Origin of the sequence: Enterococcus sp. AZ095a, from assembly GCF_050546735.1 — a bacterium.
In the GTDB taxonomy this organism is placed as follows: Bacteria; Bacillota; Bacilli; order Lactobacillales; family Enterococcaceae; genus Enterococcus_D; species Enterococcus_D entomosocium.
This window is the reverse complement of the sequence record NZ_CP172953.1, coordinates 685,001-800,343: the sequence shown is the minus strand read 5'-3', so window position 1 is coordinate 800,343 and position 115,343 is coordinate 685,001. Positions and strand designations below refer to the sequence as shown.

The window sequence follows — 115,343 nt, the reverse complement described above, 5'->3', positions numbered from 1 at the left end:
GCGATCTTCTGATTCTGCAGTCAGACCTGTGACTTTATCAACCGTTTTTTGGTCCGCATTGTATTTGTCAATTTCTGGACTTAACACTTCATCAAACATCGTATCATCATCTTGGGCTTGCCATTCGCCATAGGTCTTGTTGCCAGTTGCTTCGTTCGTGGTGACCGTTCGAGTGAACGTAACCGTGTCTACTTTGTCTGGGGCGGCTTCTTTGCCGTCTTCATATACAAAATGGATCATTCGTTTGACTTCTTTGGTTTCTGTTGACTCGGTCATATTTGGTGAGTAAGTAACAGTCACTTCACGATCCTTGTCTTCTGCTGTCAAACCTGTGACTTCCTCGATGCTTGTTTTGTCTGCGTGATAGTTCTTGATCTCAGGACTCTTCACTTCGTCAAATTTCGTGTCATCATCTTTCGCTTGCCATTCGCCAAAAGTTTTGTCACCTGTTGCTTCATTTATTGTGACAGTTCGTGTAAAAGTAACAGTGTCCGTTTTGTCTGGCGCGGCTTCTTTGCCATCTCCATACACATAATGGATCGTTTGGTTGACTTCTTTGGTCTCCGTAGATTCGGTCATGTTTGGCGAATAAGTGACAGTCACTTCGCGATCTTCTGATTCTGCAGTCAACTCAGTGACTTTATCAACCATTTTTTGGTCTGCATTGTACTTGTCTATTTCTGGACTTAACACTTCATCAAACATCGTGTCATCATCTTGGGCTTGCCATTCGCCATAGGTATTTTTCCCTGTTGCTTCATTCGTTGTCACTGTGCGTGTAAAGGTGACCGTGTCGACACTGTCTGGCGCGGCTTCTTTACCATCTTCATACACATAATGGATCATTCGCTTGACTTCTTTGGTCTCCGTAGATTCGACTATCTTTGGCGAGTACATGACAAATTCTTCAATATCTTCTGAATCGGCCTTTACATCGATAACTTCATCGATAAACTCCCTGTCTGTATAGTAGTTGACTATCTCTGGACTTTTGACTAAATCAAATATCGTATCATCATCTCTTGCTTGCCATTCACCAAAGGTTTCTTCGCCAGTGGCTAGATTCGTCCTTACTTCTCGAGTAAATTCAACTGTGTCTACTTTATCTGGAGCAGCTTCTGTACCGTCTTCATGCAAATAGTGAATGACTCGTGCGACAATTTTTCTTTCCTCATTACTTTCTATTTTAGGACTATAGATATACGTGACCGTTTGCGGAACATTGCTAAAGACAATTTGTTCCTCTCCTTGAACTTCCTTCAATGTATAGTTAGGAATATCCTCAGGAACAACTTCAATTGAATCGCCAATATTTCCACCAGTCAATACATTAGGTGGCAATAATTCATTACCCTCTTCATCTAGGTAATTGACTGTGACTGGTGCTCCTTCAATAAACCGAGGCTGCCATACATAGGTGTCAGCCATCGTCGCGCCATCATAGGTCAACACTAGTTCCTCTGATTTTAATATATGTTCACCGTATGGCGCATCTATGGTGCCAGCCCCTACATTTTGCCAATAGCCGGTATAGTAACTGGAATGAAAACCATACATTCCACTAGGGTCAACTAAGTTCACTGGATAGGGATTGCTTGACCAATTGTTCCACCCAACAAAGCTGAATTTTGGTCCTAATGTTAATTCTCTTAGATAGCGTACATTTGCTAAAAACTGGTTCATCCCAGCACCTAAAGAATTTATAACACCGGTGCTATCAAAATTCGATAAATCTAATGTAGATCCGCTATAGCCATAAAACATACAATTCATCGTGGTGGCTTGACTCGTATCAAGATAAGTCAGCCCAACAATCTCATTCAATTGAGAGGGTACAGTGCCATAGTGGGAGTAGCTCTCGAACAAACCTGCCACATCGGCTGGCAGAATGACGGGCGCAGTGAGAATAACTTTTTTTATGACCATATTTTTAAGTTCTTCCGTTAAAGGAATCACTTGGTCCACCGCCGTTGTCAATGTACCTGCTCCTACAGTCAAAACCCCTTCAATATCTAATGTGGCTGGAGCGGTTCCCCAGTTACCTGACCAAAGGATATTTTCTGCTTCCGCTACTTTTGTTTTCGACTCCTCATCAGATGTTGTACTGCTCTCAGCGGCTTCTGGCTCACTGGAGGATTCTGTCATTTGCTCTGTGGATGGTTCCACTTGATCTTCACTTGCTTGTGATGACTCCGATGCCCCTTGTTCCCCTGTACTTTCTACTACTTGTGTTTCTGAATCGACGGTTTCTTCACCTGTAGCTTGTTCGACTATTCCTTCTTGTTGTTCAGATATGAATTCATTTGTACTACGTGTTACTTCTTCTGTCGTTGAAGTGCTGATCGTTTCAGCTGCTGCCGGAACACTGATAATTGCTTGCGTGATCAATGGGCTGCCTAATATAAAAACAGAAGAACTAATCAGAATACGTGATAAAAGTTCTTTCTTCGCTGGTTTTTTCATTGCTTTTCCCTCTTTCAAATTAAGTAAATAAGATCAGCTACACTCTCTCCAATTAAAAAAAGCTGCCCATTGACAACTACTTCTTACATCTATGTAATACGTTCGCTGACTCATTCCTTATGACTGCATTATTGCATGGTTTTCAGGGACGAACACGACAATAATTGTCATGAATATGACAAAATAAGTCCTATTTTATAAAACGAAAATAAAGAATATGAATGATTGTGTCTCTGAAAGTGTGAACAAATTAAAGAAATATAGTTTAACTTACTTCCTAGAACTGGTTCACACTATGTTTACAAAGCGTTCGGAGTCCTCGTAAAAAACTTTGGGTGTAACCGATCAATCCAATTAACTCGAAGGAAATAATAGCTATATAGAGATACAAAAAAAGAGACTGGATATTCAGCCCCTTTTGTTTATCATTCTTATTCATAGAAACAGCCAAGACGCTCTTGATCTTCTCCCTTTATCCTACGGCTAACAAGCAAAAACATCGAAGCCCATTTTTGATTTCTACGAACTTACTTTCCCTGATCTTCCTTAAAAGCAATAGCATCGATTTGAAAAAGAATGCCTACCTCTCCAGAATTAGCGAAAGCTGTCTGAATTGATTTTCTAACCGGAAATTTCCCATGGAAGGTTTCTTTTAAGAGCTTCTCCATCACTGGAATATCAAACACATCTTTAAAAAGTACATCCATTTGAACCACATTTGCAAATGTCAAATCGACTAATTTCAAACGTTCTTCTAAATGATTCAATGCCCCTACAATCTGTTGCTCTATTGGCTGCCCGATGTTCCCCACGCAATAGCCCACGAAAACAAAATTTCCCGCTTCAATCACACCTGAAAGTGCCCAGTCCTCATTGATATCGTATCGCTTCATTCGTTTTGTTTCCCCTTTCTATTTATTTTCATAATAAAAACCATGTCTGTTAATTGACTTGGTCATATTATTGCTTTTTTTGTCTTTGAGCGTCAATCCGTACATTCCAACTGATAAATTCCTACTCCACCGAAAAATGCAAGGAATGAGGGGTTGGGGCGATCAATGTCAGCCCGCACCTTTCTTTAAAGTAAGTCTTGCTGTCTTCTTTTGCCACTTGCAAGATTTCCGCTTCAGTAAAAGGCACAACACTGTCACTGCCTCGAAGCTCACTACACTCTAAAATAATCAAAATTTCTGCTTCAAGGGTATTGATTTTCGCAAGCTGTTCGAAAAAATTTTTTTGATTGATTTCTTGAATCGCCATGCGAATTTCTAAACAGTTTCTATGGATTTTTTCTTTGATTTTTCCATACTCATCTTTACTGAAAAGCCGTTCAGATTCCTCAATATAAAAGTTCAAATATTCTTGCAATGTGTGGATTTTAAATGGTTCCTCCATCTCCAGCACCTCCTGTATTTTAATGGTTGATTCTTATGTAAAATGATTTATTCCAGTTTTGTATGTCTGTATTATCACACGGTTTTTAGCTGGAAACGCGTCAATATGTGACTGATTAAATACAAAATACGTCCTGTTATATAAATACTGATTCTAGTTAGTACAGTTCATTTACATAATCACCTTTATCTCCGAACATACTTCGCAAGCTATAGAAGGTGTGACACTGTTGTTCAGCAAATTTCTATCCTCTGGCTATAAAGAAAAACAGGCAGTCCTCTCAGATTTGAGAATACTGCCTGTTTGCTGAATCTTGGGTAAATCAATCATTTTCATTGTATTTTTTATTGGAGGTATTCTGAAATGTTTCCACCGCTTCAATTAGTTCCAGCCACCGGTCACCGGTTGGAAAGCTATTCCACTTAAAAAATTGGACGTTTGGATTTTGGTCCAAAAAGGCTTGCCGATCAACTGGATAATCGGTCACCACAAAATCTGGTTTTTCTGAAACGAAAGCGAGGGTATAGCCAAACCAGCGTTTCAATCGTTCTTTTTGTCTGATTTCTTGAATTTTTCCAAATTTTGATTCATGAAAGATGCGGACTGTCGTTCGATCGATTTTTGCTACAATTGAAAGAAGCATGCTGTATTGAAAAAGCAGTCGATTATTGGAAGCATACATGGTAGTAAAAATTGGGGATTGTTGGGCTAACGCTTGGTACATCTCCTGCACGAGTGGAAAAATTTTGGGAAAGACTCTGCGATAATCTTTATCCGTTGTCGTTTTTCCAAAAGCATCAATTTTATTTTTCGACGCAAAGAGGAGTGACACAGAATGAATGTTCAAGGCATTAACGAAAAGATACTCGATCTCCCCTTCAGGGACGAGAAAGATCTTCTGAGCAGTTTTTGCAAACAGTCTTGCTGTTGCAATTGATCCTTCCGAGAAGTGATCAACAACTCTTAGTTGGCTAGGAATCTCTTCAGGCAAATACGTCGTCATCACAGAAAACATATAATATAAGAAGAGAAACTCTGTTTCTGGAACGTCACTTAGAATCAAGTTAGCGTTTAGCAATGGTTTTATGAGCTCTTCTTTGAATTGCTCGTAGGAAATCGTGTGATGGACCATTTTCTTCATCTCTTGAGGAATCTCTTTTACCGGAAAACCTCTTTTAAAACGATAAAGACTTAGTGCAAGCAGTTGGATAAATTTTTCCTGATCGATACCGCGATAAAAACTAGGATAACTTGTCAACTTCTCCTTCAATGCACGAACACTTTGCTTCGACAATCCAATATAACGCACATTCGTCGCATCATAGATCTGCCAATACATGATATGGAAAAAATGACGAATTCGGTATTCTTCCGCTACAAATAACGGTTTCTTTTTTAAATTCAATTTGATTTGATAATTCTCAAGAATCGTTTCTACTTCCTTGAGCTTTCTTTGAACCGTGCGATTACTGACATAATGTTGTTGGGCGGTTTCTTCCAAAGACACGTATTTATCACTAAAGAGTCTGTCTAAAATTTGAAAGGGCATACTTTCTGCTAACATAACCGAATAGAATTTTGACAACAAAAAATTAGGCGCAAAATCAAGGGCTAGCTCCCTTCCTTCTCGCATGTCGATTTCAAAAAAAGGGTATGATTTTTGTAAGTCTCTTGCACGCTCAAAAACTAAAACGATTCTTCTTTTTGATAAATGCACATGATCCGCAAGGTCACTCAATAGTTCACGATCAATGGCATGTTCAAAAAAATACGCAAATAGCTCATAGACATCTTGATCCAATTTAGTTAAAAGAAATTTATACATAGTAATACCTCTTAACTTTAGTTTTACAGTAATTATACTCTTTTAAACGTGCATTTTCATTTCCTAGGTGTTGATTCATTCGTTTCTCTCAATGAAACATTCTTGCTAAATAATTCTGTTATTCGAGATTGTCTTGGAACGTTAGTCTGATAAAGAATCAGAGTCTCAAATGATCAGAAATTCTTTGAGCTACTGGGAATAGTCAGATAAAATCCATTCAAAGATTAAGGAGACGAGGAAACCGTCCAATCCATCCTACAAAAAAGGAGTGGATCGCCCCACTCCATAAAAGGTTAACTTTTTAAACCAATCGTCCATTCTGGACATATTTTACTCTTTATAGAGAAGCTTTAATTCTCAGTTTTTCTTTTTCTTCGCCAAATTGCTAAGAAAGAAAATAGAACAATGATCGTTCCCAAAAAGCCCATGATTCGTTGACCTGTTAGTTGCTCTCCTGTGGCAGGTAATTTACTTTTCCCGTTGGTTTGTGTGTTCATTTGATTGTCTTTGTTTCCTGATTTATCCTCTTTTTCTTCTTCAGGGGTTTTGTTTTCTGATTCAGGCGTATCTGCTCCTGAATCATCCTCTGGTTTATTCTCTTTTTCAGCACCGTACACATAGATGACTTCTTGTGCGGTAGTACTGAACATCCCTTTGGCATTGCTTGGTATTTGAGAAACCGTCCAGCCTGAAAGTTCTTTGGCTTCACTCTCATACGGCAAACCTACTTTGCCGTTCAGAATCGTTGGTTCGGCTAACTGATTGCCTTCTGTATCTTCGTATCTTACCGTCACGGGTGCGGCATCACTACGTTCGTACACATAGACCACTTCTTGCGCGGTGTCACTGAAGATGCCTTTGGCATTCGCTGGCGTTTGAGTCACCGTCCAGCCTGAAAGTTCTTTGGCTTCACTCTCATACGGCAAACCTACTTTGCCGTTCAGAATCGTTGGTTCGGCTAACTGATTGCCTTCTGTATCTTCGTATTTTACCGTCACTGGTGCAGCATCACTACGTTCATACACATAGACCACTTCTTGCGCGGTGTCGCCGAAGATGCCTTTGGCATTGTCGGGTGTTTGGGCTACATACCAACCAGAAATAGATTCTGACTTGCTCTCATACGGCAAACCTACTTTGCCGTTCAGAATCGTTGGTTCGGCTAACTGATTGCCTTCTGTATCTTCGTATCTTACTGTCACGGGTGCGGCATCACTGCGTTTGTATACATAAACGACTTCTTGCGAGGTATCACTGAAAGTACCTGTTTTATCCCCTTGGATTTCTTTCAATGTATAGCCAGCAATCGGCTCTTCTTGTGTCGTATACGGTTCACCAACAACCCCTGATAAAGTGACGTCTGGTAACAATGTCTTTTTATTTTCATCAACATACTTGACGGTCACATCTTCTGCAGTATTCACATACTTCACTGGTATTTGATAATTCACTAAATATTGAATGGTACCTGTACTAGCAGCTCTCTCGGTGGATAAACGATTAGGAACAAGAGAAGTGATTGATAAATAATCAACATTGGCGGGAATATGTTTAAATTGAATCCCTTCTTCAGTAAGTTCAAACCCATCATTTTCATATAAGGGAAAGATATAGCCATTTTTATCTATCCCCCGAATCGAATAAGAATACTTTTTGTTGGACAAAGAAGAGAGCAACGCATTTCCTTGGGTATCAACCATCATACGGTCTTTATAAAGAACATCAGATTGGCCGTCTTTTACTAACATTGGCTCTAATAGTATTTTCTCCTGAATCATAATAGATAGTTGGGAATTTTGATGGTGTTCTGCAGATAGCTCTAACTTAGAAAAATCCGTCATGCTACTTGCATAGACCGTCAGATAATCTGTAACCCATCCACTAAGATATTGACCAACCCCAATTAATTCTTGGGCTGTCAAATAGGCATCATAATTTCCTATGTGGATATTTGAAAAAGATCCTTTTGGAAAAATTTGTGCTAGTACATTAGGACGGGTAAACAATGTTGCATTGTCCGCCATAGTGATTTTGGGAACATTCGCAGCAATAATAGACGTCGTATATAACGCTTGTAAGTTGCTAGCGTATTCTAAGCCAGTAAAATCGACTACTGTGTCTTTGACTAAAGAAGAAAAATCTAGCTGTTTTAGATTCGCCATATCTTCTTGAGTGATTGTATTAACTGTTTTGTTTAGCCCTTTCGCTACCTCATTTTGCAAATTCTTATCCGGCATCCAAGCGTCCAATGAAACGCTGCGATCAGAGAATGCCTCTTTCATTTCTGCTGACGATTCGGTTGCCAAGCTAGCTGTGTCTTCACTTGAATCAGGTAGTTTTTTTTCTGTCCTTTCCATCGAGCCATTTTTCTCATCATCATTAAACACTTCTTGCGATTCTGAGTTACTTGTGGTGTCCCCGTTGAATTCTTCTTCTATACGAGAAGAAGCGACTGTTTCAGTAGTCTCCTCCACTTTTTCTAATGTTCCTAGTGTCGTTATTTCCTTGTTTGATGGAATGATTTCCTGTTCCTCAGCCATAACTTGTGCCAAAGGTGCCAACACAGGCTGACTTAACAAGATCGCCAATGACAAATAGCCCCAAAATTTCCTTTTCATAACATTCTCCTTTTATATTCGTTTAAATACGATACGCTTTCCTATCTTTCACCTATCTACAAACTTCTCCTTCTGATGATGGTGATGACTTGTTAATTACAACTTTTAGACACAGGATGCTCCTGTTCATTTTGATAGTATTACATGGTTCATCATTCTGAACACGTCAACATTTGTATCAGAAATGACCAAACTTGTCAGGTTTCAACGAACAGGTTATTCAAGCAATCAGATCGTTCACTTAACCTGCTTCTTCATGCTCCAAGCTTGGACTCGGTCAGCGTTCCAATCACTGATTTAAATTGTTATTTTTACACACATAAAAAGAGACACATAACATGCATCTCTTTAGCGCCCCATTGTAAGTTCAGTCTATTATTGGTTTTTTACTAGTTATCCCGATACTCGATCGTCAATCCTTTTAAAAAGTTGCGGGCATATTTGTCTAAGCATGGCTTGTAATTGCGATGGCCTTCTTTACGTAAAATGGCGCCCAGTTCACCTTTTGAAACATTAACTCCCGCTTGCTCGAAAATGTTCAGCATTTCATCCGTTGTTAGGGAAAGGGCGATTTTTATTTTCTTCAGCATCAAATTATTCACATTGCCATTGTTCAACTCTAAGACAGGTTCTGCAGCATCTGACTTTGTTCCTCGTTGCGAGCGAATCAAACCATTTAAGAAACGCTCAAAGGCTTCATTGGTACACTCAATCTCGTAGGTCTCAGGGTCTTTTTTCTTCAATAATTGTCTTACTTCTTCTTTCGTGAAAGAAGCGCCGCCAAGTTCAAAAATTTTCACCATGTCGGTATCCTTGATATCCAAAGCATAGCGTAAACGCGTCAAGCGATCATTGTGATTCATTCTATACACCATCCATTTCTTAGGTTGATTATAACAAATAAACCTAGACGAGTAATCCCGTTTTCGCTTTTTTACTCTAAGAACCCATTGTTTTCGTTCAAATGTATATCGCTTCTCTCATTCTACTTCCTCCGCTATACTTGATTTAGGGAGTAAATTTATTCTAACAAAACAATAAACAAAAAAAAGCATCTATTACGATGATGTTTTGGATTGCTTTATTGTTTTTATTTTGTATACAAAAAGGAGAGGAAAGAAATGAAGAAGTATGGGAAATTTTTGGTAATGATTGGGGTATCGACGGTGATTATGTTTTGTATGATGTATTTCAATGTCTACGCCCTCGATCATATCTTTTTCAGCCAAACCCGCCTATTTATGGCACTAATGATGGGCGCGATGATGGCGATCATCATGTTGTTATTTATGTGGAAGATGTATGACAACAAGAAAATGAATATCGGCATTCTAGTTGTCAGTGTTGTACTCTTTTTTGGTTCACTGTTTATGGTCAGAAGCCAAACTGCCGTGGGAGATACAGCCTGGATGAAAGCCATGATTCCCCATCATTCGATTGCGATTTTAACCAGTAAAAATGCCGATTTGTCTGATCCAAGAGTAAAAGAACTTGCAGAAAAAATCATTGACGCACAGGAAAAAGAAATCAAAGAAATGAAAGAATTGATCGAAGAGTTGGAAAACAAATAGCCAGTTTGTGTGCTCACTCAAAGTACCAGCAGATCAACTTTATCGCACGGATGCGAAGCCCTTCAAGCAATGGCTGAAGGGCTTCTTTTTTTATCGTCAGTTGCTTTCTTTCTACTGAAAAACCCTGACCGTTATTGCATCCGTTCTTGTTTGACTTTCTTATCCACAACATGACGCTTGGCAAGCTCTTGGCGAATAGCCGCTAAATCAATCCCCATTTCTGCCATTAAAACCAATGTATGATACGCCAAATCAGCAATCTCATAAACGGTTTCTTGGCGGTCTTCCTTCATCGCCCCAATCACGACCTCGGTTGCTTCCTCGCCGATTTTTTTTAAGATTTTCTCACTGCCTTTTTCAAACAAGTAGCTGGTATAGCTGCCTTCTTGCGGCGTATCTTTACGACCTTTTATCAGCTCATACAACGCATCGATGGTCGGAGAGGATTCTGTACCATAAAGCACCTCTGTAAAGCAGCTTTCTGTGCCTGTATGGCAAGCAGGTCCGTCTTTTTTTACTTTGGCGACTAAGGCATCTTGATCGCAATCTGCGGTCAATGATACTAAATGCTGGTAATTGCCGCTAGTTTCTCCTTTGCGCCACAATTCTTGGCGACTGCGGGAATAAAAGGTCATCAATCGATCTTTCAAGGTCAAGGTCAAACTTTCTTGGTTCATATAAGCCAAGGTCAAAACTTCATTCGTTTCCACATCCTGCACGATCACTGGAACCAATCCTTGTTCATCAAATCGTACTTGCACCATGTTATCCACTCCTTCTATTGCCTATCAAAACGCCAACGCTATACGATTCGAACGGGAATATCGACGGCCTGTAATTGTTTTTTCAGCTCCGGGATTTTTACCTCGCCATAGTGAAAAATCGAAGCTGCCAGCCCTGCTTCAATATTTGGCAATTGAAACAGCTCGATAAAATCGGCACTTTTGCCAGCACCACCCGATGCGACGATCGGTAATTTGGTGATTTCGCTGACAGCTTTCAGCAAGTCGAGATCAAACCCCTGCTTCACGCCATCGGTATCCATGCTGTTGATGACTAGTTCACCAGCTCCTAACTGCTCAGCTTGGCGAATCCACGCCAATGCTTCTAAGCCTGTATCTTCCCGGCCGCCTTTGGCAAACACATGCCAGTTCTCACCGACTCGGCGAATATCAACGGATAAAACAACGCACTGGCTGCCATAGCGTTTCGCACCTTCTGCAATCAACTCTGGTCTGCGAAGCGCCCCCGAATTGACGCTGACTTTGTCGGCGCCACAGTTTAAGACTCGTTCAAAATCTGCTACTTGATTGATGCCACCGCCCACCGTCAAAGGAATAAACACTTCTGACGCCACGCGCTGCAAAATGTCCGTGAATAAGCCGCGTTCTTCTGCAGAAGCAGTAATATCATAAAAAACCAGCTCATCGGCGCCTTGTTCATTGTAAAAGCGCGCCAAAGTCACTGGATCATTGACATCTTTTAAGCCAGCAAAATTGACCCCTTTCACGACTCGCCCATCTCGCACATCAAGGCAAGGAATGATTCGTTTGGCGATCATGCTTCTGCCTCCCCTGCTGCTAAGACATCCGCTAATTGGAGACTGCCGTTATATAAGGATTTTCCGACGATCACGCCAGAGATGCCCAACTGTTTTAATCCTTTGATATCTGCCAATGAAGCCACGCCGCCAGAAGCCACGATGTCGCAATCCAATTGATTGAGTTTTTCGTATAAGGGCAGATTGATGCCTTCTCCTGTACCGTCACGCGAGATTTCGGTAAAGATGATCGTTTGCGCTCCCCATTCCACCAATTGTTGGCAAAAAGTAAACGCGTCTGTTGCCGTTTTCTCGAGCCAGCCTTCCACGGCCACTTTTTCTTCCTTGGCATCGACCCCAATGGCGATCTTATTGCCGTATTTCTTGAGCATCGCTTTTGTGAATGCTGGGTCTTTCTGGGCAATCGTGCCGAGGATCACCCGATGAACGCCTGCTGCCAAACAATGCTGGATCGTTTCTTCCTCACGAATCCCGCCGCCAACTTCGACAAACAGATTGGTTTGCTGAACGATTTTTTTTGCGACATCAAAGTAATGGAGTTCGCCAGCTTTGGCACCATCTAAGTCGACGAGGTGCAGATAGTTGGCACCTTCTTCTTCAAATGAACGAGCAAATGCCACTGGATCATCCCCAAACACTTCTTTTTGCTCATAGTCTCCTTGGTACAAACGGACCACTTTTTGATCTAACAGATCAATTGCTGGAAAAATTTTCATAGCGGCACCTCCGTAAATGCTTTTAAAATCTTCAACCCGACAGCCCCACTTTTTTCTGGGTGGAACTGAGTGCCGAAGACATTGTCTTTTTGCACGATACCGGGAATTGCTAGACCATAGTCACTGTCTGCTATGACATACTCTTGGCAATCAGTAGCAAAATAACTGTGGACATAGTAGACAAAGTCTTGTTCCCCTAGCCCGCTGACTAGAGGACTTTCCTTTCTGACAGTCAGCCGATTCCAACCAATCTGCGGCACTTTCAGATTTAGTTTTGCTTCTTCAAAGGCGCTTTGCATGGAAACGATCCGTCCTGGAATCAAACCGAGCCCCACATGTGTGCCAAACTCCTCGCTGCTGTCGAACAACAGCTGCATCCCTAAACAAATGCCTAAAAAGGGTTTGCCAGCTGCTGCCAATTCTTGGATCGGTTCGATCAACGACAACTCTGCCAACTTTTGGCGGGCATCGCCAAAAGCGCCTACGCCGGGTAAAAGAATGCGGTCGGCAGCTTTTAATTCTGCTAGTGAACGCGTGATTTGGCAGTCAACACCCAAATAATCCAGCGAACGAGACAAGCTGAACAAATTGCCGACCCCATAGTCGATGATTGCTAACATAATACGCCCCTTTCCTTATCTCATCCATCTGTGTGGAAGATACGTAATCATTTTTCCCTCATGTATCACTGGATCGTCCCTTTGGTTGAAGGGATCTCATCTGGGGCTGCTTGATTGATCGCTACTGCTTCACCTAAGGCACGCCCAAAGCCTTTAAAACAAGCTTCCACAATGTGGTGGCTGTTTTTCCCAGCGATTTGATGGAGATGGATCGTAGCACCTAATTCACGGGCAAAAGCAATGAAAAATTCTTCAACCAATTCCGTATCAAACTGCTGCCCGATTTTTTCGCTCGGTATCGCCAACTCTACGACTGCCATGCCACGACCGCTGATATCGATCGCTGTCATGACTAAGGCTTCGTCCATCGGCAGCAGCATACTGCCATAGCGTTTGATGCCTCGTCGCTCCCCAAGACTTTCTGAAAACGCTCGGCCAATGGCGATGGCAACGTCTTCTGTTGTGTGATGGGCATCTACTTCTGTATCGCCATCACAGACCAACGTCAAATCAAAGCGACCGTGGCGGACAAATAATTCCAGCATGTGGTCTAAAAACCCCACACCAGTCTTGATTGATTGCTGACCAGTACCATCGATCGTCAACTGCAGGTGGATCTTGGTTTCCGTCGTATTGCGGGTAACTTCTGCTTTTCTCATTCCTTCACCTCTTCTATGATCGTTGTTAACACCGTCATCAATCGTTCCATCTGGGCCCTCGTTCCTACCGTGATTCGCAAATACTCTTTGATGCGGGGCTGATTAAACCAGCGGACGAAGATTTTCTGCTCTTTCAGTGCCTGATACAACTCTTCCCCAGCAATCGCAGGGTGCCTCGCAAACAAAAAATTTCCTTGGCTGTCGGTCTGCTCAAAGCCGAGTTTCGCTAGGGCTTGCTTGCTCCACTCACGCACGTGGATCGTTGCTTGGATCTTCTCATCGACATACGCTTGTTCTTGCAAAACGGCTGCACCTGCGGCTTGGGTCAAACTATTGACATTGTAAGGATTCAAGCTAAATTTCAACCGATTCAAGTCTTGGATCAGTCCTTCATTGGCAACCGCAAAACCTAGGCGTGCCCCTGCCAGCTGCCGAGATTTCGAAAACGTCCCCACAACCAAGAGATTTGGGTATTGATCGATCAAAGAAACCATTGAAGTGCCGCCAAAATCGATATAGGCCTCGTCGACAATCACTAAGCGATCGGGATGCCGTTTTAGAAAGGCACAAATTTCGCTTTGTTCTTGATAAACCCCAGTCGGCGCATTGGGATTGGCAAAAATGACGGTCCCTTTGAGCGAATCGTAGTCCGTTAACGTAATCGAGAAATCTTCTTGCAGCGGAACAACGGTGGCAGCGACTTGGTACAAGGCACTATACACTTGATAAAACCCATAGGTCACATCGGGAAAGGCGATGCCGTTTTCCGTGAAGCCTTGAAAGAGATAGGACAAGACTTCGTCACTGCCATTACCGAGAAACAGCTGGGCTGGTGTAACGTCAAGATAAGCAGCCAGAGGGTTTGTCACTACTTCAGCAGCAATATCCGAGTAACGATTCAGCTTTTGGGCGGCATCAGCAACCGCTGCTTGAACACTTGGCGCTGGCGGATAAGGACTTTCATTGGTGTTCAGTTTAATAACGACTTGCTCATCTACTTGTTCCCCCGGTGTATAAGGAGTCAGCTTGTGATACTTTTGATGTAAAAAGGTCATTTTTCTCCCTCTCTTCGTACATTGATCGAACGGGCATGGCCGATCAAGTCTTCGGTTTCCGCGAACAACGCTACAGCTGGACCAGCTGCTTTCATGGCTGCCTCTGGGTAATACAAATAACTGCTTTTCTTAATAAAATCGTCCACTGATAACGGCGAATAGAAACGAGCCGTCCCTTCTGTCGGTAGGGTATGGTTTGGTCCAGCAAAATAATCTCCCAGTACTTCCGGTGTATGGTGACCTAAAAAGACGCTACCCGCATTTTCTACTTGTCCCAATAATGCAAAAGGATCAGCCACCGCTAATTCAAGGTGTTCTGGAGCAATTTGATTGGCAATGGTAAGTGCTTCGGTCAAATCTTTGACCAGAATCAGCTTTCCGCTAGATTCAAGCGCCGCAGCAGCAATGTCTTTGCGGGGCAGTTGCTTCAGCTGCAACTCAAGCTCGGCTTGTACTTCTTCAATCAAAGCTGCTTCTGTTGTGACTAAGATAGCTTGCGCTAAGGGATCATGCTCGGCTTGTGCCAAAAGATCCGCCGACAGCCAGCGAGGATTTGCGCTGGCATCAGCGAGGATCAGCACATCGCTGGGCCCTGCGATCATATCGATATCAACTTCGCCGTACACCATTTTTTTCGCTGTGGCGACATAAATATTTCCCGGTCCGACGATTTTGTCGACTTTGGGAATTGTTTCTGTTCCATAAGCCAATGCCGCTACGCCATGGGCCCCACCGACTTTGTAGATTTCATCCACTCCGGCAACGGAAGCTGCCGCTAAAATAGCAGCCGGAACTTTTCCCTGACTGTCCGTCGGTGTGATCATAACGATTTTTTTGACCCCGGCGATTTTTGCCGGCAGGACATCCATCAAAACCGTACTTGGATAAGCTGCTGTGCCGCCAGGAACATAGACCCCGACTTTTGCTAATGGTAAGACCCGCTGTCCCATCACAACGCCATTTTCCTTCGTTAAGACAAAGCCTTGCTGGACTTGTTTTTGATGAAATGCCAAAATGTTTTCTTTCGCCTGTTCCATCACATTAAGCAGCTCGGGTGAGACGGCATGGACAGCCGCGTCTATCTCCCCTGGACTGACGGTTAAGGAAGACAAGGTCACTTGATCGATTTCCTCAATTAATTGAAACAACGCCTGATCTCCTTGCTGCTGAACACGGGCAATGATTTGGGCGACAATGGTTGAAACATCTTTCGTTTCCGACTGTTTCCTTGCCACAATCGTTTCGATCGTATTTTTTTGGGTCGAAAAAATTCTCATAATTGCTCCCTCACCTTCTCAATCACTGTTTGAATGCGTTCTTGCTTGAAACGCCACGTGGCGTGGTTGATCACTAAGCGCGCTGAAGACGGCGCGATGTCTTGGATCACTTCTAAATCATTTTCTTTTAGTGTCGTCCCCGTTTCGACGATGTCAACGATCACATCGGAGAGACCTAATAAAGGGGCCAATTCAATCGATCCATGCAGTTGGATCAATTCCACTGAGCGACCTAAACCTTGATAAAACTGGCGGGTGATCTGCGGATATTTTGTAGAGACCCGCAGCGGTCGGGAGAAATCTTCCTCGAAATCCTTACGCGCCGCTACGGCCAAACGGCAGACCCCCATATGCAAATCAAGAAATTCGATGACTTCCGCCTTGCTTTCCATTAAAATATCTTTGCCTACGACACCGATATCCGCCACTCCGTGCTCCACATAGATTGCTACATCGCTAGGCTTGACTAAGAAAAAGCGCAGCTTGTTTTCTTCATCACAAAAAATTAGTTGGCGATTGTCTTTGAAGACGCCTTGCGCAGCGACTCCGGCTTTCGTGAACAAATCATATACGGCATCCCCCATGCGGCCTTTTGGCAGCGCAATGTTCAAATAGGCTGAACTTTCGTTGTCAGTCGGCAACTTTTGCCCCACATGATTGAGCTTCATGCCAAATCCGATCGCTCCTTGCGCTTTGCCTTGCCGACTCATCAAGCGATCATAACGGCCGCCATATAAAATTGTCTCTCTTGCTTCTTCGATAAATCCTTGAAACAGCAAACCACTGTAATAATCGGCATCATTTAAAATCGAAAAATCTAACCTTATTCGAATGGAGGATGACAGTTGTTCTTTTTGCAATGCTTGATACAGTTGGTTCAGTTCTGCTAAACCAGCTTGAGCTTGGGGATATTCTGCCAGCAGTTCTTTGGCTTTTTGATACTTGGTTTCAAAATCACCTGACAAACGTACCAGTTTCGCTAATTTTTCAGCTTCTGTTGCTGACAAGCCAGCTTTTTCAGTCAGTGCATCCATGCCATGAGAACTCTTGTCCCGCAGGCAGTGCAATACCTTTTGTCGATCCGCTTCGGGGAAGCGTTGGCAGATGCCATCCAAAATCCCCATATGGGACAGATCCAAGGTCCCTTTTCCCACCTGAGCCAAACTTTCCCACGCCAGTTTTACAACCTCCAGTTGATCTTCCCACGTGATTTGGTCAATGAGCTCCAAACCGATTTGATCGATTTTTTGGTATTCCCCAGCTTGACGATCCTGTCGATAGACATCTTCCACATAATACACTCTACGCGCCTCTCCAGACGGTGTATTTTTGGCAATCGACAAGGTAACATCGGGTTTTAGAGCCATCGTCCTGCCATCCGTGCCTGTAAACGTGATGATGGAAGAACCACGCAAAAACTGATCATTTTGCTGATAGTTGCGATACTCTTCAAAGTTGTTCGAGTGATAAGGTGAAAAATGATGCTGCGTATACAATTTTCTTAATTTCAGTTCGACTTGTTCGGCTGGTTTCAATACATTCCATAACTCTTCCACACTTATCACTCCTATTTCATGCCACTGATCCGGCTTTCTCACTGTTAAAGGCTCGCTTTATCATCGATTCACCATCAGTTTTTCTAATAATACTAATGGTTTTGCCATAAATAAGCAATGGTATTTTTCGAAATATTCTGGATTTTTTCGATACAATTCATTGGTAGAGACAAAGAAAGGGCATCAAATAAAAAAGCCCTGCTGAAAATTCAGGACAGGGCTTTCACTTGAAGGTATAGTTGATGTCCGCGTTAAGAAGCTTGAAAAAGAAATGATTGGGAACCCATTATTGAACTGAAAATAAATAATCGCTGCTATTTACTTTTTGCTGTATCGTCTGAGCAAATGGTTCATGATCAGCTGTGTTTGTGACAATGATGGGGATCGTTAGATCATAGCCTGCTGCACTGATTTCTTTTTCGTCAAAAGAAATCAGTTTTTCTCCAGCTTTAACGTATTGATTTTCAGCTACATAAAGAGTAAATCCTTTTCCATCTAAATGAACCGTGTCGATCCCGATGTGAATCAAAAGTTCGACCCCATTTTCACCTCTTAAGCCAATCGCATGCTTGGTGGGTGTAGTCATAATCACATAACCATCAAAAGGAGCGACTATGGTCTCATCAGAAGGAATGATCGCCACTCCGTCCCCCATCATTTTTTCCGAAAACATCGGGTCCTTGACTGTCTCAAGGGAAACAACGCTTCCCGATATTGGACTGCTGACTTTCAAAGCATCTTCGGCTTTACTCATTTGACTTACTTGAACTCTTTTTCGTTCTAAGAGAATCGTTGTAGTAAAAGAAACGCATACTGCTAGAAGAATGACGACAATTGCAAACCAAAAATTGCTATTGAATCCAGAACCATCTGTCGGGATAAAAGTCGGGATCGCAACCAGACCTGGTGAAACAACTGCATATTGTTTTAGTTGAACAAATCCTGCCATGATCCCACCTACTGCACCACCTAGAATCGCTCCTATAAAAGCACTTCGATAGTTGATCAAGATGCCAAAAATAGCCGGCTCGGTGATCCCCATCACACCAGTCAGTCCTGAAGAAAGAGCCAATGCTCGTTTTTCAGTATTTTTTTCTGTATAAGAAATAGCTAAGGCTGATGCACCCACGGCAACGTTAGCTGCTAGCATAGCCGGCATAACAAATGAATCATAGCCGTAGTCCCCTAACATAGCAAAGACCAAGGGGAACAACGCTTGATTGGTGCCGGTCATGACCAATAGCGGAGTCATTGCTCCTAAGACACCAACTGAAAACCAACCGAGTTTGTCGTATAAAAAGCTCAACCCACTAGCAATGTATCCGCCCACTGCATTTCCAATTGGCCCTAATACAATTAATGTGACAGGCACTGTAATTAAAATAACTAATAATGGCTTGACGAAATACTTGATCGATTGCGGAATACACTTATCCCCGATTCGATCCATTACCGCCATAAACAAAACACCAAATATTACGGGAATAGTCGTTGTATTATAGCTCATCGTTGGGATAACGATTCCTAAGAAATTCAATCCTTCCACGCCATTGATCAATGAGTGGACGAGGATCGCACCTAGGAACATACCCATCAAACCATTGATACCAAGTTTTCTAGCAGCACTATACCCAATATAAATCGGCAGAAAATAAAAACCCGCATCGTTGATGGCATTTAAAATCGTGTAGGTCCCGCTGTCAGCTGCAAGTCCGAAAAAGGTCACACCAATATTCAATACCGCCGATACCAGCCCAGCAGCTACCAATACGGGCAGAACCGGAACGAAGGTTCCACTGATAAAATCGACAATCAGTAAGCCGTAGTCTTTGAGGGTGCGCTTCGTTTTTCGTTCCTCCTTCGCCTGACCATTCATTTGATTTCGCTCTTCTGTAAAAATTGCATACACTTTTGGCACATCCGGACCGATGATCAGTTGAACTTCATGTCCTCTTCTCACTGTGCCCAAAATGAGTTTGTTTTCTTTTAATTGCTTGTCATCAAAAGCGGTCGGATCACTTAGCTGTAGACGAAGCCTAGTAGCACAGTGATTGACTGTTTGAACATTTTCGATTCCTCCGATATTTTTTATAATATACGCAACCAGTTCATGATAGTTTGACATAGTGATTCATCCTCACTTTATTTTATAAACCGCTTTCATTAAAGTAGTTTTTGGAGCGATAGAAGCTCTTTCTTCTATCGCTCATTTCTCATCCTTTTGGACGTGCTAACGTTTGACCATTTGATTGGATCACTTCTTTATACCAATAGTAAGAATCTTTCGGGATTCTACGTAAATCCAGTAAGTCTTCATCAGTTGTATTGATATAGACAAGTCCATATCGCTTCGCCATCCCATTGCCTGTACTCAAAAGATCAGTAAAGGACCATGGATTATAACCAAAGACTTTTGCGCCATCTTCAATCGCCAATCCGACTTGATAAATCTGATCATTTAAAAAATCGATTCGTTCTTGATCATGTACTTGTCCATCCTCACCCAGCGTCTCATGCGCCCCGTAGCCATTCTCAGTAATCACCATTGGTAAATGATAGTGGTCTTCCATATAGCGTAACAAGTAACGCATAGCAACTGGATCGATCTCCCAATCCCAATCGGTTGTCTCGACAAAAGGATTGACCGTTTGCGCAAAAATCCCTGGATAATTTGGGTAAACAAATTCCCCTTTTTTCCCCGATTTGTTCAACCCAATTTCTTGATGATCGGATGCCACTGGTGACTCCTTCGCTACGTTGCTACGGTAACAGTTGATGCCGAAAAAGTCGATTTTTGCTTGTGCAACCAATTCCATATCCCCAGGGCGAATATCGGGATCAATATTATTTTCTTTCCAATAACGTTTAATAAAACCATTGTATTCACGATTTGCATTAAAATCATTCCAGATTTTTTCCGTCAGTTCTTCTGCATTCATCGCTGCAATCTGATCTGCTGGTTTTGCTGACTCAGGATAAAACGGAACCATCCCAGGAACCGGGCCGATCTTGCCGTCTTCAACCAATTCATGACACGCAATCACCGCTTTTGCATGACATAGGTTCATAATATGATTGACTTTCCACTTATCTTCAAACCAAGTCTCTGGGTATTTGCATACTCCTAACCAGTCTCCATAGACAATTTGCATGTTTTGCTCATTAATTGCCAGCCAGTATTTCACACGATCGCCGAATGACTCAAAACAGGTTCTAACATATTGGTCAAATGCATCAATGATGCCTCGGTCGTACCAACCATTAAATTCTTCGTCAACCCAGACTGGCATATCGTAGTGATACAAAGTGACGATTGGAGTAATGCCATGTTCAACTAATTCATCAATCAGCTGATTGTAAAAGTCAATGCCTAATTGATTGGGCACCCCTGAATTATCAGGATAGATCCTAGGCCAAGCAATCGAAAAGCGATATGAAGTAAAGCCCGCATCAGCCATTAATTGGACATCTTCTTTGTATTTATGGTAATGATCAGCGGCAATCGAATTATCTGTATAGGGCTTTTTCTTTTTGCTGTTTAAGTCGATGATCGCAGTTGAACGCCCATCTTCTGCTACAGCCCCTTCAACTTGCCACGCCGCACTTGAAGCGCCCCATAAAAAATCCTTTGGAAATAGTGGTTTATCTTTATAATGCATGCCCATTGCCTTCTCTCTTAAATTTAAGTAAATAACCATTGAATAGTAGATCAAGTACGAAATCAATGCCATACGTATAGTAAAGCAGCTCAGTGATTTCTTTCTCATGTGTTTGTGAACTTAAATGATACAATTTATCAAAATAGCGGTTATAGATCGGGTTTCTATTATTTGTAAACAAAATCGTTGGTGCCTTGACCTCTTTTAGTATTTCAAGCATAGAAGAGACGAAGAGACCCGATAGCGAAAAAACAATGATCAAGGGATCTTGGCAATGTTCCAAGGCTAATGTCAGATCGCTCTTTGATGTTAATAAAGTAATTCTTTTACCAAAGATATCCATTCGCTGCTGGAAAGTTTTTACACTACCAGTAATATTGCTTGAACACAAAATCATAACTTCCCGGCTATCATTGATTAATCGGACAAGACGATCGACTTCTTGTGTATTAAACCGCAGACTTAATTCTTCCATTAGCGAAGTAATATTGGCTTGAAGCTTAGGCAAAAAATCAGAGTAGCCGTAAAACTTTAGAAATTCATTGATTCCATCATCAAAAGTTTCCGCGTTTTTTTTCATATCTAAAAAGTTCTCGTAGCCCAATTGTTTCGCAAATCGTCGAATGGAGGCCCGTGATACATGCTGCTCTTCTGCAATCTGATAAATGTTCCAGCGAGTCACGCTTTTGAAGTTCTCTAAGAAAAATTTAGCAAGTTCAAATTCAACCGTCCCTACTTCATTTTCGTTCACAATATGATTTAACTTATAAATGAAATTCAATCGATTATTATCCATTTTTTTAATCTCCCTTGGCCAATTTTGATTGTATCTAAATTATAACGTATCCGCTTCCAAAGTTGGGGTGCATGTCTTGTCCCCAGTTAAATCTTATCTAGAAATAAAAAAAGAGGCCCAGAATTCGGCTTCTGTCCCCTTTTACCTATTGTATGTTGTATAGTCACTGATAGTACTTCTTTCTAATCAGAGTCTTCTTCACAAGAATGAAGCAAAAAACTACTCTGTCGATCACTTTACAGGTCTTCTGAACTTTGTTGCTATGAAACCTGACTAGCATAAAAAAGCATGTGCTAATCATGTTTTTTAGTAGCTACACGAGGCCGTGCTTTTGGAGCGCTTGCGCAATCCCGCCGTCTTCTGGTCGAGCCGTCACCTCGTCAGCTACTGCCAATAGCTGTTCACAGGCATTGCCCATTGCAATTCCCGTCGCAACAGCTTCAAACATTTCGACATCATTATGGCCGTCACCAAACGCCAAGGTATCTTTGTTATCGATCCCTAGATGGTTCAAGAGAAAATCGATGGCTGTTTTCTTGTGGATATTCTTGATGCCGATCTCGCCGCTATCTTTGCCAAAAACAGGTACCGTACTTCGAATCATTTGGAATTGTTCGTGGTATTGGTCATGGACCTGTTCATAAGGAATGGAATGATTGATGAAGGAAACTTTGTTCACGTCATCGTAATCGATTTTCGCTTCGTCCTCAATCAGTAAATCAAGGAACCACTGAATAGTTTGAACGCGTTGTTTTCCTGCTTCACTTTCAACAGACTCACCTGCTAAGACGATCTCCAGCAAACGATTTCTTAGATTGGTACTTGCAAATAAACCTTGGTTCGATTCCAAGTAATACTCGATTTGGTTTTCTTTTAAGAAATCAATCAATCTTAATAAAGCTTCTTTTTCAAAAACTTTGTGCAAAATCACCTCATTATGCACCTCACAATAACCGCCGCCGGCACCAATCATCCCACTTAGGGGCAGTGCCAACACGTCTTCTGTAATTTCGGCCTTTGAACGACCGGTACATAAGAAAAATTCATGGCCTTTCTTATGTGCCGCTGTGATCGCTTGGCGTGCACTTTCTGGTACATTTCCAGCATCATCACATAATGTTCCATCTACATCTAAAAAGACAATTTTTTTCGTCAAATCATTCCCTCTTTTCTCACTCAATCAATAAAGCGCTCACATGAACGTACTTGCCGAACACAAGGTGTCAAGATCAGCTCCTTAGAATTAGTATAACAAATCACAAGGAAAGTGCGCTAGACTATTTTACTAGATCATAAGATGGGATTCTGTTATTGTGATCCCTCTTTCTATTCCTCTACTCCCGTGTTCATCGCGTTATTGCTCCATGTGTTCTTTCTTGAGATGGTTGAATTATCCTAAAATATGCTTACTCCTCACTTAAATAAATTAAACTCCATTTTGGTACTTGATTGTTTTTTTGACCTGTAAGCTCGCGATAATAAGATTTTTTATCATTTTTGATCATACAAATAATTTCATGCTCATCCATACAAAACTCTTTGCATAGGTTTGTTCTACTATTTTCAAAAAGTTCCAGTAAAATTTGAATCTGCGCATCTATTGCTAGAAGTGCTTTGAGCTGATCAAATAAATTTTTTGATCGATCATAATAAATGTACTCAAATTCATTGCAGAGTTCTTGATAAAAATGAAAAATTTTGGGGAAATCTGTCATTACACCTAAACTTAGCAACACTTCTTTTGAATAACACAAATAGTCTTTCGGTTCCTTGATATTTTCTGATATCATATCCTTACTCCTTTACATCTATTTTTTTTTGGTGAAAGTAGCGCTATCCCTTCTGCTCGCTTTGATTTTCTTCCGATAGGTTTTTTAATTGAAGCTTAGCTGTCCAAAAACCACTAAAAATGATTGGGTCTTTAGCTCTTACCAATGCAGACACATTAAGAAAATCAGTTACGCCTATTATAGTTTCCCTTTCAGATTCTCTTATAATTACTTTTTATTAAATAAAAGAAATAAGAGTGAAAAAGAGGCGGCCCCGTTCCCTTCTGCTAAAAAGTAGTGCCCGAATGCAACTAGATCGTCTCTAATGACAAGAAAATGACTATAATATCCACAAAAATCAACAGATAGCTAAAATTGTTGCTTCATGTAAATAGACACCCCATATCCATACCAACAAAAAAAACCAATAATCGAATCTATCGATCATTGGTCGAAACCTCAAATATACTGCTGGAAGAAGACGTTCAGTCCATTCTATTTTTCACGCTACAGATCAAAAATAGAAATGATTTTTAAACTGTATCAGTAAAAATAGATCAAGCATAGATATAATCTAAAATATCCTGCGGCGCTTCTGCCAAAGCATCTGGTTTTTCAGCGGAAAGTTTTTTCGCATCGTGGCTGCCCCAGGTAACAGCGATGGTTTTGACACCGGCTGCTTTGCCCATCTGGATATCAAAAATAGCATCTCCTACCATGATCGTCCTTGACGGATCAAACTGATACTGAGTTACTACTTTATTGATTCCTTCTGGATGAGGCTTGTAGTGGGACACCGCATCTGAGCCGATGATTTCTTCAAAGAACGCCACCAGGTTCTGAGCAGCCAAATTTCGTTTGACGACCGCTGTCTTCTTACTTGAAACCACGAAACAAGGAACCTTTCGTTTCATTAAGATTTCTAGGACATGGGGAATTTCAGGAAATACGTTCAAGGTACTTTCCTCGTATGTTTGATAATAGGTACGAAAAACCCGAATCAGTTCCGTTGCTGTTTCTTGATCCAATGGCTGTTCTGACATTTTAAAAAACGATTCTTCGATCGGTATCCCCATGTAATGTTCAATGACTACCTCACTCGGTACTTTGAGTCCCATCTCTGTAAAAGCTGCTTTTGTCGCCTTGATGCTGCATTCTCTCGAATCTAATAGGGTTCCGTCTAAATCAAATATCACACACTCAATCTTCTTCACGACATTTCCTCCTCTGAAAGATACTACAGCACGTTTCTCCAAAGTGCTTTTTAAATCCTGTAGTATTCCTTTTCATTACTGATTATCTCTATTTTAACACTAAAAAAAAGCATTATCATAATTTTCGATACCATCATTTATTTAATACTAATATTTTTATATAAAAAACGACTCAATTTGAAAACAGAGTCGTTTCTACCTGAAAAGCAGTCGAAGCTACAAAGAGGTCTATTCGTGAGAAATAAGGCTTCGATGCTCTTTTGATCACACAATTTTCTTTTTATTGTAAGATATAGCCTTTGCCCCAAGCGGTACGAACCCGTTTTTCAGTGTAGTCGTATTCATCTAATTTTTCATTGATTCGTTTCGCTAATATTGACAACTGAGATTTTCTCGAGTTTGTTCCACCATTTCCCCAAATTTTCCAACACAGGTCTTCTCGGTTAATAAATTGCTCTTCTCCTAAATTGTTAAAAAAGATCTGTTCTTGCAGACTAAGAAATTTAGGAAAGGATTCTTTCGTGACGGATGCTTTTTCTAACTTACGACTAATTGGTGGTAGTGCAGCCAAAAATTCTCTCAGCTCGACAAAAGAGCGATTCAGGTACGTGGCATTTTCAGCTTTTTCCATCCTACCTTCTTGTTCAATATTCCCTGGCAAGATACGGACGATTCGTTTTTGATAATAAGGAGCCAACGCCTGATTGATCAATAAAAATTCTGGATCTGCAATCGTTTCACTGACAAATAAGCAGTCAAATAATTTGGCGCTTTCTATCAACCATTCCGCCTCTTCTGTATTTTTCCCTACGAACACTTCATGACTCAAAATCTGTAACTCCCGCTGCAAATCAATCTCATATGATATATTTTTCGTCAGTATAATAATTCTCATGACACATCCTGCTTTCTTTCCCTTTTATTCAGAAATCATCTACTGAATCCTTTCCGACTCATTTCTGAATGCTTTATGTTGACATTATTACTTATTTTTATCAGTTTGAGGTGTCATTTTTTGTTCATAAATGATAGTCTACTGTCATGTTTTGTTGGAAGGAGCACCATTCGTTTCATGATTCGTTTTCTCGAGAGCTAATAAAAAAGCAACCTGTTGGTCAGGTTGCCTTATTAGTCATTTTGATTTTCTTTTTGCTGCTCCCACTTCAAATCTAACAGCTCCAGCATTTCATGGTAGGCGGTTTCTATGCGCTGTCGTTTTTCTTCAGGAACACGTTTGGCGTATTGTCCATCCGGTAGATAATCTTCGGCCAAGTAAACTTGAAAATCAAAGGCCTGTAAGACGCCGTATTCTGGATCATAATAGGTACGATCAGGGATCGGCTCTTTGGAGACCCAAGTTGGATGTAAGGCAATCTTACTTAAATAGGTCCGAGCTCCCTGTTTGGTGATCTCAACTTCTGGAATGACGCCGCGTTCGGTCCAATAGTTGTTATTGACGGTTTCATAACGTTGATTCGACAATAAGTTCCCCATTGAATAAATGATAAATTTCTTTTCACCGTCCTTTTCGATGATTTCGGTTGGTTCTGCTACATGCGGATGGCCGCCGAAGATAATATCAGCACCAAAATTGATCATCTTCCGATAAACTGTTTGTTGTTCTTCCGTTGGTTCTAAAGAATACTCGACACCAGACTGAGGCATCACGATGGTGATATCCGCCAAGGTTTCCGCTTCTTTGATCTCTGCTTCCACTTTATCGAGGGACAAGTCTTTCAAAAAGGTGTCATACTCTGCTTGAGTTAAGCTTTCTTCAAGTCCATTGAAGCCATAGGCATAGGCCAAGAGAGCAACTTTGATCCCGTTGACTTCTTTGACCAAAATTCCACTATTGTCGACCGTGACACCAATCGTTGCCAACCCTTGATCGTGAAAAGCAGCCGCCGTTGTTTTGACTCCTTCGATTCCCGTATCTAAGATATGATTATGAGCAAGATCGATCACATCAAAGCCCGCATCTTTGATGCTGGCAACGGCATCGATAGGCGCGTTGAATAAGGGAAAACCGCCAAGCGGTTTATTAGGATTGATGGTTCCTTCAAAATCACCCAGAGCAAGATCCGCCGATGCAATTAACGGTTTGACTTGCTCAAAATCATTGTCAAAATCATAACGCTTTCCATCGTAAGCGCTTAAATAAACAGGTGTATGATAAAGCATATCGCCACTAGCTGTCACTGTGATGGTTTTTACTTTTGGCTTTGTTTCGGTAGAACTACTTGATTCTTGCATTGGCTTTGTCGATTCTGCTGTAAGACGCTGTTCGGGGATGCTTGTCGCTTGAATCACTAGATAAATCACTCCGAATGTGATTGCCAATAATGCTACACTTAACCCAGCAATGATCCGCTGCCTTTTCTGATGTTCCTGTCTTCGTTGCTGTCTCATGAACCCACCCTTTCAATGTCCTTTTTCCCAAATTTTTATTCTATTACAATCGAAAGAGAGTGCTTCTATTCCCTTTCGCACAACATTCACTAAATAATATCTTTTTATTAAATAATTATACTATACTTTTTAGCCCCTTAATAGGTCATTTCATAAAGCATAAAAAACAGCCCGATCGTGATCGAACTGTTTCTCCACTTCTATGGTAGCTGATTTCCGAATGAATCTTTCTTGTAGAACTGGACTAACCTCAAACGGCATAAATTAGTATCATTAGATAATCCTTCGGCTGTTAACAGTTCTGGATGACATCCCTCGCTTTCGGATGAACAGCAGCAAACGATGAAAGCAAATTACTCCCCTTCGCACGCTTCTCTCAATAAAGACCAAAGAGTATATGCTTTATTCTATAATACTTACAGTTTTTTCGAAAAAATTTATACAACAGCAGTACGTAAAATCTCTGCAAACCAGTGATAAACTGTTTCCGGACATTCATGTTTTTCTAATTCTCGAAAAAAGTCTTTGGATTCAATAAGGGTAATAAACTGAGTCATCGCATTTAGATGCTGCTTGCTGTCTAACGCAGAAAGAGTAAAGATGTACTTTACAGGAATCGTTCCTAAGACATATACTTCAGATTCTAACGTTGTCAATCCCATGCCAAGTTTTTTTGCACCTGCTTCAGGAACCGTATGCGGTAAGGCAACTTGATCGACTATCACCATATAAGCACCTTCTGATCTGGTTTGTTGAATGATCGAATCGATGTAATTTCTAGTGATGATCTTTCTTTCAATCAATGGATTGGCTGCGAGATAAAAGGCCTCTTCCCACGTTCTGGCTTTTTTGTTTAATTGTATCAATTCTGGACGCATCATATCCAACAGCATTGCAGGTTCTTTTGTCTTTTTTTCTTTTTGAGACATGATAGATGCCGTTGGCGAGCAGGTCTCTTGTACAAATTTCTCTAAATGATGCCGCAGAGCTGACTCGCTGGTAACCGTTGAATATTGTTGAATAACTTGCATCAAGCCGTCGATCGTAACAGTATTGGGCTTTATACTTGTACTGGTTTCGAATTTGACATCTAAAAACAACTGGGTTCGTTCCTCGTAAGACATGATCGGGTTTACTACAAAAATCGGTTTTTTTAACGGATAAAGTTGAAAGTTGGGTTTTGTCGTAAAAATGATATCGTAAGACTGATCAAATGAATGCAGTTCGCTTGTTTCAATCGGTCCCAATAAGATAAAAGAGGGAAAGATTTCCTTTAATTCATTGTAAATGATTGCTGAGCTTCCAATACCATTTGGGCAAACAACGACCCCCACTTTTTGTTGCACCATATATTCTTCAGAATTCCTGATCAAAAGCGCAAAGTGCATTGTTAAAAAGGCTACTTCTTCATCTGGAAGCTTTGAATCAAAGCTATCACTGATTGGTCTCAAGGTTTCTTTTACGATCTGATAAAGGTCATTATATTTTTCAAAAATTTTCTCCTGCATAGGATTGATGATCGGTAATCGAAACAGCATTCGGAAATAGGTCGGTCGAAAATGACTATATAATTGCTTGATGACAGAGTGTTTATCCTTGAAACGAATACCTGAAAGCAATTCAAATCGCTCGACGATTCTTTCTACCAAGTCAATGATGACCAAATTTCCTTGAAGCCATTCCTTTTCATTCCCTAATGCCATTCCCAGGACCCACCCACAGAGATAGTTCTTTTCTATACTATTCATCACCCCTGCGTTTTCTAAAATTTCTTCAGCAAAGCGGTACTCCTTCATTTTTACTAACTCATGATCATTAGAAAAGGGCTTTAGATCAAATTCATTCAAGCCCATTCTTGGGTATAAAAAAATAAGGATATAGTTCAATTCAATCAACCTATTTTCAACTAACTCTATCGCATGTTTTTCTAAAAGAAGAGAAAGATAGGTGTCCTGCTCATCCGCCAATTGTATTCGTTCGTTATGAATAAAGTAACGGTAAATAAAATCATCATCCTTGCTAGTCACATCTTCCAAAATCATTCGAAATAAAGCGTAACGAATCATCAGTTCATCACCTGCTAAGTGATACCCCTCTTTTCTTGAATAACTGATTGAAATATCGTACCCATGTAATTCCGCTTGTAATTTGCGCAGATCACTCATAAAGGTTGTTTTGCCGATTTTTAACGCATCTAAAAAATGGTTGACCGACAGATAGTCTTTCTCGTAGTAAAAGAGCGTCAAAAAGATATATTTTCCTCGTTCTTTTGAACTCATCTCATAATACTTAAACATACGCTCACGTAAAAATGACTCCAACAAATATTCCTTGCTTTTTTCAGGCAGTCGAATCACACTTTCCTTATTCACGCTAAGTGGTAGTTTTTGGGCAGATAGAAACTGGTTGATTTTATCAATGGTATACTCTATTTGAGTGCGGTTCATAGAATAATTCCGCTGAAGATAATCGTAACTGATGGTCGGTTTTTCAATCAGAGCCATCATCATCTTTCTCGTCCTATAGTCAATTTTTACCATCAATGTTCCCCCATTTCTGCAGCCTACTGTTCTACTTTCAATGTAAATCCTTCCGCTTGTACATATTTTTGAAGCACTTGATCTACCTGCTGCTTTTCTTCTTTGGTAAGATCTAGAACAGGCAGTTTCGGTAACCCAACATCCTGTCCGATTGCCCGCAAACAGTATTTCAGCCCAGACGGAATCGTTGAGCATTTGCAGGCTTCTCTAAAATCATCAATACTTGCTTGTTCTTGCCGCGCTTGTTCTATGTTTCCAGCTACAAATTGTTCATAGATCGACACATCTGTTTTCGTCACAACATTTGCGGTTGAAGCCACAGAGCCATCTGCTCCTAACTGTAATGCTTCTAAAATCTTAGAGTCGCTTCCCATCAGCAAAGAGAAATCCTCTCGATGATTTAATTCAAGATAGCCCTTGAAGTTTTCTAGATCACCGCTTGAATCTTTTATCCCAATGATCGAATCAATTTTGAGTAATTCCGAGAAAACATGACGATTGATGAAATTTCTAGTATTTGGCGGAATATTGTACAAAATGATTGGTAGTGTCGTTTGCTCAGCAATCATTCGGTAGTGATGGATCAACTCCTCATCGGTATATTTCAAAAGATACGGCGTAATGATGGACGCAGCATCAACGCCGATTTTTGCAAACTCATTTACTAACTCAATCACTTTATTCGTTGCGATATCTCCGGCACCTGCAAATACTGGTACTCTGCCCGATACTTCATCGACAACGATTTTTGCAAACTGGATTTTCTCTTCTTTGCTTAAGGTATGAAATTCGCCATTGGTTCCTAAAATAAACAACCCGTGGACACCACCAGCAATCAAATGCCTTACAAGCTTTCTGGTGCCCTCTTCATTGATGCCGTTCTCATTTAATGGTGTGACCATTGCTGGTATAATTCCTCTGATTTTCATTGCGTAAGCTCCTTTTTTGTCGTTGCTCCTAAGCTTCCCCCTGGATGCCATTTAAGGTAATCTTCTAAATTGATTTTTTTTGCTTCTTGCAGCAACACCGACAGAACCTGCAGCTGGATCATTTGGGCGATCACAGAGGAACGTGGCGGTTTATTCAATGAGTCCCCTTCTTGGGAAACATAAGAAGACAATGTGACTTCAGCACAGGAAGCTAGGGAAGAATCTTCATTTCCTGTTACCGCTAAAATTACAGCGCCATTGGCTTTTAAGGCAGCAAGTGCATATTCTAATTCTTTGGTGTTCCCACTATTACTTATCGCAATCACTACATCGCCAGCCACGACTTGTCCTGCCGATCCGTGCACAGTTTCAGTTGTGTCTAAAAAATAGGTTGGCGTGCCGACAGATGAGAAAAGTGAAGCTGCATAGCCTGCTACATAGGAACATTTTCCCACGCCTGTTACATGAACACGCTTATGATTTTTTTCTGCATGGAGAATAAGTTCTTTGGCCTTCACCATCTGTTGATAGACTTCTTCTTCTTCAAGCCGATAAAATTGAGCATCGCTTTGGGCTTTTAAATTCGTACTATATTCAAACAAAACGTTTTTTTCATTCAATACAGATTTTCCTTCCTTATAGCAAGGAGAAATTGTATCCACCTTTCTCCTTGCTAATCATACTGTTTAACTAAATAGTTTTAAGATTTTATCTAGTAAAATTCCGATAATATTGTAGTCGATTTGAGGAAATCCAGCGTCTGTGATGCCTAATTCAGAAAAAGCTGGGAAAAGCACCAAAGGCAATGCAGTCAGCAAAATACCGCCTAAGAAGGATGCGATGATCGCCCCTTTCAACCCGCCTCTTATTGAACCAAAGACACCCATTGTTCCACCCGAGAAAAAAGCAATCCCAGCTGCTGGCAAAAGTACAACGGGAGAACCCATAGCAGCCATGGCAAACGTCGCTGTTAAGCCACCTATAAACGAGGTAATAAAACCGACAGGAACCATGGTTGGCGCATATTGGAAAAACACAGGAACATCTACTGCCGGCATTGATCCCGGGATATATTTTTCAGAGATCGCCACGAAGGCAGCCGTTAATTCAGCAATAAATTGACGCACACCATAAATCAGTACAGACATACCCGCCGCAAATTGCAACCCTTGAATCAACGGATACAAGAACCATAAGTCGTTGCCAGCCATTTCTTGAACGACATCCATATGACCACTTAAAACTGCTGCGATCGTTGCAATGTAGAAAAGAATAATCATGAAAAATGCAACAGAGAAGACAAAATCTCGGAATACGGAGAAGAAATCAGGAAGCTCGCGATTGGCTGCTTTCTCTTTCTTTGCTTGCCAATTTTTCCCGCCAATGACACTGCCGATGACACCTGAGAACCAGTAAAAAATTAAGTTAAAGTGACCTAGTGCAACCCCTGCATTACCTGTCAGCTCATCTGTATATTTCTGAGCCAATTTGGGCAACCCTGCTCCTGCAAAACCTAGTACCAAAGAACCAAAGATAACTGTTACCCAAGTGGGCATACCATTCGAAATAAAAATCAACCCAATGACAGCAGCAAAGAAAAGATAATGCTGACCGGTTAAAAAAATTGATTTTAAAGGCGTCAATTTCGCAATAACTAATCCGAATATGAACCCTAGCCCCATAATCATTGATATTTCAAAACCATATACATCCATAGCTAACGCTGTAGCAGGCTCTACTGCCAGAACCGTCCCTTGAACACCAAATGCGGTCTGAAACAACGTGGCGAAATTTGCAGCAATCGTTCCTACATGACCACCACCAATATTAAAAATCATAAACCCAATGCCCACTTTGAGGACACCGCTCAGGGTCTCCTTCGCAGGCTTTCTTTGTGCAAGTAACCCGATCAAAGCTAAAATCATTAGCAACACAGCAGTATTTCTGAATTGGTTCATTACTAAAATTGCCATTCAATTTATTCCTCGCTCCATCAATTTATTTTGTTTGCATCGTTTCAAGAAATGTTTCTAGTTTTCCTTGGATCTCTTCTTTACTCATAATATTTTGAATGCCTATGACTTCATAAGGTTTGTTTTGAAAATCAGGTTCCGCTGCGATATCTGCCATACTCATAAAGGCATCACCCGTAAAACCAATGAGAACGTCTAGATTTCCATGAATCGTTTCAATGGGATAGCCGTTTTCTTCAATCACTGATTTTACCTTTATGTGAAGCAGCGTTGAACTCCCCATCCCAGCACGACATGCAACCGCTATCAAAAATTTCTTGCCATTACTCGCCTTAGGTTTTGCATCTGATTGGATCGATGCATCATTTTTCTTTTTTTGAAAGAATCCCATCTTAACTCCTCGTTTCTTCTAATAGTTGTATAAATGCTTCTGGTGTCTCCACATTTGCTAAACGATCAATGATATTGTCCCTTGCTAAAACCTCTGCTAACTCACTCATCAGTTCCAAATGACTGGTCGGGTCTATCGCTGCCAAACAGAAAATGACTTTCACTGGATCATTGGGCGAACCAAATGAGATGGGGGTATTTAAGGTCATCGCACTTAGTCCTAAACGACAAACCCCATCTTCTGATCGGGCATGGGCCAAAGCAAACCCAGGCATAAGCACGATATACGGCCCGGCATCTAAGACGGATTGAATCATCGCTTCGACATACTGTTTTGAAACGCTGCCATTCCTCAATAACGGCTGGGCAGCTTTTTTGATTGCTTCTTGCCAACTGGTACTGTCTTGCTGAAGTAAAATGTTTTCTTTTGTTAATAATGTAGTTTGCAAACGACGATTTCCTTTCTAAAAAAATTTCTTTAGGTTTTAGTAAAAGAATTTCTCGAGATAATTCCTATACACACACTATAATTGAAAAGTTCTGACCTGAATAGACGATTTGCGACCACATATTTGTACACGCTTCCAGATTAAGTGAACTGCTCTTCTCAAAAAGACCAGGAATACTGCCTATTTTTTTTGCTAGCCTCCAGTTTTTCTCGATAACCTTCTTGAGCAGTTCACAAAACTTATTCTATCAAGGAAAAAATGAACCAAAAATGGACAGATCCTTTGCTTGCACCCACAATAAAAAAAAGAAGCTCTTAAATAAACTAAGAACTTCTTAAAGCAAACACTCTATTCATGGCTATAGATCTACCGTTTCAATTGTATTTCTACCCGTAGGTGTTTTCACACGAATTTTTACTTACAACCGCTATTTTCTACTTTGCTTCCTCATGCTTCACGGGACAACTGCTGTGGCAATCAGAACAATGATCCTTTTTCACCATGCGGTACACCACACGACCGCCATAGCCAAAAATCAGTCCGCTTAGAATTACTGTAGCGATCATTTTTCGCCTCCTACGACTTGGATCAAGGGCGCACTCCCTCGGAATGGTTTCTTCACCAGAGCAAATACTAATAGACCAGCAATGACTATTGCCGCAAAAACACCTAGCGTGAGGTGTCCGCCTTCAAAGATGACGTGTCCGAATTGGTAGACCAGAAAACTGGCGCAGTACGCCAAGCCGCATTGATAGCCAATGGCTAACCACGTCCACTTGCTGTCCCCCATTTCACGGTGGATAGCACCGATGGCAGCAAAACAGGGGGCACATAGTAAATTAAAGACGAGGAAAGAGTATGCCGCCACAGCAGTGTAATCGCCGCGCAACACTTGCCAAATCTCCGTCCCACTTTCTGACAACTCACCGGTTTGTCCGTAGAGAATCCCGTATGTGCCGATCACATTTTCTTTGGCCACCAAGCCAGTGATCGTCGCCACGGCGCCTCGCCAAGTTCCCCAGCCTAGGGGAGCGAAGAGGGGCGCCAAAAGTCGACCGAAAAAGGCCAAAATGCTTTGGTCTTCACTGACCCGCTGCAAGGTAAAGCTGTAGCTGGAGGTAAACCAGACAAAGATACAAGCTACAAAAATTATCGTACCGGCTTTTTTTACAAAAGCAACGGCTCGATCACAGGCACTTTTCAAAATCGTTGTGAGCTGCGGCAAGTGATACGCTGGCAGTTCCATAATGAATGGTGCCAGATCACCTGCAAAAAGCGGCGTTTTTTTCAAGACGATCCCTGAAAAAATCACAGCGCCCATGCCGACAAAATAGGCCGATGGTGCGACCCAACTATAATGAGGGAAAAAGGCACCCGAAATCAATGCAATGATCGGCAATTTGGCAGAACAAGGCATAAAGGTCGTGACCATCACCGTCAACCGACGATCCTTTTCGTTTTCAATCGTTCGGCTTGCCATCACCCCCGGCACGCCGCAACCTGTAGCAATCAACATGGGGATAAACGACTTGCCAGATAGACCAAACTTGCGAAACAGTCTGTCCATGACAAATGCCACCCGTGCCATGTATCCACAGTCCTCCAAGATAGCCAAGCAAAAAAACAACACGAAAATCTGCGGCAAAAAGCCTAAAACCGCACCGACCCCAGCCACAATGCCATCCAAAATCAGTTCTTGTAGCCACTGGGCGACCTGCAGCTGTTCTAGCCAATGCGCTGCTGTTTCGGGAATCCAGCTGCCAAATAATACATCATTGACCCAATCAGTGCCGATCGTGCCAATCGTCTGAATCGATAAATAGTAGATTCCCCACATAATGAAGGCAAAAATCGGTAGTGCCAATACGCGATGAGTCAACACGCGGTCGATTTTGTCGCTGAGGGCTAAGTGCTGATCTGTTTCCTTGATGACTGCCAGCGCCAACAATTCTTCAATGAAGCCATAGCGCTCATTAACGAGAATGGCGTCACTGCTGTCTTTAAAGATCATCTCTAAAATCGAAATCGTCTCCTGAAGGACTGCTTGCTGGGAATCAGTCAGTTTACACATTGCTTGAATCGCTTCATCTTTTTCAAAGAGTTTTATGGCAAACCAGCGTTTTTGCTGCTGAGGGATCGTCTCTGGCAAAATCGCCATGATCTCGGTCAAGCCAGCTTCTAAACGATCATCGTAGCGGGGAGGGAACTGTTGTGTGTTGACTGCGTGCTTCGCTGCCTCGATCATTTTGGCTAAACCACGTTGTTTCAAAGCACTGATCCCCACTACAGGAATCCCTAATCCGTAAGCCAATTTTTCGAAGTTGATCTGCAAGCCTTTTTTCTTTAATAGATCGATCATGTTGATGGCTGCCACAGTCGGAACATTCATTTCTAATAATTGCAATGTTAAATACAGATTTCGCTCAAGATTAGTTCCGTCAATAATATTGATCACCGCATCCAGCGATGCTTCCATCAAATAATTGCGGGAAATCAGTTCTTCCGGCGTATAAGGCGACAAGGAATAGATCCCGGGCAGATCTTGGATCAGCACGTGCCGGTCTTTTCGCAGTCGCCCCGCTTTACGTTCTACGGTGACACCCGGCCAATTGCCCACTGTTTGTTTGGCACCAGTCAATTGATTGAAAGTACTTGTTTTCCCGCTATTGGGATTTCCTGCTAATGCAAATTGATAGGTCATCAAGCTTCGACTCCTTTTTCGATAAAAACCAACGCTGCTTCTTGCTTTCTCAAAGACAATTCATAGCCGCGGAGCCGAATCTCCATTGGATCACCCAATGGAGCCAGTTTCACTACTTCCAAATGAACGTTTTTCGTAAGCCCCATATCCATCAAACGACGGCGCAAAGCACCTTTTGCACCAATCTGATTGACCTTCCCGCTTTCACCAACTTGCAGCTGATCCAAAGAGGTAATGACCGTTTGCTGCTGGATTTCTGTGACATCGATTTGTTCCATGACCCGTGCATCTAAAGCAATCCGCGTCCCTTGGTGCAAAATGATGCCGCCTTTGCGATCTTTTTGCACCACAACGATTTCAACCCCCGTGCGAATGCCAAGATCGTTTAAATGAACCGTGATTTCTTTGGTTGTTGCCAACGAGTCGATTTTGTATGTCCCAGAAGCCCAAGTTTGCGCCATTTTCATTGGTTCTTACTCCTTTTGTGAAGTGTTTTTTAATTAACCTACTTTAATTGAGAATGATTATCATTATAATAGAGCCATTTTCATAGGAAGTCAATCTGTTTTCGACTTAACTTTGAATCTTCCTTCACAATAGAGATTTTTTTTACTCATTTTGATTGCATATCCCCTCTAATAATTACGCAAAAACCTTGTAATTCTAAGTATTTTCCGCTTTTTTCATTTGCATAAAAAACACAGAAACACTATAAATTGTGTATGCCGAATTCACAAGCACAAGATATAGTGTTTTTTCGTTGACTTTCTCCGTGACTTATTTATACTAGGTTTATAACTATTACAACTCGGAGGAAACAATTATGAATATCAAACTATTTTCTAAAAACAACTGCATGCAATGTAAAATGGCGAAACGCTTTTTAAGTGAAAATCAGATTGCCTTTGAAGAAATCAATATCGATAATGAGCCTGAAGCATTAGAATTTTTGAAAGAACAAGGATTTCAAAGTGTGCCAGTCATTACCTCTGATGCGCAAACGATCATCGGTTTCCGTCCAGATCAACTACGTCAATTAGCGAGCTAAGATTTTTCTCAATGTGATGCTTTTGAGGGATTTGTCAGTCGTCCAGACCGCAAGTCCTTTTTTATACGAACAAAACAAGAAAAGAGGTTAGCCATTTATGAGCTTGAAAGAAATCAAAGATGTCAGTTATTTCAAATTGAATAATGAGATCAACCGTCCAGTAGATGGTCAAATTCCATTAAATAAAGACAAAGAAGCCCTAGCGGCATTCTTTAAAGAAAACGTTGAACCAAATACCTTAACCTTTGCGACTGCAATGGACAAAATCAATTATTTGATTGAAAATGATTATTTAGAAGAAGAATTTATCAAAAAGTACCGTCCTGCTTTTATTGAGGACTTGTATCAATTCTTAGATGAGCAACACTTTACTTTCAAATCATTTATGGCTGCTTACAAGTTTTATTCACAATATGCATTAAAAACGAATGATGGTACCGCGTATCTTGAGCGTTACGAAGATCGGGTGGCGTTCAACGCCCTTTACTTTGCGGATGGGAATGAAGAGTTAGCCATGAGCTTGGCAGATGAAATGATCTACCAACGTTACCAACCAGCAACCCCTTCTTTCTTGAACGCAGGACGCAAACGTCGCGGTGAATTAGTTTCTTGTTTCTTGATCCAAATCACTGATGACATGAACGCGATCGGTCGTGGGATCAACTCCGCGCTGCAACTTTCACGGATCGGCGGCGGTGTCGGGATCACATTATCAAACTTGCGGGAAGCTGGCGCGCCTATCAAAGGCTACGAAGGTGCAGCAAGTGGTGTGATGCCTGTAATGAAATTGTTTGAAGATAGCTTCAGCTACTCAAACCAATTGGGTCAACGGCAAGGGGCTGGCGTGGTCTACTTGAACGTCTTCCACCCAGACATCATCAGCTTTTTATCAGCGAAAAAAGAAAATGCAGATGAAAAAATCCGTGTCAAAACCTTATCATTAGGTGTGATCGTACCTGACAAATTTTACGAATTGACGCGTAAAAATGAAGAGATGTATCTCTTTAGTCCGTACAGTGTCGAAAAAGAATATGGCGTACCATTTTCTTATGTCGATATCACCAAGGAATACGACAACTTAGTCATGAATCCACGGATTCGCAAGACTAAAATCAGAGCTCGCGATTTAGAAAATGAAATTTCTAAATTGCAACAAGAATCTGGTTATCCTTATATCATTAATATCGATACAGCAAACCGCAGCAACCCGATCGATGGCAAGATCATCATGAGTAATCTTTGTTCCGAGATCCTTCAAGTTCAAGCACCATCTGAGATCAACGGCAAGCAAGAATACGAGGTTTTAGGAACAGATATCAGCTGTAACTTAGGTTCCACCAATATCGTGAACTTGATGGACAGCCCTGACTTTGGGAAATCTGTTCGAGCAATGACTCGTGCCTTGACCTTCGTTACTGATGCGTCTGACATTGACGTGGTACCATCGATCCAAAATGGGAATGCCTTGAACCACACGATCGGGTTAGGCGCAATGGGCTTGCATACCTATTTTGCAAAAAATCAAATGGAATACGGTTCACCAGAATCCCTTGAATTTACTGATCTTTATTTCATGTTGTTGAACTATTGGACATTGGTTGAAAGCAATGCCATCGCCAAAGAAAAAGGCGAAGTTTTCCATAACTTTGAAAAATCAGCTTATGCAGATGGCAGCTACTTCACTGATTATATCCAAGGTGACTACCAACCAAAATCGGAAAAAGTCAAAGCATTGTTTGAAGGCGTCTTTTTACCAACTGGTGAAGATTGGGCAGCCTTGGCACAAACCGTCAAAGAAACCGGCTTGTATCACCAAAACCGCTTAGCCGTTGCACCAAATGGTTCGATCTCTTATATCAATGATACGAGTGCCAGCATCCACCCGATCACTCGGATGATCGAAGAACGCCAAGAAAAGAAAATCGGCAAGATCTATTATCCAGCACCTTACTTGAGCAATGAGACGATCGGCTACTACAAATCAGCCTACGATATGGATATGCGCAAAGTGATCGATGTTTACGCAACTGCTCAAAAACACGTCGATCAAGGGATGAGTATGACCTTGTTTATGCGTTCAGATATTCCAGAAGGTCTTTACGAATGGAAAGAAACGACAAAACAAACCACCCGTGATTTGAACATCTTGCGTCACTATGCTTTCCACAAAGGGATCAAATCGATCTACTATGTACGGACCTTTACAGATGATGCAGAAGAGATCGGCAGCAACCAATGTGAAAGCTGTGTCATCTAATCCAACTTTTGCCTGAAAACGAACCAATAGCCTGCCCCTGCTCTTTCTTGAGAGCGGGTCGGCTGTTGTCTTGATACGATTATTGGAGGAACCGACTATGGGTAAGACTTACTATGAAGCAATCAACTGGAATGAGATCGAAGATATCATCGATAAATCCACTTGGGAAAAATTAACAGAGCAATTCTGGTTAGATACGCGGATCCCTTTATCAAATGACCTTGATGATTGGCGGACGCTATCACCATTAGAAAAAACGACGGTGGGCTACGTCTTTGGCGGCTTGACCTTATTAGATACCGTTCAATCAGAAAGCGGTATGGATCAACTGCGTAAAGATGTCCGCACCCCACATGAAGAAGCGGTCTTGAACAACATCCAATTTATGGAATCTGTCCATGCAAAAAGCTATTCATCGATTTTCAGCACCTTGAATACAAAAGCGGAGATCGCCGATATTTTTGAATGGACCAATACCAATCCTTACTTACAAAAGAAAGCCGAACGAATCAATGAGATTTACAAAAATGGGACACCGCTAGAGAAAAAAATCGCCAGTGTGTTTCTAGAGACCTTCTTATTCTATTCAGGTTTCTATACACCCCTTTACTACTTAGGTAATAACAAACTAGCGAACGTAGCGGAGATCATCAAATTGATCATTCGTGACGAATCCGTTCATGGCACGTATATCGGCTACAAATTCCAATTAGGTTTCAACGAATTACCAGAAGACGAACAGCAAAAGCTGAAAGACTGGATGTACGACTTGTTGTATGAGTTGTATGAAAACGAAGAACGTTATACCGAAGAATTATACGATGAGATTGGCTGGACCGAGGAAGTCAAAACCTTCTTGCGTTACAATGCCAATAAGGCTTTGATGAATCTAGGACAAGACCCGCTTTTCCCAGACACCGCCAACGATGTCAATCCAATCGTCATGAACGGTATTTCAACTGGTACCAGCAATCACGACTTCTTCTCACAAGTTGGGAACGGGTATCTGCTTGGTTCCGTTGAAGCGATGAAAGACGATGACTACTTCATCGGACTTGATTGATTTGCTTACAAATAAACACCTTGTTTCTCGCCAATAGAGGGTGAGAAACAAGGTGTTTTTAGTTAGCCAGCTGGTCTTTGATAAAGGTCAACGTTTCTGTCAAACATTCCTGTGCTTGCGGCAAGCTATAATCAAATTGGTATTCGTGGGTCACTGTTTCCGAATCCCCTTTGTAAAAACGACTTGTCACGGGAATATCAAGAGCTTGCAGCTGGTTGGCAAAGGCAATGCCTTGGTCTTCAAAGGAATAGGCGTTGCCATCAGTGATATACGTTGGTGGAAAATCAGCCGTCAATTTATCCACCAGTGAGATCTCCTGCAGTTGGGGACTATCTTGCCATTCTTTTTTGCCTAATAACGACCAAGCCACCGTTTTAACAAAGAATTTCATAAAACGATCATCCGAAGAAGTTCCAACGATCTGCTTCAAATCAAGGGGGCCGCAATAGGAAATAAACCCTTTCAGGGCCGATGCAGGAATGTCTTGATCAAAGGACATTTCCTTCGCATACGCTGGATTGGTTTGCAGCGCCACATATTGCCCGGCAATTTGGGCACCTGCAGAATCTCCACCGAAGAAGAGTTGATCGAAATCAAGCATGGGGTATGCTTGGGCATCTGCTTTGATCGAGTCTACCGCTTGGGCTAATTGTTTGACCTGTCCCGGATAATGCAAACTTGGCGCCCATTCATAATTAATCGAAATCACAGCGGCTTTGGTTTCATCGACGACATAGGTCGCAAATTCTTTGACGCCTTCTTTGTCTCCCCCGACATAGCCGCCCCCATGGACCCAAAAAATGACTGGAACAGGGCCTTGTGCATCTTTGGGATAATAAAGATCAAAGGTACTGCGTTGATAATCCGATTGATAAGCCAAGTCCTGTTTAACCGTCACATTCGGCAAACTTTTTTGATAAGCCGCCTCATCCTTGATGGTCACTTCTTGGTTAAACAGATGACCGATCAAAAAAGCCCCCGGTCGTGGGGAGAGTTGAAAAGCCAGAAAAACGGCAGCTAAGAGTCCGATCAGGACAATCGCCACCCACATGAAAAAGCGCAGAATTTTTTTCACGCAAAAGCTCCTTCCTTCGTTCTGTTTCAGCTTTTTCATTTAACCATGTTTTTTTAGCAAATTCAATGACAATCGCTAAAGATTAAAAAAGGATGATACCAATAGGCACCATCCTTAAAATAACATCGTTTATAATGGCAACATCATAAACAATCCAGCTGCGATCGCTGCACCGATCATTGGACCGATGATTGGTACTAACGCATAGCCCCAATCGGAAGTCCCTTTGTTTTTGATTGGTAAGATTTGGTGAGCGATCCGTGGTCCTAAGTCCCGTGCCGGGTTGATGGCATAGCCTGTTGGTCCACCAAGAGACAGTCCGATCGCTAAGATCAAGATCCCAACAACGATGGGATTTAATCCATCCGTAAAGGTATTGGCACCAAAAGCCAATAAGCCAAAGACTAAGACAAAGGTACCAATGACTTCAGTGATCGTATTCGATACTAAATTACGAACTGCAGGCCCTGTTGCAAAGGTACCTAAAATCGCGCCTTGGTCTTTTGTTTCATCCCATAATGGCAAGTAGTTGAGCCAAACGAGGATTGCTCCTACGATCGCACCAGCAATCTGCGCCAGCATAAACGGTATAGCCAAACTCCAAGAAAAATTCCCTGTCATCGCCATGCCTAATGTAACGGCTGGATTCAAGTGAGCAGGTCCCATGTACCCTGAAACGTATACGGCTATGGTCACCGCCGTTGCCCAGCCCATCGCGATCACGATCCAGCCAGAGGCTTCTGCTTTACTCTTTTTCAGATTGACAGCCGCACACACGCCATCCCCTAACAAAACCAAAATAGCCGTTCCTAGAAATTCACTAAAGATCTGTGTTGTTTCATTCATCTTTTTTTCCTCCTTTTAAGGCTGTTAAATCTGATTCTGCGATCACTTGGTTCATTTCTGCTACATAGGCTGCTTTTTCTTCTTCGCTCCAGCCAAAGAAGTCGGTCATAGCTGCGACGACACCGGCTTTGACTTCATCTAAGGTATCTCGCATAAATAGGATATGGTTGGTCCGACGCAATAGATAATCGACAGGCGTCAGAACCATTTCTTCATGTAAGGAATAGTTCAAGGCAGTGCTTTCTTTTTCATCTAAGCCCTCAAACTTCGTCTTGTAGTTCAACACTTGGGGAAGATTCGACCCATAAAGATGAGCCAAATACGTCGCAGCTGCTTCATTGAACCCAGCGGTTTGTGCTTGGTCAGCCAGCTTCGCTAATTCTTCCTCTACATTGGCTGCATCAAGCTCACCACCAGAAACTGGGTACGTGGTTGAATCCACCAACTCGAAGGAAGCACCGCTTTCTTGGAGCAATTCATTGATCCGTTTGACTGCTCCTTCCGCCATCAAACGATAGTCGGTGATTTTTCCGCCTGCCAACGTCAATAGTCCGTCTTTTGAGCGTTCCAAACTGCTGCCGCGAGAAACTTGCGATGGATCCACTTTGCTGGCTTCTACTCGTTCTTGCGCTTGTTTTACAGCTTTTTCTACAACTGGTCGCTGCCGCTCATCTGCAAGATATTCTTTGACGCTTTCAACGATCTGCTCAAAGCTTTCATCAGATAATTTGCCTTTACCACCACCATTGTAATCCGAACCACCATTATTCGTAATCAATGGACGTAGACCAGCCCAGCTCGCTTCGATATCATCAAGGGTGATCTGTGCATGTGGAAAGCGTTCATTCACGATGGTCAGTAGATAATCGACATCTTCTTGTGTGACCGTCGGATGGGCAAAATCGCCTGTATAGTCCGTATCGGTTGTGCCAAAATAGGTCTTGTTTTCTCTTGGTACCACGAAAACCATCCGACCATCATTTTTCCCAGTATCAAAATAGGTTGGTTGCGGTACTTTTAGTTTTTCCCGATCGACCACTAAATGGACGCCTTTTGTCGGACGCATTTGTGGTGGCAGCTCATCATTCTTGTCTAATTGACGAACGATATCTGACCAAGGGCCGGTCGTGTTGATCACGACTTTGGCGTGAACCTCAAAGCGCTCGTTTGTCAGTTGATCCTCCACTTCTACCCCATTGATGATGCCTTGCTCATCATGTAAGATGCCGACGACTTTGGCTTTACTGATCATTGCTGCCCCATCGGCTTGTGCTCGTTTAATGTTTTCGATCACCAAGCGGGCATCGTTGTTGCGAAAATCAAGATAGACTCCGCCACCAACTAAGTTTTCCGCCTGCAGCTGTGGTTCGCGTGCTAAGACCTCTTCTTTCGTCAGCAGATAATTTTCGTATTTACTGCCTGTCACATTTGCTAAGCGATCATAAAGATCCATCGCCACTTTGACAGAAAACAAGGAGAAGGTTGCCCCCGGTTCATCGTAAATCGGTAAAAGCATCGGATCTGGTTTCGGGATATGCGGAGCAATTTGTTGGACGATCGCCCGTTCCCGCACGGTGTCAGCGACCACTTCCACGTCAAAGGTTTTCAAATAGCGAATACCGCCATGAACGAGTTTCGTGGACCGCGAAGACGTCCCTTCGGCAAAGTCTTGCATTTCCAAAAGAACCGTCTTCATCCCAGCCGCTGCTGTTTGAACGGCAACCCCTGCGCCGGTAATCCCACCACCAATGATCAACACATCATAGGTGGTCTTTGCCGTTTCTTGAATGGTTTCCTTCCGATCTTTCTGAGAAAAGGTCATGGCTTACTCGCCTTCTTTCTTCGCTTTGAATTTGAAGGTCTGAGTAGCCGCCACCGCTTGTTTCCAACCTTCGTACAAATTGTCTCTTTCTTCTGCTGGCATTTCTGGCGTAAACATTTGCCCTTCTTCTGCCATTGATTTCAATTCATCTAAGTCTTTCCAGAAGCCAACCGCTAGCCCTGCTAAATAGGCTGCACCTAATGCGGTTGTTTCCAGATTCGCTGCTCGTTGTACGTCAATGTCTAAAATGTCCGCTTGGAACTGCATCAATAAATCGTTTTTGGCTGCCCCTCCATCGACTTTCAACAATGGGATATCGATACCGGAATCTTTTTTCATCGTATCGATGACGTCTTTTGATTGGTACGCAACAGCTTGCAGTGTTGCCCGAACAAAATCTTCCTTCGTCGTCCCACGAGTCAAGCCGAAGACTGCTCCTCTTGCATCTGAATCCCAGTAAGGCGCACCTAATCCAGTAAAGGCAGGTACCACATAGACTTCATTATCTCCTTTTGCTTTGGCAGCTAGTTCTTCTGATTGTGGCGAAGTCTCGATCATGCGTAGACCATCCCGCAGCCATTGGATCGCTGATCCAGCAACGAAGATACTTCCTTCTAAGGCATAATAGACTTTGCCGTTGATGCCATACCCGATAGTCGTCAGTAGGTCATTGTCAGACAATTGTGGTTCTTCACCCGTATTCATGACAATAAATGCCCCAGTGCCGTAAGTATTTTTGATCATACCTTTTTCAAAGGCCATTTGTCCAAAGAGGGCGGCTTGTTGGTCTCCAGCCATTCCAGCGATTGGTACTTCACTGCCGTAAAAATGGTAGCTGCGGGTGTGACCATAGACTTCTGAGTTGCTTTTGACTTCTGGTAGCATCGAGCTTGGAATGTTCAAAAGATCCAAAATTTCTTGATCCCACTCTAATTTATGAATGTTGTAAAGCATCGTCCGACTAGCATTGGAGTAGTCGGTGACATGGACTTGTCCATCTGTCAGTTTCCACACAAGCCATGAATCGATCGTTCCGAAGAGTAACTCACCATTATCCGCCTTTTCTTGTGCCCCTTCGATATTGTCTAAAAGCCAACGCACCTTGGTCGCTGAGAAATACGCATCAATGACTAAACCAGTTTTTTCATGGATCATCTCTGTATGGCCATCTGCTTTTAATTGGTCAGCGATCGGTGAAGATTGACGGGATTGCCAAACAATCGCATTCGCGATTGGCTGCCCTGTCGTTTTATCCCAAACCACTGTCGTTTCACGCTGGTTGGTGATCCCGATGCCGGCGATTGCTTCTGGTCGGATACCTGATTCAATAAATGCCCCTGCGATGACTGATTGGACAGAGTTCCAAATTTCGTTGGCGTTGTGTTCTACCCAACCTGATTTTGGAAAGTATTGCGGAAACTCTTTTTGTGAACTGCCGATTTTTTTCCCGTTACGATCAAAAATAATTGCTCTTGAACTAGTGGTTCCTTGGTCGATCGCCATTACATAATTTTTTTCTGCCATTTGATTCGCTCCCTTTGGTTTTATACGCGCTTTTTTGTTAGCGCTTTCTGACTTGCTTTTATTTTAGCTGAACTTTTGCTATATGGTTCGTCAATTTTTTTTCAAATCTCTAAGAAATTGACGAAATCCACTATTTAAAGCGTTCACGGATCATTTTTTTGATTGTCTCACGATCATAAGCAGTCCCTAATTCACTGATTCGATAAGTCGGTGTTTTGGTCTCGATGGCATAATTCGCCAAGATCAAATCATATTCTTGTTCTGGACGATAGCGTTCGACAACTACGCCATTCAAATTTTTGAGATACAGCAGCCACATATAATAGAGAGCTTCTTTAAATAGCTCATCCATTTTCAAGGCGATCCCAACACGAAATTCTCGATTGATTTGATAGTCGATGATCGTGATGACACTCAAGTATTTGACCATCGTCATCATCAGTAGACTATTTTTCTCGGACGGCTTGATATTTAACTCTGTTAAGGCCTTACCTAATAGTTCATGACTGATTTGCTGAATGTTGCGGCTGGATAACTGCGCTTCTAACTGCCAAATATTTTCTCGATCAAAAACCTCCACATCCCCTTTGAAAAAATAGACGCGGCTGTGGATCTGCAGCAGGTGACCATAGCAAGTGGCTTCCATTTCACGAGGAACAAACGATGGGCGGTAAAGATGCAAAATATGTTCCAAAATCAATGTATCCGTCAAGGCAGTTGGCGTAAACCGAGAACGCTGCAGCATATACACCTGCAGATCGTGTTCGGATAACACCGAGAACGACAACAAAAAGACAAAATGCAGCATCGCCTCCTCTTCTCTGACTTCTAATGCGTAATGGCCAAAGCCACGAAATACCAACTCACGTAATTGTTGAAACAAAGGGTCTTTCATGTAAGGTGCCATTTTCTCCCGTAAAACTTGAAAGGATTGAGTAGCAATTTTCAGTCGCGCCTTCATGATCCTCAGCCATAGGGACAAGCGCTGCTGGGCTTCTTTCGTAAAGCGCATGTTCAGGCCGCGAGTGATCAGACCGACATATTTCTCATCGATCGGCAATGGCTGACTGTCAAAAGAATGAACATACCAAAAGAGTTCAAAATAGAAATAACGAATTTGGGTTTCTTCTCCAATCAGCTTTCCTTGCCAGATCTCTAACTCAAATTCTGCTAGCAAACCATTTAGCTCTTTGATTTTGCGAAACAAGGATGACTCGCTGACTGTTAATTTTTGTGCCAGCTGGACAGTTGTCACTTCTTGATGTTGTAAAAGATGCTCGAGAATTTGAAATTTCAAGGCCGAACGATAAAATGCCCATTCAATTTGGTTAAGAGAAAAGGTGGGACTCATTTCAAAAACCAGTGAACCATTTCGGTAATACAATCGACACTGCTCATGATAGTGCGTCAACTCATCTTGCAGCTCATCCACATACTTTTCCAGAGAAGGCTTACTGATGCCAAGATAGAGCGCTAATTCATGTAGCTCCATTTGACCGCCAACTAGTAAAAGTTTTTTGAGCAGCTGCAATTGTTTTGCTTCTTTTTTTTCTAATAACTGATCAAGTCTCATCGGCATCACTTCCCGACCATATGAAGGTTTGATCCAACACATTCGTGAACCGTGGATGGAAGAAAAAGTCTTTTTGGGTCAGCTCCTCCATCGTTGCCTGCTGCTCGATCGCAAACGCTAGTAAATTGATTTTTTCCAAAATATTGGCTTTTGATAAAAGCTGTGCACCAACGATTCGACCGCTGGCTTGTTCGATCATCACTTTTCCATGAACCTGCGTCGAATCAAAAAGGGAAACGGTAGCCGTAAAAGTGTGACAAACGATCGGTGATTCATAGAAAAACTGATCCGACTCGGTCAAGCCGGTACTGGCTAAATACCACTCAAACAATTGTGTACCGACTGTCCGCAATCCACCACGAAACGGGGTCGTTTTGTTTGCTAGATTGCGAGCTGCCGCAATCCCTGAGCGAACAGCATTATTGACTAAGGGCATGTAGACCGTGTCTTTCGTAATAGCATTTGGAATTTGGATCAAGTCGCCGACCGCAAAAATATCCGTGGCAGAAGTTTCCAAGTAGGCATCTGTCCAGATAGTTTGATCACTGTGTAATTCAAAGACCGTAAATGCCTCTGGCAAGCGAGGATGAACGTTAACTGTCGTCAATACCAGATCGCTTTCATAACCTTGATCGGCGGTTTCGATCCGAAAGCCTGTTTCCGTTTTAACGACTGCCAAAGTTGGCTCCGACCAATGCAGCTGCAAGTTGGGGATTTTTTCGATCTCCGTTAAAAAGGGCTGCAAAAAATCGCGATCAAAGTATTTGAATAAAGGATACGACATTGATTCGATCACACTGACTTTTTTGCCGATCATCGTTAAGGTATTCGCCGCTTCCATCCCGGCTTGACCAGCACCGACGATGGTAATCGACTCTGCTTGGGGCAATTGCTGTAAGAAATGCTTCGCTGCTTCATATTCTTTGTAGGTCAGCAGTGCTTCTTCTGGTTGCGGCAAAACAGTGGAATCTTGACTAGAACCTGCTGCCAAGACGAGTCGATCATAACTTAGTTCCCGTTTATCCGTTCGAATCCGATGATTCGAAGGAAAAATCTCCAGAAGCGTTTCTTCTAAGGCAACGTCGATCGTTTCTGCCTCCAGCTGCTCCTTCGTACAAAAGAATGCTTCTTCTAGCGAAGCGATCCTGCCTTCGATCAGCAATAACAAGCCGCTTGGAACAAACCCAAGATGGGCTTTTTTTTCTATCAGTAGAATCTCTGCGTTAGGGTATAATCGGCGTGCTTCACAGGCGCAGCTGACACCACCAAAAGACCCACCTATAATTATAATTTTCATTGGATCACCTCTCTCCCTTAGCTTAAATGAAACGCTCTCATTTGACGAGTAAAAAGCTATCTTCCTTACTATTTTTTTGCACCAGATATTGGAAGATGCTTTCAAACCAAAAAATCAATCTGAATGACCGTACCTTTATGATTGTGCCGTCAGCCACACAGCCCTCACTAAAAAATTCGCTAAAAAAAGAAAAACACAAAAAAAAAACCAGCCAATCGAGGTTTGGTTGCATCATCACTAGGATCATGCAACGTACTTCCTGATTGAGTGGTTTATTTTTGCTATTGTTTTATCTATGTCATTGAGGCTGAGAATCTCGCTTACAAGCACTCCCAATCTTATCTGCTACGACGATCGCTGCTTTGACTTGTTCAACCGTAATTGGAAACGGCATCGAATGAATCGATTCTTCAGGGATACAAGCCTTTTCTGCTACTTCTGTTAATTCCTCGTCACTGATCGTTTCTACCCCTAAGTCTCTCAAGCAAACAGGTAAGCCAATCGATAGCACAAAGTTGATTACTTCAAACAACTCTTTTTGCGGTGCATTTTCTAGAACGAGTTGGCAAATCGTGCTAAAAGCGACTTTTTCACCATGGGTAGCACCATGAGCGTCATGAAGAACCGTCAAGCCATCATGAATGGCGTGAATCGCTGCTAACCCGGCACTTTCAAATCCTAACCCTGAAAGGAGGATATTGGCTTCAATGACATTTTCTAATGCTGGCGAAACCACATTACTCTCACATGCTTGCTTCGCTTTGGCACCATCTTCTAAAATCGTTTCATAGCACAGCTTCGCTAACGCATAAGCGGCTTTGGTTCCTTTCGCTGGTGGACAACCTTCTTGTGCACCACAAGGCAATCCAGCATTGACATTAGAAAAAGAACGTTGCGTAGCTCTTGACTCAAAATAAGTTGATAAGGCATCTCCGATTCCAGAGACCAGAAAACGGGTCGGTGCTTGCGCGATCACGACTGTATCAATCAAAACTACGCTCGGACTTTGGACAAAATACGCGTAGTCATCAAATGCGCCATCTTCTGTATACAAAACCGCCGAATGACTGGTAGGTGCATCGGTTGCAACGATCGTTGGAACGATGATCAAGTCGCGACCCTCCGCCACACATTTTGCTGTATCAATGGCTTTTCCGCCCCCTAAACCAATAATACAGTCACAGGCGTTTGCGGCAGCGATCGCTTTTAGACGAGCCACTTCTCCCCGGGTCGCTTCGCCGTGAAAATCACTTTCGACCAAAACAACTTCATAGGTGTTTGCCGTTTGATCTAATTTTTCTTTGACCCTTGCGACATCTTCTTTACTGGCAATCAATAAGGCACTTTTTCCGAATGTTTTTACAAAATACCCTAGGCGAAGCAATTCATCTTCTCCTTGCACATATTTTGCTGGACTAATAAAAGCTTTTCTCATTACACGACACTCCATTTCGTTTATTTTATTTTTAATGCAGTCAATTGTTCTATGATTTCTTGCTCAGAAGCAGCAACTTGCAACAATGCAGCTGCAGTATAGGCACTTTCAATCAGTGCAGTACCAAATAAGTGAACTGTTTTTTCGGTCAATTCCTCCGCAAGTTCCAAATTCATTTTGGCACTGCCTAAATCATAAAAAGCGAACAGTATCTGGCCTCGGTTCTCTTCAAACGCAGTTACGATCGTTTCCGCGTTTGTCCCGATTCCATTGTCCTCTAAGCCAGCTGCTAAAGTAATGGGAACATCTGGAGCAACCTCTTTGATCAAACGCTGTAAGCCAAAAGCAATTTCATAAACATGAGAGACGAGTACAATGCCGATTTTATTCATCAAAAACACCTGCTTCGATCATTGCGCCAAAAAGAAAGGCACTGGACATTGCGCCGGGATCAATATGTCCTAAAGATCGTTCCCCCAAATAAGAAGCACGACCTTTTTTGGCAACAAGATCCGCTGTTTTTTCGGCAGCTTCTTTCACGACTTCAAAGGACAAGGTTCCTGTTTCCAGAGCTACGGTTGCTGCTTCCCAAGTTTCTACCATCGTTTTATCCTTAGCTTCAGATTGTCCTCGACGTTTGATACCACTAAGTGCTGCTTCAAGAATCGCTTTGGGATTTTCCATCATGGCGCTCGTTTTCGCCATCTCTAAGAAAGCCGTGCCATAGAGGGGTCCGGATGCGCCACCCACTTTACTGATCAGAGTCATCGCTGTCTTTTTAAAAATCTCTGACACCTCCTCTACAGGTTCCTTTTCTAACGTCTCCATGACTGCTGTCATTCCTCGAGCTAGATTACTTCCGTGATCGCCATCACCGATCGCTGTATCTAGTGCATTCAAATAATCTTTTTCTGCTTGAATCGTTTGATGAAAAAGACGAAGTGTTTTTAATGAATTTTCTTTTGTAAACATTCTTTTCCCCCTTTTACCAAGCGGTATGTGCTACCGGCTCTGTTAAATAAGCCACCCATTCCGGTTCCAATTTTAATAGGGTCAATGAGATACCTGCCATATCGATTGCCGTCATAAAATTGCCGACCTTTGAAAACACCACATCGAGCTCACGATCCAAATGTTTCCGTACATCTTGATAGAAAATATATTGCTCCATCAATGGTGTACCGCCCAATCCATTGACCATCACAGCAAATTTCTCCCCATTTTCCCAAGAAAAAGCCTTTTCTAATTTCTCGATCATTTTATGAGCGATCTCATTTGAAGAACACATGGTTTCCCGAGCATAACCAGGCTCACCATGAATCCCCACACCAAACTCGATGTCTGTTTCTGCTAGTGTAAAGCCTGGACTTCCCACCTCTGGTACGGTGGCACCACTCAGTGCGACGCTGATGGTTTTTAATTGACGAACAACTTGGTTCCCAAGTGCCACTAGCTCTTCAATGGAACACCCCTGTTTGGCAGCAGCTCCTAAAATTTTATGAACAAAAACCGTGCCAGCGACCCCACGTTTTCCTTGCGTAAAGGTGCTATCCTCCACAGCGATATCATCATCAACGACCACTGTGCCAACTTCAATACCATCTAGTTCAGCGAGTTCCTTTGCCATCTCAAAGTTCATAATATCGCCAGAATAATTTTTCACGATCAAAACGACACCATTGCCGGTATTCACACTTTTGATTCCTTCGTAAATTTGATCCGGCGTAGGTGAAGTAAACACTTGCCCACAAACAGCTGCTTGTAACATTCCCTCACCGACAAAGCCCGCATGAGCTGGCTCATGACCACTTCCACCACCACTGATTAAAGAAACTTGTTTGGCGAGTTCTTTTTGTTTTACGACAAATGTATTGGGAACTTGTTCAATCGTTGATTCATTTGCTTGAACGATTCCTCGAATCATTTCTGCCAAAACATCTGTCGGTTGATTCATAATTTTTTTCATTGCTTACTTCCTTTCGGCTACGAACAGAACACTATGGAAACCTCAAGCTGTCATCCAAACTATCCACTAGAAGTTTCTCATAGTCCATCTTGATCGTTTGTTATTTTTAATTATTCCTTTTAAAAACAAAAAGCATTCTTGAAAAAATCGATATTACTGTTTTGTAAAAAAAACCGTCTTTCCACTTCACATAGCTTTCCAATTTTTTAATGGAATTCATGCTTTTTTGTTGATCTTCTTATCTATAATCTTACTGTTATCCCGTTGAGTTTACAACGGACAGAAACACTAATGTGTCCGCTTTCAACGCTACCTTTATAGTAGTTCGATACTCAAAAAAAGCGTATAATCGAATTACGATTTAAGTAAAAGGAGCTGGCGTCAATGAATCGTTTTATTCGATCAAAACCACAGATACAGAAACAGATTCTTGCTGGATTTGCCTATACCTATCATGATCGCCTGCGCTGGATTCCCCGCACAGGGATTTTCCTAAAAAGAGAATTGCCAACTAATAAAGTTATTTTATTAAGTGGTGGCGGTAGTGGTCATGAACCTTCCCACATAGGCTATATTGGAAAAAACATGTTGGATGGTGCTATTATGGGATCAATCTTTGAGCCTCCTTCAGCAGAGGAGATTTTTCGTGGTATCAAGGCATCATACAACGGACATGGGACCATCTTGATCATTAAAAACTTTGCTAAAGATGTTCAAAATTTCTTACAGGCGCAAACATGGGCTACCGAAGCTGGGATGAAAGTGGATCATTTGCTTGTTTCCGACGATTGTTCGATTGAAAGTGATACCTTTATCAAACGCCGTAGAGGCGTTGCTGGAACGATTTTTGTCCACAAGCTATTGGGGGCTGCTTCAGAAGAACTACTGTCATTAAAACAATTGAAAGAATTAGGGGAACAGATCGTCCCAAGGATCAAAACACTAGGGGTTGCTTTTGCTCCGCCCTCACCTATCGCACACATTCGTCAGCAATATCACTTAGCTTCGGACGAACTAGCATTTGGCATCGGTATTCATGGAGAGTCTGGTTACCGAACTGAAAAGATCCATTCTTCTGAACGAATCGCTATTGAATTAGTCAACAAACTCAGCAAGCAATTTTCCAAAGCAGAGCTAAAAGACATCGCTCTGCTGGTCAACGGCTTAGGGGCGATCCCTCTTTTGGAACTGGCAATATTTATGAACGATGTCCAACAATTACTAGAAATTGAAGAGATTCGTGCTTCCTTTAAAAAAATGGGCAACTTTTTGACCGCCTATGATACGGATGGTCTCTCGCTTTCCTTTTTTTCCTTGAAAAACAAAAAGTGGCAAGAGTACTTGCATCTTCCGACCGATGCCTTTGGTTGGCATTAAGTCTCGCCTCTTTTGCCTCGATAAAACAAAACAGCTGTCTATTTGCTTAATCAAATAGACAGCTGCTCATATTATTCGCAAATTCTCGTCCACTTGGTTTACAGCCTTCTGACATCCACTTTGTCGTCATCGCCATAAACGCAGTCGCATAAAATTCTTCGATAAACTCACGATTTTCTTTCTTTTTACTGTTGTAGCCCCATTTTATATCCAACATCTTACTGATCAAGCCCTTTAAGTGTTCGACATAATACTCTTGAAAAGAATTTTGACCTTGAAAAGATAACACATTACAATAGAATCGCTTATTTTCTTCAAAGTAAACGAACAAGTCTTGTAATGTCGTCATCCAGTCTTCATAAGCCAAATTATCTGCTATTTTTTCAATGGCTTCTTGCTGAAAAATCCAATCGGTCAAATCATATTTGTCTTGAAAATGATTGTAATACGTTTGACGACGTATATTGGCTGCTAGCATAATCTTTGAAATAGTTACTTTCTCGAAACCAATCTCCACTACTAATTGTTTAAATGCTTTGGAAATTTTTTTCTTTACGATCATTGATTCTGCCATCTAAACACCCTTATCTAGTAAACGAATCTTCCATTTTTCTGATGCTTCCTTAATGGATAGATCTTCGACTCGTTCGGTTAATAAGATGAACCTTCCTGCCTTCGCTATACGAGTATTCTATCTAAGCTATTGTCTGTTTACAATAACAAATAATGAATATTGACAGCCGTTTTTTGCATTTCCTCCCATTGATAAGAAACCAATCGTTATTTGTGCTGATAGAGCTGGTTTCTAGGGTTCTGAAACAATCCGGTCCAACAAACAGTTAAATCATATCTAAAAAATTACTATAAAAGTAACATAACACTTTTTAATCATTCGCCTAATTTTTTTCAGCTTTCACTCATTACTCATTCCGATCAGATCAAACGTTTCCGTTGAAACGATCACTTCAAAGGATTGGCTGCTGGGTCTTGGGAATTTTATCCAGTTTGTCCGTTCTTGAAGATCGTAATACCAGCCATTTGTTGCTGCTTCAAAATCTTGACGACTTAGATATTGTGGCAGCTTTTGCCCATCTAAGGTGACCCAATAAGCACCTTTTTCTTTTGTTATCACCTTCAAGCGATAATACTCGATCGTACTGTCGAAAGTACCTGTTGTTTGAAAGTGGATGGTTTTTCTTTCTCTGCCAGTTGTCTTGATCGTCGTTAGCTTGTAATGCTGCTGTTCAAAATCATTGCTGTGTCCATCATCTTCGTACAAATCGAATCGTTGATTTTCTCCTTCACCTATTAGTAGTTCGATCTGTTTCACCGTATCAGTCGCCCGTTGATGCTCATCAGCACTTGTCACAAAGATACCATCTGCTCTAAGAAACATCGGGATATCTTCTAAGCCGACTGGAATCGTGATCACTTGACCACCCTCATAGCATGTGAATTGCTCGTTTAATTGGAACCATTGACTACCTTTTGGCAAGTAAAGGGTTCGCGTTGTCGCACCTGCTTCCAAAACATTGGCAACTAAAAGCGATGAACCAACCATGAAGGTATGAAAAGGATCTGCATAACAGTTAGGGTCTTCTTGAAATTCGTAGAACAACGGTCTGAGGATTGGATCCCCTGTTCGATGGGCTTGATACATCAATGAATAGAGGTAAGGCAGCATTTGATAGCGCAAGCGAAAGGCTTTCCGAATCAATGGATTCATTTTGTCATACATCCATGGTTGCGTAACTGTATTATCATCATTGGCAGAATTGATACAAAAACGCGGTTGAAAAATACCATTTTGAATCCAGCGCAGTAATAATTCTGCATCTGGTGCACCACCAGCAAAACCACCAATGTCACAGCCAGTATTTGCTACCCCAGACAAACCCATCCCGATGATCGTATCGATATTGTATCGGAGCGTCCGCCAGTCAGTGAGATTGTCTCCCGCCCAAGTTTGCGCATAACGCTGAATCCCGGCATAGCCTGCTCGATTGATGATATACGGTCGCTTATTGGGAAAAACTTCTTTGATCGCTTGTTTTGCCGTATAGGCCATCATGTTGGCTTGGATCGGTTTTAATTCTGCAATTTGACCTCGTTCTGCTCCTTCGCCACAAAGCGCTTGTTTCTCTTCGATCCCATCGTATTCGCAATTATCGTTCCAGACGGTAGTTGTCCCTTTTTCTAAAATCGATGCTTTCAACATTTTTTTCCATGTATTGCGCCCTGATGCTTTTAAGAAATCAACAAAACGACCTTCACCACCCCACCAGCGACCATAGTAATCTTGTTCACCGTCGCAGTCTTTCACAAACACATCATTTGCTTCAAATTCCTCTTTAAAGGGATGCTTTTCTAAAATACCCGGTTTCAAATTCACGATAACATTGATTCCTAGCTGGTTCATTTTGTTAAAAAACGCATTTGGATCAGGAAAACGCGTTTTATTCCAATGAAACACATACCTCAGATTATCTTCTTCACCAGAGGAATAGCCCGAAGCTAGCTTAAAATTATCGATCATCATACCATTGGCACGATGCTTTTCAATCACACCATAGATTTCTTGGTCACAATTTTTGTCAAGTTCTGCATAATACATCGTAGATGCAGTAAAACCTAAGCTGTGTTTAGGCGGCATAGCTTGCTTGCCGGTTAGATCGGTGTAGCGATTGACAACTTCTTTTACTGAAGGACCGTTGATAAAAAAGAGATCAATCTCGTTACCATCTGTTTGATAATAGCTATAGGGGTCCCAATAACCACTGATCTCATTGCCCATATCAAATACAGACTCATAAGAATTGTTATAAAAGAGACCAATCGCTGTTTGGTTGCTTTCACTCAGACGAATATAGAAAGGGATATGCTTGTATAACGGATCACCAAACTCTGGATCGTGACCAATTGCGTCTTTGGCGGACATGCGCATTCGTCTGCCTTTTTTATCATGGTGCCCTGTCTTTTCGCCAAAACCATAAAAATGATCGGTTTTTGGTTCGATTTTATTATAATGGTACGCTCTGCCTAGCTGGTCGATCTCAAAAGCCCGTTCTGGCAAATCAGAGTAAATCAATTCGTCATTCTGGTTGTAGATTCTGAAATGGAAAGGTGCTTTGTGGATGATCACCTTTAACTTTTTGGCAGGAAAAATCAAGGTATCTTCCGTTTCTTCACACGGAACAGTAACCGCTGCGACTCGCTTACGCTCCTCCTTCAATAAGGAGTCCAAGCGATCCTCCCAAGCCGTCATTACTAAGGCATACGATTTTTCGATAAATGTCCGATCAAAAGAGGCGCGAATTCGGACAATATCTTCCGTGAGAAATAGTAGTTGAATCGTTGCTTCTTCGGTATGGATCAAGTAATCATCGGGTCGTTTTTCAAGATAAAGAAATGTTTTCACTCTCATAATAGTCCCCTTTTCCCTGAATCAATGCACAGTCCAAGAGACAGGGATTGAATTTTGAATCATTTATTTCTTTCGTAAAAACCATCGCAGCGATTTCACTCAAGACACGCAAATTGACGATTTGCGGTATCCCTAAAAATTTTCTGAGCTGGACTTTTTTCGTTCTCGTGTAGATCGATGCTTGTTGCTGCTCTTCGATCCAGTGAAAAAATTCATGTCCGAAAACTAGGTTCGCAATTTCTGTGTCAGTGCTCTTGATTGCCCTGTTTTCTAAAAAGGCTGCTACCTGTGTGATTGCTGCCTTATTGATGAATAATTGATTAGGTGGATGAAATTGCCCTAAGACCATTCCACTAGCATTTAAGGGCACTTGATTTCGCAACAATAGCTTGTTTTGTTTGCAGATGGTCACCCTATCAAAGGGGTGACCATACATTTCTAAAAATTCTTTGGCAGCAGTTTTGCCACATTGTCGTGCTTGCACAATCAGCTCCATATGATCTAATCCTTGGTATTTGCAAGCAATGGGATCGGTCATGAATAGATAATTCGCCCAAAATTCGTCATCGTATTGCGTTAGTTCCTGCAATGGTCGTCTTAAAATAGTCATGGGATTCATCATTGATCACCTAATTACGTTTGCTTGATGTTTCCTGCGACCAGTAAAACTTCTGTATCCCATTGTAAATCATCTAGCTCAATGCCCATCAATAACGCTAGCTGCTCAAGCGTTGAAGCTGAGAAGTCCATCACTCGTGAACCAAAACAGACATAAAACTCTGGTCGAACAATGATCTCACTTTGATAAACAGACATTTCTTCCCACAATTTCGCCACTGCCTCTCGGTAAGTGGCAATCGTTGCTTTTGCAGCCAAAGCATTCGCTCGTTGCACTTTGATAAAGCCTTTTTTATCTAAGATGCGAACTTGAGTGGGACCGTTATGTGTCGCTTCACTAAACACGAAGAAGGCATTTGTTTTCGCCAACAAGGTCGTTTGTTGCTCCGTCAAGCGCATGTCTTTGGCAGCCAAAGCCAATGCTTCTTCTTCCGAACATTCTTTTAACAGATCCATGGCTTTGACTTCGGTGGAACCAGTCGCAATCGCGGTCACTTTTGACGTCTGTTGATCGATTTCAATATGAACTTCGATCGTTTCGGCACTTGCCCCACTATCGATCGCCTTATCTAGTGCTTCTTGTTTGATGGCACGAATGTCTTCTGGACTTGGTGATGGGATGATCCGCTCAACGACATCACGCACCATGGCTAAAGCAACACCAATGGAAGAAATCACTTCTGCATTTTCTGGGATATCATATTTCACTTGGTCTTTATTTGAATAATACGTAATCAGGGAGGAGGCACCGCCACCTACCCCTACTAAGGAGATTTGGTCTTTTTCTAGCTTGTATTTATCTACCAGTTCGTTGATGACCGGTGCAATCTTTTGATAAGATTTTTCCATGATTTGGTTCGCGATATCCTCCACTGTCGTCTTGCAATAATCCGCCAACACTTGCATCGCTTTGCGTGCAGAAGGAATGTTTCCATAAGAGAAATGATTCGGTTCTACCAAACCTAAGACATTAGCTGCGCAGGAGTTTGTAATGGTGACAGCTGAACCGTCTTCCATGAGAATTCGGACGTAATCGGCAGGATCACCAGGCTTAGGTGAAAAGAAATCGACCTTTGGCTGATTGATTTTCTCAGTATCGGTGTATACGGCATAATCAAGCCCTGCGATATGTGCAGAACGTGGGCCGACGTCAATGATGCCATTTTTATCCGCGCGAACCATTGAACCACCTGCAACGCCGAGGATTCGTACATCTAATGAACTGATGTACGTAGCATGACCACCCACGATAGAATAATCGATCGTGGGCCGTCCATTTTTGATGACACCGATATTGGTGGTCGTTCCACCAACTTCAAAATAGATGCCATTTGAAGCCCGCAGATACATCAATGAACCCATGACTGAAGCAGCCGGTCCTGACAACATCGTCAATACGGGACGACGCTTCATTTCAGTGATTTCCATCACCCCACCGTCACCACGCATGATCATCAACGGAACAGTTACGCCTGCTTGTCGAACGGCATTTTCGGTTGATGTAGCGGTATTTAGCATTTTCGGTAAAATACTGGCATTGATTACTGCCGTACGGGTTCGCCGCGTTAAGCCATATAGCTTCGTGATATCTGATGCCATCGTAGAAGGAATATTTTTTTGCTTCGCTACATTGGAAACCAGCTCCTCGGGACCGATATCATCTACCCCAAACGCCATGGAAGAAACGATGACCTCCGCTGATTCTTGCTTTAGCGTAGCAATTTTGTCACCGATTTTGTCTTCGGATACTTCTTTTAGTTTCAGAAATTCATTAGCGATCTGAATTTCTTTGCCTTCTCCTAAAACAATATTTTTTATGTTTAATTGTTTCTTCGCCAGAAACCCTTCTAAGCCGCCTTTGGCTATGCCTAAAATCCCTACTTTCGCCACGTCACCTTCAATTAATGCATTAGTCGCCTGCGTGGTACTATGGGCAACAAAAATCACTTCTTCCGGAGCAATATTGTTTTCTTTTAAGCAATTTTGAAAGGTCTGAATAACACCTTTTGCCACTCCTGAAACATCATCGTGGGTTGTTTTGACGGAAGATTTCCCAATAATCTCATGAGTCGCATTATCGATTGCTACCGCTTTTGTATGGGTTCCACCCACGTCAATTCCCATCCGTACTTTTCTTGTCATGTTCTATACCACTCTTTTCTAGCCTTTTGTGCTGATTTTTTACATTAAAGATCCGTACATGAGATAGACAACGATTGCCATGATGACACAGAGGGTCGCTGACGTTGGAATCCCAAGACGCATATAATCTTTGGACTGTACTTTGGCATAATCCAATGCCCAGACTGCTCCTGAAAGGGTAATATCTAGTCCTTGAGGAATGATCGTTGTCACGATAAACAATGGATAGAGAAACTGAATCGGCCAACTTGTTACCGCAGCTACTACATGTAAAAGTGCAAGACCACTTCCCACTAAGTTCATCGGCCCTCTAAAATGCCCTAAGACACCAAAAACGCCAAACACGATCGCCAATCCTAATGTGGTTGCAGGAATCACTGGGCTTAATAATGCGCCTAGATAGGGAGCGACATATGCAGCTGCCGCATTGTAAGTGGCGATTGCTAGCAAAAACGCCATCATCGGTGCAACACTGATCGCCCCATCAGACGCATATTTGGCAATTTTCCGACTTGCTTCCACAAAACCACCTTTTAGATGCCCTGTCGTGATTAATGCAAACAAACTGGATAAAATAAAGGAAAGGATCACGGGTAGATTAAATGCAATCAATAAAATGACAGGCATGGCAACGGAAATCAGTGAAAGGGCAGGAGCACTTTTGGCAGTGGACTGACCTGCATCCCATGAATAGACTTTTCTAGCTTTCCCGATCTTCACATTAACGATCGTCAAGATCACGATCAAAGAAATCGTCGCTGCCACGATCGCAAACGGGAAATAATCATTGTAACTATAATTCGCAAATTCTGGACTCGTCGTTTCGAAAATCGTTTGATACTGTTGGAAATTCACTACATTCAAGAAGGAGGCACTCACTCCCGCTGAACCAATAAAAGCAAAAACGGAAACAAGTGGTGAGATACCTAATGCCAGCATGATTGGTAAAACAACTACCCCGATAGCAATGTATGGTCCGACACCAGTTAACGAAGTGAACAATACCGCTGTAACCAAGCACAGCAAGTTGACAGTCACTCGCGGATGATCGCCCCCTAATTCCACGGTCTTACGAATCAAAGTGGAAGCAATCCCTGTTTCAATCAAAACGGTACCAAAGAATGCCCCGAACAACACATTGACTAAAACATTTCGTCCGTAAGCTTCGGGTCCTGCTTGGAAGACATCCGTCAGAACTTCAACTGCGGTTAATCCCTCCATAGCACTATTGGGCTCAATCATATTTCCGGCAAAACTAATGGCGATCCAAATCGCACTCATTAAGAAAAAGCCAACGGTCATGTTATAGCCCTTGATACAATAAAAAGCCATAAATAAAATCGACAAAATGACCAATCCGCCTAATACCTGTGTAATCATTTCTTTTCCTCCTCGTTTTTACATTTCTTTTTCTTACATCCCTAACAAATCAAAGTTTTCAAAGGAGATCACCGCTTGATAATCTGCTTTTGGATTTGGGTATTTGATAAAGACTTGACCCATGGTTTGACTATAGTACCAGCCTTCCTTCACAGCCTCGAATTGCTTACGATGCTGAAAATGAGGAACAAGCTGATCATCAATCGTTACCCAAAAAGGGGCTTTTTCATGGTTGATGATTTTTAAAAGAATCTTTTCGATCTGTGTTGGATAGTCACCCGTTCGTTTCACTGTCACTTTGACCTGTTCTCCAGGTTCCACATGGATCTCTTCTTTCAAGTAGGCGCCTGTCTTGTAAGCCAATGATTTCCCGTCATCTTCATAATGGGTGAAGTGACAAGCTTGATCTGGTGCCACTAAAATCTCTAGATCAGTGACCGCCTCAGAATGAAGATTTCTCACTTCATTCGCTGCAAAAAGGGTGATCGACCCACCAATCACGAACAACGGGACACTATCGATCGTCACAGGAATGGCTAGTGTTTGGCCCCCTTGGTACTTCTGTCGTGAATAAAAGTCATAATAAACTGCCCCTTCTGGCAAATAGATCTCACGGACTTTTTGGCCTTTTTCAATGACATTCGCTACGAGTAATGATTCTCCGACAACAAAATCAATGCCGTTGTCATAACAGTTCGCATCCTCTTGAAATTTCATAAAAGTCGGTTGAATAATTGGCAAGCCAGTCTCAGCCGCCCGCACCATCAATGAATAATAATAAGGAATCATTTTGTATCGAAATTGGATCGCCTCCGCAATTCGTTGCTTACTTGCAGAAAACATCCAAGGTTCAGTCACCGTATTATCAGTATTGGTTGAATGAATCGAGAAGCGGGGCTGGAAAATTCCATTTTGAACCCAGCGGACAAACAACTCTTCTTCAGGAGCATCCCCATAAAAGCCACCGATATCACAGCCATAATTGGTCACCCCAGAAAGCGCCATTCCTAAAACTGTCGCGATGTTGTATTTTAGCGACTCCCAACTCGTTCGGTTATCCCCAGACCACGATTGGGCAAAACGCTGAATTCCCGCATGGCCTGCCCGACAAACCACAAAAGGTCGGGTGTTCGGGTGCTCTTCTATGATGGCTTCGGTTGTGATTTGGCACATAAGATTTGCCATGATTGGACGCAGCTGACCAATGGTACCGGTTTTCCCATCATAAAAACAACGAGCATCTTGATCGACAATACTTTCATATTCACAATTATCATTCCAAACACTGGTTACACCGTAAGATAAGACATGTTCCTTTAAATACTTTTTCCAAATCCTCCGTGTATGGGGATTGGTAAAATCAGCGAAAACTCCTTTTCCTCCCCACCAAGTACCTAAAGCAATTTTACCTTTGTCCATGCTGTCTTTCACAAAAATTTGTTCTTCTTGAAGCGCCTGAAAGAATGGGTGCGTTAAGAGAATCCCGGGTTTGACATTAGGCGAGGTCGTGACACCCCGTTTCTCCATCTCAGCGAAGAATCCTTTAGGGTCTTTAAATCGTTCCTTGTTCCACGTAAAAAAGTAGCGCTGCCCCTCATGATTGCAATAGCCTGAAGATAACTGGAAGCCATCGATCGGTACCGATTCTTCTTTAGCGGTATCGATGAAATCAATGATCGCTTGATCGCAATCTTTAGCCAGTTCAGAATAATACATGGAAGAACCTAGGTAGCCCAATGCATATTTAGGTAGCATCGCCGACCGTCCAGTCAACGAGGTATAGCGCTGAACCACTTCTTTAATCGTTGGTCCTGCAATAAAAAATAAGTCAATGTCTCCACCGTCTACTCGAAAACGACTGTGCTTCTTCCAATAATTACTATGTGAACGCCCCATATCAAAATCACATTCATACGTGGTGTGATAAAAGTAACCACTGGCAACTTTTGTTCGCTTATTGCTTTTTACATAGAAGGGAATGTGTTTATAAAGAGAATCGGCATTTTTAGGGTCATAGCCCATCGTATCGCGAGGACTCATAACCATAAAAGTATGACTTTTCTCTATGGCACCTGTTTTTTCCCCAAATCCGTAGAAGCAATCTCCCTCTACTATTTCACTGGTGTGGATTTTGCGCTTATTCGCATCTTCCATCAATGCAAGATCGACGATATCTTTGTGCAAAACCAAGTCCTCTTGGTCGTAAATCACCAATTGATAGGGATCCTTGTAGAGAAACACTTTCAATTTCTTGCCGATCAACCCAATCTTGTCTTCCTCTTCAAGGACCTGAAATTCTTGTAAATCGACTCGCTGACGCTCTGCTCCAATCAACTGATCGAAGCGATCTTCCCACCCAGTCAACACTAGACTGTAAGACGCTTCATCAAATTCCTCATCAAAGCTGGCACGAATCCGAATAATTTCGTCAGTCAAGAACATGATCTTCACTAAACAGCCATTTGTTCGAATCAAAAAACAGTGATTTTCTTCTTGACTATCGATGACACTTGTTGCAATCTTCATATATACCTCCTTAAACGATTGTCACAAAAACGGACTTAGAAATCGCTTTCACTTACACTAAAAAAAATAATTGCTTTCTATCTATGAAGAGCAATTTTCTATGACCGTTTGCTTATTGATAATAGTAACTTCTCATATATTAATATACAACGGACAGATTTCGAGAATTGTCCTCCTCACTTCTGCAACCTGAGTCTGATCCTTTGGGTTGCCTTTTCGATAGCGAAGTGATTTATAATACGTTTAGTCTATTCAGCAAAAAGGAGTGTTCAAATGGTTTTCTTCTATCAATTCATGCTGGGCTTGTTTGCCAGCATATTCGTTGCAGCGGCAGCATTCGTCTTTCAGTGGCTGACTATTTCTGGCGCACTGGCTGCGATTCTTTGCGGCACACTGGTTATTGGCTTTGGTCCGTGGTACAGCATCTTTTTGATTGGCTTTTTCTTTGCCAGCTCTGGCATCATTGGTCTTTTAAAGAAAATGCGCCGTCAGCCAGAGTTAGCTGTGCTTGCCAAAGGTGCTCGCCGTGATGCAAAACAAGTCTTTGCAAACATCGCACCAAGCATCTTTGCTCTACTGCTTGCCTTTTGGACGAAAGAACCGCTATTCCTTTGGGGATTTGTGGCGGGAATCGCTAGCTGTACGGCTGACACTTGGGGCTCAGAAATCGGCGTGCTGAGTCCAAGTCCACCGCGTCACTTACTAACGGGAAAAAAATTACCACCGGGACTTTCCGGCGGTGTCAGTTGGTTGGGAACTGCCGCTTCCCTAGCAGGGAGTCTCGCCATCACTGGTTTATTCGCAGCAGCCTTATGGTTGAACGGCAAGCCGTTCTCCCTTGATCTCTGGTTGACTTTGACTGCTTTAGGCTTTTGCGGTAGTCTTTTGGACAGCTTACTGGGCGCAGCGATTCAGGTGCGCTATCAATGCCCTGTCTGTCACCAATACACCGAAAAAAAAGTCCACCACGACGTTGCGACCAAGCAAGTCGGCGGTCTTTCCTTTGTAACGAATGAAGGGGTCAATTTGCTGACTTCAATAGTGATCGTTTTTGTATCAGTCTTGCTAACTGGCTATTTTTTCAAGTAATCAGGCAATCCACTGCGATGACAGTTCCTTCATACAAAAAACCTTCGAGAGCTACACGTTTGTGTTTCTCTTGAAGGTTTTTATTTGTTTAGTGAAAGAATGATACGGGTGCTCACTCCATAAGGAGCCTGCTTAAGATGCAGGCGAATGATTCGTCACTTTGTAATAAGCAAAATCAGCATAGGATTGATGTTGATGTGCATCCACGGCACCAATAAAATTAAACAATCCTGTGAAGCCACCTATTTCTCCAGGCATTCCATTGACTCCTTCATCAGATAAGTAAGCCACTGACAGATCTTGGAGCACAACTTGCCAAGTCTCTTGTTCCTCTAATCGATAGTAGACATTTGCGATCCCGTGGTCGTATCCAATTTTCAGGTGAATATTTCCTTCGGGAACGACGACGCGAGTATTTACATATTCGATCCTTTGTCCTAATTTTGCCTGTAAGAGAGTCAAATAAGGACATCGCTTTTCTTCTGAATAGGTAACATGAGCATATAACCAATTGTTTGAATCATAATAAAGCCCAAGTCCTGCTGTTTGTGAATAATGGTTCGGTTGAAACTCCAACAAGGTCTCCACCTCATAGGTGAAAGAGGTTGCTCGTGTTGCCATGATGGCAGGATTCATCTGTGAAAACAAGGAATTGCCCCCATAGATCCGTAAGTACCCCTGCCGCTTTTGCGTACTGACCCATGACTGATGCTGTTGGCGATACGGTGTCATAAATTCTAACAGATACTGCGCCTCTTGAAATGAATCAAACAAATCAGTGTTTGGTTCATTGTCAATTGGAACACCAGCTAATCCTTTAAAAGTCATTTTTGCCAAATTGCTTCCATCTTCCATTTCCAACCAATTGTCTTCGGTCCAGTGCATCCTTTGAATAGAAGCTTCTCTTCCAAGAGGATTCAACAGCTCCCCCTCTAAGGGTCTTGCCATTAAATGAGCCATGAACCATTCATCAGTATGGGTATGGACGAGCGAACCATGTCCTGCTTTTTGCATCACTGAATGAGGATTGACCATTTCAAAATGCCCGGCATCAGGGTCGCCTAAAGAAAACAGATGCCTTGGAGAAGAAGTAAGGATTGGTTCGCCAGAAGGATGCGCTTCATAAGGACCAAAAATAGTCTCTGCGCGACCGACTTCCACACCATGAGCATAGCCCGTGCCTCCAGATGCCAGCAATAAAAAGTATGCCCCTTCATGCTTGTATATTTGGGGTGCTTCCGCACACCCTCTGGTGGTGAACCCTTGTGTTACGCGATGCCAAGGGGACAGTAATTTACCTGAAGGCAAGTCGATCTCCGCAAGAACAATATGTCCCGGCGCTTGATAGCCTTCTCTTGTTTCCCATTCCAAAATCGTTAAATAATGCCGCCCATCCTCGTCATGAAATAGCGCTGGATCAAAGCCAATTGAGGTAAAATAAATCGGTTCTGACCATGGTCCTCGGATGTCAGTCGCCCAAATGGCATAGGAATCAGCATTAAATTCACGTCCTGCCATGTTGACCATATGTGAATACGCCAGCCAAAATCGTTTTGTTTGTGGATCATAAGATAAATGTGGTGCCCAGATACCAGCTGGTGTATTGGTTCCACGTAAATTCACTTCTTCATTGTTCAAGGCATAACCAACAAGTTGCCAATTCGCAAGATCCTTTGATTCGAAAAGTTGAATCGCAGGTGTCCAATGGAAGGTTGAAGTTGCGATATAATAACGCTCATCCACACAAATGATAGATGGATCAGGCGCCATTCCAGGAATAACTGGATTTTTGATGATTGTCATAAGCTTCCTTCCTATTCTTAACTTTTTATTCGTTTTGCAACCAAACAACAGTTTTTTTATCATCGTTTGCAGGCGAATGCGATAAATTGAAACCGTTTTATTCGATTGCTACATTTATCTTACGAAACTTTTAGGGTAGAATGAATATCAAAAAAAAGCCAATACTTACCATTTTTCATTTTTAAGGAGGTCGTACCGAATGAACCCAACACCTAAATGGCTAGAACAGCTGGTCAAATTACCCGATATCGACATCAATTTAAAAACCTTTGGTGGACACAAGCAACGCGTTTCCGAAGGATGGTGTGCACCGCAAGAGACCCACTTTGCTTTTGAGATCATGATGATCATTGATGGAGAGCAGCACACAATATTTGAAGGCAGGCAGTTTGATTTTGTGGCAAATGATGTGATCCTGATACCGCCTGGTACCGCTCATGAAAATACTTGTCTCGTAGCAGAAGGTTTAGAGTATTTTTGTATGCATTTCGATCTTGATGATCCTGAGATTCAGCAACAGTTGTTGATGTATTGTCCTTTACTACTAAAAAAAACAAATCCCGCTTACCAAGCGATCGTTGAGATCCTTCAGCAATACATTGCGTTTTTGGCAAGCGGATACTTTGGAATGAAAGAAAAAATCGCCATTGAGATCTTACTGTTAGAACTGATGCGTGCCTTACTAGACTATGTCGAAGATGAAAAAAATCAGTTAGCGCATACAGATAACACTTCCCTTGTTTTAGCAAAAGCGATCGCAGAATCGATCCAACAAAATTTTCGTACGTACACACAAAGCCCTACGGAAGAAAACAAAGCCTTGCTTTCCATGAGTTATACGGCCAATTCATTGAACATTAGTAATAGTACGATGCTGACGGTTTTCAAAAAAGTTTATGCTAGTAGTCCAAAACAGTACTTAGATCAATTACGCTTCAACCAAGCAAAATTCTATCTCCATCAACCCAAATTGGCCATCGCCGAAATCGCAGAGATCATTGGCTATCAAAATGCCGCCCACTTTACGAGACAATTCAAAAAATGGGCAAATATATCGCCGAATAAATACCGTAAGCTCCAGTTAGAAGCAGCAAAATAAGTAATCGACAAATAATAATTCGAGAAAAGCGACTGCTACTTCTTCCTCTGAGGATGCGAAAAAAAGCTTTTTTTTCGCATAATAAATGAAAAATGGTAAATTTCCCCTTTTTTTTGATATTTCAAGTCCTGTCAGCATTCTTTATGATTAATACCAAGAAATCGTTTGCAGGAATAAAAATAGTTAGTTGCAAAATAGCAAGATGGGAGATATTCTCAGCACACTTGCTTTGCACTACATTAAGGGGAATATGTATGCTTTCAGAAAATTCAATGTCAATCAAAAGTCGGTTGCCGTTAAAAATCGGAATTTTGAGTCTTTCATTGGTCGTACAAGCTGCTGGTGCAGTAGCAGCAGCCGTACCTTTTATTATGAACGATTTTTCTGACCGAACCACCGCACAAGTCCAATCTATTTTGACACTGCCATCAATGGCAATCTTGATTTTCATTCTGCTAAGTTCATGGTTTATCAAAGCACTTGGCAAAAAGCGAACGGTCTGTTTAGGCTTGATGATCGCTTTAGTCGGTGGTATCTTACCGGCATTTACAATGAACTTTGGCTTGATTTTATTTGCCCGTATTTTGTTTGGCGCAGGTCTGGGGCTCTTTAACTCAATGACCGTCTCCTTGATCGGCGACAACTTTACAGGTGCCGAGCAAAAAAACTTATTAGGTATTCAATCAGCCGTGATGACTTTAGGAAATAGCCTAGCAACGTTTGCTGCGGGCTTACTGTTAACGATCTCGTGGCAAGCTTCATTCTTAGTGTACTTGGTCATCTTACCGATTCTGTTTCTTTTTCTTTTCGGTTATCGTAACGTCAATGAAAATCCAGTTGAAACAACGCAGTCATCAACCATCGATACAAAAAGAAGAAAGCTGCCATTAAGCGTAACTTTAGGTATTTTGACTCTCTTTTTATTCTTCATTAGTTTGATGGTCGTCATTACTTCTTCCGCACTACTGATTCAAGAATTGGCGCTGACGAATCAAGGATTTCTTTCCACCGCACTAGCGATCGCCGGTATTTTTAGCAGCTTGGTCGCATTAGCTTTTGGTCAAATCACCAAATTATTAAAGCGCTTTACACCAGTTGTCGTCATCAGTTTCGCAATGGTTGGTTTTTTCACGATAACTTTAGCACCTACGATGACCGTCTTTTTCATTGGTCTATTAGTGGTTTATCTTGCCAATCTTGTAGTTCCTTATGTATACAGTGTCATTCTTAGCGATGTAGATCCAGAAGCCAATAACTTAGTTGTTTCTTTGGCAATGGTCGCTTGTAATCTTGGTGCTTTTTCCTCCCCCTATGTCATAAACTTTATCAGTCAACTGTTTGGCATGACAACGGCGGTCATGCAAGTCAGAATCGCTGCCGGAATCATGGCAATCATTGCTCTGATTTTTCTATTTCTCGCTTTCAATAAAACAACCACACCTATTAGTAAGGAGGAACTATAAGATGGAACAAAAACTTAGAGGCGTCAACCTAGGCGGTTGGCTTGTATTAGAAAAATGGATGGCACCTAGTCTCTTTCAAGGAACACCTGCCGATGACGAGTATTATTTAGCCTATGATCTACCTGAAGCTGAATACCAAGCACGGCTGTTGATTCATCGTGAAACATTCATCACTGAAGCTGACTTCTTGCGCATTTCAGCAGCTGGCTTCAATACCGTTCGAATACCTGTCCCTTATTTTATTTTTGGTGATCGTACCCCCTTTATTGGCTGTATCGACTATTTGGATAAAGCCTTCGCTTGGGCAAAGGCTTATGACCTAAAAATCTTGATCGATCTGCATACCGCACCCTTCAGCCAAAATGGTTTTGACAATGGTGGTCTCTCGGGTGTGGTCAGATGGGCACAAATGCCCGAAGAAGTGGCGTTCGAATTAACGGTCTTGGAACGTTTGGCGCAAAGATATGCGGATCACGAAGCATTGTGGGGCATTGAAGTATTAAACGAACCGATCACAGATGGTGAAGTGTGGCACAGCATGAATCCCATGGATCGTTTCCCACCTCGTGATCTTGCGTTAGCAAAAGGTAGTGCACCGATCTCTTTAGACTTTTTGAGAACTTTTTATCAAGATGCCTATCGAAGAATGCGTAACTATTTAAGCGATGACAAAGTGATCGTCTTTCATGATGGCTTCCAATTGCATGCTTGGAAAGAGTTTTTCACCCAAAACGATTTTCACAATGTCATGCTAGATACGCACCAATACGTTATGATGGCAGAAATGGCCGGCACAGAGCAATCCTTGGAAGCATACGTGTCTTTCATTGATGGCTTAGCCCAAGAGATCGCCACGGTTGCACAATATGTCGAGGTTTTTGTTGGAGAATGGTCCTTGTTCAACTCCTATGCTGTTGGTACAGATACCAAAGGCGGTATCAATCCCACACAAGAGGGATTCAGTAGCAACCGTAGTTTGACAAAAAGTGAATTAGAAGAAGTTTATCAAACTTTGTGGCGTGCTTCAATCACAGCTTGGAACCAAGGAGCCGGACATATGTACTGGACCTATAAGTTATCCATCGATACGATCAATGAGCCTGCTTGGTATGGCTGGGATTCCTGGGATGCTAGTCGAGCTATGGCAAAAAACTGGATCGATCCACGTTTCTAAAACACAACAAAAAACGAGATTGAAACGAAGCAAACGATACTGTTTGCGTTACGTTTCAATCTCGCTTTTTTGTTGCTTTTAAGCAATATCCACCAAGCGGATCTTCGTGACATTTTTGTAGACAGACAATTCTTCGATCACTTCAGAAAAGCCTAGTCCTCGCGGGAGATCAATCGTATAAATGTTGGTATAAATGCGATAGTCTTCCATGAATTTGACATCAAAATTGACATCTTCGATCACGATATTTTTCTCTTGGAAGTACTCCGTCAAAAACTCTTTGGTCTCGGTACGATGAATGTATTGGATCTCCAATTTCTTTGCTGTTGGTACGCGGACGATCCGCTTAACGATCGTCAATGCAAAGAAGATCCCGATAAAACTGCTTAATGCGATGGTGTAAAAGCCCATCCCGATGGCAATTCCTAAACCGGCGATCGCCCATAAGGAAGCAGCCGTCGTCAACCCCGTCACGGAGCGCTTCGTCACAATGATCGTTCCGGCGCCTAGAAAACCGACCCCGCTGACGACTTGCGCAATCAATCGTGCTTCGTCCGAACGAATCACGCCTGCTAAATCTGGATGATCCAGCGCATCTCGCATGGCACCTGTGGCGATCTCCACTTGGATCAAAGCAATGACACAAGCCCCCATGCAAACCAAGATATGGGTTCTAAGACCAGCTGGTCGGCTTTTGTACTGCCGCTCGTACCCAATCGCGCCACCCATGACCATCGCCAACAGCAACCTCAGTGCTACTTCAGGAATGGATAAATGCATATCAACCATTTGCATCCCTCTTTTCTTCGTATTCTCTCTTTTAACTATAGCATCTCTGATGGAAAAAAGGAAAAAACATCGCTAGAGCGGCCAAATAAAAAAAGCCTCCTCAGAAATAAGCAAGATAGATCCGAACCATCGCTCGCAGCTGCGCTGGCATTACTGCACAAGCGCAGGGGGAAGCTGCAAGGATGGCGCGTTTTCCTTCTGACTTATTTCTGAAAAGGGCTGATTTTGTTTTACAGGTTGCTGGCAGCAGCCTCATCGATGATCACGATCACGTCATCATGCTTTTGTAAAACTGAAGCTGGTAATTCGTTGGTTACGGGTCCTTCGATCATTTTTTGGATCGCATCCGCTTTGACTTCGCCAAATGCCATCAAAATGATCTTTTTGCTTTGCATGATTGAACCGATCCCCATGGAAATTGCCGTCGTTGGGACGTCTTCGACTTTATCAAAGTAGCGTTTGTTGGCATTGATGGTCGATTCAGTCAAATCAACGACTGAGGTCGTACCTTCAAAGGATGCACCAGGTTCGTTGAAGCCGATATGTCCGTTTTGACCAATACCCAAGATTTGGATATCAACTGGGTGATCCGCAATCACGCCATCGTAGCGTTGGCATTCTGCTTCTAAGTCTTCCGCTTTGCCGTTTGGTACGAAGGTTTCTTTGAATGGTTTTTTATTGAATAAATGAGCATTCATGAAGTAGCGATAGCTTTGTTCGTCTTCGCCGCCTAGTCCTACGTATTCATCTAAGTTGACTGAAGTCATTTCTGAAAAATCAACTTCACTGGCAGTCATTTCTGCATAAAGGGTCTCTGGCGTGCTTCCTGTTGCTAAACCTAGCACTTTGGCGCCATTTGCCATACCTTCTTGTATCAATTCAAAAGCTTTCTTTCCGCCTTGAGCAGCATCTTTAACGCGAATAATTTCCATGATCAGCGCTCCGTTTCTATTTGGTATAGTCCAATAATACCACAGGTTGTGTTTGATTACAATAATTAGTCTAGACCAGATGACGATTTTTTCTTTATCACCAATCAAAAAAAGACGAGCTCTGGAATGAGCTCGTCTCTACTCGTATTCTACTTGCTTACCAATTCGTATAAACATCAATACCGCTATGACCGACACCTGTGTCATAGACTTTGTAGGCACCTAAGGATGATTGACCGGTCGAACCTTTCGGTTGATTGTCACTGGCAACAACGATGTACCCATCGGCATCACGGATCGTTCCGTCAGAGGCTACATGGCGTCCAGGGATGTTCAATCCGCCTCCTGGCAAAACTTTTTGTGAGTAGTACGATTCTCTCACACCATTGAAGTAGTTGATCCCATCCACTGGATTCAGGACTCCAGAACCAGCACCAGGAATGCTTGAACGGGTTTGACTCACGTTATCAGTCGCTGTAGATTCACTTTTTTCTGTGCTTTCTTTCGTACTTGTTTCTTTGTTTTCTACTGATTGGCCATCGTTAGAAACCAACAATATTTCGCCATCAAAAATCATATTTGGATTTTCGATCGAATCATTCAAAGCCAAAAGGTCTTCGATCGTTGTTTGATAAGTAGCAGCGATCCCAGATAGGGTGTCTCCTGGTTCGACAACATGGGTTTGTTCTGCTGCTGAAACAACTGTTCCTCCAACGAATAAACCAAATCCTGCAACAACTGTAAATGCAAATTTTTTCAAATGAAAAAACCTCTCTTTTGATTATTTGTCCCGCTATCGGGCACAAGTAAGAGAATAACATTACAATGTTGCAGGAAGGTTTCAGAAATGTTTTTCATTATCACAATTGTTAAACAGAAAATTACAAGCTTTTTGATAATAAACAGTAAACTTACAATATTGTTATCCATTTCGATGAATGATTTCGGCTCCATCATGCTATAGTAAACCCAGTAATTGAAAGGATCGATGCACATGAAAAAACTACTTTTGACGCTTGGCGTTTTGATTTTAGCAGTAGGTGGCTATTTTGGCTACACTTACTATACAACAACTTATCAAGGGATAACGGCCTATGCCATCACGCCCAACAAAGTCCCAGAAAAGACCCAAACGTACAGCGATTCCGGTGAAAAAATCGATGGCTCCTTTACGTATAAGTACACGTTTGAGTTTGTTAAGAAAAACGGCGAGAAAGAACTCATGACCTATGATCTTTCTGGTGAAAATGTGAAGCCATTCGCGCCAAATACCTTAGTCAAAGCAGAGATCAGTAAAACCCGTGTCATCTCGGGTCCCAATGAAGTCCCTCAATCAGAAGTCCCAGCAAAAATACTGTCTGAGCTGGAAACCTTTGACGAATAAGTACTTCTTACAAGAAACTTTCTACTTTTTAAGGTTCATTTTACTTTGACCGGCTATGCTAGCTTTATACCAAAACTATTTTTCTTCCTCTTACCAGTCCTCGCCCGACTGGTATTTTTTATTTTTTCTCAATGATCAGGCAAAATTTACGCGCCTTATAGACAGAACCGCTCTAGCTTCGCAATGTTTTTCTGTTCAAATTTTGATCAACCAGTTATTGACTATCGGAAATAAATAAACCGAGAATTATTAGGATAAAAGCTGAGTTCATCATAAAAAAACCGCTAGATTGTTTATCTCTAGCGGTTTTTTTGCGATTTTAGTATAGTTCCAAGTATTGTTCTCTTTCCCACTCAGAGACTGTTTGGCGGAAGGCTGCCCATTCTAATCGTTTTGCTTCGACAAAGTTGGCATAGATGTGTTTGCCTAAAGCATCGATCATCACTTGATCTTTGCGCAATGCTTTGATGGCATTGTGGATCGTTGATGGCAGATCTTCGATTTGTGCTTCTGCACGTTCTGTTTCGTTCATGATGTAGATGTTGCGGTCGACTGCTGGTGGTGGTGTCAACTCACGTCTAACGCCATCAAGTCCTGCTTGCAGTAAAACAGCCATGGCTAAGTATGGGTTGGCTGATGGGTCAACCGAACGCAATTCCAAACGCGTTGACAAGCCTCTTGATTCTGGTACCCGAATCAATGGTGAACGGTTGCGTCCTGACCATGCCACGTATACAGGCGCTTCGTAACCTGGCACTAAGCGTTTGTAAGAGTTGACGGTTGGGTTGCAGACAGCTGTGTAAGCACGGGCGTGTTCGATCAAACCGCCTAAGAAGTGATACGCTGTTTGGCTTAATTGCATTGGCCCTTCTTCATCAAAGAAGACATTTTCATCGCCTTTGAACAAGGACATGTTGCAGTGCATGCCTGAACCGTTGATGCCGAATAATGGTTTTGGCATAAAGGTCGCATGCAAGCCGTGTTTGCGAGCAATAGTTTTCACGACAAGTTTGAAGGTTTGGATGTTGTCACATGCTTCCACTGCATCCGCATATTTAAAGTCGATCTCGTGTTGCCCTGGTGCCACCTCATGGTGAGACGCTTCAACTTCAAAGCCAAGGCTTTCTAATTCTAATACGATATCGCGACGGCAGTTTTCCCCTAGATCGGTTGGGGCAAAATCGAAGTAGCCACCTTTGTCGTTTAATTCCGTTGTGATTTCGCCTGCTTCATCTAATTTGAATAGGAAAAATTCTGGTTCTGGTCCAAGATTGAAAGAAGTAAAGCCAAGGGATTGCATGTCCGCTAATGCCCGTTTTAAGTTGCCGCGAGGGTCGCCTGCAAATGGGGTGCCATCTGGATTGTAGATATCACAGATCAAACGAGCCACTTTGCCATGTTCACTTTCCCAAGGGAAGATCATCCAGGTCGACAAATCAGGATACAGATACATGTCACTTTCTTCAATACGGACAAATCCTTCAATAGAAGAACCGTCAAACATCATTTTGTTTTCCAGTACTTTATCTAATTGACTTACAGGTACTTCAACGTTCTTGTTTGTTCCTAAAATATCAGTAAACATCAAGCGTAAAAAGCGCACGTTCTCATCCTTTACGATTTGTTTGATGTCTTCGGCAGTTCTTTCAAATTTTGGCATAGTATCCCTTCCTTTTTCCCAATTCTTTTTTTATATCACAGCAATGATCTACAAGTGTTCTACATTCGTGGACCTTTTTGCTGGTATGGCTGTTGTTGATTCAATCCACCTTGAGCCAAGAGTTCATCATAAAAAATTCGACGAACATCTTCATCGGTCAACGGCGGTTTGTTCTTCGCTTCTTTTTCTTTGGCAACTTTCATTTCATAAACTCGTTTGATCCCAGCCATGTTCAGTCCATCGGAAAGATAGTCTTTGATCTCTAGCAAGGTATCAATATCATTCAGCGAATACATGCGTCGATTGCCATCGCTGCGTTCCGGGTGGATCAATTCTTGTTCTTCGTAATAACGAATTTGACGGGCGGTGAGATCGGTCAATTTCATGACTGTTCCGATAGGAAAGACTGACATTGAGCGCCGCAATTCTTTTTCCCGCATAACTTGGCTCCCCTCCGTTTCAATGATGCTGCGTAACTTTATGGAAACTATACCAATTCTTTTTTTACGTGTCAACCCCTCATGTTAGAAAAAGTGACATTAATGCATTTTTTTTTGATTTTTTCATTAGGTCCTTGATTTGATCGTATGTTCAAGCAGTTGTTTTTATGGAAGAAATGGTGCTTTAGCCAAAAATGTTCGGTTTTTGCGTTCAAAGCAAGCCAAACCACTTATACTTCATAATTTTGTCACGACAAAAAAACGGTGCATCGGTTGCACCGTTTCTGCTTATTCCTGTTCTTGCGCCATTCTGCGTAGTGGATAGGTATCCTCAAGCGCAAATCCTTTGATATGATAGGTCTGTGTTGCTTCATCGAAGGCATTGCTCAAAACTAGTGACTCCCGTTTTAAACGATTCAGCGCATTGCCTTCATCGGCTTGCAGAACCAGATGATAAGGCTGCATGATCTGCATCAACTCCATTTTGATCGCCTGAGTCAAGCGTTCTTTGCCTTTGGTACTCTTTGCCGAAATCAAGACGTTGGGAAAGAGCGTTGGGACAAACTGATCGGCGTCGATGCGATCCGCCTTATTATAGACCGTCAACATCGGTAATTGGGTCAAAGAAAGTTCTTCCATTAACTTCAAGACGGTCTCCTCTTGCTGAACCCGTTCTTCGGAACTGGCATCGACGACATGCAGCAAGAAGTCCATGTTTTGACTTTCTTCCAGTGTGGAATGAAACGCATCGATCAATTGGGTCGGCAATTCTTGGATAAAGCCAACCGTATCGGTAATGGTGACTTCAAATCCTTCCGGCATCCGCCAGCGTTTCGTCAACGGATCGAGTGTTGCGAACAGCTGGTCTTGTTCATACGTATCCGCACTGGTCAAAATATTTAAAATAGTTGATTTTCCGGCATTGGTATAACCAATCAAGCCCATTTGAAAGACTTGGCTGTCTTTGCGCTTTTGGCGTGTCCGGTCTCGATGGGCGGCCACTTCCTTCAATTCCCGTTTGATGATGGTGATGCGGTTGCGGATGTGTCGACGATCGGTCTCCAGCTTGGTTTCCCCTGGCCCTCTCGTTCCGATTCCGCCCCCCAGCCGAGACATGTTCTTTCCTTGCCCTATCAAACGTGGAAGCAAATAATCCAGCTGCGCCAATTCTACTTGCAGCTTTCCTTCTTTGGAACGGGCACGCATCGCAAAAATATCGAGGATCAGCTGGACGCGATCAATCACTGGCACTTCTAGCGCATCACCGATCAACTGGCTTTGCCTTGGTGTCAGTTCATGATTGAAGATCACTAGATCTGCTTCATGTGCTTCTGCCAACTGCTGCAATTCCGCAACTTTCCCCTTGCCAATCACGGTTTGTCGATCGACTTGCTGCCGTTTTTGCACCAGTGAAAAAACAACTTCACCATTGGCGGTTTTTGTTAAGCTTTTCAATTCTTTCATTGACGAATCAAAATGAAGATAGTTTTTCTCCGTTTCTACTCCGACAAGAATCACACGTTCTTGGCTCATCTTTTCTCCTCCAACCATTGGTTGATTTCTGTTTCAAGGGTACGTTGTTCTTCAGGTTGTCTCACTAAATCAATCCATCGGGGCTGTGCTCGGTTATTGAACCACGTCAGCTGCCGCTTGGCATAGCGGCGTGAGTTTTGCTTGATTTGCTCAATTGTTTCATCCAATGTGGCCTGCCCGTGAAAATAGGGCAAAAATTCCTTGTAGCCGATCCCTTTGGCGGCTTGCGTTTCTGGATACTGCAAAACAGCTTTTGCTTCTTCGATCAAACCTTGATCCATCATTAAGTCCACTCGCTGATTGATTCGCTGGTATAACAATTCTCGCTCAGTGGTTAAACCGATCATGAAGAAATCGTACAAAACTTGCGGTGTTTCTTTTGGTGCAGCAATACTTTCGCCAGTCATTTCAAAAACCTCCAACGCACGAATCACTTTCCGCTCATTGTTGTAGTGGATCTTCGCTGCTGCCAAGGGATCGACCGCCTGCAGCTTTTGCCATAGAGCTTCTTTGCCGATGGCTGCTGCTTCTTGTTCATAGCGCTGACGAATCGTTGGGTCGCCTTCTTCTGCCCCTAAACGAAAGTCATACAAAAGCGCTTGGATGTATAGCCCTGTCCCCCCCACAACGATCGGCAGCTTTCCTTGCTGCTGGATCGTCTCAATGGCCTCACGCCCCATTTGCTGGAAATCAGCCGCAGAATACGTTTCCGTCATTGCACGAATATCGATCAAATGATGAGGAATCCCTGCCATTTCTTCCTTCGTCACTTTGGCGGTACCGATATCTAATTGTCGATAAATTTGCATGGAATCCCCGCTGATGATCTCCCCATGGTATTTTTGAGCTAATTGGATACTCAAGGCGGTTTTACCGACTGCGGTCGGTCCCACGATCACTAAGACTTTTTTCATCCTTTTGTTTCCTCGCGGACCTGCTGCACAATTGCCCGAGCGTTTTCTGGAAAATCGGTGATGATCCCGGTCAACCCCAAAGCCAAGCAGGTGCGAATCGCCGCTTCTTCATTGACAGTCCACGGACGGATCGCAATCGGAAAATCAGTCAAGACCGTTGCTGTCTCTTGGACCCAGCGATAGGCCGGATGAATTCCTTCGATATACGGTCGGCTGAGCGCCAACGGTGGTTTGTCTTCCCCGCGTCCCATAATAAAATCAAGGATCGCATCCGGTTCGATCGCATGCATCCGATCCAAAGTCTCGATATTAAAGGAACAATACCAATGAGTAAAAGGCCATTCTTGGCTATTCAATAAATCGGATACTTTGGCTTCGATTCCTTCATACTCATAATGATCGGTTTTTAATTCGATCGTCAAAATGCCACGATAATTCTTCGCTGCAAGTAAATCCAACACTTCTTTTAGCGTGGGGACTTTGGCGGCTTGGAATTCCTCAGAAAACCAGCTGCTGGCATTGAGTTCTTTTAGTTCAGCAACCGTCAGGTCACAGATCCGACCTTTGCCGTTGGTCGTTCGATCAACCGTTTCATCATGCATGACGATCAAGCCGCCATCTTTTGATAGATGTACATCTAACTCAATGATATCAGCTTTGACCCGCACCGCTTCCGCGAATGCCGGTAGCGTGTTTTCAGGTCGGTTGCCGCTACTCCCGCGGTGGGCAACGATTTGTACCATCATTCTTTCACTCCATTCTCACTCTTTATTTTACCATGGAATCTGCTAGAACCAAAAAGCCTCTGTTTGTTTTGATCCTTTTAAGGGGACAGCGCTTTGTTTCGGTCAAAGAAAAACACTCTTACTATGATCGCAGTAAGAGTGTGTGTGATCAGTTGAAAAAGTGCAATCGTCGATACTATGGTTTGGTTACCTTAACCAAGGCGACCGACTGACCAGAAGAATCAAATCGTTTTTGAAAAATAGGTCAACGGTTCGCTCGTCATGTTTTTCATTTGGTTTTTACGCTCATTGACCATTTCAACCAATTGATCAAGGAAATTTTCCATAATGATCCGACCGCCTTTATACGTATACCCACCGATCTTAACGGTTTCCTCCGGCGACAAAATCACCCGACGTGTCCCGATTTTTTTGAAAAATTCTTCCAAGAAAAAATTCGGTAGATAAAAACTGTTTTGCGCCGCAAAAGATTGTAGATAGGCAAAATCATCAATGGTGATATAACAGTCGTCAAAGGCATCAAAGCTGACATACTCATCCATCAGCATGACCCGTTTTTGTAGAATCTCACTGATTTTTTGATTCAATAAAACCAGCGTTTCGATTTCTTTGACTTTATGCTCCAACAAACGGCGTTGTTTTTCTTTTTGTTCCTCATACCGTATGCGTAAATTAAAAATGATGGTTACTAACAATGCGCCCACTAAGACGCCAATCAAACCTGCTATTGCTACTGCCATTCTTCGATCCTTCCTCATTCCTTTTTTAATATTGTATCATATTTGAAAGTTTCGCAAAAAAGATAACGAACTTTTTATTTGACCTTTCTTGACCTAATCGGTATACTATCTCTTAGATATTGCGAAAACTTTATGCTAAACTATATCTATAACGATTTTTAGGAGGACTATCACTATGAATTTAATTCCTACTGTCATTGAACAATCATCTCGCGGTGAAAGAGCGTATGACATCTATTCTCGTCTATTAAAAGACCGGATCATTATGTTGAGTGGTCAAGTAACCGATGACTTAGCAAACTCGATCATTGCTCAGCTTTTATTCTTAGACGCGCAAGATTCTGAAAAAGACATCTACTTGTACATCAACTCGCCTGGCGGAAGCGTTACTGCTGGTCTAGCGATCTTTGATACCATGAACTTTATCAAAGCCGATGTCCAAACCATCGTTATGGGGATGGCTGCTTCTATGGGTTCATTCTTATTGACCGCTGGTGAAAAAGGCAAACGCTTTGCGTTACCAAATGCCGAAATCATGATTCACCAACCATTAGGTGGCGCACAAGGTCAAGCAACTGAGATTGAAATTGCTGCCCGCCACATTTTGGCAACCCGCGAACGTCTGAACAAAATCTTGTCAGAACGTACTGGTCAACCAATCGAAGTGATTGAACGCGATACCGATCGCGACAACTTCATGACCGCACAAGAAGCCAAAGACTACGGCTTGATCGACGAGATCATGGAATCAAACAAATTGAAATAAGCTTGCATAAAAAGGTGTACGAAGCAATTCGTACACCTTTTTGCGTCTTTTGGTTCATCGTCAGACTTCGCCATATTGGCCTTGTTGGTAAGCATGCCCATTTTCCACGTAATGCGTGATGTTTGCCTGATTTTTGGCGATCTCTTCTTCTGTCAACGGGCGGATCACTCGTGCCGGACGACCAAACGCCAACACATTAGGAGGAATGACGGTTCCTTCCGTCACTAACGAACCGGCACCTAACAAACTATTTTCGCCGATCACGGCATGATTCAAAACGATCGAGCTCATGCCGACCAGAGCCCCTTTTTTGATGGTACAGCCATGGAGCATACACTGATGCCCAACAGTCACATCGTCTTCAACGATCGTCGGGGCATCGTGATCAACGTGGATGATCGTTCCATCTTGAATATTGGTACGCGCGCCGATTTCGATTCGATTGGCATCGCCTCGAATCACTGCTTGAAACCAGACCGTACTCTCTTTTCCTAGAGTCACGTTTCCTACGATCGTCGCATTTTTTGCCACAAAACAAGGTGTCGCTTGCGGCGAGGCGGGCGAAACTGTTTTTTGGGTTTCATTCCCTGATTGTTCTTTGTCCATCAACTTCTCCTTCCAATCCATAAAGGGATCTGCGCTTTCTTTTTTCACTATAGCACCACCCTTGCTACAATGCAAAAAGAGCGCCAGTCAGACTGGACGCTCTTTTCGGCTTACTCGGCTTCTTCTGAAAATTGACTTTGATACAGTTGGCTATAAAAGCCGCCAGCTGCCAACAAGGTTTCGTGATTGCCTTTTTCAATGATCGATCCTTGATCCATCACTAAGATCAGATCCGCTTCACGAATCGTTGACAAACGATGGGCGATCACAAAGCTGGTACGACCTTCCATCACTTTATCCATTGCTTTTTGAATCAGCGCTTCTAAGCGGGTATCTACCGAACTGGTGGCTTCATCGAGAATCAAAATCTTCGGATCAGAGATGACTGCCCGGGCGATGGTCAACAATTGTTTTTGTCCCAAAGAGACATTGTCGCCTTCAGAATTGATGATCATCTCGTAGCCATCTGGCATCGTACGAATGAAGTGATCCACATTGGCGGTTTTCGCTGCATCAACGACTTCATAATCGGTGGCATCTAATTTCCCAAAGCGAATGTTATCGCCGATCGTGCCTTCATACAACCACGCATCTTGTAAAACCATCCCAAACAGTGAGCGGACATCGTGACGTTCCATCTTCTTCGTGTCGATGCCGTCGATCTTGATGGCCCCTTCATTGACATCATAAAAACGCATCAACAAATTGATCAAGGTCGTTTTCCCAGCACCTGTTGGTCCAACGATCGCCACAGTTTGTCCAGCTTTGACTTCAAAGTTCAAGTCTTTGATCAATGGTTTTTTCGGATCATAAGCAAAGCCGACATGTTCAAAGGTCACGTCGCCTCTGATTTGTTCCGGTAATTGGATATCGGTTCGATTGACTGGCTCTTCTTCCTCATCTAAGATTTCAAAGACCCGTTTTGCTGCTGCTGAGGCACTTTGTAAGACGGAAGACAACTGGGTAATGTTCCCCATTGGCTGACTGACTTGCCAAATGTATTGAATGAACGCTTGCAGCTGACCAACAACGATCACGCCGCTGATCACGTAAAAACTACCCATGACTGCCATTGCGATATAGGTAAAGTAAGCGGTCATTTGCACCAGTGGCATCATCAATCCTGACACAAAGGCAGAACGAAAGCCGTAATAGCGCAACTGGTGGTTAACGTTTTTAAACCCTTCAAGTGTTTGCTTTTCCCGTCCATACACTTTCAACACACTGAATCCAGTCATGTTTTCTTGTACGTAGCCGTTCAGATCTCCTAACGCATTTTGCATGCCTTGGAAGTCCTTTTGCGACTTTTTGACGATTGTGCGAGAAATCAATAAGGAGGCTGGGATCATGATCAATGAAACCAATGCCATGTAAGTATTGATATAAAACATCATAGAAACCGCCATAATGATTCCTAAGAAGGCATTGACGATCCCGATCAAGGCTTGCTGCATCGCACCGCTGACGGCATCCACGTCATTGGTCACCCTTGACAGGATATTCCCTTGCTGGTTGCGGTCGAAGTAAGAAACGGGCAGACGATTGATTTTTTCTTCAATGTCTTGCCGCAAATCTCGCATCGCAGATTGGACAACGTTGGTGATCAGCAGCCCTGACATCAATTGTGAGAAACAGTAACCGACACCAACGACTGCGATCCAGATCAAGCAAAGGATCACGTAATCAAAATTAACGCCTTCGCCTGCAGCGATGTTGCGGCTGATCTCTGTCGTCGGCAATCCAGAAACATACGGCATTGCCGCATTGAAGCCGACGGTTGCAACTGTAAACAGCAAGACTAGGATAAATTGTACTTTGTATGGTTTGATGTAAGCACCTAACCGTTTTAAAGAAGAGATTGCTTTCATTGTGCCAACTCCTCCTCTGATAATTGTGACGCCGCAATGTCGTAGTATACTGGACAAGTTTGCAGCAGTTCTTTGTGGGTACCGATCCCAACCACATCGCCTTCATTCAAGACGACGATCTTATCGGCATTCATGATCGTTCCTACTCGTTGAGCAACGATCAAAACGGTCGATTCCGTGGTTTCTTTTTTCAAGCGTGCCCGCAATTTTGCATCCGTTTGGTAATCCAATGCAGAAAAACTATCATCAAAAATATAGATCTCTGGTTGGCGAATCACCGCACGGGCAATCGCTAAACGTTGTTTTTGTCCGCCAGAGAAGTTGCTTCCGCCTTCTGCCAAATGAGCATCAAAGCCATCTGGTGTGCGAGAAATGAAATCGGCCGCTTGCGCAATCTCGGCTGCTCGTTCCAGCTCTGCTTGCGTGGCATCTTCTTTCCCATAGCGCAGGTTTTCTGCGATCGTCCCTGTAAATAGCAACGCTTTTTGAGGGATAAACCCGATCTTGTTGCGCAAAGTCGTTAAACTGTAATCCCGAACGTCAACGCCATCCACCAAGACTTGGCCTTCACTGACGTCGTAAAAACGCGGAATCAATTGGATCAAGGTCGATTTCCCGCTCCCGGTACTACCGATAAACGCCACAGTTTCACCTGGTGAAGCGGTAAAGCTAACATTACGAATCACTGGACTTTGCGCATGTCCCGGATAAGCAAAGGTAACATTTTTAAATTCCAAGAAACCTTTTGTCTTAGTTTCTGTCACTGGCTGTTCTGGCTCTTTGATTTCAGAAGTCGCATCTAACGCTTCTTGGATTCGGCGAGCAGAAACGGCCGCTCGTGGATACATCGTAAAGACGGTCGCAAACAGCATGAAAGAAAACAGCGCATGGAAGATGTATTCGATAAACGCAATCAAGTCACCGACTTGCAGTTGCCCTTGATCGATTTGAATACTTCCCGTCCAAATAATCAAGATCATCACGATATTGAATAAGAAGAAAAAGCCCGGTTGTGCCGTTGCCATCAAGCGAAACAAGCTGCGAGAACTAGACGCATAGGCTTGGTTGACTTTGCCAAAGCGTTTTTCTTCAAATTTTTCATTGACGAAGGCACGGATCACTCGTAAACCAGAGAGATTTTCCCGCAAGATGCCATTGATTTTATCTAGATTGGCTTGTTGCTTGGTGGATAATGGTTCCGAGATTTTGGCAATGGCGATGACTGCCATTAGCAATATCGGCAATGCCCCCAAGACATATAACCCTAGTTGTGTACTTGTCCGCATGACCATGTACAAGCTGACCACAAACATCATGGGTGTCATCAAACCCGTCCGTAAGATGCTTTGCATAAACAGCATGATTTGATACGCATCATTGGTCACACGGGTGATCAATGATGAAACCCCGATTTTTTCATATTCAGTATGTGAATAGCCTTGGACTTTTTCAAAAAGATCGTCACGAATATCTGCCACAATGTTAGTGGTGATACGTGACGTGAAATAGCCTAACAAAATGTTCATCGTGATCCCCACAATGGTGATCGCGATCATCGCCGCACCCATTTTCCATATGTAGTCGCGATCACCAGCGGCGATCCCTTTGTCGATCATTCTTGCCAATAACGTCGGCAAACCTAATTCAATCAAAATAAAACCAAAAACACAGATGAAATTAAAAACCAGCAGTTTTTTGTTTCTCATCGTGTAGTGCCACATTAATTTCAAAAAATCCCCTCCTTTTTTACTTCATTACTTCTACTATAGCATAGGAATATTCTTATTGTAATGCACTTTCAACGAAAAAAAGTAAACTTCGGAAATAGTCGTTTCATTTTCTTTCAGTAAGCCTTTTCAAAAATGACGTGTTTCTATACTTATTCGTTTTTCTGTGATAAACTAGGGATACTTGTAGTGGAACGACTTACAAACCCGGTGAATTTTTTATGACGACATTTGGAAAGCAAAGACGAGGCTTTCTCTTTTTTCTCACAACGATTGTCTGAAAAAAGCATGCAGCGGCTCTCGAAGCCTTCTTTTCAGGTCACTTTATTCGGACCTCGATTTTTTGATGCAGCGAATTCATCAACCAAATAGACTACTGCGAAAAGCAGATAAAGGAGAAAAGATATGATTTACAAAATTTATTACCAAGAAACAAAAGACCGCAACCCAAAGAGAGAACAAACCCACTCTTTGTACATTGAAGCAGACGATGCAGTGATCGCACGCCGTCTAGTGGAACAAAATACCCCATACAACATCGAGTTCGTTCAAGAACTAGATGAAAAACATTTAGCTTACGAAAAAGAAAACGCTGATTTCAAATTAGCGGAGTTTTAAGATGAAAGTTTCGCTGAAAAATAATGAGACCGGCGTATTCGGCGTCGGTGGACTTGGCGAAATCGGAAAAAACTGTTATGGGGTTCAATTCCAAGATGAGATCATCTTAATTGACGCGGGAATCAAATTCCCCGAAGATGAACTGCTTGGGATCGACTATGTCATTTCCGATTATAGCTACATCGTTCAAAATTTACCGAAAGTCAAAGGCTTGATCGTTACTCATGGTCACGAAGACCATATTGGCGGAATCCCTTACTTGTTGCGGGAAGCCAATATCCCAATCTATGCGGGACCATTGGCACTTGCTTTGATCACCAACAAATTAGATGAGCATGGCTTATTGCGGGACGCGGAATTACACGAAATCAATGAAGATACGGTGATTCGTTTCCGTAAAACGTCCATCAGCTTCTTCCGAACGACCCACAGTATCCCTGATGCTTTAGGTGTCGTTGTCAAAACGCCTTCTGGCAATATCGTCGCAACTGGCGATTTCAAGTTTGACTTTACGCCTGTGGGCGAACCAGCAAACTTGCACAAAATGGCAAAAATTGGTGAAGAAGGCGTCCTTTGCCTCCTTTCCGATAGTACCAATGCAGAAATTCCAACCTTTACCAAATCAGAAAAAACGATCGGCAGCTCGATTCAAAAGATTTTTGAAAAAATCGATGGTCGGATCATTTTTGCCAGCTTTGCTTCCAATATTTTCCGGCTCCAACAAGCTGCAGATGCGGCGGTTGCGACTGGACGTAAAATCGCCGTTTTTGGACGCAGTATGGAAAATGCGATCGTCAATGGACAGCGCCTTGGCTATATCAAGGTGCCAGATGGTACATTTGTGGAATCTCATGAGATCAATCGTTTGCCTGCAAATGAAACGATGATCCTTTGTACGGGTTCTCAAGGAGAGCCGATGGCTGCTTTGAGTCGGATTGCCAACGGGACTCACCGTCAAATCCAAATTCACCCAGATGATACCGTGATTTTCTCAAGCTCACCGATTCCAGGAAATACCACGAGTGTCAATCAGCTGATCAACTTGCTGTTGGAAGCTGGCGCAAACGTGATCCATGGCAAATTGAACAACATCCATACTTCTGGTCACGGTGGCCAAGAAGAACAAAAACTGATGTTGCGTCTAATGAAACCAAAATTCTTTATGCCTGTCCACGGGGAATTTCGGATGCTGAACATCCACACCCAGTTGGCACAAGATGTCGGTGTACCAAAAGAAAATTGTTTCATTATGGAAAATGGTGACATGTTGGCCTTAACAGCGGATACCGCTCGCTTGGCTGGTCATTTCAATGCCAATGATGTTTATGTCGACGGCAGCGGTATCGGTGATATCGGAAATGTCGTCTTACGAGATCGTCGTATTCTTTCAGAAGAAGGCCTCGTCTTAGCGGTAGCGACAGTCGATGTGGCGAAGAAAGAAGTTCTTGCTGGACCAGATATTCTTTCTCGTGGGTTTGTTTACATGCGGGAATCCGGCGAGATGATCAACGAAGCCCAACAAATTCTCTTCCGTGCATTGCGGGAAGTCTTGAACCAACCAGACCCAACAGAACACAAATTAAGAGAAGCGATGTCATCGGCTTTACAGCCATTCCTATTTGAAAAAACCGAGCGTCATCCAATGATCCTTTCAATGATCATGACACCGGATAATTTATAGTTTCACATGCAAGGGGAGTTCTCAGGTTACTGGGAACTCCCCTTTTTCCTTTCCGTTGCAAAAAGCAAAAAAAAGACCATCGAATCGATGGTCTTTTGGGTTTTTGATTTCAAAGTGCTCTTACTGGCAGTTTGTTTGAAAGCTTACGCTTTGTTTACGTTAACTGCTTGAGGTCCACGATCAGAATCTTCCACGTCGAAAGTTACTGCTTGACCTTCTTCTAAAGTTTTGAATCCTTCACCTTGGATCGCTGAAAAGTGTACAAATACGTCTGTACCGTCTTCGCGAGAGATAAAACCAAACCCTTTTTCAGCATTGAACCATTTTACTGTACCTTGTTCCATTATAAAAAAACCTCCTCGTGCATAAGCACTTAATTATGTGTAACATTGCCTTTGTGCGATAGAGGCCTAACGTGCGTTTCAACATCTATTCAGCAAACAAAATTACAATAATATTTTACACTTGCCCGTATTTTTTTGCAAGACAGACGATTAGACAATTCACCTTTATTTTTAATAATGTTCGCAAATTAGCCGTTGTGTCAGCAAATTTCTTGATGCCAGAGGCCTTCTTCTCGCAAACTAACATAGGCATTGTCGCCAATAATTAAATGATCCAGTAGTTCGATCCCCATCAAGTCTCCGCACTTGATCAAGCGGCGTGTAAACAGCAGATCTGCCTCTGAGGCTTGGGGACTACCGCTGGGATGGTTGTGAACGACGATCACTCGTGCGGCACTGTAGCGTACCGCCCAATGAAAAATCTCCCGTGGGTGAGCGATCGACTGATTCAACGATCCGATGAAGATCGTCTTTTTTTGAATGATCTCATTTTTGGTATTCAAATAAATCCCTAGCAAGTGCTCCTGACGAAAGTCTTTTAATTCTTGGATCAGCTGATGAGCGATCGCCATACTGGAGTTGATCTTGCCGTACTTTGGTTGAACAGACCGCTGGATCCGCACACCTAATTCAATCATCGCTTTGATCTCGATGGCTTTGATTTGTCCGACGCCGCGAATTTCTTGTAATTCATCGATTGTCGCTTCTTTTAATTCATACAATTCTTCAAAACGATTCAAGACACTAGCCGCTAATTCCAAGACATTTAGGGGCCGTGAGCCAGTCCGCAACAAAATTGCCAACAGTTCTTGGTTCGAAAGGGCATCAACCCCATATTGCACTAAGCGCTCTCGTGGAAACGAGCTTTGGGGAATCTCTGTTTCATTGATCATAAAAAAACTCCTTTGCGTCGGTCTAATAAAAGATACGCAAAGGAGAGAGTATTTCATGAATAAGATGCGCAAAAAATCACAGTTAAATCGAAAAAGCCGTTTCTAGAAAATCTGGGACATCCTCTAGTGAAGGCAAGACTTTCAAGACTTTTTCTTCAATGATGGTCGTCGGCGCGATCAAATCGGGAATCATAATGACTGAGATCCCTGCCCCATGAGCAGCATGAATACCGTTAGCCGAATCCTCAAGGATCACCAATTCTTCTTTTGGTACCGCCAGTAATGCATGAGCTTTTTCAAAAATCTCAGGATCTGGTTTTGCCCGTGTGACATCATCAAAGCAGACGATCTTAGGAAATTCCGCCGTTAAGTCTGCTGCTTCCAGCAAGGTGTCGATCACTTTGCGCTGGTTACTAGACGCCAACACTCGGGGAATCTTTTTCTCATCAAGATAATGCAATAACTCGTGGATCCCCGGCTTCAATTCAGCCTCGCCCCGTTGGAACATTTCCAACGTTTGCTGAAAAGCCGCTTGAATAAATTCTTCAATCATCTGATGACCAAAGGCTTCATCGAATCTCTCATGATAAGCTGCCCAGACTTCTTCATCCGAAACACCTACATAGGCTAGGTATAACTCTTTTGTATAGGGAATACCCATTTGATCAGCCACGATTTGAGTCGCTTGGTAATAAAGCAGCTCCGTGTCAAAAATCAAGCCGTCCATATCGAAAATCACACCACGTAACTTAGCCATTTCTTCCTCCTATTGCCAACAACAATTCACGAACTTCTGAAACAAAATACAAGGATCCTGTCACCAGCAGCAAATCTTCATTGGTCATTTTTTCTAATAATTCTGCCAAGCCAAACTGCCATAAAGAAACGGTTGAGATTCGTTTTTCATCAAGTTCCTGATAGCCGTCTGCCAAATGCAGTGCTTTAGGAAAATCGAAGGTCGTTAAATAAATCTCGGCTTGGGGAATCGATAGCAATTGCTGAAGCATCTCATTGACGTTTTTGGTTTCAAGCGCTGAAAACAGTACATGGATGCGATAGTCGCTGAACTCTTCTTTCATCGTATCTACTAAACGAGCCATGGCGTGTACGTTATGGGCACCATCGATAATCACTAGTGGCTCACTACTGATTCGTTCCATCCGGGCGGGCCAATAGGCTTTTCGCAAGCCATTGCGAATCTCTTTGGCTGAAAAGGGCAGTTGCCGCAGGTCGCAATACAGGCTGTATAATTGGATCGCAACACCGGCATTTTCTGGTTGATGGCGGCCTAACATCGGTGTTTTCAAGCCTTTGATTTTGCCATGCTCATTTTCAAAATCAAATAATTCGCCCCATTCTTCATCGGGACGACGATAGGTCACACGGTACTCTTGCCCTGCATGATAAGCGGGTGCCTGTGCTTCTGTAGCTTTCAAATCGATCACCGAAAGCGCACTTTCAACGATATTGCCAGTAACAAGGGGTGTTTGCGGCTTGATGATCCCTGCCTTATGGGCAGCGATCGCTTCAATGGTATCCCCTAAGACATCCATGTGATCCATGCCGATCGTCGTGATCGCGGTCAAAATAGGAGAAATAACGTTGGTACTATCTAAGAGTCCCCCTAAGCCAACTTCAATAATCGCAACATCGACCTTTTTTTCTTCAAAATAGCCTAATGCCATAGCGGTAATGATCTCGAACTGGGTAATGCCCGTCAACGTTTCATCGCGATCAATTTCAGCAACCAGCGGCTGGATTTTTTCCACCCAAGCGACCAAGTCCTCATCTGATATAAATTGTCCGTTGATTTCAATTCGTTCATTGAACGCTTCAATGTGTGGGGAAGTAAAGGTCCCCACTTGCTGCCCAGCTTCTTCTAAAAGACTACGCAAATAACTGACGGTCGATCCTTTGCCATTCGTACCGGCGATATGGATCATGGTCACCTTTTTTTCAGGATTACCCATCCGTTTTAATAATGCTTCGACACGCATCAATCCAGGTCTTTGCCCAAATGTCAAACGCGAATGGATCCACGCTGTTGCTTCTTCGCTTGTCATCTCGCTCACCTCGCTCCTATTTTAACAAAAAATGAACGGCTTTCCCAATTTCTTTCCTTTAAACGAGAAAATTGTTCGCCCTGTTTCTATTGAATAAGCAAAAACAAGCATCTCCGAAAGATGCTTGTTTGCGTATGATGTGCTCATCCTATTGGATTGTGCGTAATTGTTCGATCCGTTCTTGAACGGCTTTTTGTTTTTCAAGATAATCGGCTTCTTTGCTGCGTTCTTGTGCCACGACTTCCTCTGGTGCATTGGCAACGAAGCGTTCATTCGCCAGTTTGCCTTGTACCCGTTGAACTTCTTGGGTGAACTTCGCTAGTTCTTTCTCCAAACGCGCGATTTCTTCTTCAATGTTGATCAACCCAGCTAGTGGCAAGTAGATCGTCGCACCTGATAGGATGGCAGACATCGCCAATTCAGGGGCTTGCAAGCTGTTAGAGATTTCTAGTTCTTCTGGATTACAGAAGCGTTCGATATAGTTTTTGTTAGCAATCAAGAATTCTTCGATCTCAGGCTCATTTGCTTGGATCAGCAAAGTGATTGGTTTCGAAAGTGGTGTATTTACTTCTGCTCGGATGTTTCGAACCGAACGAATCAATTCTTTCAACACTTCCATCCCTTGCGCCGCTTTTTCATCCGTCCATTCTGGAGCCACTTGTGGATACTCAGCAACGACTAATGATTCCCCTGTATGCGGCAGCTTGCTCCAGATTTCTTCTGTAACAAATGGCATGATTGGGTGCAACAAGCGTAAAATTTGATCAAGAACATGGACTAAGATGCTCTTGTTAACTTGTTTCGCTGCTTCATTGTCACCGTATAACGTTTCTTTCGACATTTCAATGTACCAGTCACAGAAATCATCCCAGATAAAGTTGTATAATTGACGACCTGCTTCACCAAATTCGAAGCGTTCAAAAAGGTCAGTGACTTTTTCAATCGTTTCATTCAAGCGCGTCAAGATCCAACGATCCGCCACTGATTTTTCACCAGAAAAATCAATGTCTTCTGCAGTCATTTCGCTGACATTCATTAAGACAAAACGGGAAGCATTCCAAATTTTATTGATGAAGTTCCAAGCAGCATCCATTTTCTCATAGCTGAAACGCACGTCTTGTCCCGGTGCAGAGCCATTTGATAAGAACCAACGCAATGCATCAGCACCGTATTGTTCAATGACTTCCATCGGATCGATCCCGTTTCCAAGAGACTTACTCATTTTGCGACCTTGTTCATCACGGATCAATCCGTGGATCAAGACATTTTCAAATGGTCGTTTGCCAGTAAATTCCAAGCTTTGGAAAATCATACGGCTTACCCAAAATGCGATAATGTCATAGCCAGTCACTAATGTATTCGTTGGGAAGTAGCGTTGGAAATCTTCATTGTTTTCATCTGGCCACCCCATCGTTGAAAACGGCCATAAAGCAGAACTAAACCATGTATCCAATACGTCTGGATCTTGCTGCCAATTTTCGGCATTTGCTGGCGCTTCAAGTCCTACATACATTTCCCCCGTTTCTTTGTGGTACCAAGCTGGGATTTGATGGCCCCACCACAACTGACGAGAGATAACCCAGTCATGGACATTTTCCATCCAACGTAAGAATGTTTGGTTGAAACGTGGCGGATAAAAGTCCACCGCATCGTCGGTTTCTTGGTTGTCGATGGCTTGTTTTGCTAATGGTTCCATTTTTACGAACCATTGTGTCGATAAACGAGGTTCGACTACTACGCCTGTCCGTTCTGAGTGACCTACGCTATGGACCATTTTTTCGATTTTGATCAGACGACCTAACGCTTCTAAATCTTTCACGATTTGCTTGCGAGCAGCAAAACGATCCATGCTTGCATAGGTACCTGCTAAGTCATTCATTGTTCCGTCATCATTCATGACATTGACCCGTGGTAGGTCATGGCGGTTACCGACCTCGAAGTCATTCGGGTCATGGGCAGGAGTGATTTTTACGACCCCTGTTCCAAATTCTTGGTCCACGTACTCATCAGCGATGATTGGGATCTCTTTATTGACCAAAGGCAAGATCACTTTCTTACCAATCAATGCTTGATAGCGTTCATCTTCTGGATGAACCGCGACTGCTGTATCCCCCAACATCGTTTCTGGGCGAGTCGTTGCGATCTCCACCACACCGCTGCCATCTGCTAATTCGTAAGACATGTGGTAAAAAGCACCTTCGATGTCTTTGTGGATCACTTCAATATCAGATAATGCCGTGCGGGCTTGTGGATCCCAGTTGATGATGTACTCGCCACGATAGATCAAGCCTTTTTCATATAGCGTCACGAAAACTTTACGAACCGCTTCGGATAATCCATCATCTAATGTGAACCGTTCACGGCTATAGTCTAGGGATAAGCCTAGTTTCGCCCATTGTTCCCGAATGTGACCGGCATATTCTTCTTTCCAATCCCATACTTGTTCAACAAATTTTTCCCGACCAAGGTCATAGCGAGAAATTCCTTGTTCCCGCAGCTTTTCTTCTACTTTGGCTTGGGTAGCGATCCCGGCATGGTCCATTCCTGGCAGCCATAAGGTGTCATACCCTTGCATCCGTTTTTGACGAATGATGATGTCTTGTAACGTGGTATCCCAGGCATGACCTAAGTGCAATTTTCCTGTTACGTTTGGTGGTGGAATCACGATAGAATAAGGTTTTGCTTCTTTGTTGCCGCTTGGTTTAAAACGGTCATGCTCTAACCAATCTTGGTAACGCCCGGCTTCTACTTCTTGGGGATTGTACTTGGTGGATAGATTCTCAGTTTCTGTCATAGTTGGTCCTCCTAAAGTTACGTTTTTTAAACGTAATGGTTGGTGTGGTTTTTTGGTGCCTGTTGCTGGGTAAAGCGCGAAAATGTTTGAATCGTTCAGGATGAGTGCAGTGGTAATTAACAGCTGTTTATTGTTGGTAAAAAAAATTGCTTACAGAGGTCATGGCTCACTTCCGTGATCCTCTATTGTGTCTTAGGGCTTTTGGCAAGCGATCTGGCTCGCTTCGTGAACCAATTTTGTTGACTTCGCGTACTGTTCATCATCTGCTCTGTCCCTCTTTGTGCGCCAGTCATAGTGATTCCTAGTATAGTTACTACGCTCCCTACGGTCGCCTAGTACTGTTCATCATCTGCTCTGCCCCACTTTGTGCGCCAATCATAGTGATTCCTAGTATGGTTACTACGCTCCCTTTGGTCGCCTAGTACTGTTCATCATCTGCTCTGTCCCTCTTTGTGGGCCAGTCATAGTGATTCCTAGTATGGTTACTACGCTCCCTTTGGTCGCCTAGTACTGTTCATCATCTGCTCTGTCCCACTTTGTGGGCCAGTCGCAGTGATTCCTAGTATGGTTACTACGCTCCCTTTGGTCGCCTAGTACTGTTCATCATCTGCTCTGTCCCACTTTGTGGGCCAGTCGCAGTGATTCCTAGTATGGTTACTACGCTCCCTTTGGTCGCCTAGTACTGTTCATCATCTGCTCTGTCCCACTTTGTGGGCCAGTCGCAGTGATTCCTAGTATGGTTACTACGCTCCCTTTGGTCGCCTAGTACTGTTCATCATCTGCTCTGTCCCACTTTGTGGGCCAGTCGCAGTGATTCACAGCAAAAAGCGCCCTAATGCCGAGGCATTAGGGCGCTGATACGCGGTACCACCTAAATTGCAGATTGCTCTGCCACTTTGACGTGAGGTAACGTTCACGACGCGCTTGATCTTACTGTGCGGCTTTGTCTGCAAGAAACAAACCGTGGTTCGGATCAAAGACCTTCAAGCTACCTTTTCAGTGTCTGGGGAAGTCTTGCACCGACCGACTTCTCTCTGACCGCCAGGGTCACTGATACTCCTCTTGAACATTGTCTTGCCATCATAGATTCTTGTTTCATCTTGCTACATTCTACAATGAACTTTTTTGAAAGTCAATCAGAGGTTTGCTTTCGCTGCATCGATGGCTGCTTGATAATCCGGTTCGTGGGAGATCTCAGGTACGATCTCAACGTGTTGAATCACGCCTTCACGGTCTAAAACGAAAATTGCTCGGGCAAAATGACCGAAGTCTGGGATCATGATTTGATAGGCCTCACCGAAGGTATTCGCTGGATCATGAAACATGATCATGTCGACGCCTTCTTGGCCGCACCATTGTGCTTGTTCTTCTTTTGTATTGTTAGAGATCGTTACAAAATTTATATCATCCAATTGACTTGCTTCTTGGTTGAAACGCTTGGTCTGCAACGCACAGACACGTGTCACGATATCGGGAACAACGCTGATGATCGTTGGTTTTCCTAAAAAATCAGTCAGTGTATATTCCTTGTCCTCTAAACTTTTCAAGCGAAAATCAGCTGCTTTATCCCCTACTTTTGGTTGGTTGCCGGGCATCTCATAAACCGTTTCTTTGCGTGTAACTTGCATAACATCTCTCCTATAGCATTTTCTCCCAGTATAAGAAAGATTGTCAAAAAACGAAAAGGATTTGCTCAGACTTTCGATTTTTGCGAGTAGGTCGTATCAAAAAAAATCAATGTTTGCAATTCTGTCGTCAAATCAATGTATTGGATATTGACGTCTTTTGGCACGATGACGGGATCAGGGGCAAAATTTAAAATTGCTGTGATCCCAGCATCTACGATCGCATCGATCGCCATTTGTGAATAACGGCTAGGAACGGTCGAAATCGCTACGGTGATTCCTTTTTCTGCTACGACTTCCGCCAATTGGTCCATTCCATAAACATAACGTCCACTAATGGTCTGGCCAATTATTTCTGGATCATTGTCAAAAACCGCGATGACGGAAAGATTTTCATTTCTGCGAAAATTGTTGTTAGCTAACGCTTTTCCTAAATTTCCATAACCAATCAAGGCGATTTTTTTCTCCTCATTGGTTTCTAAAATATAGCTCAAAACCTCAATCAAATAAGGAACATCATAGCCATACCCACTTCTGCCTAATTCTCCTAAATGAGAAAAATCTCGGCGGATCGTGGCTGAAGGAACTTGCGTGATTTCTGCAAACTCTTTTGATTTGATTCGCTGAACACCAGAGGCATCCAGTAATTTTAAATGTCGTAAATAAGCTGGCAAACGTTTTGCCGTTGCTTTCGGAAGTTTTTTATCTCTTAATGCTTCCATCCTGTCCACCCTCCTTGTTAAATGATTCACATATTGAGTGTAGCATGTTCCATTTTCAATAGCAAGAAAATATTCACAAACTCTCTCATACGATGAAAAACGACCACAAATGTTCCCTAACAGTTGTGGTCGTAGTTTAAAAAAGAGAGTTTATTATAAGAATTCAGCGAATTCAGTTGCTGCTTTTTCTTGATTTGCCGTGATTACTTCCAGTTTCAACCCAGCCATCGCCCGTTCCATCATCCCTTCGATATCGAGACGCTCTTCATATTGGTGTACCTTATCCAGTCTTGGGCGCGTCTTTGGTTGAGGAGGTGCAAAGATTGTGCAGCAATCCTCAAACGGCTGAACCGACAATTCAAAGGTATCAATGGCTTCGGCAACTTCAATGATCTCCAATTTATCCATCGTTGCCACTGGGCGCACGATCGGCGTATTGGTTACTTCATTGATGGCGACCATACTATGCAAAGTTTGTGAAGCGACTTGTCCTAATGATTCGCCGTTTAAGATGATCAAACCGTGACGAGCCTCACGAATCGCATCTGTCAAACGCAGCATCATCCGACGGGTGATGGTCATCCAATAGCCTTGCGGCACACGGTTTTTGATTTCTTCTTGGATTTCCGTAAACGGAACTTCGATAAATTGGATGCTTCCCACATAAGGAGCAAGCTTCTTCGTTAAATCTTTGGCTTTTTGTAATGCTTGTTCACTCGTATAAGGAGGACTTGCAAAATGGACTGCTTCGATCTCAACACCGCGTTTCATGGCAAAGTAGCCTGCAACTGGCGAATCGATACCACCAGAAAGCATCAACATTCCCTTACCGCTGGTGCCAACGGGTAAGCCGGCTGCTCCTTGGATCGTTTCATAGGACAGATAGGCGCCATCGACCCGTATTTCCACCCGCAGATTGATGTCTGGTTTTTTCATTTGGACTTTGATATCAGGAAAACGGTCGATCACCGCATTACCTAAGGTCAAATTCAACTGGTTGCTATCTTGCACAAACGAGTGATCGCTGCGCTTAGCTGTGATTTTGAAGGTCTCAACACCGGTGTAGATCTCTGCCATAACGTCTTTAACGGCTTTCTTTAATAACTCAATGTCTTTTTCAACCCGAATACTAGGGGAAAAGTTTTGAATCCCAAAGACTTTTTGCAGCTTAGGAATGATCTCTTGGCTGTTTTCACCGTTCAATAGCAAGTGCATGCGATCTCGCTCGGCATGAACTTTGACATGGGGATAATCGGCTAAGGTACGTTTGACGTTTGAAGCTAATTGCATAATAAAACTACGACGATTTTTGCCCTTTGTTGACAGTTCGCCGTAACGAACCATGATTTCTGAATAATTCACGAGAAAACTCCTTTGATTTGGATTGATTTTATAGTGCTATGTCGTGCTTAATTGATTTTCGAAAATTTTTGGTACAACTGGTGGAAGACGATTAGAAACTGCTCGACTTCTGCCATTGTATTGCTCTCATCTAAACTGATACGAACAGCGGATGTCGCTAACTGTTCCGGAACGTGCATCGCATGAAGCGTACTGCTGGCCATCTTTTTACGAGAGGAACAAGCGCTCGTCGTCGAAAGATAGATCTGCTTTTCTTCAAAGGCATGGACTAAGACTTCTCCTCTGATCCCTTTTAATGAGAAACAAAGTATATGTGGCGCAAACCCTTCAGTGCCAGAAAAAAGCGTGACTTTCTCATAGCCAGCCAGTGCTTCTTGCAAATAGCCTTTTAATAATTGAACATGGTTCGGCTTTTCAGCCTTGTGTTCCGTCGCTAAACGCAGGGCTTTTGCCATGGCAACGATTGCTGGTACATTTTCGGTACCGCTGCGCTGGTTTTGCTCTTGCCCACCGCCAGTCATCAATGGCGCCAACTTACGGCCTTGTTTCCAATAGATAAAGCCGGCGCCACGAGGTCCGTGAAATTTATGTGCAGAGAACACGGCAAAATCGACTCGCTCATTGAACCATTGCTCTTGCGGGACCTTTGTGATGGCTTGGACGGCATCTACATGGAAATGGATCGTTGGGTAGTCCGCCAACACGGTTGCGATCTCATGGATCGGTTGAATCGATCCTACCTCATTATTGACCGCCATCACCGAAACCAAAATCGTTTCTTTGCGAATCATGTTTGCTAATTCTGACACGTTGACAAAGCCTTGAGCATCAACAGGGACCACACTGACCTCAAATCCTAATTCGGCTAATTGAGCCGCTGTTTCACTGACGGCAGGGTGTTCAATACTGGAAATAATCAGGTGATTCCCATAGGCTTTTTTCGCTAAAGCAGTCCCTTTGATGACCCAGTTGTCTCCTTCGGTCCCCCCACTGGTAAATGCGATCTCTTTGGAAGAAACGTTTAACAGATCGGCGATCTGCTGACGTGATTGCTGTAGCAGGCGATTGGCTTGATTTCCTAAATCATGCAAGCTTGAGGGATTGCCGATGATTCGCTGACTGACTTGGACATATGTATTTAAAGCTTGTGGATAAATAGCGGTTGTTGCACTGTTGTCAAAATAGATCAATGATAGGACCCTTTCTCTAAAAAAATTCTTTCCCATTATAACTGCTCTTGGGCTGAGTTTCAAGGTGACTCGCTGGCTTTGGCTTTATTTAAAGGAAACTTTCCCTTCCTTCGTAAGCGTTAATCATGCAGCGAGCCATTCTTTCCATGAAAAAAGCCAGTCAGTTTTTCACTGCTGGCTTTCGTATTATACTAAGTCGCGGTTATTGAAGTAGAAGTTTTCGATCCTTTTGAAGGCACCTGGTTCTACTCGTTCCAACGCTGTGCCGATTTCATCTAGCGCATCTTGATAGCGATATTCTTTACTGAACAAGTAAAGTGATTTGTCGATCGCTGCCTTGATATCTGGATGAGAATGACGATAACGGTTGGCATATTGCATCATTTGCTCAGTCAATGCCGCAGCATCCACCAAGTCTTTCGTTTGTTCATCTAAAAGATCAAGATCTTCTTCACAGACAGAAACCAATTTATTGATTTCTTGCATGTTGATGCGAATCTTGTTCAATTCTTTGCCTAGTTCTTCCACCCGATCTGTTGCCACGAAGAAGAATTCTAAGTACTCACCTGGCAAACCAGGTAAGCGTTGCTTCTCAACAAACCGCTTCAAGTTGCGTAGACGGAATTCGAAGCTTTCCACTTTTTCTTGTGCAACTTTTTCGCCACGACGTAATTCCGCAAGGGAATCATCGATTTCGACTTGCTGGCTTTCCACATCATCCAAAATCTTGTAGGCATCTTTGTAGAAGCTTTGCACTTCTGAATAAGGAATTTCGTGCTTTTCTAATTGTGGTAGGTACTCGTTATTGCGACGAGCCAATTCGTCGACTTCCGTTTGGAAACCACGGACGCGACCTAACTCATTATGATTCAATGTATAGCTTTGTGCCGTATGATCCAACTCGATCAACAACTGACGGTTGTTCTTCGTTGCGTGGTCAATATAGTCTTCAATGATTTGGCGATTTTTCATGACATATTTCTTGGCATTGATCTCACGTTCCATCACCGTATACAAGGCATCGATATCACTTGCAGTATCACGACTTGCCACTTCAACGGAAGCGACTTCTGTTTTCGCTAGATCGTTCATGGAGTTTTCAACTCGTTTTTTCACACGGTTGATTTCTTCTTGGAAGTTTGCTTCTGGGAACACATATTTTTGTTCTAATAATTTTTTGTAGCCATCTTGGATTTCTTTCAACTGATCTGGGAAGGTACGGTTTAATTCTTCGTAGGCCGCTGGGATCCGTTTCATTAAGTCTTCTACTTCATAGGTGTGTTTTTCTGCTTGGTCTAACACTTCCCGTGCTTCCACAGGATCGCCTGAAGTATTTAAGGTAACAAATTGGGTGAACTCAATTTCAATGTTTTTGATTTGTTTTTGCAGCTCATTGTAAGCAGGACCGAATTCTTCGCCTTGATCCCGTAGCTTCTTCTTCAAGTCTTCGTAAACGTCCAACGCTTTTTGGACTTCCAGTGAATTTCGTTCTTCACTTTCTCGTAATTCTTTCAAGCCGGCGCGAATCTCTTCTACTTGGCGTTCCATCTCATCCATGGTCGCTTCCGCTTGAACGATCGCCCCTTTTGCTTTGAAAAAGCGGATGCGTTCGTTTAGTTCTTCCACTTCAAAGATTTGACTCTCAAGTTCAGCAAAAGATTTTGTGGAGATATCTGTCCATTGTTGGTTCCACTCACGGAAGGTGTTTTGACTTTGACCAACCAAGTGCATTCTTTTTACTTCATCGACTTCTTCGATCACCGGTAAGTCAAACAGATTTTCTTTGCGTTTTTCCAAGTCATTTAGCTTTTCTTGGTTTTTCTTCCGCATGAAAAAGCCAATTGCATACAAGACCGCTGCGATGATGATGATGGCAATGACAATTCCAAAGATGATATTAGTTCCCATTTTGTGGTTCCTCCAATTTTCAAATATACATGTTTCGTCTAAAATCTGCTGATCAGCAGATTGATTGATAAGTTCATTGAGTATAAAAAGGACAGACAGTCCCTTTATAAAAAAGCATCTACGCTAGATTATAGCATAAAGAAAAAAATCAAGCATTAGATTGAGGCAAAAAAGATCGACTTTTTTCGCATCGAATAAAATCATTCACGGCTTTTCCATCGATAATGAAAACAAATCGTGAAATTTACATCAACAAGTGACTTTTTTTCTGATTTTTCCGATTTTTTTCAAGAAACCGCTTGATTTCTCCCTATTGAAACTGTACTCTAGTAAAAAGCTTGAACAGGAGTAATGTCAAATGAAAGTAGCGAAATTCGGAGGCAGTTCCCTTGCCTCAGCCGAACAAGTCGAAAAAGTTGTTGCGATAATTGAAAGTGATCCTAAAAGACGGTTTGTTGTTGTCTCAGCGCCTGGTAAGCGTTCCAGCGACGATCAGAAAGTCACCGATCTGTTACTAGCAGTCTGTACCCGTCTGTCTGCCCAAGAAGAAATTACTGATTTAATAGAAGAAATCTATGCGCGCTATACAGCGATCGCCGCCCCCTTTGGTATCGAACAAGTCCATTTAGACCGCATCTGGCAATCATTGGCGGCTTTTCAAACGTTGCCTACCCAAGACAATCCGCATCTTTATGACACGGTCTTGGCAAGCGGCGAAGACAACAATGCCAAATTGATCGCTGGGATTTTACAAAGCCGTGGGTTAGCTGCTCGCTACATGAATCCGCAAGAACTTGGGTTGTTAGTGACGGATGAACCCCAAAACGCCCGTATCTTGAACAAATCGTACGCTAAGATCGCACAATGGCGTGATAGTCCTGAAATCTTAGTGATTCCTGGCTTCTTTGGTTACACAGAAGCCGGCGAAATCTGTACCTTCTCTCGAGGGGGATCTGATATTTCTGGTGCCATCGTGGCGGCTGGTCTGCAAGTAGAATTGTACGAAAACTTTACCGATGTCGATGGGATTTTTTCTGCTCATCCAGGCTACGTTCATCATCCAGAGTCCATCAAAGAAGTGACTTACCGAGAAATGCGGGAGCTGTCTTATGCCGGCTTTACTGTGTTGCACGATGAGGCGTTGATGCCTTCATACCATGCGAAAATTCCCGTGGTGATCAAAAACACCAATAACCCAAGTCATCCCGGCACCTTGATCACCAACCAAAGAGACAATTTGGATCAGCCGGTGATCGGCGTTGCCAGTGACGAAGGCTTTTGTATGATCTATATCCGCAAATACTTGATGAACCGCGAAGTTGGGTTCACGTTACGGGTCTTAGAGATTTTCCGGGAATTTGATTTAAATTATGAACACATGCCTTCAGGAATCGATGATATCTCGATCATTATGCGCTCCAACCAGTTGAATCCAGTATTGGAAGAAGAACTGCTGCGCAAGATCGCCTACGAGATCGATCCCGATGAACTGCGAATGACCCACGATCTATCCATGGTCGTCGTCGTTGGTGAAGGGATGCGTCAAAGAGTCGGGATCACTGCCGACAGTACCGCTGCCCTTGCGCGAAAAAATATCAACTTAGAGATGATCAACCAGGGGTCCTCTGAGGTCAGCATCATGTTCGGCATCCACAAAGAACAAGAAAAAGCCGCTGTCAGAACCCTTTACTACACTTTCTTTGATTAAACCAAACGTGCCAGTTGCACCACTCCTTTTGCTGATAAGCAATCGGAACGGGCAACTGGCACGTTTCTTTATTATTCTGACGATTCTTGGGCTTGCGCTTGTTTTTGTGCCAATTGGCGTTTGATTTCTGCCTTGATTCGCGGTTCAGGAGCAAACCGTTCTTCCCAATCGCTAGGCTTCATGACTTTGTGGGTCTCAGGATCATAATGGGGCTGCCCATCTGGAAAAAGTTTCCCCATGTTGGCGTCATGAACGATAGCCAGGATCGGCGCTGGATCGACCCCTACCAGTGAAAAAGAGCCATAGGTAAAATACAGCAGATCACAGAGCGCATCGACTTGTTCTACTAGGGAATCACTGACAGGCTGTTGTTTGGCAGCCAGCTTGGCTTGGGCTTGATCAATCGCTTGATGCAAATGGGTCAACCCTGCTTGAAAGGTCTCTTCGTCATTGTTGCTGGCAGCATAAAGGAACTCAACTAATTCTTCAATTTTAAAACCAGCACGAAACTGGGCTTTTTCCGCTGAAAAAGCTTGTGGATATGGCGGTCGTGTTGGATCAAAGGTTTTATGAAACTCTTCCGTCATTTCAAATGGACTCATTTCTCTCGCTTCTTTCTGCTTTTTCTAATGGTTCTGTTTCATGGTTCTGCGCTGTCTCCTACGTTGCTTCATGGATTGGCTACACCTTGTTTATTTTTTTTAATTCAATCCCTTGCTTGGGCATCCTCGGCAATGATCCCAAAATGGATCAAGGCTTTCTTGATGCCGTCATGATCGTTGGTGTCCGTCACAAAGTCAGCACTGGCTTTGGTGATGGGCTGGGCATTGCCCATCGCAACCCCGATCCCCACACCTTCTAACATTTCCACATCATTAAAATGATCCCCAAAGGCCATCGCTTCTTCCATCGCGATCCCTTCATAGGCCAAAAATTCTTTGATCCCTTTGATTTTCGAACCGTTTTTCGGCACGATATCAACAGAATAGGCATTGGATCGCTTAAAATCACATTGCGGCAGCTTGGAGCGTAATTTTTCGCGCTCTGATTCAGGGCTCAGCATAATGCACTGATAGATTGGCTCTCGTAAAATGTCCAATGATTCATAACGTTTGGCGTTGCGATTGGGACTGAAGCGCTGCAAGACTTTCTTTAAAAAGCCGACGGGAAATTTTTTCGGTACATAGCGCAAATAGCGCTGCATGACGGGTGATTGGCTTAAACGGATCGTCAAGCTGCCAGCCACTTGCGTTTCTCCGCCAAACATGACTTGACGATAATTTTCATCGGCGTATTCTACGATCGCTTCCAGCGTTTGTTTTGGAAAAGGTTTGGCATAAATCAAGGTTTCCTTCGTGTAAACATATTGGCCGTTATAGGTGATAAACATGTCTAACGACAAGTAATCGATCACCTTCTCTAAATCAACCGGACCACGTCCGGTGGCAATGCCGCAGAGGACGCCATTGGCTTGGGCTTGTTTGATGGCTTCACGGGTACTGGCAAGCGCCTTGCCGTTACTGGCAATCAGTGTGCCATCAATATCAAAAAAGATTGCTTTTATCATATGACTCCTCAAAATAATTTCAACTGATTAGGATTTAATGCTTCGTAATCGATCTGCAGCGCATCAATCAATGCGCGAGCATTGTCAGCGGCGTCACGACCGGCATTATTATTGAAGACCACTGCGACTTCTTTGGCATTGGCTTCGATGGCTTGAATCGCTTGTTTTAACTCCGTTAGTTCGGCTTGGTCATAGCGATACAAGGTCCGCAGATTTTTGGCATCTGGCCCCGTCGCTGTCCAGCCGCTGTCGTTGCGTCCATGAAAACGGCACAGGACAAACGCAGGATTGGTCACGGTTGGATCAAGGGGAATCGTGGTCGATAGCTTTTTCGGCTGATCAACGACTACTAAGGAAAACTGTTTTCGCTTCATATAATCGATCATTCCCGGATACAGTTTCGGCTGATACCAGCTGCTGTCTCTCAGCTCAATCGCCACTGGGTAACCCGCAAACCATTCTCGCACTTGATCTAAATAGGCGACATTTTCTTTCGTACATTTAAAGCTGTTGGGAAATTGCGCCAATAGGCAAAACAGTTTGCCCGCTTCTACCATTGGCGCGATCGCTTCTTTATAAAGCTGCAGCGCTTCGGTCATGGTCAACTGATCTGGCAAATCCCCTTGGGTGGTCACACTTTGATGGACTTTCAACACAAAACGGAAATTTTCGGGAATCTGGGTCAACCAATTGCGCACGTCTTTTTCTTTTGGCAAAAAATGATAGGTGGTATCCAGCTCAACTAACGGAAAATAACGGGCATACTCAAATAATTTCGAGTTTTTTCTTTGCACGAGACTGCCATGTTCACTAAATGTGGTACAACCAATTCGAATCATTTTTTTCCATCGCTCCTTGTTTTCTTATTTTAATAGTATACAATAGTTTTGAGTTAAGAGTAAATAAATCATTGCAGGTGATGAAAAAATGAAACGAATTCTCGTGTTGCACACTGGCGGCACCATCGCCATGAAAGAAGATACCCTGACAGGCGGCGTCAGCCCCGATGTCAGCAATCCGCTGATGGATGCACCGATCCACATTGATGACGATGTTGAATTGATCGTCGAAGACATTTTTAATATTCCTAGTCCTCATATGACGCCAAAAGAAATGCTGCAGCTGAAAGAACGTATCCAGCTGGCGCATTTAAGCGGTGTCGATGGGGTCGTGATCACTCACGGAACCGATACGCTGGAAGAAACGGCCTTCTTTTTAGATACCACGATCGGCGGTCAGTTACCGATCGTGGTGACTGGTGCCATGCGCTCAAGTAATGAAATCGGCAGTGACGGGCTTTATAACTTTGAAAGTGCGATTCGGGTCGCCAAGTCCCCCGATGCCATAGGAAAAGGTGTCTTAGTCGTCATGAACGATGAGATCCATTCCGCACGTTATGTTACGAAAACCCACACCACCAATATTGCGACGTTCCGCACCCCGACATTAGGTCCGATCGGCTTAGTCACAAAGCACCGAATCTTGTTTATGCAAGAGCTGTTAAATAACCGCCATTTGGATGTTGATCGTGTCGATGGTTTGTTTCCGATCGTCAAAGCCTATGCTGGGATGACCGGGGAATTGTTCGATGCTTTAGCCGACTCGCTGATCGATGGACTAGTGATCGAAGCTTTAGGCGCTGGCAATCTGCCGCCTCAAACCATTGAGCCTTTGAAAAAACTGATCGCTAGAAACATTCCGGTCGTCTTAGTTTCTCGCTGCTTCAACGGAGTTGCCGAGCCGGTCTATGACTACTTAGGCGGCGGGATCGAATTGCAAGCTCTTGGGGTGATTTTCTGCAATAGCATCAATAGCCAAAAAGCCCGCATCAAATTGTTGATAGCGAAAAACCGTGGGTTGACCATGGATGAGCTACCTGATTTCATGGAGAATTGACCAAACAAAAACCCTTTTGCCATTCCGTTAACGGAGGCAAAAGGGTTGTTTTATTTTTCTCGCCAAGTAAAGATGGCTTCGCAGTAAGTATCCTCACCGATCTTGATCTCGTGGATCGTTTGCAGCGGCACAGCCTCGCCGGCTTCATCGACTGTCTTTTCATTGATTTGAAAATGGCTTTCGATCAAATGGCCGTAAGCAACTTCCCGATCAAAGCGGATCGTCACTTGTGTCACTTCATGTTTTGTTAAAAACTCATAGCCTAAGACGTCCATCAGCCAATTGAAATACATGGCGTTGTTGACATGCTGATTGCTATCGATATCGTAGAAACGCACCCGATACGGCAAAAATTGTCCTTGCGTGATAGGGGTGATCTTCGGATAGCGTTTGATTCGCTTAATTTTTTCACTGCCAAAAGGTACCACGATCTCATCCGGAACACTGCTGACTTTGCGCGTCTCCGGGTCCATCAACGCAAAAACCGCTTCGATTTTGACCAATTCCGTTCCGTCTTCTGCCAATAACCAAAAGTAACGGTAGCAGAAAAACTTATTGTATTCTCTCGCCTGGGTCGCCACTTGGATCTGCTCCCCTACGCGCGGCAAACGAGTTACCGTTATGTGATAGCTGGTAATGATCCAGGTCAAGCCATAACTAGCGATGACTTCCGGTCCGCGGTTTAACGTCGCACTTTGTTCTTCTGATGTCTTGATGGCGATGCCTAGCATGGCTGGAAACGTCATCGTTTGGTTGACATCACATTCATAATACGCCACTTCATGCGTGGTTTGATACTTTGCTGCCATAGTTCTAATTGCCTCCTAAAAACGACTCAATATTTCATCGACAGTTGGTCCATAACTTTCGCCAAATTGATTCAAATGGACCAATAAATAATACAATTGATACACTGGCAGTCGCTCTTTCCAATTCTCATCTAATGGATAGACTTCTTGATAGCCTTCCAAAAATTCCTGACGAAAACCGCCGAAAAGCTGGGACATCGCAATATCCATCTCTCGATCCCCATAGGCGACTGCCGCATCAAGAAACACTGGTTCTCCTTGTTGATCGAACAGCACATTCCCCCGCCAAAAATCACCGTGTAATAAAGCAGGTGTGACGCTGCGATCACGCCAATTCTCATGCAAAAATTCTTTCAAACGCAGATAAGCGGCTTCCCGTTTGGCATGCCAGTGATTACCCAGCTTAGCTAATTCGACTTGCACATCCAAACGGCAGACTGTGAAAAAATCAAGCCAATCGGTGGTTTTCGGATTGACTTGCGGCAAAAAGCCGATGTAATTGTCTTCGTAAAAACCAAAAGTCTCCTGCGTCTGCTGATGAAGCCGAGCCAAGCTTTGGCCTAAGCGCCGCTGCTGTCCTTCCCCACTATCGATCCATTCCATCAATAAAAACGCCCCCTCTTCGGTCTGACCGAGACGTTCGATTTTTGGCACCCGCACGAAAGGGGCTAATTCAGCTAAGCCGTTGATTTCTGCTTGAAAGAACATCGATGAAACATGAGGATGGGTCTTTAAAAAATAGCGATTTTCTGCTGTCGTGAAACGATACGTTTGATTGACATCCCCACCACTGATGGGCGTTAGCGAGCCGGTCATCCCGATTGCTGCGAACAATGCTTCCTCCATACGGATCTCCCTTTCTTTACTCAGTCAGTTGGGCAGTCAAGTACGCTTGTTCCTCTTTCGTCACCCCTAGTCCTTGCAGAAGATACTGATCGACCGAACCGAAATGCTGATCGATTGCAGCCAAACTTTCCTCAAGAAAACTCTCTTTGGCACTCATCAAAACCGTGATCGCCGTTAACAGCTCTTGCGGCAAATGCTGGGTCATTGGGGCAAATTTTTCTTTTAGCATTGGGGCTAGATAGCGATTGGTCGCTAAATAATCTTCTTTGATCGTCGCTGGTGCCACCGCCAACACATGCAGCAATAAAAAGGCGCCAAAGCCTGTGCGATCTTTGCCCGCGGTACAGTGGAACAAGGTTGCTCCTTTACCTTCTGCATTGTCGATCACATGATCAAAGAACTGCCGATATTGTTGGCGGGCATAGTCGCTTTCAACAAAGTGACGGTAGACTTTTTTCATCTGCTCTTCGGCATCTTCCCCATCTTCCAAGCGCTGCTTCAAGCTTTCTGGCGACAAGGAAACCATCGTTTCGTCTTCTTTGAAAATAGGTAAAAAAAGCTGCTTTGCTGTGGCGATCGGTCGATCAGGCTGTGCATTGGCTTCAGCGATGGAGCGAAAATCAATGACCTGATTGACCCCATAGTTTGCCAGTACTGCTTGATCTGAAGCAGTCAATTCATTGATCGCCGCACTGCGGATCAATTTTTTTCGTTTGATCGTCGTGCCGTTTTTCGTTTGATAGCCGCCAAGTTCTCTGACGTTTGCCGCTCGTTCTAGTTGAATCAATTGTGTCATTGCTTATCCCTCCCGCGATGTTCTAGTTAAAAGTATAGCAGAAACTTCGCTATTAAGGGCACTGAAACCTAGATTTTTCTACAAGCTGAGCTTTAACGGAAAAAAAAAGAAAGACCACACGTAGTCTTTCTTTGCTTTCGGTTATTATAAAACCTTTTCTACTCGGCTTCGATCACGGCCGCAGAATCATCTAAGATCGAACGATCCAGTTCGTTGATACGGCTGCTGGTCACCATTCCAGCAACCATACTGTCGCTGACATTAACAAGTGTCCGTGCCATATCGATCAATGGTTCAACGGAAATAACTAAGCCTACGATGGCGATCGGCAAATTCATTGAGCCTAAGACGATCAATGAAGCAAAAGTTGCGCCACCGCCGACACCGGCAACGCCGAATGAGCTGATTGTAACAACGGCAACTAACAGCAGGATAAACTGCCAATCAAAGACATTGATTCCAACCGTTGGTGCAACGATCGTTGCCAACATCGCTGGATAAACACCCGCACAGCCGTTTTGACCAATCGATAACCCAAAGCTGCCTGCAAAGTTAGCCGTGGCTTCATCAACACCTAACGCTTTGGTTTGGGTTTCGATGTTCAATGGCAAGGCACCGGCACTTGAACGAGAAGTAAAGGCGAAGCTCAAGACTGGAAAAGCCTTTTTGAAATACGTTACTGGATTGACCCGTACAGCGATCAGCAATAATGAATGAACGAGTAAGACCAAAATCAAAGCGGCATAAGAAGCGATGATAAATTTCCCTAAGTTCAAGATGGCTTCAAAATCACTTGAAGCTAATACGTTAGTCATCAATGCCAAAACCCCATAAGGTGTCAGGCGCAAAACTAACGTGACGATACGCATCACGATTTTATATAAGCTGTCCATCAAATTCGCAAAAGTTTCCGCTTCTTTCGGTGATTTGCGTTTGACACCAAGAAAGGCAATCCCAACAAAGGCTGAGAAAATCACGACACCGATCGTACTTGTCGAACGAGTACCAGCAAAGTCGGCGAAGACATTACTTGGGATGAAAGAAACGATTTGTTGTGGGATCGATAGATCTTGGACTTGTGTCGAACGTTCCGCTAATTCTGCGATCCGCGCTGTTTCCGTTGCTCCTTCGGTAAAGCTGGCACCGTCAAGACCAAAGACCATGACCATCACGATCCCGATCAAGGCAGCGATCGCCGTTGTCCCTAGCAAAGTCGCAAGAACCGTAAAACTGATCTTCTTGATTTTTTCGCTTTCTTTCATCTTGGTGAAAGCACCAACGATCGAAACGAAGATCAAGGGCATGATCAGCATTTGCAAGAGGGCCACATAGCCGCTACCGACCATCGTGATCCAGTCAAGAGCTTGCGTGACAACATCAGAGCCTGTCCCAAAAATCAGCTGTAGCACACCACCAAAAACGATCCCGACGAACAACGCCGCAAAGACCCGCGTTGAAAACTTCACGTGACGCTTTTGCAATAAGTAGAACCCATAAATAAGGGCAGCAAAAAGTAGAACAACAATAATAGTTAACAGATTTGTCATTTGAATCCTCCTTTTGTTCAATAAACATGACAAAGTCTGTCAGAGGAAGTAAAGGTTCCCAGTGACCATTCTTCAACAGTTCACTCTAATGAGACGTGTGGCATCATTAGTGACTATTCCATTTTAAAGAAGTTTGCTTCATCTTACAATAAATAAGTTCCCACTTTTCTGGGATGGTACCGCTTTTTTGTCAGTAAATTAAAAAAAACCGTTGCCACACTCCCATGCTGCTAGGATTTCTGCTTTCCTAACGGTTGGATTGCGGCAACTGGTTCGTTATTTTTTTATTTCGTCTTTTTGAAAATTTTCAGTAAATATTCAGTCGGCCATTAGAAATTGCTGACTTACGCCAAAGCGCCCATTGGATCCCAAGGTGCTAAGACCGTTGGTTCTGCTTCAAAGGCAGCCAATTGTTCTGCTGTCAGGAATTCTTTGCGAACCACGATTTGATAGGTGTATTCATCCATCCATGCATCGCTCATGACGAAGAAGCCATTCGTTCCGACTTTTTCACCCCAGCTGTTTTCGACTTTCCATTTGGTTGATTCGCCGTCGATCAAGTCAACGCCAGTCAAGACCATCGCATGGGTCATTAAGCTTTCGCCAAAATCTAAGCGTTCTGCTTTGGTCATCGTAAAGTCGATATCAAATAAGTCGTTGATATCATAGGCATCTAATGCCATGATCCCAGTATCTCTGGTAGAAGATTGACCGACATCACAACCGAACCACACGGACTCCCCTTGTTCCAATTGAGCGATCGCTAATTTTTTGAAGGTCGGCATATCGACGTTCAAGTATTTGACTTCTTTGCCGCCAACCACGTTGCCTAGCATTTCTACGGTATACGATTGATTGTAAGGTTTGTCGGCAGTTGGTGCGTTGATGATGCTGACATAATCGTCAAGGTCCACCCCGACATATTTTTCATAAAAGCTTTGTGGTGTTAAGTTGCGATCAATGTGATAGTTTTTGTCTTCATCACGGTATTCAAAATCAAAGGTTTCTGGCGGTGTGCCTAAAGAAGTCGCTAAGAAACGATAAATGTCTTCCAACATCGCTTCTTTGGCTGTTTGGATGTCTTCAGCTGTTTTGCCTTCAGCCACTAGCTGACGCAAAGCAACCGCATCTTTACGCAGTTTTTTGTTCAAGTAATTGTTTAGGTCACGAGAATTGGAAGAGTTGCTGCTTTCTGGCATGACCGTTTTTGGTACGACACCATATTTTTGGAAAATCGAAACGATCATGTCCCATTGCCCACCATCTTGTTGTGGTGTTTGCAATAAGAAAGCAACTTTGCGACTTGTTAAAGGTTCGTTAGCAGTTGCTAAAATATTTTCATAGAAATAGTTGGCTTTTTCGTATTTGTCCCAAAAGAAGGTATGGTTTTGCGACAATTCAAATTCTTTTAAATTGAAATCATTCAGCATCTTATGACGGAATGTATTCAATGCGGCAAACATCCAGCAGCGGCCTGATTGTTTTTGGTTTGAGACTTTCCCTGTTGTCACATCGACTGAGAAAACCGGCACATTGTTGACTTTTGCTGACACGTTTTCTGCAGAAGCGGTGATCCCATTTTTCACAACACTCCGTTGCAGTGCCGTTTGTTTATTATTTTCTTGATACGCTTGCGCAAAGGCAGCGGTGGTCTTTTTTGAAATTTCTGACATATTTCTTCATCCTTTCACTTTCCGTTCCTTCCATTTTACGCCTCTGCCTCTCAAATAACAACCGCTCCTAGAAAAATGAAAAAATCATCTTTCTAAGAGCGGTTGCTCGTATCAAGGATTTAAAGGGTTAGCATCAAAAGCAAAAAGCCAAGTAAAACAAAGGATAGTCCTCGTTCAAATCGTGCATACAGGAAGCGGATCGGGCGGCTAGCTAGCAAGATCGTCAGTAAAACACTGGCTAACACCAACGTCACAAAGCCTAATACCGACAGATTCAAGTCGGTGATGGCTAATGCCCGCAAGCCCTTGATGAAGATCCCCTGTAAAAGATAGACCAGCAGTGTGTTTTTGCCCCACTTCGTAAAAAATAGGTGCTCTCTGGGCACGAGGCTCAGAAAACCGATGATCCCCATCAGCCCGATCACGAAAAAGACCGCACGCAAGGGACCGCCGAACAACGGATAGCTCAAGTAATCGTCATAAGGCTTGGAACCAAAAACCATGTACTTGTTCATCCCATGAAAAAACGCGATAAAGGTGTAGATGATCGGTAGGAAAAGCAAACTGATGGTTCGAATCTTTGGTTTCAATAAAAAGCGCATCTCATTTTTGGGAAAATAAAACCCGATAATGAAAAACGGCAAAAAGACAAAGGTCCGCTGCAAGGTCAACACTTGATTTAAAAACGGCACGTAGCCAGCAAAGATGCTCAAGCCAATACTCAGCAGGATCGCCTGCTTTTTGGACATTTTTTGAAAGATCAACAGCGAGAGCTGCCAAAAGAACATGCTAAGCAAAAACCAAAGTGCCCATTGCGGATTCAACAGTTGGATTTTTAGCGACTCCCGTAGACCGATCAACCAGTAATAGACGGTGTAAAACACCTGAAAGAAGACATAAGGCAGCAAGAACTTTTTCATCAACTCACGAAGCTTGTGTCCCTTCGTCAACGGTTTGGCAAAGTACCCAGCCAGAAAAACAAAAGCTGGCATGTGGAAAGTGAAGATAAAATAATATAGGTCATGATAAAACTTCTGATCGCCGATAAAAGGCTGCAGCAAGTGACTGAAGACGACCAAGATCATCAGTAAAAATTTTGCATTATCAAAGTAAGCCGTTCTTTGCGATTGGCTCATAAAAAGTTCCTCCTCTAAGTTGTATCTGTCAAAGGATACCTGATCCATGAAACAGAACTGTAACAAGCTATTTACTTTTTTCTAACGATTCTTGTTCATTTGATTACCAGTTGCTATTTTGTATAGTTTGTATTAATATATATAATACAAAGGAGCTGTTTTCGATGATATTTGATATTCAAACCCAAAGCAACCAACCCATCTACCAGCAGTTGCGGGAACAGATCATTGTCGGTATCGCAAAAGGCGATTTGGCCGCTGGCGAATTGCTGCCATCCGTCCGTCAATTAGCCGAAGAGATCGGCATCAATACCATGACGATCTCAAAAGCCTACAATTCCCTCAAAGAAGAAGGCTTGTTAGTCACAGATCGCCGCAAAGGAACCGCCGTTGCCGCGCCACCACCGTTTACTTCCGGACAAGAAGCGGAGTATCGCCAAAACTTACAGCTACAGCTAGCAACCGCTCTCTTACACGGCAAAAGCAAGCAAGCGCTTTTAACGGATGTTCAACAACTTCTGGACCAATTTCCTGAAAGGAATGAATGCAAATGACTTATCTTTTTTTCATTATTGCCCTCGTCCTCTGTGGGACGACCGCATTTGGTTTACGCTTGATCAGTAAACCCCACAAAAATGTTTTACTCGAAAATACCCTTGCCCCTGAGCATCTGGATGATCCTAGCGTCCACAGCTTGATCACAGAATTTCGCAAGCGTATCTTACAAGTCGTTGGTACATTTAGTGTAGCAAGTCTCCTTTTTTTGTTCAATTTATCTGACTCCATCATCCTTACCCTGTTCTGGCTTTATATGGCCGCTTTGCTGGGGACAGCTTACTTGGTGCAAGTACATTACATCGGAAAAATGCGGCAATTGATCCTTACCAATGGATGGGAACTACCCATCGATCCGATTCGGATCGATACGAAACTCGTTCAAACCAAAAATAAGCGGATGCTGCCGTGGTATAGCCTCGTTCCTGCGGGGATTTTGTTGATGATCAGTTTGTACCAAGCATGGCAGTTGCCTGATCTTTCTACAGGATACTTGATGGGCGGTGTCTCCTTAGCAATTTTTGCGCTGTTCCTCTATCTCTGGGTGATCATCAGCCGCTTACCCGTTCGCGGGATCAGCGGTGATTCAGCTATCGACCAGCACATCAATGATTTAACAAAGCGCTATTGGTCCTTATTGATCGCTGTCACTTGTACCATTACACTGCTCTTATTGACTGTCCCGCTGGCGTCCATGTCCGCCACTGGAGCATTCAGTACTATCCTCTTAGTGCTCTTTGTTGTTTTGGTGGTTTTCTTGATCGTCTTTACCTTCTTCTTGTTGCTAGATCTGCGTAAAAAACAAGATCAGCTCTTAGAACCGGCAGCACAACCGCGCTATTATGGCGAAGATGCTTACTGGCGATATGGTTTTTACATCAATCCTAATGATGCGCGACTGTTCGTTCCTGACCGTGTTGGGATGAATATCGGCATCAATTTAGGCAAACGCAGCGGACAAATCGTCGCAGGCATCACCGCGGTCTTCTTACTTGTGTTAATGGTCGGTACAATCATTCCAATGTACCGCTTAGATTTCGCTCCTGATGCGATCACCGGTGAAGTGCAAGGACAAGAAGTCACCTTTGATGCACCAATGACCGGGAAAACAACGGTCTCTTTGGCAGATATAGAAACGGTGGAATTGATCGAAGCTTTGCCATCGCCTCGTGTTCGTACCATGGGTGTAGGAACCGCCAGTTACCAAATCGGTCAGTTTACCGTTGCCGGTGAGCCTGCCAGAATGTTCGTCGACACAAAGGTGACGCCCATTTTAAAAGTCACTACTAACGATGGCCCAATCGTTTTTTACACAAATAAAAAAGCCGCCGAAACGACGGATTTATACGAGGAACTAGTACAGAAGATTTCCTCAGCGGAGTGAGTGTTCTGGAAAAAAACTGGGGAACCCATTATCCCCAGGCTATCCACAACCAACAAAAGAACGGACTCTTTCCAACAAAAAAACGACCTTCAGAAACGAAGGTCGTTTTTGATACTCCGGCAGTAGGACTCGAACCTACGACATCATGATTAACAGTCATGCGCTACTACCAACTGAGCTATGCCGGAAGAATCTATCTGTACTATACCAAATAGTCAGATAATTTAGCAAGAGCAAAAATCAATTTTTTGATCCTTTTTTTCAAGAAAATCCCCTTTTAGAAACTTCCCTTCCCGCAAAGCGTTTTTCTCAAGAAATATCCGAAAATCTCATTGACAAAGTAGCGCCTTTACGGTATTCTATATCTTGTGTTAAATAACACGCCGCTTTAGCTCAGTTGGTAGAGCGCATCCATGGTAAGGATGAGGTCGACGGTTCAAGCCCGTCAAGTGGCTTTGGTAGGACAACGTTTGTCGAACGTTGTCTTTTTTTGTACATCTAATTCCCAATATATAGCGATAATTTCTAAAGTTAACAATTCGTATTGCCTCTAATTACTTGCGATATACAAAAGAAATAAGATCGTAAAACCCAATAGTACGAAAGATACAACGGCTTTCACCATTCTCGCTGCATCTTTAAATTTGAACAAGAGCGTATAAAGATTAATAAAGTAAATGATCGACAGGACTGCTTCTTGCGAATATTCCTTCACTTGGATCAAGCCTAACCATATACTCAGCAAAAGAATCGAAAAAACAACCTAATAGTTTTCTGCAACACGCTTCATTTCATTCTCCTTTCCAATGATAGCCACTTGCAACCAGCTGAATCATGGAAACTCAGTAAATTATCAGCCCCTCTCTCCAATACTTTTCCTACATCCTTTGCTTATTAAAAGTGTAACAAACTTTCTCTTCTAATGGTCAAACTTGTTCAATTTACATAGTTATTCTTTGTTAAAAAGATTAAAATGGGTTTTCAATCGTTACTCACAGCTCAATTTTAGGCACTTCTTTTTTACAACAAAAAACCCGCTCTCCTAAAGCTAAGAGAGCAGATTTTTCAACTAAACTGAATTTTTTTGAAAGGATATGCCTTATGCTGACTTAAAAAATAACATATTTTTCCGTTTAATTTAAATTTTTACTTCACGACCAGCACCGTACATTTCGAATGATTAACGACATAATCGGTGGTTGAGCCCACGACAGCTCGGGTCAATGTGCCTTTACCAGTTGCACCGATAACGATCAAATCAATTGGATACAATTCAGTCGCTGCATGAATGATAAAACGTTTTGGATCACCGACTTCAACGATCACCTCAACATCTTCCACCCCATGTTGATTGGCATCATAGATTTTTTTCAACATATCCGTTTCCACACGTAATTTTTCTTGATCAAAAATTTTCGCAAAAGCATAGGCACTTGTGGATAACTCAGCATTGTTGATAACAGAGAGGACATACAATTTGGCTTTGTTCCTACGGCAAATCGCGAGTGCTTCTTGGAACGCTTTTTCTGACTGATCCGACCCATCTAAGGCTACAAGTACATTTTGAGAATTACGTAACATCCAAATCGCCTCCTTTTCTTTATTTTACCACAAAAAATGGAAGCGTTACAAAAAAGGACGAGGTCTACTCTTAAGAGACCTAAAACTTCCTTTAAGATTTGTGAAGGTCCTTACTTGGTTCCGCAATTATGCAGTAAAATAAGAAGAACAATGATTCGAGGTGAAAGAAATGCGCTCTTTTTTCCATGCTGCAGTCACTGTGCTCTTGTACTTAGGGCTTTTCTTGCTGATAATCGGTATTATCGCCTTTTTCTTGCTAAAACTTTAAGCTTGGTTTGTTGAAAAGCAAGTTGCTGTCACATCCCTAAGAGGAGTGATACACTTGGTTTATCAACAATTATCGAAACGAACAGCTTGCTGCTCACTCGTTTCAAAAAGGAGATCATGCAAAATG

98 protein-coding genes, 2 tRNA genes and 1 other annotated feature (2 of these 101 running past the window's edge) are annotated in these 115,343 nt (G+C 42.9%); of the genes, 19 read left to right on the top strand and 81 right to left on the bottom strand.

The genetic code is table 11. The annotated features are described in order from the left end of the window. The 6 genes from IGJ26_RS03650 to IGJ26_RS03625 form a co-directional block, all read right to left on the bottom strand. Window positions 1–2,463 carry the 5' portion of a mucin-binding protein gene (locus IGJ26_RS03650; protein ID WP_430599879.1) on the bottom strand. 3,021 nt of this gene lie to the left of the window's left edge, so only the first 2,463 of its 5,484 coding nucleotides appear in the window; its start codon is at window positions 2,461–2,463; its stop codon lies off the left edge, out of view. Between the two features lie 527 nt (window positions 2,464–2,990). Beyond that, window positions 2,991–3,356, bottom strand: coding sequence for a RidA family protein (locus IGJ26_RS03645; protein ID WP_430599878.1), 366 nt, complete (start codon window positions 3,354–3,356; stop codon window positions 2,991–2,993). Between the two features lie 121 nt (window positions 3,357–3,477). Then, window positions 3,478–3,858 carry a DUF7006 family protein gene (locus tag IGJ26_RS03640; protein WP_008377151.1) on the bottom strand — a complete coding sequence of 127 codons (381 nt, stop codon included), beginning with the start codon at window positions 3,856–3,858 and terminating at the stop codon, window positions 3,478–3,480. A 322-nt stretch (window positions 3,859–4,180) separates the two neighbouring features. Continuing rightward, window positions 4,181–5,683 carry a helix-turn-helix domain-containing protein gene (locus tag IGJ26_RS03635; protein ID WP_420657435.1) on the bottom strand — a complete coding sequence of 501 codons (1,503 nt, stop codon included), beginning with the start codon at window positions 5,681–5,683 and terminating at the stop codon, window positions 4,181–4,183. 350 nt (window positions 5,684–6,033) lie between these two features. Next, window positions 6,034–8,301, bottom strand: coding sequence for a MucBP domain-containing protein (locus tag IGJ26_RS03630; protein ID WP_430599877.1), 2,268 nt, complete (start codon window positions 8,299–8,301; stop codon window positions 6,034–6,036). 389 nt (window positions 8,302–8,690) lie between these two features. Beyond that, complete coding sequence (locus tag IGJ26_RS03625) at window positions 8,691–9,164, bottom strand: DUF1456 family protein (protein ID WP_194188728.1); 474 nt, start codon at window positions 9,162–9,164, stop codon at window positions 8,691–8,693. A gap of 258 nt (window positions 9,165–9,422) precedes the next feature. On the opposite strand from IGJ26_RS03625, the gene IGJ26_RS03620 reads away from it, so the two are divergent. Continuing rightward, complete coding sequence (locus tag IGJ26_RS03620; protein WP_005225207.1) at window positions 9,423–9,872, top strand: DUF305 domain-containing protein; 450 nt, start codon at window positions 9,423–9,425, stop codon at window positions 9,870–9,872. A 131-nt stretch (window positions 9,873–10,003) separates the two neighbouring features. Here the strand turns inward: IGJ26_RS03620 and hisIE are convergent, their stop codons facing one another. The 25 genes from hisIE to IGJ26_RS03495 all read right to left on the bottom strand — a co-directional run bounded on the left by hisIE (window position 10,004) and on the right by IGJ26_RS03495 (window position 36,612). After that, window positions 10,004–10,636: a bifunctional phosphoribosyl-AMP cyclohydrolase/phosphoribosyl-ATP diphosphatase HisIE gene (gene hisIE, locus IGJ26_RS03615; protein WP_010747556.1), complete on the bottom strand. Its 633-nt coding sequence runs from the start codon at window positions 10,634–10,636 to the stop codon at window positions 10,004–10,006. 38 nt (window positions 10,637–10,674) lie between these two features. Continuing rightward, the gene (gene hisF, locus IGJ26_RS03610; RefSeq protein ID WP_087626979.1) at window positions 10,675–11,433 is read right to left on the bottom strand and encodes an imidazole glycerol phosphate synthase subunit HisF; all 759 of its coding nucleotides are present in this window, start codon (window positions 11,431–11,433) and stop codon (window positions 10,675–10,677) included. Then, window positions 11,430–12,149: a 1-(5-phosphoribosyl)-5-[(5-phosphoribosylamino)methylideneamino]imidazole-4-carboxamide isomerase gene (hisA, locus tag IGJ26_RS03605; RefSeq protein ID WP_194188729.1), complete on the bottom strand. Its 720-nt coding sequence runs from the start codon at window positions 12,147–12,149 to the stop codon at window positions 11,430–11,432. Before hisA ends, hisF begins: the two co-directional genes overlap by 4 nt. Next, window positions 12,146–12,769, bottom strand: a complete 624-nt coding sequence (gene hisH, locus IGJ26_RS03600) for an imidazole glycerol phosphate synthase subunit HisH (RefSeq protein ID WP_194188730.1) — start codon at window positions 12,767–12,769, stop codon at window positions 12,146–12,148. Before hisH ends, hisA begins: the two co-directional genes overlap by 4 nt. 65 nt (window positions 12,770–12,834) lie before the next feature. Beyond that, window positions 12,835–13,428 (bottom strand): imidazoleglycerol-phosphate dehydratase HisB, encoded by a 594-nt coding sequence (hisB, locus tag IGJ26_RS03595; RefSeq protein WP_005225202.1) that lies wholly within the window; start codon window positions 13,426–13,428, stop codon window positions 12,835–12,837. Next, entirely contained in the window at window positions 13,425–14,483 is a 1,059-nt protein-coding gene (gene hisC, locus IGJ26_RS03590; protein WP_194188731.1) for a histidinol-phosphate transaminase, read from the bottom strand. The genes hisB and hisC overlap by 4 nt, the downstream gene beginning before the upstream one ends. Beyond that, a complete protein-coding gene (hisD, locus tag IGJ26_RS03585; protein WP_008377127.1) occupies window positions 14,480–15,760 on the bottom strand; it encodes a histidinol dehydrogenase in 1,281 nt (426 codons plus the stop codon). Before hisD ends, hisC begins: the two co-directional genes overlap by 4 nt. After that, on the bottom strand, window positions 15,757–17,316 hold the full coding sequence (hisG, locus tag IGJ26_RS03580) for an ATP phosphoribosyltransferase (RefSeq protein WP_086299159.1): 1,560 nt from the start codon (window positions 17,314–17,316) through the stop codon (window positions 15,757–15,759). The genes hisD and hisG overlap by 4 nt, the downstream gene beginning before the upstream one ends. Before the next feature lie 286 nt (window positions 17,317–17,602). After that, a complete protein-coding gene (locus IGJ26_RS03575; RefSeq protein WP_005237447.1) occupies window positions 17,603–19,441 on the bottom strand; it encodes a glucose PTS transporter subunit IIA in 1,839 nt (612 codons plus the stop codon). Between the two features lie 88 nt (window positions 19,442–19,529). Continuing rightward, a complete protein-coding gene (locus tag IGJ26_RS03570) occupies window positions 19,530–20,975 on the bottom strand; it encodes a glycoside hydrolase family 1 protein (RefSeq protein ID WP_005237448.1) in 1,446 nt (481 codons plus the stop codon). Continuing rightward, window positions 20,965–21,771, bottom strand: coding sequence for a MurR/RpiR family transcriptional regulator (locus IGJ26_RS03565; protein WP_430599875.1), 807 nt, complete (start codon window positions 21,769–21,771; stop codon window positions 20,965–20,967). Before IGJ26_RS03565 ends, IGJ26_RS03570 begins: the two co-directional genes overlap by 11 nt. A 313-nt stretch (window positions 21,772–22,084) precedes the next feature. After that, the gene (locus tag IGJ26_RS03560; protein ID WP_034878757.1) at window positions 22,085–22,927 is read right to left on the bottom strand and encodes a Cof-type HAD-IIB family hydrolase; all 843 of its coding nucleotides are present in this window, start codon (window positions 22,925–22,927) and stop codon (window positions 22,085–22,087) included. A gap of 250 nt (window positions 22,928–23,177) precedes the next feature. Continuing rightward, window positions 23,178–23,561 carry a DUF7006 family protein gene (locus tag IGJ26_RS03555; protein WP_005237452.1) on the bottom strand — a complete coding sequence of 128 codons (384 nt, stop codon included), beginning with the start codon at window positions 23,559–23,561 and terminating at the stop codon, window positions 23,178–23,180. Between the two features lie 536 nt (window positions 23,562–24,097). Continuing rightward, window positions 24,098–24,754, bottom strand: a complete 657-nt coding sequence (locus IGJ26_RS03550) for an HAD family hydrolase (protein ID WP_034878760.1) — start codon at window positions 24,752–24,754, stop codon at window positions 24,098–24,100. A 280-nt stretch (window positions 24,755–25,034) separates the two neighbouring features. Then, window positions 25,035–25,649, bottom strand: coding sequence for a hypothetical protein (locus IGJ26_RS03545; RefSeq protein WP_005237455.1), 615 nt, complete (start codon window positions 25,647–25,649; stop codon window positions 25,035–25,037). A 233-nt stretch (window positions 25,650–25,882) separates the two neighbouring features. Beyond that, window positions 25,883–27,163 carry a CapA family protein gene (locus IGJ26_RS03540; protein WP_005237457.1) on the bottom strand — a complete coding sequence of 427 codons (1,281 nt, stop codon included), beginning with the start codon at window positions 27,161–27,163 and terminating at the stop codon, window positions 25,883–25,885. 437 nt (window positions 27,164–27,600) lie between these two features. Then, on the bottom strand, window positions 27,601–29,703 hold the full coding sequence (locus IGJ26_RS03535; RefSeq protein ID WP_016611965.1) for a BglG family transcription antiterminator: 2,103 nt from the start codon (window positions 29,701–29,703) through the stop codon (window positions 27,601–27,603). Between the two features lie 23 nt (window positions 29,704–29,726). After that, window positions 29,727–30,632, bottom strand: a complete 906-nt coding sequence (gene dapA / locus IGJ26_RS03530) for a 4-hydroxy-tetrahydrodipicolinate synthase (protein WP_016611964.1) — start codon at window positions 30,630–30,632, stop codon at window positions 29,727–29,729. Continuing rightward, complete coding sequence (locus IGJ26_RS03525) at window positions 30,629–31,294, bottom strand: SIS domain-containing protein (protein ID WP_016611963.1); 666 nt, start codon at window positions 31,292–31,294, stop codon at window positions 30,629–30,631. The genes dapA and IGJ26_RS03525 overlap by 4 nt, the downstream gene beginning before the upstream one ends. A 24-nt stretch (window positions 31,295–31,318) precedes the next feature. Then, window positions 31,319–32,605 carry a PTS ascorbate transporter subunit IIC gene (locus IGJ26_RS03520; RefSeq protein ID WP_016610457.1) on the bottom strand — a complete coding sequence of 429 codons (1,287 nt, stop codon included), beginning with the start codon at window positions 32,603–32,605 and terminating at the stop codon, window positions 31,319–31,321. A gap of 25 nt (window positions 32,606–32,630) precedes the next feature. Then, window positions 32,631–32,996, bottom strand: a complete 366-nt coding sequence (locus IGJ26_RS03515; protein ID WP_005237463.1) for a PTS sugar transporter subunit IIB — start codon at window positions 32,994–32,996, stop codon at window positions 32,631–32,633. 1 nt (window position 32,997) lies between these two features. After that, window positions 32,998–33,444, bottom strand: a complete 447-nt coding sequence (locus IGJ26_RS03510) for a PTS sugar transporter subunit IIA (protein ID WP_016611962.1) — start codon at window positions 33,442–33,444, stop codon at window positions 32,998–33,000. Window positions 33,445–33,878: 434 nt separating this feature from the next. Continuing rightward, window positions 33,879–34,010, bottom strand: coding sequence for a hypothetical protein (locus IGJ26_RS03505; RefSeq protein WP_005237465.1), 132 nt, complete (start codon window positions 34,008–34,010; stop codon window positions 33,879–33,881). Beyond that, window positions 34,007–36,145, bottom strand: coding sequence for a ferrous iron transport protein B (gene feoB, locus IGJ26_RS03500; protein WP_016611961.1), 2,139 nt, complete (start codon window positions 36,143–36,145; stop codon window positions 34,007–34,009). The genes IGJ26_RS03505 and feoB overlap by 4 nt, the downstream gene beginning before the upstream one ends. Further along, window positions 36,145–36,612 (bottom strand): FeoA family protein, encoded by a 468-nt coding sequence (locus IGJ26_RS03495; RefSeq protein ID WP_005237467.1) that lies wholly within the window; start codon window positions 36,610–36,612, stop codon window positions 36,145–36,147. The genes feoB and IGJ26_RS03495 overlap by 1 nt, the downstream gene beginning before the upstream one ends. 356 nt (window positions 36,613–36,968) lie before the next feature. Between IGJ26_RS03495 and nrdH the strand changes: the two genes are divergently transcribed. From nrdH to nrdF, 3 genes are all read left to right on the top strand, one after another. Next, complete coding sequence (gene nrdH / locus IGJ26_RS03490) at window positions 36,969–37,193, top strand: glutaredoxin-like protein NrdH (protein ID WP_005225182.1); 225 nt, start codon at window positions 36,969–36,971, stop codon at window positions 37,191–37,193. A gap of 97 nt (window positions 37,194–37,290) precedes the next feature. After that, complete coding sequence (gene nrdE / locus IGJ26_RS03485; RefSeq protein ID WP_008377092.1) at window positions 37,291–39,450, top strand: class 1b ribonucleoside-diphosphate reductase subunit alpha; 2,160 nt, start codon at window positions 37,291–37,293, stop codon at window positions 39,448–39,450. Window positions 39,451–39,547: 97 nt separating this feature from the next. Next, a complete protein-coding gene (nrdF, locus tag IGJ26_RS03480; protein WP_005225180.1) occupies window positions 39,548–40,513 on the top strand; it encodes a class 1b ribonucleoside-diphosphate reductase subunit beta in 966 nt (321 codons plus the stop codon). A gap of 58 nt (window positions 40,514–40,571) precedes the next feature. On the opposite strand, the gene IGJ26_RS03475 is transcribed toward nrdF, so the two are convergent. The 10 genes from IGJ26_RS03475 to dhaK form a co-directional block, all read right to left on the bottom strand. Further along, on the bottom strand, window positions 40,572–41,627 hold the full coding sequence (locus IGJ26_RS03475; RefSeq protein ID WP_016611960.1) for an alpha/beta hydrolase: 1,056 nt from the start codon (window positions 41,625–41,627) through the stop codon (window positions 40,572–40,574). Between the two features lie 90 nt (window positions 41,628–41,717). Then, complete coding sequence (locus tag IGJ26_RS03470) at window positions 41,718–42,434, bottom strand: MIP/aquaporin family protein (RefSeq protein WP_005237471.1); 717 nt, start codon at window positions 42,432–42,434, stop codon at window positions 41,718–41,720. Then, window positions 42,427–44,256 (bottom strand): type 1 glycerol-3-phosphate oxidase, encoded by a 1,830-nt coding sequence (gene glpO, locus IGJ26_RS03465; protein ID WP_016620570.1) that lies wholly within the window; start codon window positions 44,254–44,256, stop codon window positions 42,427–42,429. The genes IGJ26_RS03470 and glpO overlap by 8 nt, the downstream gene beginning before the upstream one ends. A gap of 3 nt (window positions 44,257–44,259) precedes the next feature. Continuing rightward, a complete protein-coding gene (glpK, locus tag IGJ26_RS03460) occupies window positions 44,260–45,780 on the bottom strand; it encodes a glycerol kinase GlpK (protein WP_008377082.1) in 1,521 nt (506 codons plus the stop codon). A gap of 130 nt (window positions 45,781–45,910) precedes the next feature. Next, complete coding sequence (locus IGJ26_RS03455) at window positions 45,911–47,353, bottom strand: helix-turn-helix domain-containing protein (protein WP_016611958.1); 1,443 nt, start codon at window positions 47,351–47,353, stop codon at window positions 45,911–45,913. Next, the gene (locus tag IGJ26_RS03450) at window positions 47,343–48,650 is read right to left on the bottom strand and encodes an FAD-dependent oxidoreductase (protein WP_430599873.1); all 1,308 of its coding nucleotides are present in this window, start codon (window positions 48,648–48,650) and stop codon (window positions 47,343–47,345) included. The genes IGJ26_RS03455 and IGJ26_RS03450 overlap by 11 nt, the downstream gene beginning before the upstream one ends. A 298-nt stretch (window positions 48,651–48,948) precedes the next feature. Next, on the bottom strand, window positions 48,949–50,085 hold the full coding sequence (locus IGJ26_RS03445) for a glycerol dehydrogenase (protein WP_430599872.1): 1,137 nt from the start codon (window positions 50,083–50,085) through the stop codon (window positions 48,949–48,951). A 20-nt stretch (window positions 50,086–50,105) separates the two neighbouring features. After that, window positions 50,106–50,477, bottom strand: a complete 372-nt coding sequence (gene dhaM / locus IGJ26_RS03440; RefSeq protein ID WP_142437646.1) for a dihydroxyacetone kinase phosphoryl donor subunit DhaM — start codon at window positions 50,475–50,477, stop codon at window positions 50,106–50,108. Further along, window positions 50,470–51,057 carry a dihydroxyacetone kinase subunit DhaL gene (dhaL, locus tag IGJ26_RS03435; RefSeq protein WP_016620566.1) on the bottom strand — a complete coding sequence of 196 codons (588 nt, stop codon included), beginning with the start codon at window positions 51,055–51,057 and terminating at the stop codon, window positions 50,470–50,472. The genes dhaM and dhaL overlap by 8 nt, the downstream gene beginning before the upstream one ends. A 13-nt stretch (window positions 51,058–51,070) precedes the next feature. Continuing rightward, window positions 51,071–52,051, bottom strand: a complete 981-nt coding sequence (dhaK, locus tag IGJ26_RS03430) for a dihydroxyacetone kinase subunit DhaK (RefSeq protein ID WP_061053812.1) — start codon at window positions 52,049–52,051, stop codon at window positions 51,071–51,073. Between the two features lie 384 nt (window positions 52,052–52,435). Between dhaK and IGJ26_RS03425 the strand changes: the two genes are divergently transcribed. Further along, window positions 52,436–53,428 (top strand): dihydroxyacetone kinase subunit DhaK, encoded by a 993-nt coding sequence (locus IGJ26_RS03425; RefSeq protein WP_016620564.1) that lies wholly within the window; start codon window positions 52,436–52,438, stop codon window positions 53,426–53,428. A gap of 46 nt (window positions 53,429–53,474) precedes the next feature. On the opposite strand, the gene dhaS is transcribed toward IGJ26_RS03425, so the two are convergent. The 6 genes from dhaS to IGJ26_RS03395 all read right to left on the bottom strand — a co-directional run bounded on the left by dhaS (window position 53,475) and on the right by IGJ26_RS03395 (window position 63,518). Next, window positions 53,475–54,002, bottom strand: coding sequence for a dihydroxyacetone kinase transcriptional activator DhaS (gene dhaS / locus IGJ26_RS03420; RefSeq protein WP_016620563.1), 528 nt, complete (start codon window positions 54,000–54,002; stop codon window positions 53,475–53,477). A 339-nt stretch (window positions 54,003–54,341) separates the two neighbouring features. Then, the gene (locus tag IGJ26_RS03415) at window positions 54,342–56,852 is read right to left on the bottom strand and encodes a TIM-barrel domain-containing protein (RefSeq protein ID WP_430599871.1); all 2,511 of its coding nucleotides are present in this window, start codon (window positions 56,850–56,852) and stop codon (window positions 54,342–54,344) included. Continuing rightward, window positions 56,824–57,462 (bottom strand): hypothetical protein, encoded by a 639-nt coding sequence (locus IGJ26_RS03410; RefSeq protein WP_430599870.1) that lies wholly within the window; start codon window positions 57,460–57,462, stop codon window positions 56,824–56,826. Before IGJ26_RS03410 ends, IGJ26_RS03415 begins: the two co-directional genes overlap by 29 nt. 23 nt (window positions 57,463–57,485) lie before the next feature. Further along, window positions 57,486–59,612, bottom strand: coding sequence for a hydantoinase/oxoprolinase family protein (locus IGJ26_RS03405; protein ID WP_430599868.1), 2,127 nt, complete (start codon window positions 59,610–59,612; stop codon window positions 57,486–57,488). A 39-nt stretch (window positions 59,613–59,651) separates the two neighbouring features. Further along, window positions 59,652–60,992 (bottom strand): hypothetical protein, encoded by a 1,341-nt coding sequence (locus IGJ26_RS03400; RefSeq protein WP_061053807.1) that lies wholly within the window; start codon window positions 60,990–60,992, stop codon window positions 59,652–59,654. A 33-nt stretch (window positions 60,993–61,025) separates the two neighbouring features. Beyond that, the gene (locus IGJ26_RS03395; protein ID WP_430599867.1) at window positions 61,026–63,518 is read right to left on the bottom strand and encodes a TIM-barrel domain-containing protein; all 2,493 of its coding nucleotides are present in this window, start codon (window positions 63,516–63,518) and stop codon (window positions 61,026–61,028) included. A gap of 273 nt (window positions 63,519–63,791) precedes the next feature. Between IGJ26_RS03395 and IGJ26_RS03390 the strand changes: the two genes are divergently transcribed. After that, window positions 63,792–64,607 carry a DUF92 domain-containing protein gene (locus IGJ26_RS03390; RefSeq protein ID WP_430599866.1) on the top strand — a complete coding sequence of 272 codons (816 nt, stop codon included), beginning with the start codon at window positions 63,792–63,794 and terminating at the stop codon, window positions 64,605–64,607. 132 nt (window positions 64,608–64,739) lie between these two features. Here IGJ26_RS03390 and IGJ26_RS03385 read toward each other — a convergent pair whose 3' ends face one another. Beyond that, window positions 64,740–66,410 (bottom strand): family 43 glycosylhydrolase, encoded by a 1,671-nt coding sequence (locus tag IGJ26_RS03385; protein ID WP_430599865.1) that lies wholly within the window; start codon window positions 66,408–66,410, stop codon window positions 64,740–64,742. Between the two features lie 199 nt (window positions 66,411–66,609). On the opposite strand from IGJ26_RS03385, the gene IGJ26_RS03380 reads away from it, so the two are divergent. The 3 genes from IGJ26_RS03380 to IGJ26_RS03370 all read left to right on the top strand — a co-directional run bounded on the left by IGJ26_RS03380 (window position 66,610) and on the right by IGJ26_RS03370 (window position 70,146). After that, window positions 66,610–67,509 carry a helix-turn-helix domain-containing protein gene (locus tag IGJ26_RS03380; RefSeq protein WP_430599864.1) on the top strand — a complete coding sequence of 300 codons (900 nt, stop codon included), beginning with the start codon at window positions 66,610–66,612 and terminating at the stop codon, window positions 67,507–67,509. Window positions 67,510–67,763: 254 nt separating this feature from the next. Beyond that, entirely contained in the window at window positions 67,764–68,972 is a 1,209-nt protein-coding gene (locus IGJ26_RS03375; RefSeq protein WP_005237481.1) for an MFS transporter, read from the top strand. A 1-nt stretch (window position 68,973) separates the two neighbouring features. Then, window positions 68,974–70,146 (top strand): glycoside hydrolase family 5 protein, encoded by a 1,173-nt coding sequence (locus IGJ26_RS03370; RefSeq protein ID WP_430599863.1) that lies wholly within the window; start codon window positions 68,974–68,976, stop codon window positions 70,144–70,146. 78 nt (window positions 70,147–70,224) lie between these two features. Here the strand turns inward: IGJ26_RS03370 and IGJ26_RS03365 are convergent, their stop codons facing one another. The 3 genes from IGJ26_RS03365 to IGJ26_RS03355 form a co-directional block, all read right to left on the bottom strand. Further along, on the bottom strand, window positions 70,225–70,935 hold the full coding sequence (locus IGJ26_RS03365) for an MgtC/SapB family protein (RefSeq protein WP_008377072.1): 711 nt from the start codon (window positions 70,933–70,935) through the stop codon (window positions 70,225–70,227). A gap of 230 nt (window positions 70,936–71,165) precedes the next feature. Further along, complete coding sequence (nagB, locus tag IGJ26_RS03360) at window positions 71,166–71,867, bottom strand: glucosamine-6-phosphate deaminase (RefSeq protein ID WP_008377071.1); 702 nt, start codon at window positions 71,865–71,867, stop codon at window positions 71,166–71,168. Between the two features lie 157 nt (window positions 71,868–72,024). Next, a complete protein-coding gene (locus IGJ26_RS03355; RefSeq protein WP_430599861.1) occupies window positions 72,025–72,627 on the bottom strand; it encodes a LysM peptidoglycan-binding domain-containing protein in 603 nt (200 codons plus the stop codon). A gap of 234 nt (window positions 72,628–72,861) precedes the next feature. On the opposite strand from IGJ26_RS03355, the gene IGJ26_RS03350 reads away from it, so the two are divergent. Next, entirely contained in the window at window positions 72,862–73,251 is a 390-nt protein-coding gene (locus IGJ26_RS03350) for a DUF1093 domain-containing protein (RefSeq protein WP_005237494.1), read from the top strand. 319 nt (window positions 73,252–73,570) lie between these two features. Here IGJ26_RS03350 and glnA read toward each other — a convergent pair whose 3' ends face one another. The 6 genes from glnA to IGJ26_RS03320 form a co-directional block, all read right to left on the bottom strand. After that, window positions 73,571–74,911: a type I glutamate--ammonia ligase gene (gene glnA / locus IGJ26_RS03345; protein WP_005225167.1), complete on the bottom strand. Its 1,341-nt coding sequence runs from the start codon at window positions 74,909–74,911 to the stop codon at window positions 73,571–73,573. 59 nt (window positions 74,912–74,970) lie between these two features. Next, window positions 74,971–75,351 carry a MerR family transcriptional regulator gene (locus IGJ26_RS03340; RefSeq protein WP_005225166.1) on the bottom strand — a complete coding sequence of 127 codons (381 nt, stop codon included), beginning with the start codon at window positions 75,349–75,351 and terminating at the stop codon, window positions 74,971–74,973. Window positions 75,352–75,639: 288 nt separating this feature from the next. Beyond that, entirely contained in the window at window positions 75,640–76,884 is a 1,245-nt protein-coding gene (gene hflX / locus IGJ26_RS03335; RefSeq protein WP_005225165.1) for a GTPase HflX, read from the bottom strand. Then, complete coding sequence (miaA, locus tag IGJ26_RS03330; protein ID WP_008377061.1) at window positions 76,881–77,798, bottom strand: tRNA (adenosine(37)-N6)-dimethylallyltransferase MiaA; 918 nt, start codon at window positions 77,796–77,798, stop codon at window positions 76,881–76,883. The genes hflX and miaA overlap by 4 nt, the downstream gene beginning before the upstream one ends. Next, complete coding sequence (locus IGJ26_RS03325) at window positions 77,795–78,544, bottom strand: glycerophosphodiester phosphodiesterase (protein ID WP_430599859.1); 750 nt, start codon at window positions 78,542–78,544, stop codon at window positions 77,795–77,797. Before IGJ26_RS03325 ends, miaA begins: the two co-directional genes overlap by 4 nt. 221 nt (window positions 78,545–78,765) lie before the next feature. Continuing rightward, window positions 78,766–79,284: a hypothetical protein gene (locus IGJ26_RS03320; RefSeq protein WP_008377057.1), complete on the bottom strand. Its 519-nt coding sequence runs from the start codon at window positions 79,282–79,284 to the stop codon at window positions 78,766–78,768. A 175-nt stretch (window positions 79,285–79,459) separates the two neighbouring features. Between IGJ26_RS03320 and clpP the strand changes: the two genes are divergently transcribed. Continuing rightward, the gene (clpP, locus tag IGJ26_RS03315) at window positions 79,460–80,050 is read left to right on the top strand and encodes an ATP-dependent Clp endopeptidase proteolytic subunit ClpP (RefSeq protein ID WP_005225161.1); all 591 of its coding nucleotides are present in this window, start codon (window positions 79,460–79,462) and stop codon (window positions 80,048–80,050) included. A 60-nt stretch (window positions 80,051–80,110) separates the two neighbouring features. On the opposite strand, the gene IGJ26_RS03310 is transcribed toward clpP, so the two are convergent. From IGJ26_RS03310 to IGJ26_RS03300, 3 genes are all read right to left on the bottom strand, one after another. Continuing rightward, a complete protein-coding gene (locus IGJ26_RS03310) occupies window positions 80,111–80,704 on the bottom strand; it encodes a gamma carbonic anhydrase family protein (RefSeq protein ID WP_430599857.1) in 594 nt (197 codons plus the stop codon). A 62-nt stretch (window positions 80,705–80,766) separates the two neighbouring features. Then, entirely contained in the window at window positions 80,767–82,524 is a 1,758-nt protein-coding gene (locus IGJ26_RS03305) for an ABC transporter ATP-binding protein (RefSeq protein ID WP_005237514.1), read from the bottom strand. After that, the gene (locus IGJ26_RS03300; RefSeq protein ID WP_086372649.1) at window positions 82,521–84,254 is read right to left on the bottom strand and encodes an ABC transporter ATP-binding protein; all 1,734 of its coding nucleotides are present in this window, start codon (window positions 84,252–84,254) and stop codon (window positions 82,521–82,523) included. The genes IGJ26_RS03305 and IGJ26_RS03300 overlap by 4 nt, the downstream gene beginning before the upstream one ends. 402 nt (window positions 84,255–84,656) lie before the next feature. Here IGJ26_RS03300 and IGJ26_RS03295 point away from each other — a divergent pair, with 402 nt between their 5' ends. Together IGJ26_RS03295 and rnjA are read left to right on the top strand one after the other, a co-directional pair. Continuing rightward, on the top strand, window positions 84,657–84,869 hold the full coding sequence (locus tag IGJ26_RS03295; RefSeq protein ID WP_005225157.1) for a DNA-directed RNA polymerase subunit epsilon: 213 nt from the start codon (window positions 84,657–84,659) through the stop codon (window positions 84,867–84,869). Window position 84,870: 1 nt separating this feature from the next. After that, window positions 84,871–86,550, top strand: coding sequence for a ribonuclease J1 (rnjA, locus tag IGJ26_RS03290; RefSeq protein WP_005237517.1), 1,680 nt, complete (start codon window positions 84,871–84,873; stop codon window positions 86,548–86,550). A gap of 143 nt (window positions 86,551–86,693) precedes the next feature. Here the strand turns inward: rnjA and IGJ26_RS03285 are convergent, their stop codons facing one another. The 10 genes from IGJ26_RS03285 to ezrA all read right to left on the bottom strand — a co-directional run bounded on the left by IGJ26_RS03285 (window position 86,694) and on the right by ezrA (window position 99,451). After that, complete coding sequence (locus IGJ26_RS03285) at window positions 86,694–86,894, bottom strand: cold-shock protein (protein WP_005225155.1); 201 nt, start codon at window positions 86,892–86,894, stop codon at window positions 86,694–86,696. A gap of 200 nt (window positions 86,895–87,094) precedes the next feature. After that, on the bottom strand, window positions 87,095–87,787 hold the full coding sequence (gene radC, locus IGJ26_RS03280; protein WP_008377042.1) for a RadC family protein: 693 nt from the start codon (window positions 87,785–87,787) through the stop codon (window positions 87,095–87,097). 82 nt (window positions 87,788–87,869) lie between these two features. Beyond that, a complete protein-coding gene (locus IGJ26_RS03275) occupies window positions 87,870–88,544 on the bottom strand; it encodes an HAD family hydrolase (protein ID WP_016611929.1) in 675 nt (224 codons plus the stop codon). Further along, on the bottom strand, window positions 88,537–89,850 hold the full coding sequence (locus IGJ26_RS03270) for a bifunctional folylpolyglutamate synthase/dihydrofolate synthase (protein ID WP_008377037.1): 1,314 nt from the start codon (window positions 89,848–89,850) through the stop codon (window positions 88,537–88,539). Before IGJ26_RS03270 ends, IGJ26_RS03275 begins: the two co-directional genes overlap by 8 nt. 148 nt (window positions 89,851–89,998) lie before the next feature. Beyond that, window positions 89,999–92,644: a valine--tRNA ligase gene (locus tag IGJ26_RS03265; RefSeq protein ID WP_430599856.1), complete on the bottom strand. Its 2,646-nt coding sequence runs from the start codon at window positions 92,642–92,644 to the stop codon at window positions 89,999–90,001. An 844-nt stretch (window positions 92,645–93,488) separates the two neighbouring features. After that, window positions 93,489–93,723: a binding site (T-box leader), on the bottom strand. A 57-nt stretch (window positions 93,724–93,780) separates the two neighbouring features. Then, on the bottom strand, window positions 93,781–94,272 hold the full coding sequence (gene tpx, locus IGJ26_RS03260) for a thiol peroxidase (RefSeq protein ID WP_016620880.1): 492 nt from the start codon (window positions 94,270–94,272) through the stop codon (window positions 93,781–93,783). 65 nt (window positions 94,273–94,337) lie between these two features. Next, window positions 94,338–94,991: a redox-sensing transcriptional repressor Rex gene (locus tag IGJ26_RS03255; RefSeq protein ID WP_016620881.1), complete on the bottom strand. Its 654-nt coding sequence runs from the start codon at window positions 94,989–94,991 to the stop codon at window positions 94,338–94,340. 153 nt (window positions 94,992–95,144) lie between these two features. Further along, complete coding sequence (gene thiI, locus IGJ26_RS03250; RefSeq protein ID WP_430599854.1) at window positions 95,145–96,353, bottom strand: tRNA uracil 4-sulfurtransferase ThiI; 1,209 nt, start codon at window positions 96,351–96,353, stop codon at window positions 95,145–95,147. A 47-nt stretch (window positions 96,354–96,400) separates the two neighbouring features. After that, complete coding sequence (locus IGJ26_RS03245) at window positions 96,401–97,543, bottom strand: cysteine desulfurase family protein (protein ID WP_034872411.1); 1,143 nt, start codon at window positions 97,541–97,543, stop codon at window positions 96,401–96,403. Window positions 97,544–97,729: 186 nt separating this feature from the next. After that, window positions 97,730–99,451 carry a septation ring formation regulator EzrA gene (gene ezrA, locus IGJ26_RS03240; RefSeq protein ID WP_016611694.1) on the bottom strand — a complete coding sequence of 574 codons (1,722 nt, stop codon included), beginning with the start codon at window positions 99,449–99,451 and terminating at the stop codon, window positions 97,730–97,732. Window positions 99,452–99,809: 358 nt separating this feature from the next. Between ezrA and IGJ26_RS03235 the strand changes: the two genes are divergently transcribed. After that, the gene (locus tag IGJ26_RS03235; RefSeq protein WP_016611695.1) at window positions 99,810–101,159 is read left to right on the top strand and encodes an aspartate kinase; all 1,350 of its coding nucleotides are present in this window, start codon (window positions 99,810–99,812) and stop codon (window positions 101,157–101,159) included. 71 nt (window positions 101,160–101,230) lie between these two features. Here the strand turns inward: IGJ26_RS03235 and IGJ26_RS03230 are convergent, their stop codons facing one another. The 3 genes from IGJ26_RS03230 to IGJ26_RS03220 form a co-directional block, all read right to left on the bottom strand. Further along, the gene (locus IGJ26_RS03230) at window positions 101,231–101,761 is read right to left on the bottom strand and encodes a haloacid dehalogenase (RefSeq protein ID WP_005237530.1); all 531 of its coding nucleotides are present in this window, start codon (window positions 101,759–101,761) and stop codon (window positions 101,231–101,233) included. A gap of 104 nt (window positions 101,762–101,865) precedes the next feature. After that, window positions 101,866–102,726, bottom strand: coding sequence for a Cof-type HAD-IIB family hydrolase (locus tag IGJ26_RS03225; RefSeq protein WP_016611697.1), 861 nt, complete (start codon window positions 102,724–102,726; stop codon window positions 101,866–101,868). A gap of 8 nt (window positions 102,727–102,734) precedes the next feature. After that, window positions 102,735–103,565 carry a DUF72 domain-containing protein gene (locus IGJ26_RS03220; RefSeq protein ID WP_008377017.1) on the bottom strand — a complete coding sequence of 277 codons (831 nt, stop codon included), beginning with the start codon at window positions 103,563–103,565 and terminating at the stop codon, window positions 102,735–102,737. Between the two features lie 88 nt (window positions 103,566–103,653). On the opposite strand from IGJ26_RS03220, the gene IGJ26_RS03215 reads away from it, so the two are divergent. Next, entirely contained in the window at window positions 103,654–104,622 is a 969-nt protein-coding gene (locus IGJ26_RS03215) for an asparaginase (protein ID WP_005237533.1), read from the top strand. 50 nt (window positions 104,623–104,672) lie between these two features. On the opposite strand, the gene IGJ26_RS03210 is transcribed toward IGJ26_RS03215, so the two are convergent. From IGJ26_RS03210 to IGJ26_RS03185, 6 genes are all read right to left on the bottom strand, one after another. Continuing rightward, window positions 104,673–105,431, bottom strand: coding sequence for an acyl-ACP thioesterase domain-containing protein (locus tag IGJ26_RS03210; RefSeq protein WP_413135396.1), 759 nt, complete (start codon window positions 105,429–105,431; stop codon window positions 104,673–104,675). A gap of 15 nt (window positions 105,432–105,446) precedes the next feature. After that, window positions 105,447–106,277 (bottom strand): fructosamine kinase family protein, encoded by an 831-nt coding sequence (locus tag IGJ26_RS03205; protein ID WP_194188748.1) that lies wholly within the window; start codon window positions 106,275–106,277, stop codon window positions 105,447–105,449. Window positions 106,278–106,293: 16 nt separating this feature from the next. After that, the gene (locus IGJ26_RS03200) at window positions 106,294–107,073 is read right to left on the bottom strand and encodes a tyrosine-protein phosphatase (protein ID WP_420658145.1); all 780 of its coding nucleotides are present in this window, start codon (window positions 107,071–107,073) and stop codon (window positions 106,294–106,296) included. A 158-nt stretch (window positions 107,074–107,231) separates the two neighbouring features. Next, window positions 107,232–108,620, bottom strand: coding sequence for an L-cystine transporter (locus tag IGJ26_RS03195; protein ID WP_010747447.1), 1,389 nt, complete (start codon window positions 108,618–108,620; stop codon window positions 107,232–107,234). Between the two features lie 344 nt (window positions 108,621–108,964). Then, on the bottom strand, window positions 108,965–110,293 hold the full coding sequence (locus tag IGJ26_RS03190) for an aminopeptidase C (RefSeq protein ID WP_008377008.1): 1,329 nt from the start codon (window positions 110,291–110,293) through the stop codon (window positions 108,965–108,967). A gap of 119 nt (window positions 110,294–110,412) precedes the next feature. Continuing rightward, window positions 110,413–111,429, bottom strand: a complete 1,017-nt coding sequence (locus IGJ26_RS03185) for an acyltransferase family protein (protein WP_008377006.1) — start codon at window positions 111,427–111,429, stop codon at window positions 110,413–110,415. Window positions 111,430–111,593: 164 nt separating this feature from the next. Between IGJ26_RS03185 and IGJ26_RS03180 the strand changes: the two genes are divergently transcribed. Next, window positions 111,594–111,983 (top strand): GntR family transcriptional regulator, encoded by a 390-nt coding sequence (locus tag IGJ26_RS03180; RefSeq protein WP_005237540.1) that lies wholly within the window; start codon window positions 111,594–111,596, stop codon window positions 111,981–111,983. Beyond that, window positions 111,980–113,368 carry a hypothetical protein gene (locus IGJ26_RS03175; protein WP_008377002.1) on the top strand — a complete coding sequence of 463 codons (1,389 nt, stop codon included), beginning with the start codon at window positions 111,980–111,982 and terminating at the stop codon, window positions 113,366–113,368. The genes IGJ26_RS03180 and IGJ26_RS03175 overlap by 4 nt, the downstream gene beginning before the upstream one ends. Before the next feature lie 114 nt (window positions 113,369–113,482). Here the strand turns inward: IGJ26_RS03175 and IGJ26_RS03170 are convergent. Further along, window positions 113,483–113,556, bottom strand: a tRNA-Asn gene (locus tag IGJ26_RS03170). Between the two features lie 194 nt (window positions 113,557–113,750). Here IGJ26_RS03170 and IGJ26_RS03165 point away from each other — a divergent pair. Further along, window positions 113,751–113,823, top strand: a tRNA-Thr gene (locus tag IGJ26_RS03165). A 691-nt stretch (window positions 113,824–114,514) separates the two neighbouring features. On the opposite strand, the gene IGJ26_RS03160 is transcribed toward IGJ26_RS03165, so the two are convergent. Beyond that, on the bottom strand, window positions 114,515–114,949 hold the full coding sequence (locus IGJ26_RS03160) for a universal stress protein (protein WP_005237544.1): 435 nt from the start codon (window positions 114,947–114,949) through the stop codon (window positions 114,515–114,517). Window positions 114,950–115,340: 391 nt separating this feature from the next. Between IGJ26_RS03160 and IGJ26_RS03155 the strand changes: the two genes are divergently transcribed. Next, on the top strand, window positions 115,341–115,343 hold the beginning of the coding sequence (locus IGJ26_RS03155) for an iron-sulfur cluster biosynthesis family protein (RefSeq protein ID WP_008376995.1). Its footprint extends 354 nt past the window's final position; the window shows 3 of its 357 coding nt (coding positions 1–3); it begins with the start codon at window positions 115,341–115,343; the stop codon falls past the right edge of the window.

Coding starts and splice junctions, on each gene's coding strand:
- IGJ26_RS03645 (WP_430599878.1), bottom strand. CDS start 3,356: ATGAAGCGATACGATATCAATGAGGACTGGGCACTTTCAGGTGTGATT.
- IGJ26_RS03640 (WP_008377151.1), bottom strand. CDS start 3,858: ATGGAGGAACCATTTAAAATCCACACATTGCAAGAATATTTGAACTTT.
- IGJ26_RS03635 (WP_420657435.1), bottom strand. CDS start 5,683: ATGTATAAATTTCTTTTAACTAAATTGGATCAAGATGTCTATGAGCTA.
- IGJ26_RS03630 (WP_430599877.1), bottom strand. CDS start 8,301: ATGAAAAGGAAATTTTGGGGCTATTTGTCATTGGCGATCTTGTTAAGT.
- IGJ26_RS03625 (WP_194188728.1), bottom strand. CDS start 9,164: ATGAATCACAATGATCGCTTGACGCGTTTACGCTATGCTTTGGATATC.
- IGJ26_RS03620 (WP_005225207.1), top strand. CDS start 9,423: ATGAAGAAGTATGGGAAATTTTTGGTAATGATTGGGGTATCGACGGTG.
- hisIE (WP_010747556.1), bottom strand. CDS start 10,636: ATGGTGCAAGTACGATTTGATGAACAAGGATTGGTTCCAGTGATCGTG.
- hisF (WP_087626979.1), bottom strand. CDS start 11,433: ATGATCGCCAAACGAATCATTCCTTGCCTTGATGTGCGAGATGGGCGA.
- hisA (WP_194188729.1), bottom strand. CDS start 12,149: ATGAAAATTTTTCCAGCAATTGATCTGTTAGATCAAAAAGTGGTCCGT.
- hisH (WP_194188730.1), bottom strand. CDS start 12,769: ATGTTAGCAATCATCGACTATGGGGTCGGCAATTTGTTCAGCTTGTCT.
- hisB (WP_005225202.1), bottom strand. CDS start 13,428: ATGAGAAAAGCAGAAGTTACCCGCAATACGACGGAAACCAAGATCCAC.
- hisC (WP_194188731.1), bottom strand. CDS start 14,483: ATGACCTTTTTACATCAAAAGTATCACAAGCTGACTCCTTATACACCG.
- hisD (WP_008377127.1), bottom strand. CDS start 15,760: ATGAGAATTTTTTCGACCCAAAAAAATACGATCGAAACGATTGTGGCA.
- IGJ26_RS03575 (WP_005237447.1), bottom strand. CDS start 19,441: ATGTCAAACTATCATGAACTGGTTGCGTATATTATAAAAAATATCGGA.
- IGJ26_RS03570 (WP_005237448.1), bottom strand. CDS start 20,975: ATGCATTATAAAGATAAACCACTATTTCCAAAGGATTTTTTATGGGGC.
- IGJ26_RS03565 (WP_430599875.1), bottom strand. CDS start 21,771: ATGGATAATAATCGATTGAATTTCATTTATAAGTTAAATCATATTGTG.
- IGJ26_RS03555 (WP_005237452.1), bottom strand. CDS start 23,561: ATGATATCAGAAAATATCAAGGAACCGAAAGACTATTTGTGTTATTCA.
- IGJ26_RS03545 (WP_005237455.1), bottom strand. CDS start 25,649: ATGAGAATTATTATACTGACGAAAAATATATCATATGAGATTGATTTG.
- IGJ26_RS03540 (WP_005237457.1), bottom strand. CDS start 27,163: ATGAGACAGCAACGAAGACAGGAACATCAGAAAAGGCAGCGGATCATT.
- IGJ26_RS03535 (WP_016611965.1), bottom strand. CDS start 29,703: ATGGTAAAAATTGACTATAGGACGAGAAAGATGATGATGGCTCTGATT.
- dapA (WP_016611964.1), bottom strand. CDS start 30,632: ATGAAAATCAGAGGAATTATACCAGCAATGGTCACACCATTAAATGAG.
- IGJ26_RS03520 (WP_016610457.1), bottom strand. CDS start 32,605: ATGGCAATTTTAGTAATGAACCAATTCAGAAATACTGCTGTGTTGCTA.
- IGJ26_RS03515 (WP_005237463.1), bottom strand. CDS start 32,996: ATGGGATTCTTTCAAAAAAAGAAAAATGATGCATCGATCCAATCAGAT.
- IGJ26_RS03505 (WP_005237465.1), bottom strand. CDS start 34,010: ATGATCGCTACAGTAATTCTAAGCGGACTGATTTTTGGCTATGGCGGT.
- feoB (WP_016611961.1), bottom strand. CDS start 36,145: ATGACCTATCAATTTGCATTAGCAGGAAATCCCAATAGCGGGAAAACA.
- IGJ26_RS03495 (WP_005237467.1), bottom strand. CDS start 36,612: ATGAAAATGGCGCAAACTTGGGCTTCTGGGACATACAAAATCGACTCG.
- nrdH (WP_005225182.1), top strand. CDS start 36,969: ATGAATATCAAACTATTTTCTAAAAACAACTGCATGCAATGTAAAATG.
- nrdE (WP_008377092.1), top strand. CDS start 37,291: ATGAGCTTGAAAGAAATCAAAGATGTCAGTTATTTCAAATTGAATAAT.
- nrdF (WP_005225180.1), top strand. CDS start 39,548: ATGGGTAAGACTTACTATGAAGCAATCAACTGGAATGAGATCGAAGAT.
- IGJ26_RS03475 (WP_016611960.1), bottom strand. CDS start 41,627: ATGAAAAAGCTGAAACAGAACGAAGGAAGGAGCTTTTGCGTGAAAAAA.
- IGJ26_RS03470 (WP_005237471.1), bottom strand. CDS start 42,434: ATGAATGAAACAACACAGATCTTTAGTGAATTTCTAGGAACGGCTATT.
- glpO (WP_016620570.1), bottom strand. CDS start 44,256: ATGACCTTTTCTCAGAAAGATCGGAAGGAAACCATTCAAGAAACGGCA.
- glpK (WP_008377082.1), bottom strand. CDS start 45,780: ATGGCAGAAAAAAATTATGTAATGGCGATCGACCAAGGAACCACTAGT.
- IGJ26_RS03455 (WP_016611958.1), bottom strand. CDS start 47,353: ATGAGACTTGATCAGTTATTAGAAAAAAAAGAAGCAAAACAATTGCAG.
- IGJ26_RS03450 (WP_430599873.1), bottom strand. CDS start 48,650: ATGAAAATTATAATTATAGGTGGGTCTTTTGGTGGTGTCAGCTGCGCC.
- IGJ26_RS03445 (WP_430599872.1), bottom strand. CDS start 50,085: ATGAGAAAAGCTTTTATTAGTCCAGCAAAATATGTGCAAGGAGAAGAT.
- dhaM (WP_142437646.1), bottom strand. CDS start 50,477: ATGAATAAAATCGGCATTGTACTCGTCTCTCATGTTTATGAAATTGCT.
- dhaL (WP_016620566.1), bottom strand. CDS start 51,057: ATGTTTACAAAAGAAAATTCATTAAAAACACTTCGTCTTTTTCATCAA.
- dhaK (WP_061053812.1), bottom strand. CDS start 52,051: ATGAAAAAAATTATGAATCAACCGACAGATGTTTTGGCAGAAATGATT.
- IGJ26_RS03425 (WP_016620564.1), top strand. CDS start 52,436: ATGAATCGTTTTATTCGATCAAAACCACAGATACAGAAACAGATTCTT.
- dhaS (WP_016620563.1), bottom strand. CDS start 54,002: ATGGCAGAATCAATGATCGTAAAGAAAAAAATTTCCAAAGCATTTAAA.
- IGJ26_RS03415 (WP_430599871.1), bottom strand. CDS start 56,852: ATGAGAGTGAAAACATTTCTTTATCTTGAAAAACGACCCGATGATTAC.
- IGJ26_RS03410 (WP_430599870.1), bottom strand. CDS start 57,462: ATGACTATTTTAAGACGACCATTGCAGGAACTAACGCAATACGATGAC.
- IGJ26_RS03405 (WP_430599868.1), bottom strand. CDS start 59,612: ATGACAAGAAAAGTACGGATGGGAATTGACGTGGGTGGAACCCATACA.
- IGJ26_RS03400 (WP_061053807.1), bottom strand. CDS start 60,992: ATGATTACACAGGTATTAGGCGGATTGGTCATTTTGTCGATTTTATTT.
- IGJ26_RS03395 (WP_430599867.1), bottom strand. CDS start 63,518: ATGAAGATTGCAACAAGTGTCATCGATAGTCAAGAAGAAAATCACTGT.
- IGJ26_RS03390 (WP_430599866.1), top strand. CDS start 63,792: ATGGTTTTCTTCTATCAATTCATGCTGGGCTTGTTTGCCAGCATATTC.
- IGJ26_RS03385 (WP_430599865.1), bottom strand. CDS start 66,410: ATGACAATCATCAAAAATCCAGTTATTCCTGGAATGGCGCCTGATCCA.
- IGJ26_RS03380 (WP_430599864.1), top strand. CDS start 66,610: ATGAACCCAACACCTAAATGGCTAGAACAGCTGGTCAAATTACCCGAT.
- IGJ26_RS03375 (WP_005237481.1), top strand. CDS start 67,764: ATGCTTTCAGAAAATTCAATGTCAATCAAAAGTCGGTTGCCGTTAAAA.
- IGJ26_RS03370 (WP_430599863.1), top strand. CDS start 68,974: ATGGAACAAAAACTTAGAGGCGTCAACCTAGGCGGTTGGCTTGTATTA.
- IGJ26_RS03365 (WP_008377072.1), bottom strand. CDS start 70,935: ATGGTTGATATGCATTTATCCATTCCTGAAGTAGCACTGAGGTTGCTG.
- nagB (WP_008377071.1), bottom strand. CDS start 71,867: ATGGAAATTATTCGCGTTAAAGATGCTGCTCAAGGCGGAAAGAAAGCT.
- IGJ26_RS03350 (WP_005237494.1), top strand. CDS start 72,862: ATGAAAAAACTACTTTTGACGCTTGGCGTTTTGATTTTAGCAGTAGGT.
- glnA (WP_005225167.1), bottom strand. CDS start 74,911: ATGCCAAAATTTGAAAGAACTGCCGAAGACATCAAACAAATCGTAAAG.
- IGJ26_RS03340 (WP_005225166.1), bottom strand. CDS start 75,351: ATGCGGGAAAAAGAATTGCGGCGCTCAATGTCAGTCTTTCCTATCGGA.
- hflX (WP_005225165.1), bottom strand. CDS start 76,884: ATGAGCCAAGAACGTGTGATTCTTGTCGGAGTAGAAACGGAGAAAAAC.
- miaA (WP_008377061.1), bottom strand. CDS start 77,798: ATGAAAAAAGTCTTAGTGATCGTGGGACCGACCGCAGTCGGTAAAACC.
- IGJ26_RS03325 (WP_430599859.1), bottom strand. CDS start 78,544: ATGATGGTACAAATCGTTGCCCACCGCGGGAGTAGCGGCAACCGACCT.
- IGJ26_RS03320 (WP_008377057.1), bottom strand. CDS start 79,284: ATGGCAGTAGCAATAGCAGGTTTGATTGGCGTCTTAGTGGGCGCATTG.
- clpP (WP_005225161.1), top strand. CDS start 79,460: ATGAATTTAATTCCTACTGTCATTGAACAATCATCTCGCGGTGAAAGA.
- IGJ26_RS03305 (WP_005237514.1), bottom strand. CDS start 82,524: ATGAAAGCAATCTCTTCTTTAAAACGGTTAGGTGCTTACATCAAACCA.
- IGJ26_RS03295 (WP_005225157.1), top strand. CDS start 84,657: ATGATTTACAAAATTTATTACCAAGAAACAAAAGACCGCAACCCAAAG.
- rnjA (WP_005237517.1), top strand. CDS start 84,871: ATGAAAGTTTCGCTGAAAAATAATGAGACCGGCGTATTCGGCGTCGGT.
- IGJ26_RS03285 (WP_005225155.1), bottom strand. CDS start 86,894: ATGGAACAAGGTACAGTAAAATGGTTCAATGCTGAAAAAGGGTTTGGT.
- radC (WP_008377042.1), bottom strand. CDS start 87,787: ATGATCAATGAAACAGAGATTCCCCAAAGCTCGTTTCCACGAGAGCGC.
- IGJ26_RS03275 (WP_016611929.1), bottom strand. CDS start 88,544: ATGGCTAAGTTACGTGGTGTGATTTTCGATATGGACGGCTTGATTTTT.
- IGJ26_RS03270 (WP_008377037.1), bottom strand. CDS start 89,850: ATGACAAGCGAAGAAGCAACAGCGTGGATCCATTCGCGTTTGACATTT.
- IGJ26_RS03265 (WP_430599856.1), bottom strand. CDS start 92,644: ATGACAGAAACTGAGAATCTATCCACCAAGTACAATCCCCAAGAAGTA.
- tpx (WP_016620880.1), bottom strand. CDS start 94,272: ATGCAAGTTACACGCAAAGAAACGGTTTATGAGATGCCCGGCAACCAA.
- IGJ26_RS03255 (WP_016620881.1), bottom strand. CDS start 94,991: ATGGAAGCATTAAGAGATAAAAAACTTCCGAAAGCAACGGCAAAACGT.
- ezrA (WP_016611694.1), bottom strand. CDS start 99,451: ATGGGAACTAATATCATCTTTGGAATTGTCATTGCCATCATCATCATC.
- IGJ26_RS03235 (WP_016611695.1), top strand. CDS start 99,810: ATGAAAGTAGCGAAATTCGGAGGCAGTTCCCTTGCCTCAGCCGAACAA.
- IGJ26_RS03230 (WP_005237530.1), bottom strand. CDS start 101,761: ATGAGTCCATTTGAAATGACGGAAGAGTTTCATAAAACCTTTGATCCA.
- IGJ26_RS03225 (WP_016611697.1), bottom strand. CDS start 102,726: ATGATAAAAGCAATCTTTTTTGATATTGATGGCACACTGATTGCCAGT.
- IGJ26_RS03220 (WP_008377017.1), bottom strand. CDS start 103,565: ATGATTCGAATTGGTTGTACCACATTTAGTGAACATGGCAGTCTCGTG.
- IGJ26_RS03215 (WP_005237533.1), top strand. CDS start 103,654: ATGAAACGAATTCTCGTGTTGCACACTGGCGGCACCATCGCCATGAAA.
- IGJ26_RS03210 (WP_413135396.1), bottom strand. CDS start 105,431: ATGGCAGCAAAGTATCAAACCACGCATGAAGTGGCGTATTATGAATGT.
- IGJ26_RS03205 (WP_194188748.1), bottom strand. CDS start 106,277: ATGGAGGAAGCATTGTTCGCAGCAATCGGGATGACCGGCTCGCTAACG.
- IGJ26_RS03200 (WP_420658145.1), bottom strand. CDS start 107,073: ATGACACAATTGATTCAACTAGAACGAGCGGCAAACGTCAGAGAACTT.
- IGJ26_RS03195 (WP_010747447.1), bottom strand. CDS start 108,620: ATGACAAATCTGTTAACTATTATTGTTGTTCTACTTTTTGCTGCCCTT.
- IGJ26_RS03190 (WP_008377008.1), bottom strand. CDS start 110,293: ATGTCAGAAATTTCAAAAAAGACCACCGCTGCCTTTGCGCAAGCGTAT.
- IGJ26_RS03185 (WP_008377006.1), bottom strand. CDS start 111,429: ATGAGCCAATCGCAAAGAACGGCTTACTTTGATAATGCAAAATTTTTA.
- IGJ26_RS03180 (WP_005237540.1), top strand. CDS start 111,594: ATGATATTTGATATTCAAACCCAAAGCAACCAACCCATCTACCAGCAG.
- IGJ26_RS03175 (WP_008377002.1), top strand. CDS start 111,980: ATGACTTATCTTTTTTTCATTATTGCCCTCGTCCTCTGTGGGACGACC.
- IGJ26_RS03160 (WP_005237544.1), bottom strand. CDS start 114,949: ATGTTACGTAATTCTCAAAATGTACTTGTAGCCTTAGATGGGTCGGAT.